Below are 84772 nucleotides of genomic sequence, written 5' to 3'. Positions count from 1 at the left end.
CCGATCTTAGSTTAGCCAATGATGGTCCGCCGGTTGCTGCTGCATACCATTTAATGGTATTGCCCGCATCGGCTGTTGCCTGAAGCGTAGCTGTTTGGCCTGAACTGATGGTCTCGTTATTGGTAACAATGGCTGCCAGTGCAGGAGCAGCATTGATGGTAACAACCACCGAAGTGCGGCTGCTTACTGCTGTACCTGATACTGCCTCTACATAATAGGTAGTAGTGGCCGTTAAGGCCGGAGTGGTAAAGCTTGATCCGGTAGCTATCGAAGTACTGCCGGTTGAAGCATACCACCTGTATGTTACTCCCGTAAGGGTATTGGATACGGTCAGTGTTGCTGTAGTACCACTGCAGGTCGTAACTCCCGCAACTACGGGTGCCCCAACATTTACTACCAATGCATAATCTGTACTGGTAGATAGGTTGTTCGCATCTGTTGCAGTTACTTTGATCGTATAGTTCCCACCTGTTGCAGGGGTACCTGTAAGTTTACGGGTTAAAGGGTCAAAGCTCAGCCCTGCAGGCACACCTGTTGCAGCATAGGTATACGGTGAGGTACCGCCGGTTACAGCAGGTAAGGTCTGGGCAGGGTAAACTGTACCTACCAGACCAGCCGGTAATACCGCTGTAGGAAGTGACAATACCCCGTTTACTTTTAAAGCATAAATCTGCGTAGCTTTTGCGCCCACCGCATCGGTAACTTCTACATTTATATTGTAGGAACCAGACTGGGTTGGTGTTCCACTGATCTGACGGGTAGTAGTATTAAAGCTTAATCCCGCAGGAAGGTTAGTGGCAACATAAGTATAAGGACCGGTACCACCTGTTGCGGATGGAAGGGTCTCGGTAGCATATAGTGTACCCGCTGTACCGTCTGCCAGAACTTTTGCCGGCAGCACCAGTGGATCGCTTACTTTTATCGTATAATTTCTGGTAACACTGTTACCGTCTGCATCGGTAACTTTTACCGGGATAGTAAAGGTACCTTTTGTAGTTGGTGTACCGGTGATGGTACGGGTTAAAGGATCAAAGCTCAGTCCTGCAGGTACGCCTGTAGCACTGTAAGTATAAGGACCTGATCCCCCTGTTGCTGCCGGAATGGTCTGTGCAGGATAAGGAACACCGACGGTGCCATCTGCCAGGGTAGCCGCAGGCAATACCAATGGATCTCTTACAATAATGGTGTAATCATTCGATACACTGTTGCCGTTCGCATCAGTAGCCGTAACAGGAATTACAAATGTACCTTTCTGTGTAGGGGTACCTGTGATCTCCCTGGTCGACGGGTTAAAGGTCAGACCCGGAGGAAGATTAGTGGCAGCGTAGGTATATGGTGTAGTACCTCCTATTGCGGCCGGTATGGTCTGCGTAGGGTATGGGGTACCAACAATGCCGTTTGGCAAAGTAGCCGCAGGAAGCGACAAGGCTGCTGTTACTTTTAAAGTATAAGCCGCTGTTGCCGTACACAGCTTACTGTCGGTTGCAACAACAGAGAAAGTGAAGTCTCCGGATGCTGTCGGGGTTCCGCCAATTGTACCGTTAGCTGATAAAGTCAGCCCTGCCGGTAAGCTGCTGCCTGCTGCAAGGGTATAGGTAAATGCTGGCGTACCACCGGTAGCCGCATTGATCTGTTTTGAATAAGATGAGTTTACTGTAGCATTGCTCAGTACTGTAGTCGCAAAAACAATTGCCGGGTTTACCGTTACCTTAACAGGTACACGCTCTACATTTGCACAACCAGCCTTGCTTACTTCTATATAATAGGTAGTAGTAGCCGTCAGTGCAGGGGTAGTAAAGGTCTCCCCGGTGGCAAGTACTGTGGTACTGCTGGCCGTAGCAAACCACCTTAAAGTAGTGCCTCCGTTAGCAGTAGCTTTCAGTACAGCTGTGCTGCCTGAACAGATCGACTGATCACCTGAGGTTACGGTTGGGTTTGGATAAATAACTTCCGCACCATATATATTTAAATTGTCTAAAGCAGAAACCAATGCACCGAAACGGATCTCTACTCTGTCGTAGATACCCCCAGCCGGTACAGTAGCTTTAAACCTGTTGCCGCTTAATAGTTTAAGTTTTAAAAGAGTCGAATTCAGCGGATAGCTGTTCACCACACTTGTACCGTTCAGTACGGTAACAGTAGCACCTCCAAGTACGCTCACATCTGCAAGACCTGTTGGGGTCTCAAGATCTAAACGGATACTGTCGGTAGCTGATCCTGCACTTGCAAAAATCAGACGCTGATAACCGGTCGCCCCTACACCTACAGCCAAATGGATGCTGGTGAAATTGGTCGCGTTGGCATCGGTAGATGCACCAGGATTGTCAACGCCGCATAATAAACACAGACCATCTATACCGCTCTGCTGGGCGGTTGCTGCATTACAGTTCGGATTTACAGGTCCGCTGGTTACCGTTACTTTCACCGACACTCTTGATGAGCTCACACAACCTGATGCATTTTCAGTCTCTACATAATAAGTAGTGGTAGCTGCTAAAGCCGGAGTGGTAAAGCTTGATCCGGTAGCCAATGATGGTCCGCCGGTTGCTGCTGCATACCATTTAATGGTATTGCCCGCATCGGCTGTTGCCTGAAGGGTAGCCGTTTGGCCTGCACTGATAACTTCATTGTTGGTTGTTATCACCGCAAGAGCAACTATAGGACTTACAGTTACATTTACAGCAGTCCTTGGACTTACGCAAGCCCCAATTACGGATTCAACGTAATATATTTTATTAGCAGTTAATGCTGGTGAGTTAAAAGTTACACCAGTTGCCAGAGCTGTACCCCCTGTAGAAACATCATACCATCTGTATGTTTGGCCGGGGACAGGTGAATCCACCTGCAGGGTAACCGTTCCTCCATTACATATAGGCAATGGAACAGTTACAACTGGCGGAATTGGATCATTAACCGTTATACTTACTTCAGTGCGAGGTGATGTATTGGTACAATCAGTTCGTTTAGCTTCTACATAGAATTTATTTATACCCGCACTTAGATTTCCAGGTGTAAAAGTTGTACCAGCAGTCCCAGTACCCCCAGAAGCCTGGGTATACCATGTATAAGTTGCGCCCGCCTGTGGGCTATTTATTTTTAAAACGACAGGATCGTTGATACAGACAACTGCAGATTTGCTAACCACTCCATTTATTTCTGTAGTTGTAGGCATTACTCTGCTAACCTCATGTAGATTTATAGAGGCTAAAACACTTAACACTCCTCCTAATCTTATTTGTACTCTGTCAAATTGCGTTGTAGGCGCAAATGTAATCACTGCGGTATTGCCTCCCCCGCTAAGTAATCTCAAATTCAAGAGCCCACCGGATCCCGCGACTACCTCACCTGGGACATTTCCGTTAAATGTTTGAATTGAAATAGAATTTAAAAGCTGTGCTTCAATTAATGCCGCAGGTGTCGATACGACCATGCGAACAGAATCTCCGATTACGGAATTCCCTAAAAACACAATGGTTTGCTGAGCATAGCCCGCAACTCCTACTGTTGCATTTAAAACTGACTTTGTTGCTTCACTCCCATCTATGGCATTTTTAGGATCCACTACCGCTCCAAGAGCAGCAATATTTCCAACGATGCCGTGAAGTTCTTCAACTGGAGCATCACATGCGCCGTTTATAGCATCCTTTAAAAAGTATGCATGGTATACATTAATACTTGCCGCAACCCCAAGCAATCCCCCGTTTACCTTAACCCGAATCCTATCATAGGCGGCGCCCGGAGCAGGGACAAAAATCTCTGCCTGATTACCGCTTGCAAGAAGGTTCAATAATGATGATCCCGCATCTACCGGACTTCCAACAGCATTAGAACCATTATAGGCCTGTGCCGTTATTGCCCCTAATGCACTTACACTTAGTAAGCCTCCGGTTGAAACCTTAACTACTGAACCGGTAGTTCCTGTTGGCAAGCTACCTGAAGGAAAAATAAGTTCCTGATATTTCTGTCCTCCAACACCTATTCCAACTGAAATAGTTGAAGCTGTGTTTAGAAAGTCGCCTGTTAAATCTATTGCATTTCCGCGATTGGCAACATTACAACCCAGGCAAAGACCAAGGGTGCCTTCATTATCAGTACTTGCATAAACACGTTGTTTTGCTTGCGCATACGAATTTGTATTTAATAACGTTATTGCTATAATACTTATAAGAACAAGAATAGACTTTTTAAGATTTCCTGGTAGGGTAGATGTCCATTTCATAGGAGAGGGATTGAGATTATCTAATTTACTTGGTACAATTTTACTCATAGATTAGATCGCAAACCACGTTCGAATTGTTCATTTAAGGCCCCAAAAGCCGTATTTGTTATTCATTTTGTTCATTTTTGAATAAAAAAAACAAACAAACCTAAGGGCAAATAAATAACATACTGTAAAACAGATGATTACAAAATAAATTCATTGATGTTCATTTTTTATCCACGGAAGAAATATTCATTGTTCCTACTTAAACCATTATATTCGTTTCGTTCAAGAATTTGACGCTGAATTATAATGTATGGATGAAACATTTATCTTAAACGAACTCAAAAGCTTAATTCTATCCAAAACAGGAATTCGAACCATCACACCTGCAGATTGTAAAAGAATTTCAATTGAGATCAGCAAGACATTGAACAAGAATGTTAGTGAAACCACTATTAAGAGGCTGTTTGGCTTTGCTATGGTTAAACACAACTTCTCCAAATTTACCATAACTACATTATCAGAGTATGTTAATGAAGAATATCCTGAAACTGGAAATAGCTCATTAAACCTCAGCAACCAGACTTCTCTTCGCACATGGAAAGAAATTCACGATAAGGCAACCAAAGTAACCGACTTCACGCTCAAAAGTGTGAGGAACCGTTCGGGAATGCCATATGAATTGACGATAGGAAGAAAATTTGCCGAACACGATTTTGAGGATTTCTTTAACAATAGCTATAGTTTTACTTGTTTTATTTCTCAACCTGGTTATGGCAGAACCATTTTACTCAGCCATCTGGCCGAAAAATTCCTTACCAGTAATCTTCCGGAGTACAAAGACTCTACCCTGCTTTTTATTACAGCCTATAGTTTTTTTAACAAAGACCATATATCTCCAAATTTTGAAGATCAACTAAAGTTGCAATTGGGAATTCACCCTAAGGATAGTCTAGTTAGCTACATTAAGCAAAATTATAATGCATCTGGGGGAAAATTCGTAATCTTTCTTGATGGCTTTTCGGAAGTAGTGGTCAAGGCCGATCTTAAAAAACAGCTGTTCGAAAGCATCATTAATTTTATATGCAATATTGAAGATAATGAATGTATTAAATTGGTAATGAGTATGAGATCCACCACTTGGATCAGATTTTATGATCGAATAAGGCATTCTGCCTATTTAAAAACAAAGTGGTTTCCTGGAAATTACTTTAATGTTAATGATGTTTCAAATGTACCACCACTTACAGAAAAAGAAGTTGATTTAATCCTAACAAAAATTAACAAAATCGATCCGAATGAAATCAATTCAAAACTTAAAGCTCAATTAAAATTTCCATTTCATATTCAGCTCTATTACCAGTTAAAAGAGGAAGACCCGTACTTTAACTATTCTACAAATATTACTTTCTATGAGTTAACATCTCGTTTTATTCAAGACAAGATATACAGATCGAATTATTATACTGAAAAAATCCTTTTCCTAAAGAAAATAATTCAGTTAACCGATTATGGAAAAAACGGTAATTCCGTACCAAAGGATGACCTTATAAGTGAATTGTCGGCATTCAAAAATGCATACATGGAACTTTTATCCGAAGGAATACTTATGGAAGAAAAAAGCCAGCAAGAATTCCATCCAAGGGAATATGTTCGTTTTATTCATCCTCACATTTTTGAGTATTTTTTATTCATTGAACTCTTAGAAAAATTTCACCTAAAGGTGGACAGCTCTTTCTTCGATTACATTAAGGAGGAATACAAGAATACTAATGCTAGATTTCAGCTCCTGCAGTGGACGATCAGATTTATTATAAGGATTGGCGATTTTAAGTCTTTAACTTACATTTTTAATCTCGAACTAAATAACTACGAAAAGAATTACCTAATTCTTTTTATAGCTGAGAACTTAGAATACCGGAATAAATATAGCCCTGAAACCATCAAATTATTAAGAGAGCATAAGCTTCATGATATCATAATTAAAGAGCTCATCAATTTCGATTTTATAGACTCTTGTTATAAAGAAGCGATATCAGTCCTTATCAAAGTAGCGGATACAAATGAAAATCTGTTAATATATCATTCCTTGCTAGCCTTCTTCGATATTTTAAGTTTAGACACCAAACTGATCAAGGAAAGAATTGAAATATTAGCTCAGTTTAAGAGCGCCAAATGGTTAATACCTCCTCATAATATTATCTCCATGATTCATGCTAAGATCATGGGCGTACCTTCTTCTCAGGAGGAATTGACATTTAATGATATTGAGGCGCTAATCTTAATGCAAGATCCGAATGATGTAACTCCTCAACAAGCCATTTCTTATTTACTCATTGTTATATTGGATCAGCTCTTTGATGAGAAAGCGAGTACACTGCACCTTATTAATGCGGTTTCTAGGCATCATGCTAAAGCCCTTTCAAAAAGGGCACCTATGTCGATTTTTTTAATGGCCATTTTTGCACTTGTAAGTTCAAAGATAAATCCTGATAAAAAAACTGATAGATTAGAACAGGTTCTTGTTTCATTGGCAGATAATAAATCCAGATTTAGGATCACAAAGTACACGGAATCATTGATCAAGTTAATGCAGGCTTATCAGGCCAAAAACAGAAGAGAATATACAATGGCTTTTAATTACTGCAACGAATGCCTTGAACTTTTTAAGAGAAATCAGATGAACAAGAATTCACTAAGTGTATATAATCTTATTATTGAGATTTTTACAGCACTAAAAGACCCTGTAAAAGTTAATGAGTATAAATACGAACGTCTTTGTTTTATGGAAGACAATAAAATATCTCACCATTTATTCGCTTTACCAAACGAAACAAAAAGATTTTAAAGATGATACCAATCCCTAATTGGTGATTGGTATCATCTGCATAGATTATTTTTTATATTCAGAGGCAAGTTTTAATGCATTATACGCATTCACTATCCCTCCTGTCACAGAAAGATCTGAGAACGGTACGGTCTTGGTCGTCTCATCATTATCCTTAATTGTAACATTTTGTTCTACCTTAACAACTGATTTCATAATGATATCTTTAACCTCTATTGCGGTTAATTTCGGATAGTACGAACGAATCAACCCAGCTAAACCAGCCACTACTGGAGAAGCCATACTTGTTCCATTTAGTTTTTCATATTTAGAACCAGGTACAGTAGAATTTATATTTACTCCAGGAGCAAAAACATCAACCGTATTTTTTCCGTAATTCGAGAAACTAGCTTTTATAGTTTCATCATTTGTTGGTCCAGATGCCCCTACTGTAATCCACGAGGTGGCTGTCCCTCCATTTTCGTAATTTGGATTCGGATAATTTTTAGCTACTTCCAGATTTTCATTATCATTGCCTGCCGCATGTACAATTAGAACGTCCTTGGAAACAGCGTATTTAACTGCGTCATCTACAACAGCTTTGTCCCACGAATAAGATTTACCAAAGCTCATATTGATAACTTTTGCTCCATTATCAACTGCGTAGCGGATTGAATTTGCAACATCTTTATCACGTTCGTCTCCATTTGGCGTACTGCGAACAGCCATGATGGCTACGTTATCCGCTATACCATCAATACCCAAATCGTTCTTCCTCACCGCGCCAATAATACCGGCAACGTGAGATCCATGTCTGGCGTCCGGACCAGCTACATCATTATTCCCATAAAATTTCTCCTTACTATTATTAGGATCATCACCCACTATGGCTCTTGGATCGTAATCAAGATTTAAATTATAATCAACCTGAGACTTAAAGTGCTCATAGCCTGCCAATATCTGAGCATTATAAAATTCATCGAAAGTGGTGTTTTTTAATTGCTGCAATAATATTCTCTGAATATTTGTTTCAACATCGGAAGATGGTTTAAATGCCTGAATATCTTCAATAGTGGGTTTATCTTTACCTATCTTCTTTACTAAATCATCAATGGCAGATTTAATAGCCGAATAATTTTCTAATCCTTCCTTTGCTTCAGCTAGCTCTTTATCCAGTTCGGCTTTATTCTTTTGATATGCTTCAAAAGCAGGCAGATCATTTGCAGAAACTGAAGTTGCATCCGCTTTTCCAAATTTAGCGCTATCTCTTCGCACTAATCTGGTCAACTCTAAGGTTTCATAGTTAATTGATCCTTTACTAGATCCCAGAAAGTTCCAGCCATTTATATCATCAGCATAACCGTTTTTATCATCATCTTTGCTATTACCGGCTTTTTCCTTCTTGTTTATCCAGATTACTGTTTTCAGATCTTCATGATTAATATCAACGCCACCATCTAAAACAGCAACGATTACTTTTGTAGATTTCTTACCTTTCAGTAATTCGGTATATGCTCTTTCTGTACTAATTCCAAATGTAGAATCTGCTTTCAGATCCAGGTTTTGCCAATTAGGCTTTTGAGCGAAGGACATAAAAGGAATAATCATCAATAACGACATTCCAAGTATCCGGCTAGAAAAATTACTCATGTTCTTTTTATTCATATATATAAGTTTTAAAACAAAGTTAATTAAATAATATCTCAGGGAGTTAATAACAAATGTGTGATTATCACCCGATATAACGAGAAAACCAGATATAAAATATCTGGTTCCCTAATATCAAAGCAAAATGTATTCCAATCTTAAGATAAGACTATAATTGAAGCGTCATTTCATAGAATTCCTTAACCGGTATGATTTAAGACACAATGTTTTCGTCAGTCTCCCGAGCGATCACATCAGCTATAGAAGTCTGTGCCAATACATTTAACGTGGCATTTCTTACATCTATAAATGTTTTTCTAATTCCACAAGTTACCTCGTCGTGGCACTCATCGCATTTCCGATAAAATTTCAAACTTGCACAAGGTACCATTGCTATTGGCCCGTCAGTAATGCGCAGGATATCAGCAAGAAATATATCTTGGGGGTCTTTATTTAAACTATACCCACCTCCGGCGCCCTTTTTACTATAAAGGTATCCTGCATTACGCATATCTAACAGGATCTGTTCCAAAAATTTCCTTGGAATCATTTCCTGTTCAGCTAATCTGACTATTTGCATTGGAGGGTTACCAGTGTTCTTACCAAGAGCAACCAGTGCTTTTATCGCATATTTCGTTTTCTTAGACAGCATATAACAAAGCTAAGAAAAGATATAAGTATAGTAAAGCTTCATCAAAGATAATTTAACTAAATAGTTAACAAATTGTGTTTTTATAGTATAATCTATGGTTTTTACCGAACATTATTTTAAGTTCTTACTATTGATTTGTTAAGGAAGAGCAATTTGCCATTTATGTAGACTAACTGCCAAGGCAACAAGGTCTACGAATGTTGACAATGCAATAAATCGAAAATCTCGACCTCATTTCAAGCATGCGAGCCAAAGCAGAACATCTTTCTAAACTATCAATTTATATTGAAACTTTAGAAAAATTATTTGAATATTTTAAAAATAGAACCCCAAAACCAACTCTCCTCTGCCTTCAACATCGTTTCCAGAGTCTTATTTACATTTTTTGCGAGTTTGTTTATATCCTTTACTGAACTTCTAAATGTTTTATAATTTCGATCCTTATCATCGCCTTTCACTTCAGATAACTCGTTTAGAAGCTTAATTATAGGGTCCAGCTCACGCTTCTTTCTTTCTTTAGCCACCTGTCTGGCAATGTTCCATGTATCCTTATCTGCGTAAAAATACTCTTTACGTTCACCAGATTTATGTTGCTTTTCTACAAGTCCCCAACCAATTAAATCTCTTAAGTTCATATTGGTATTTCCTCTGGAGATGGTAAGTTCTTCCATAATATCTTCAGTGGTTAATGCTTCAGGAGAAATAAGAAGTAAAGCATGAATCTGAGCCATAGTCCTATTAATCCCCCATTCAGAGCCCAATTTACCCCAGGCTTCAATAAACTTCAATCTTCCTTCTGATAATTCCATACTCAAAAATAGATTTAAATATCAAAAGTTCAAAAATTACTGAAAGTTTAAGCAAATGCAATAACAAGTCACCTATCTTGTTAAAATGGCAGCTTATAGATGAAACAGGGGGTTAGATGGCATAAAAGTCAACTGTTAGCAATTTGTGTCGAATAAAAGCCAAATTTCGTCTGGCTTTTGTATTTTTGCTAATATTTACCTGCTTAATCCCTATGGCGAAAATACTCATTATTGAAGACGATCTAACTTTTTCTCAGATATTAGAAGGCTTTTTAACAAAGCATGGGCACGAGCCATTAGCTATAAACGAAGTAAAAAAAAGTTTCCAAATACTGGAAAAACAAACCTTCGATTTACTTTTAGTCGACTATCGTTTGCCTGATGGAACAGGTCTGGATGTACTAGCCCATCTTCGGGAAAAGGGCTCCCTACAGCCTATCATCATCATGACAAGCTTTAATGATGTGAGAACTGCTGTAAAATCTATTCAACTTAGCGCCTTCGATTATATTACAAAACCTGTCAATCCAGAGGAATTGTTAATGATTATCAATAATGCATTGGGCAAAAAAGAGCCCGAAAGCATAAGTAACTCGGTAGAGCATACAGACGCCATAAAAGGGAAAAGTGCTATTGCAGATAAGCTATATGAACATATAAATCTGGTTGCACCTACAGATATGTCTGTCATCATTCAGGGGGAAAGTGGTACCGGTAAAGAATATGCTGCAAGAGCGTTGCACATGCAAAGTAAACGCAAAAACAAACCTTTTATAGCAATAGATTGTGGAGCACTTTCCAAGGATCTCGCAGCCAGTGAGCTCTTTGGTCATGCTAAAGGAGCGTTTACCGGAGCATTAAATGATAAAAAAGGGCAGTTTGAAATGGCCAGTGGAGGAACCCTTTTTCTAGATGAGGTTGGAAATTTAAGTTATGAGGTCCAGGTTAAGCTCCTCAGAGCACTTCAGGAGAGAACAATACAGCCTGTTGGAAGCACTAAAACCATCAAAGTTGATGTTCGCATCATTACCGCTACAAACGACGATCTAAAAGCAAGTGTAAGCAATGGGTCTTTCAGGGAAGATTTATACCATCGTCTCAATGAATTTAAAATACATCTCCCGGCATTAAGGGATCGCGGGAAAGACCTTGAGCTTTTCATCAATCATTTCATTAAGCTATCAAATGCTGAACTACAGCGAAATGTCTTAAATATATCCGCTCCGGCTAAAGAATTGTTGCTTCAGTACGACTGGCCGGGAAACTTAAGAGAACTTAAGAATGTAATTAAGCGGATGGTGTTATTAACTCCAAACGAGACAGCCGAAGTAGATTCTTTACCGGAAGAGATGATCGTAGCTATCAATCAAACCCCTAAACCTAGTGGATCAGATCTCAAAGCAATTAATGAAGTCAATGAAAAAGCACTTATCATGGAAACCCTGGTAAAGGTAAAGTACAACAAATCAAAAGCTGCTAAATTGCTCAATATTGATAGAAAAACGCTATACAGTAAGATGGAACGTTACGAAATAGAATAATCGGGCTTTTTCAATTCCTCATCAACTTTCTCCAAAAGTCCGCTAAGCTTTTCAAGCAATACTATTATTTCAGCTTTTAAAGGCTCATTCAGCTGTTCTATATTATTCAATTTCAATTCACATTCCCTATATTCCTTTGCTAGGTCTTTCGAACCAATCTGAGCTATTCTTCCAGCTAGTCTGTGTGTCAGTAAACGCACTACCACTACATCACTTTCCGCTATTGCCAGCCTAATTTCATCGCTATCACTCTGGCAATCTTCTTTAAACCTTAAAAGAATTTTATTCAACTGCTCTGTATCCCCATATGTCATTTTTTTTAATGACGACAAATCAAGCACTAACTCATATGATAAGGGCTCGCTATTGCCCGGATGCTCAAGAAGGGCAGCTAAAAGTTCTGCTTCTCTAAATGGTTTCATTACAATTCCATCAAAGCCATTTTCTAATAAAAAGGCACGCTCATCAGGCAAAACCTGGGCAGTAATTGCATATATATTTACATCATTCCCCACTTTCTCTCTCAAAAATTTACACAGCTTTATGCCATCCATTTCAGGCATTCGCATATCCATTAGAACATAACTAACATAAGGATCCCAATCAGCATTTAATAACTGCGTTGGGGAGTTAAAACTTTTATAAGTAATACCGTTCTTTTTAAAGATAATCTCACATAAATCCAGGATTAATTGATCATCGTCAACTATCCATACTTTAAGATGCGACAACGGTTCATACGTTGAAAGCTGAGTATTATCAACCTCTGGTTCATTCGCGTAAGTAAAAGATAGGTATACCGTAAAAGCACTTCCTTCATTCACCTTACTCTTAACATATATTCTGCCTCCCTGATTCTCAACAAGTGATTTTATAATTGTTAACCCCAGCCCTGTCCCGGTACTATTTACCACTTCACTCTCAATGGTATTAATCTGTTCAAATTCGTTAAAAATTAATTTACCATCTTCCTCAGAAAGTCCAATACCTGTATCTTTAACTATAAATGTAAAATGGACATTTTCGTTTTGCCTCTTGTAAAATGCGGAAAGCACAATCTCCCCTACTTGAGTAAATTTCACTGCATTCCCCAATAAGTTATAAAGGATCTGCTTTAATCTAAACGGATCCCCGTAAATATATCTAAGCCCTTTCAAATCAAAATCGGCAACCATTTTTAATGATTTAGCCTCAGCCTGCGGCCGCATTACCGAGATAACTTCAGCTAAAAGTTGTCCTACATCAAATACTTTATTAGAGAAAGTGAACTTACCGGATATGATCCTGTTGTAATCAAGTACTTCATTAACAATTTGCAACAGGTGTTCTGATGAGTGATAAATCGCATCAATATCTTTAGCCTGCGGATATTCCTGCTGCTTAATCAACTCCGCATAACCAATTATTGATTGCAGAGGCGTCCTGATCTCATGACTCATATTCGAAAGGAAACGCTGTTTTGCCCTTCCATGATATTCTGCCTCATCCTTCGCCAATTCTAATTCATTCCTATATCGCCCACTTCGGGTAATGTCAGTCAAAATAAGATACAGTAATACCCCGGTCAGCACCAAAAAAACAAGCATGATCAACGAAATAGTATTAATTCCTGTATTTACGACCTTTTTCGCCTGAATTCCGTTTACCTCTATCTGACTTACCACTTCGCTCTCAACTTTTCTTAGAATGTCCAACATCTGACTAATTAATACACTGTTGGCATTGGCAAGCACAGCTTCTCTATTTAAAAAACTAGCATTCTTTTGTTTCTGATCATCTTCAATAATCTTTAATGATTTTTTCAAATCACTGGCCATTTTCTCTTCAGCAGATAACGCTATGGTATCTCTTTTTACCTTTTCTTCACTTACAATTCTGATGGAGTTATCATTCTCACTTTTCTTTCTGCCAAAAAGCTTCCCAAAAAAACTTCTGGGTTTGTCCTCATTAGGGTAAATAGTTGTTGTAGATGTTTTTTCTTCAGTAGCAAGAATGGTACTGTCTGCCTGCTCAGCACTTTTAGAAACAATGGCATTAATATTTTGAACCTGCGCAGAAAACGATTTATTATTTACCAAACGCTCCCTAACTTTTAAATAGTTAATAAATTGTTTATCACGCTCACTCAAAAGCCTCTTTATAGTAGCTATTCGATTCAATTGAATAGAATCATTAGTATACAAAAACCCTAAACTGTCTAAAATAGATCTTAGCTGTCGCGATTCTTTAAAAAGCTTCCTGTAGTTCCCCGGATCATTAAAGGCTTGTTTTTTTTGCAACTGATCAAGGCTGCTAATCTTCCTGGAAATAACGTTAACGACCCTTAACCGTTCACTCGGAGCAGAGATGTTCTCAACAGTGTTTAGCATTTCCTTAAATGCCACCCTACTCACACCCCAAGCCATAAAAAGGGCAAAGCATGCCAAAAGTAAAGCTATTATAACCTTACCTTTTATCGATTTCATGAAACTCTTTCTGGGGGTACTATTCATCTTAACTTTTTAATTATAACGCCAATACTATGTTTGTATTTCCATTTTAGCATTGCAATTTAACTAACTACAAGTATTATTCCATTTAACCCTTAAAGTGCTTAATCAGCTTAAAAAACTCCACTTATTAATGCCAGTTTAACTGAGTAATTGGCCAAAAAAATTCAATAATTAATATCGAATTTTAACTGTCCTATTCAAACCAATATGAAGAAATTACTGGCATTCACATCTGTTGCGCTATTATCAATACTTTCACAAGCAAAGGCGATAAAAAGAACAGCTGTGGAAATCACAGTTGCTAACGACGCCACCCACGTGGCTGTTATTAAGGGCGACACTGTTGTTGTTATTACCGGAAGCACGTATTTATTCACCGTTGATACACCCGAGGATAAGGGATTAATTTCAACCAACACAACCGTAAATCAGCTTAGACGGCAAATAAGATCTAAAGATGGTTCTTTTCAAACATATCAGATCATTGCTAAAGATGGCAATTCAAAAACTGAAGGTTCATTAACTGCAGGTGACAGACTTGTTGTTATTTCCGAGGATAAACAAAATGAAAAAAAGTATATTATTAAATTACAGCCTATGGCCATAGGAGGAAGTCTGCAACTAGATAAACAGCAGATAACAGCCAATACAAACACAAATCTTACTTTATATTTTACAGCCGGCCAAAGAAGTCCGGATGCTACTGTAAGTATTTCACTACCAAAAGGTGTTAATGCTACCTTAGACAATACAACTGTAAATGTTATTGGACGTGGTGATGTTAAATTAAAAAACCTTAGCAAACAGTCTATAGGTCGCACTGGAAACAGCTATTCCTACTCAATGGTAGGCAGCATAACTATTCTATCAACGCCAAAAGGACAAATACTTAACTTTAAACATCTCGATCTACGACCTGCAAACGGTGCCGACCTTAAAATTGTCATTTCTAATGTAAGCTTACCCGTGGAAGGCAAATACCTTTTCAAAGCTAGCTATACCACATCAAAGCCTGAAATCCTTAAAAGCCCAGGCATAGGTTCCGAGATTGCAATCCTAACTGCAACCAAAACCATTTCAGACTTTGAAAGGGTTCTCAAGAAAGACATTCAATACAAAGAATCTCCTTTAACATATGCCAGTGCGACTTTTAAATGGGGATCTAATAAAAAAAACAACCATATTCAATTGATGCAATCACTCGACAAAGGAAAGCGCTGGATTAAAGCATCGGCGCGTATCGATCAACAAAAATCCACGGCAACAATATCAAATCTGGTCGCTAATAAATTATACGCGTTTCGATTATTAATTACGGAGGGCACGCGCAAAGACACATCCAACATGGCATACTTCTATTCGGGCAAAATGGACATAAAGGATTTTGGGGTAACTGCTGATGGAAAAGAGGACAACACAGAATCGATTAATAAAGCCATTGCTCACTTAAATCAAATTGGTGGCGGCACGCTTCTATTTTCTCAAGGGACATATAATGTTCGCACCATTCATTTAAAAAGTAACGTCTATTTATACATAAGCAAAAATGCAATCATTAAGGCTATAAAAGGGGCTGACGCTCCTGAATCCACATGGTTTAGTGATAAAAAATATAGATCAGGCCTGTCTCCTACTGATCCAGGCCCCTATGCAGATCCAGAAAACTACATGACAAAACAGGACGTCGGACATCATTATTTCAGAAATGCCATGTTTTTTGGTGAAAGATTAGACAATGTAAAAATTATAGGTAATGGCTTAATCACTGGAAATGGGAATCTTGTAAATGGTGATAACGTAATGAAAAACGCTCCAGACAATAGAGCCGACAAAATGTTCACCCTAAAGCTATGTACCAACCTTGAAATTGGAGGTATTCATCGTGAGGAAGATCTATGGTATGATGCGGAGAAAGACGAACCCTACTATATTGGAAACGATGGGTCAAAAATATTTGATCACGACAATATGTTAAAAATAGACCGGGCCGGCCATTTCGTCCTGCTCGCTACGGGTACTGATAACATCAATGTACACAATACTTACTTAGCAAAGGATAGTCAATCTAATGCCAGAGACATCTATGATTTTATGGGATGTAATAATGTTACCGCCACCAACATTTATTCAAAAGTGAGTTCAGATGACATTATAAAACCCGGCTCAGATTGCTCGCTTGGTTTTACCCGACCAGCCAGAAACTATAAAGTTCGTAATATTATTGGCGACACAAATTGCAACCTTTTCCAGGTAGGATCTGAAACGGCCGATGACATTAAAGACATCTGCGTTGATAACATTTATGTTCTTGGCGCTAATAAAGCAGGCTTTTCCATATCAACTAACGATGGCGCACACATCAGCGATATTCATTTAAATTGCGGGCATACAGGCAAGCTACACTCCAGGTCAAAAATGTACAGAACCAGGGCTCCGTTCTTTATCTCTATATCAAATCGTGCCCGTATTCTAGGCGCAACGATTGGCAGGTATGTATTTACAGAAAATGGAGTTAAGCACGACGAGTTACTGGTGAAAAATGTAAACATAGGAAAGGTAGAAAACATCATTCTTAATGGGATAGATGTATCAGAAGTATATGGTGGAAGTTCTTATGGTGGAAAAAATGGCCGTTGGAAAGCTTATGATGGTACCCAGAAAAAAGCAACTCCAATTATTGCAGGCTACAAACTGCCGGATACAGATTCAGTTAAAGGGGGCCTCAATTTTAATCTCCCAAATAGCCAGCATACAGGATACATTACCAACATTGTATTCAATGATGTTCACATATTAGTTAAAGGAGGAAATTTAGCCTCTGACACCGCGAACCTTGCACCTGAGCTTGGAGTAGGACAATACAATGTTGCCAATCTTAATGTACAGCCGTCATACGGCCTATGGGCACGGCATGTAAAAGGTCTTACTATAAGCAACAGCACTTTTAATTACGAGTCAAGAGATAGCAGGTACGCAATATTTCTGGATGATGTTTTAGGAGCAAAAATATCATCCATAAAAGTGGTCAAGGCAAAAGACAACAATCATATCATAAAGCTTAAAAACTCATTAGATATCGCTATTGAAAATACAGTATATTATAAAGACTTATGGGAAAGTTCGCCGGCAAAACTCACAAACATTCACTCAAAAAAGTCGAATGAAAATGGCCAATATCCATAAATATTAAATTTCAGTTTACACAGCCATTTCTCTATTGTATTTACTGCGATACTGAATTGGCGACAAACCCGTAATTCTTTTAAAAGTTGTACGGAAAGCCTTATTGTCAGTATATCCTACTTTATACATCACCTCGTTAATGTTTTCTCGCGAAGATTCTAAGCTAATTTTAGCAGCTTCCATTTTTACCCTTTGAATATATTCTACAATGGTATTAGATGTTGCTTTTTTAAATCTTCGTTCCAGATTTCTTCTGCCAATTGCTTGCATGGAAGCTAATTGATCAATGGTTATTTTCTCCTGAAAATTATTCTCTATAAATTCCTGGATCTTCTTAACCGATTCATCTTCGTGCTCTTTTTGTCCTTGAAATATCGTAAACGACAACTGGCTTTCACGATCAAGCTCTATAGCAAAAACTTTAGCAGAAAGAACGGCAATCTCACGACCCGCATATTTCTCAATCAGATATAGGATAAGATTAAGGTAAGAAAAAGCCCCGCCGCTAGAATAAATTCCATGCTCGTCTGTAATAATTTTCTCAGTAACAAGACTGACATCCGGAAACATTCTTCTAAAATCATTTTCGGCCAACCAGTGAGTAGCACATTTCTTTCCTTTCAATAAACCAGTAGAGGCTAATAAAAATGCCCCAAGGCATAAACTTGCAATTTCGGCGCCTTCTTTATATTGTTTTACAATCCACGGAATAAAATCTTTATTCTTTTCTATAGCTCCGTTTATTTCACCATCAATGGCAGGTATAATGATAAGGTCTGTTTTTTCTATATCCCCAATCAAAAGATCTGTATTTACTGTAAATAATCCACCGCTAACCGGAGTTTCCTTACTTAAACCTACGAGTTGAACTTTAAATAAAGGTGGCTGGCCTTTCGCTTTAAAAAACTCATTCACCTGACTAAACAATTGACGGGATCCTTCAAGGCTCCCCAAAATAGCCCCCTTGGGAACCAGGATAGATATATGTTTCATATTCTAAAATTAATGATATGTTTTGTCATAATCAACCCCCTAACATTGACGCATTTACACCCCATAGGTACCTCAATTTATCATACCACATCATTTTTACTAATCAAATTCGAAAATAGGCCATCTCGAAATTTCAGGTAATTAAAAATTCCTTTAAAAAAATTCGGGAAAATCAGACAAATATGTACCTTAACAAAACCATTTATAAACACCAAAAACCGTTTAGCAACAGAATGATAGGGGTTTCTGAGCTATGCAAATACCTGAATAGAAGGACTTCCTTAGGAAAAGGTCATGTTAAATAAATGTTAACCGGAATTAACTAAAATATAATAAAAGCAAATCAAGTAAGTAGCTAATTTTGTTGCGTAATGGCGAATAGAAGTTTACCAGATCACGAATTGTTACAAAGATGCCGGGAAGGAAATACCCGTGCATTTGATTTGCTATTTGAACGATATTTTAACAAATTAAATCTTTTTGCCTTAAAATACATTCGCCAACAATCTATAACAGAAGAACTCATAATGGATCTCATGTTAAAGGTTTGGGAGAAAAAAGATAGCTTCCAGGAAGAGGGTTCTTTAGGTCCATATCTCTTTAAAGCACTCAAAAATTCTATGATAGACTACTTCCGGAAAAAAGAACTTTCTACAACTCCTATCTGTAAATTAATAGAAGATTCTTTCATTCAGGACACAACAAATGAAGCTGTTTCTTACAATGAGCTTCAAAAAATTTACCTAGTCCATCTTAATCAATTAAGCCCTCAAAGAAAGCTTGTTTTTGAAATGAGCAGACATGAGAACCTTAGCTACCGCCAAATTGCCACCAACTTAAACCTCTCTGTAAAAACAGTAGAAAGTCACGTTTCTGCAGCACTTCTTTTTCTCAGAAAAAAAATGAGAAGCCATGTGAACCTTATCCTAATAATCATTACTATTCATTTTTTATAACTGAAAATCAACCACTTAATAAAAATTTGAATTTTACATTCAGGGTATTTTTCCTTTTTTACGTATTCACTAATGAAGGCCCAAATACCAAACCAAATTGAACAAATTATTACTTAAAAAGTATTTAAACAATACCTGCAGTGATCACGAACTGGAGCAGGTAAAGCAATTCCTGAAACAACCGGAATCGGCAGATCTATTTCGTGAAGTTCTTGATGAAGCCTGGCAAGAGATGGAAGAGCCTGAATTGAATCTTAATGCAATGGCAAATTACCGCCAACAATTGATGCAAAAGGTTCAAAACAATAATGAAAGTATTCCTGAAACAAGCAAACTATGGCCAACAAGATGGATGAAATATGCGGCGATCCTAATTCTTCCGCTTATGTTTGGCCTTTACCAACTCTCGAAAAACAAAAAAGAAGTAATTGCTAAGGTTGCCCTTATAGAATCTTATAATCCGAAAGGTCAGCGTTCAATAGTATCCCTGTCAGATGGAACAGTAATCTATCTTGGCTCAAACAGTAAAATATGCTACCCTAAAACATTCTCTAATGTCAGAGAAATCGAACTAATAGGTGAGGCATTTTTTAAAGTAAAAAGAGATCCGGCCAGGCCATTTATAATTCACACCAATAACATTCAAACTAAGGTTCTCGGCACATCTTTCAAAATAGAGGCCTTTAAAGGAAATCCGATCGAAGTAAGCGTTGCAACAGGAAAAGTTACCGTGGATAGACAAGCTGACCCTACTAAAAAACAGCTGACCTCGGTTGCCGTTCTTACCCCAGGGAACCTTGTAAATTGGGATGAAAAGACAAAAAAAGCAACGTTAGCTAAAATCTCCCCTCAGGAACTGGAACAATGGAAAGATGGAAATCTTACATTCAATAATCAACGTTTAGCAGATGTTGTTGCGGTACTAGAACGGTGCTACAATGTAAAGATCCATATCTCCTCAGATACACTGCCTAATTATCGTATAAATACCACCTGCTCTTTAAACGAATCTATAACTAAAATTATGGACATTATGGGTAAAGCGGCCAGTTTTAAATATAAGCTAAAGGGCGATCAAATTATAATTTCTAACTAATTAAAAATCAAACTATGTAAACAGAAAAAGCTACCAAAAAAAACGCCCTGTTAAACAGGGCGAATTCACTAGAAATCCATTTAGTCATTGGTTTACGAGGCCTCAAGACTTAAAGGATTCGCATCTGAGTAAAACCTCAGAAGGCTAACAGATTTATTACCCCCATTTTCTTTGGGAAAAAACCTACTAAACAAACAAAAATATGCAAAAAGGATTGTACCTCCACCCATGTATCAGATTTATTATGAAGATATCTGCAATCACACTAATTGTACAACTTACCCTAACAGGGATGTTGTTTGCAAACAACGCCAATAGTCAGGATTTGAAAAAGATACAGTTAAACCTACAGCTTAAAAATGCGGGTTTAAAAGAATGTTTTCAAACTCTGCAGAAACAAACTGGCATCAAGTTCTCCTTTGGAGAGGCGCTAATTAAAAGAAATGAAAAAAAAACCAGCATTAGTGCACGTCAGATCTCAATGGAGACAGCTTTAAAGCTGATTTTAGATGAAACCAATTTACGCTGCATACAAATTGGCAGCAACCTTATCATTGATGAAAAGCCAACGCCACCTAAACCGGCCACACCACCCATTGAACGCATTGTAACAGGTACAGTAACTGCAGATGATATTGTGGGGCCTTTACCTGGTGTAACCGTTCAATTAAAAGGAACAAATAAAAGAACTGCGACTACTTTAGAGGGAAAATATAGCATTGCTGTCGACAATGATCAGTCAATCCTTGTCTTCAGTTATATGGGATATGTTGCTCAAGAGATCACCGTAGGAAGTTCGGCTAGTTTAAATGTAGTCCTTAAAACTGACAGACAATCTTTAAATGAAATTGTCGTAATTGGTTATGGAACCTCCAGAAAACAAGATCTCTCGGCTGCTGTTGCAACAGTTCCGGATATGGATAAGATTAAAGACCGGCCGGTATTAAACGTTGCTTCAATGATTCAGGGAAAAGTTCCTGGCGTAACAGCAATTAACGACGGCGGACATCCCAACAAATCACCAAAAATAACAATCAGGGGTGTCGGTTCCAGAAAAAATGAGAATGTATTGTACGTAGTAGATGGTGTTCCAAACGCCCCCTACAATCCGGCTGATGTTGAATCAATAACAATTTTGAAGGACGCTGCATCTGCTGCGATTTATGGTGCATTTTCTGGCTCTGCCGGTGTCATCCTAATTACAACACGTCAAGCTAAACAAGGAAGTCCAAGTGTAGAATATAGCGGCTTCACGGGACTAAAAAATGCATGGCGCCTCCCTCATGCCCTGACAGCTGAAAACGAGGCAAAAGTAGCTAACCTTGCTTTAACAAATTCCGGGTCTAACCCTTCAGAAGGCTGGGATATTACAAAAAATCCATACGCACAAGTAACCCGAACAGATTGGATGAATGAAATCTTCAGAACAGGCTTAATCCAAAGACATAATGTTAGTATAAATGCTGGTACTGAAAAATTCTCCAACCTGATCCAGGGACGTTATGAAAGAGAAGAGGGAACTTTACTAAATACTTACAATCAAAACCTTTCTCTTCGTTTTAACTCTAACTACCAATTCACCAAAAACATCAAGTTGCGACAAGAAGTATTTTGGAATAACAATGACAACAGAGGAACGGAAACAGAAAGCGGCTATTCAGGAACTATTCTTTCTGCCATCTATATGCCAAGTTCCGCAACCCCATATTATCCAGATGGGTCATTCGGGGGCGTTGGCCCCAGAGATTCTAATTATTTAGGTATTCATGGCGATGTAATTAATCCAGTTGCGACATTACTAAGAAACAAGCCTTATAATAAAACCAACGATTTACAGTCAGTCACAGAATTATCCGTATCAGACATTATACCTGGCCTAAGTGTTCTATCTCGCTTCTCTTATCGCAAAACCAACTCTTTATGGAAAAATTTCGAACCAAAAAGAACCGAACCTGGAAAACCAAACTCGCAAAATACATTAACTTACGAAACCAATAACAACTTCCACTGGATCTGGGAAAACACGGCCAATTACAGCAGAACATTTAATCGACACAGTATTGGAGCAATGGTTTCGATGACAGCACAAGATCAGGGAGTCCGCAGATTAAAGGTTATAGGCAAAGGATTTGAAACTGAAGAAGAGTGGGCTCAATATTTTATCAATGCAACTATTTTCGATCAGAACAAACCTGAGGATAAATACGAATATGATAGAAATGCATCTTATGTAGGAAGACTTTCCTATAGCTGGGCAGATCGTTATTTTGTAACAGGAAGTTATCGTTACGATATGGCTGGTCGTATAGCGAAAGATTATCGTGGTAAAGGACTTCCAGGAGTGACTGCTGCCTGGAAGTTAAGTTCAGAACCCTTCTTTCATGTTGAAGGAGTTGATTTAATAAAATTCCGCGCCAGCTGGGGAAGAATTGGCAATATGGCTTCAATAGAGGATCTTGGATATGGCTACCCTAGATTAAGTGCTAACTATACAAATCAGATTGGTGATGGCGCCCCAAGAAGCAATTCTCTTTCTTTAGGAAGTTTGTTTAATCCCCAACTAACCTGGGAAACCTCTGAGCAGAAAGACATCGGCTTTGATTTTAGCTTCTTAAACCAGAGACTATCAATAACAGGTGATTATTTTAACAAACTAACATATGATCTGATTAAAGAAAAAGATACCGAATGGACCAATACATTTGGTCTGGGAGCCCCTTTAATTAATCAGGGTAAAATAAGAAATACAGGTTATGAGTTAGCGGCAACTTGGAAAGATAATGCCGGAGCATTAAGTTATGATTTTGGGGCAAACATTGCCACGCTAAAAAACAGAGTTGAATACATTGATGAAAACCCTCAGTCTTTCTGGTTACATACAGATAATTGGAGAACGGTATTAAGGCCATTTCGTTCAATAGTTGGACAACCATACTATTCATATTGGCTGATAAAAAATGAGGGAATTTTTCAATCAGATGCAGAAGCAAATGCGTATGTAAAGGATGGAAAGAAAATTCAGCCTGATGCAAAAGCAGGTGATTTTAAATTCAGAGACTTAAATAATGACGGAAAAATTGATGACGCCGACCGTTCATATATGGGAAGTGCGGCTCCAAAACTCACCTACGGCTTTACAACTAATTTAGCTTGGAAAAACTTCGACTTCAGTATGTTTTTACAAGGTGTTAGCGGTGTAAAACTTTTCCATGCATTTAAACAATCTACGCTTAATGGATCAGAACAGGGCTACAACAGATGGGATAAAATTCTTGATGCATGGTCACCTGAAAACACGGGTTCAAACATTCCAAGAATCTCTGCAAGTGATAAAAATCAAAACTTTCAAACTGCATCAGATTGGTACCTTGAAGACGGAGATTACCTACGTATCAAGAGTGTTATTTTGGGATATACCTTTAAAAACATGCCGTTTAAATCAAGCTTAAGAATATTCGTAGGCGCAGACAACCTTGTTACCTTCACAAAATACACAGGAATGGATCCTGAAGTTGGCGGCATAGGGCTAGATGGAGGGCAATTCCCCCTATCTCGCATATATACATTTGGACTAAAACTTAAACTCTGATCAAAGCAATTAAATCATGAAAAAGAATTTTAAATATATACTTACAGCCTTAATGTTGTTATCGTTAGGTGCCTGTAAAAAAAGTTGGGTTGACAATAAGCCCACAGGAGAGCCATCAACAGCATTTTTTTGGCGCACAGATGCAGAGTTGGTAAAAGGTGTAGCAGCTTTATACGTTCCGATGCGCTATGAATCAACCTGGGGAAGAGACCTGTTCTGGGTACAAAATGCAAGTGATGATCTTATTGTAGGAAGAACAAAAGCTGATGGCGAGAACATCAAAAACTTTATCCCTAGTGGCAGAGAGGGTTATTTAACAGGCGGCTGGAATGACTTATACTGGATGTTGAGTAAGGCAAATGATGCAATTAAAGAAATCCCAAAAGCAAGCCAGGCAAGTGAAGCTATTCGTAATAGATCTTTAGGAGAAGCATATTTTGTTCGGGGATTCGCACATTTTTGGATCGCCTATATTTGGGGTCATAAAGATCAGGGCGTACCATTTGACGCTGTAGAAAATCCTGAATATGGCAAAAGAATACCACCTCAGCTAAAATCTGTAACCAATAACTACGCACAGATTATATCTGATCTCGAAAAAGCAGCAGATTTATTGCCTTTATTTGAAAGTTATGGTGCTGGAGACCGTGGAAGAGCACATAAAGCGGCTGCTTGGGCATACATGGTAAAAGCTTATGCCTATTGGGCACAATACGATAAAACTAAATGGCAATTAGTTCCTCCCCTTTGTGATAAAATAAAGAACGAAGGACATCGCGCCTTAATTACCGGAAAAGCAAACGGCAAAGAGAATTACCAAAGTGTATTTACAATTGCCAACAACTGGAGTTCTGAATATATATGGTCTGTTACTTCTGGAGTAGATGGAGGGTCAGAATTCCCTGGTGTAAGTCTTGAAAATAAAGGCTGGGGAATCTACAACGGTTGGGGATATTTTCAACCAACACTTGAGCTTTATAACGAATATGAAGCAAATGACCCTAGACGTGAAGTTACTATTTTGAAATTTGGTGATAAGTTCAAATTCTTTGGGCAGGAAAGATCATATTTCTCTACCAATAGTCTTTCTGGCTTCCAAATCAATAAATACATGGAGCCTTTTGGTTATGGGTCTGATGGGGATGCATCCTCAAATGATAAAATTAATCCTAGTGGTGATTATCCAACCACTATGCTTAACTTATCGTTAATACGCTATGCTGAAATACTTTTGTTCAAAGCTGAGGCATTAATAGAACAAGGTAAAAATGGAGAAGCGGCAGCTCCTCTAAATGAACTTAGAACAAGAGTTGGCCTATCCTCAATAAACACCCCAACTTTAGATGATTTGAAACACGAACGTCGTGTTGAATTGGCTTGTGAGTGGACTGATAGATTACAGGATTTAAAGAGATGGGGAGATTTCGCTAAAATTAATGCTCCCCTTCATGGTCGTAATCATTCAGATAAAACTAATCCAAACTCTCCGTTCGTAGTAAAGGAAGTATGGCCCGCACGCAACTTTAATGCTTCAAAAATGGCATGGCCAATAAGTCCGGATGAAATCACCAGAAGCAACGGTGCTTACAAACAAACACCAGGCTGGTAAATAAAGTAATATGGAAAAGGGTGTCCGATTATATTAACGGACACCCTTTTGCTTTTATTAAAATCATCAGCTACCTAATCAAACCATTTGTTAGCTTTACACTACTGATCTGCAAGTAGATCCAACAACTAGATCACATCAATCCTAAACGTACATAAATGCAATACCAACCATATTGCAAACAAGAACAGATTAGAATGAAAACAGAAAAACCGATCAAAAAAATTATTAAATTGAGCCTCTTTGCGCTTTTATTAACCGCTGGCGCTAATTATTCTCAGGCTCAGGAGTCACCTAACAAAGAAGCTAAATACTCATTATTAAATGCCCATTCTCATAACGACTATGAAAATGACATTCCTTTCCAAAGAGCTTTTCAAAAAGGATTTGGTTCCATTGAGGCAGATATTTTCCCATTAAACAACGACTTGCTTGTTGCGCACAGTAAAGAACATGTTAACCCTTCAATAACACTATATAGCACATATATTAAACCAGCAATAGCAGCCTTACAGAAAGACCCTAAACGCAAGCTTCATTTACTGATCGATATTAAAGAAAACTACCCGACCGCTTTAGCTATATTAATCAAACAGCTGGAACCTCATAAAGACATTCTTAAAACAAGTACACACGCTGGCCAGTTAACCATTACAATAAGCGGATCCAGGCCAAAACCAAATGATTACAAAAACTATCCTGATTATATCTATTTTGATGGAGAGTGGCCATTACAACATATAGCTGACGAAACAAAACACGTAGAATTAGTAAGCTTCCCATTCACCGCTTATAGCAAATGGAATGGAAAAGGCAGATTAGAGCATGCCGACTACACAAGGGTCAAGGGACTTATAGATAGTGTCCATGCAGAAGGAAAAAAGATCCGGTTTTGGGCTACTCCTGATACAAAAAGCTCCTGGCTGGCTTTAATGAATCTTCACGTAGATTTAATAGGCACTGATGCTATCGAATCACTTGGAAATTTCATAAAAGACCTGGATAAAAACATTTATATCAATAAAGAAATCCACAAAACATACCAACCCACTTATCAATCAGACGGCAAGAATGGAAAAATAAAAAATGTAATTCTTTTAATTGGCGATGGAATGGGGCTTACCCAGATATATTCTGCATTTACTGCAAATCAAGGTCAGCTCAATTTATTTAAGATGCGCAACATTGGGGTTTCTGTTACAAATGCTGCAGATACTTACATCACTGATTCGGCAGCAGGTGGAACCGCAATGGCAGGCGGAGAAAAAACAAATAACCGCGCAATTGGAGTAGACTCAACAGAAAAACCATTAAAATCATTAGCTGTGTATGCCGCAGAAGAAGGTAAAAAAACTGCAGTTATTTCTGTTGGTGATCTCGCCGATGCTACTCCTGCAGCGTTCTACGCACATCAACCCGATCGTTCAATGGAGCCCCAAATCGCACAAGACATGCACAATTCAGGAATCAATATGTTCTTGGGCTCTGGCGTGTCAAACTTTAAGAAAACCTTAAATGGAACAACTGCCGTTGAATTATTAGAAAAGAAAGGCTATACCGTGACCTATACTTTTGAAGATTTCAAAAAAAGCAATGCAGACAAGTTGGTTGGACTTGTTGCCGATAACGAAACAAGACCAAAAATTGAGGGTCGCGGGGAATTCTTGACCGAAGCCTTCTTAAAAGCAACTCAGCAGTTAGCCAAAGATCCAAAAGGTCTTTTCATGATGCTTGAAGGGGCACAAATCGATTACGGTGGCCATAGAAACAACGTCTCGCAAGTGATTACTGAAAATCTTGATTTCGACAAAGTAATTGGCAAAGCACTCGAATTTGCTGATAGCAATGGCGAGACACTTATAGTGGTTACGGCTGATCATGAAACGGGAGGACTAACCCTTCTTGATGGCGACATTCAATCAGGCTACGTATTAGGCGAATTTTCTACAAATGACCATACAGCTGTTCCAGTTCCTGTGTTTGCTTATGGCCCTCATTCTGATGATTTTAGAGGTGTATATTCTAATACTGAGATATTCAAAAGACTATTAAAATACATTAAAAAATAATTCAAATAGGTAACAACCTTTCTACAGATAGAAAGGTTGTTACCTATTTACCTTCTTTATAACATAAGCAAACATATCAGCCCTTATCTCAAATCCTAGCTTCTTGTACAATTTAATGGCACCATGGTTATCATTTCTAACGTGTAAAAAAGGAATTTCAGATTTCTTCAATATCCTTTTGATCTGCTCGCGAAGTAGCTCAAAAGCATAACCTTTACCAAGATGATCTGGGTGAGTACATACAGCACTAATCTCAGTAAAAGGTGTAGGATTGAGCCTATGTCCTGCCATTGCTACCAAATTATCGCCACTAAATACACCAGTATAATTTCCAAACTCTATTGTTCTTTCTCTAAATGGCCCCGGCTGGGTTAATTCTACAAGAGCTATCATCTGATCAACATGTGATTTATCTAAATCCACAAAATCAATATCGGTTCCTGCCGGAATCTCTTTAGATTCATAGATCATCTGAAACATATTAATCTGTGCAACAAGTCTCCACCGAGCAGGGATATCTACAGCAGAAGGTGTGAAAACAATAAACAGGCTTTCCAAAGGGCTGTTCTCATGAAGCGCTTCAAAATTACCTTTCGAATTATCCCTCAGGCCAGCAAATGAAGCAACCTCTTCCAGGTAATACTTTGCATGATCTGTTCCACTCGAAAAAGTACTATGAGCCGAATTTAACGCATTATAGATGGGATTATCTAAAGTATGGATCATTTTGTAAATTAATTATTTATTATTGTTAAAACCAAGTAAACCTCATGCACCCTTTAAGCAATCTTTTCCTCGCTATAGTTTTATTAATTTCGTCCTTAAAAACAAATGCACAACCGCCTAATTCTCCTTCAGATTTGAGGATCGATTTACTTTTGAATGCGGATAAAGTATGGAAAAATGGGATGCCAGTGGCACTATCACTTCAGGAGGCAAAGCAATCAGGCACTACCTATCAAATGGCACTAATAGCCAATCAAAACCCATATTTTTCATGGATATTAGAAGATAATTCTAAAGGCAGTTCCCAAACCGCATATAGGATTCTTGTTGCATCCTCCTTGGAAAACCTCAAAGCGAATAAAGGCGATTTCTGGGACTCCGGAAAAGTAATTAAAGGCCAACAGACTGGCATCATTTACGGAGGGCGTAAGCTTAACCCAAATACTGTTTTCTACTGGAAAGTAAAGGCCTGGAACAACAAACAAATCGCAAGTGATTATTCAAAACCCACCTCTTTTATTACCGACAGCGTATTAAAGCCCTACCAGACCGCTCATCAACCCCTTGTAAAATCATTAGAAAAACCGGTTTTCAGTAAACAATTAAATAACCTTAATACTTTATATGATTTTGGGAATGATGCCTTTGCTCAAATAAAAATACACATCAAATCAGCAACCGATGGAGATACCTTGAAAATCCATGTTGGCGAAGCAGTAGATGCCGCAGGGCATGTGGATAGAAAACCAAGAGGTACTATCCGCTACCGTTTATTAAAACTAGCATTGCAAAAAGGACAACACAGTTACGATCTTAAATTTTTAGCCGATGAACGTAACACCGGATCTAAGGCCATACTTATGCCTGATTACATAGGCGAAGTACTCCCATTCCGATATGTGGAAATTGAAAAGAATGATAACGCAATAATTGAAGTACAGCGTTACGTTGTAACCTATCCTTTTAATGATCAAGCGTCATCATTTAAAAGCTCCGACACCCTTTTAAACCGGATCTGGGAGCTTTCTAAACACACCATTAAAGCAACTTCATTTACAGGCATATATGTTGATGGCGACCGCGAACGGATTCCTTACGAAGCTGATGCATTAATTAATCAGCTATCACATTATGCTTCCGATGCTGAATTTAACATGGCCAAAAGGTCTTTAGATTTCCTGATTTATCACGCCACCTGGCCAACCGAATGGTCGTTGCAAAACCTGCTGGTGGCCTGGAATGATTACCTCTATTCCGGCGACATCAGAACGGTAAAACTACTTTACCCACAACTAAAACCAAAACTGCTGCTTGCCCTTGCCAGAGCCGATGGGCTAATTAGTACCAGAACCGGTAAACAAGACAGTACCTTTACCAAATCCATACATTTCTCTACTTTTAATGGAGAAAAAGTGCTAAAAGACATTGTAGATTGGCCACAAAAAGGAGGCTTTGGACTACCACCCTCCTATCCCGGAGAAACAGATGGTTTTGTTTTCACAGACTATAATGCAGTGGTAAATGCTTTTCATTATCAAGCCTTGATTTGTATGAGGGATCTAGCCCAGGCATTGGGAGAAAAAAAAGATGCTGCATTCTATAAGCAACAAGCCAACAAAGTAAAACAGGCCTTTCAACATAGTTTTATAGATCCGAACACAGGAACAATAAAAGATGGTGAGGATACTATGCACAGCTCGTTACATTCCAATATGCTTGCTCTTGCTTTCGATCTGGTGCCAAATGAACATAAAGCAAAAGTAATAACCCACATCCGTTCAAGAGGAATGGCCTGCAGTGTGTATGGCACACAATTCCTGCTCGATGCGCTATACAATGCAAATGAAGCAGAATATGGATTACAGCTGTTAACCTCAACAGAAAAGCGAAGCTGGTACAACATGCTCCGTTCTGGCTCAACCATGACTACTGAGGCCTGGGATACGGATTACAAAAACAATCAGGATTGGAATCATGCCTGGGGTGCTGCACCTGCCAATATTATTGTCAGGAAAATTATGGGAGTCGAACCCTTATCCCCTGCCTTTGGAACTATCCAAATAAAACCACAACCAGGAACACTTCACTCTGCCGAGCTCCAATTATCAACCTTACATGGAAAAATCAATATTGCCTTTACTAAAACCACTGCGCAGTTTCAATTAAAAACCAGTATCCCATCCAATGCCACGGGAGTAGTCTACTTACCAAAACAAACAGAAAAGGACCGAATAATTAAAGACGGAAGATCATTAAAAGCAATACCAGAGGGCAAATTTTGGGTAATCAGAGATGTTAAATCGGGCACACATAACTGGGCAGTAAGGTATTAATACAACTTTACTGCGAAAAGTAATTATACTTCGTTTGCTACCTTTGCAAACTTATTCCTATACTCTATTGGAGTAAGGCCTGTTATCTTCCTGAAAATATCCCTGAATGCTTTGGTATCGGTATAACCTACACCGTACATTACTTCTGTCACATTCTTTCTTGAAGCTTCAAAAAACTTCTTTGCAGCTTCTATTCTTACCCGTTGTATGTACTCCATTGGCGTGTTAGTTGTTGCATCCTTAAACCTTCGCTCAAAAGTTCTCCGTCCAACAGTTGTAAGGTTTACCAAATCTTCAATACTTATTTTGTCTTCATAATTTGTCTCAATATAACTCTGTACCTTTTGAATGTCTCCATCACCATGGTTTTTCTGCCCTTTGAAAATGGCAAACTGTGATTGACTGTCTCTACCAATGTCTAACGCAAAATATTTGGATATCATCACAGCGGTCTCCCTGTCAGAAAACTTTTCTACCAGATACAAAATTAAATTCCACAAACTACTTGCGCCACCGCTACTATAGATGTTATTGTGTTCGGTAATGATAGCGCCATCTTCTACTTCTACCTGTGGGTATTTTTCTCTAAACTCGCTGATATGTGCCCAATGGGTAGAGCATTTTTTTCCATCTAGCAAGCCTGTTTCTGCAAGCAAAAAAGCACCTATACATAAGCTTGCAAGGCTGGATCCGCTTTGATGAAGCTTTTTGAAGTACGGTATTGCTTCCGCATTAGCTTGGATGCCTGCGTTAGTGTCTCCAAAAGTGGGTGGTATAATGAGCAGGTCGGTATGGGCAACATCTTTCAGCAGCCTGTCTGTTTTTACCGTGTATTCGCCATTGTTGGCAGGTACATATTCATTCAAGCCCACATACTCTACTTTGAAAATGGGCTTTTTACCAAATGTCGTTAAAAATTCATTGGCCGTGTTAAAGGTCCTGAATGCTGGGGTAATAGCTTCTATTACTCCATACTGTGGAACGAATACTGAAACTTGCATATAATTTTGACTTAACTAAAGGTATATACTTTTGTCGTAATTCACCTCTAATTTGTCGTTTTTACAATAGACCAAGTTTCGGAGTCTGTAGCATCTTTGTAATGTAATAAATTATTAAAAATAAAAAACATGGCAGAACAAACAAAAATTACGGTAGAAGCAACAGTGAATGCTCCCGTAGAAAAAGTATGGAAGGCTTGGAATACACCGGCCGACATTATCCAATGGAACACGCCGACCCAAGCTGGCATACTCCAAGCAGCGAAAACGACCTCCGCATAAACGGGAAGTTTAAAAATAGAATGGAAGCTAAAGATGGCAGTTTCGGTTTTGATTTTGAAGGCACTTACGATAAGGTTGAATTGTATAAAGAAATAGCCTATACCATGGCTGACGGCAGAACTGCCACAACATTATTTACAGATAAAGATGGTAAAACCACGCTTGCAACAACTTTTGACCCAGAAACAGAGAATGACCCTGAATTTCAGAAACAAGGTTGGCAGGCTATTTTAAATAATTTCGTGAAATATGTAGAAAACAAATAATCAGAAACAAAAAAATTTAACAAGATGAAAAAGAATAAAATAATCTTTTGGGTGGCAACCTCTATCCTCATACTTTGGGAAGGTGTAATGCCACTGGGTACCGTACTGTTTGCGCCGGAATATGTAAATGCAGGTACAAAACCTTTAGGCTATCCCGATTACTTTGCTTATACACTTATCTATTGCAAAGTACTTGGAATTATAGCGATCTCTTTGCCTAAAATCCAGGGTAAGTTAAAGGAATGGGCATATGCAGGGCTTACATTTAGTTTAATCTATGCTTTCATCAGTCATGCCTGTGTAGATCAAAATATCGCGTTTATGTTATTGCCACTAATAGTATTGGGCATCCTCGCGGTTTCTTACATCTATAATAATAAGATTCAGAACAATGGCTAAAACAAATTATCAGTCGATTGATGAGTACCATCTCGCATTTAGCGGGGAAGCACTCCAAAGAATGCAGACGATTAGGAAAATTATTCATGAAGTAGTACCGGATGCAGACGAAAGTATCAGCTATCAAATACCCTGCTTTAAATACAATGGGTACCTGATATACTATTGTGCATTTCCTAATCACATCTCATTATCGAACCCCTTTAGTGAAGCCTTTTGGGCACACTTCAAGACTGATCTGGAAGGGTACAAAACAAGTAAAGCGGTTATCCAATTTCCAATAAATAAATTGCTCCCTGAAAAGCTAATTAAAAGAATTGTGGCATTCAGGAAAAAAGAGAATGAGGAGAAAGCAACTACAAAAAAGAAATAATTGATCAATCAATTATACTTTAAAAAAATGAAAGACAATATGGTTTCACTACATCGGGTAATTATGGTAAGCCTGGAGAAGGTATTCCAGGCTTTTTCCCTCCCAATAAAAATTCCCGACGCATAATTCAGTATAGGATGTTAGTTAAGAATAGCAATAAATTAACAAGCGGAATCTTTATCACATTTTCCGGGAATTGTAAAAGGGCCCTTACGTTTTACCAAACTTGCTTTGGCGGCATGCTGCATTTTGAAACGTTTGACAAGGAATTACAGGGTTACACAGAAAAACCAGTCATTAGCGGCTCGCTAGTTTCTGATAGTATAGTTATTCACGGTTCGGACCTAGTCCACAACGAAGGAAGAAAAATTGGGAATTATCTTTCTATTTTTTTGCAATGTAAAAATGCAGACGATAGGAAGATCCTTATGGAGAAAATAAAATCTGGCCGCGGGGGTCCACCTTCCAGAAATTATGAAGAACAAGTACTAATTGAAGTAACCGATGCTTTTGATGTGACCTGGGTATTAGGTGTTTAAAAGGAGGATTAAAAAATCGGTCATAAAAAAAGCAGTAACCATAAGATTACTGCTAATCTTTATACTCTTAATTAATCTTTATACTTTTAATTGCTTTGTCAAAAGCATAATCTTTAATTCCTGGCACTTTTAGTCCTTCAGCACGGAATACCGTAAGATCTGTCATACCTAAAAATCCAAGAAAAGCTTTCAGATAAGGGGCAACAAAGTCATTGGCTTTCCCTGGTCCCTCTGAATAAATGCCACCGGATGACATAGCTACATAAACTTTTTTCCCTGTGACCTTTCCGATAGGGCCGTTTTCATCATACCCAAAAGTTATTCCTGCCCTGGTAATATGATCAATCCATGCCTTTAGCGCTGAATGAATAGTAAAGTTAATCAGTGGTGCCCCAATTACGATGATGTCTGCAGCGAATAGCTGTTTAACCAGATGATCAGAAAGCAGGACAGATTCCTTTTCTTCTTTAGTCAGCTCATTGCTGGGAATAAAGAATGCACGGAGGACTTCAGGTTTAAGATGTGGCATTTCAATATCGACCAGGTTTAATTCTTCAACGGTGCTACCCGGATACTTTTCCTGAATTTCTTTAACGATGGCATGACCTAGTTTAATACTGTACGATGTCGCACCTTGTATGCTTGATTTTAAATGAAGGATATGTTTCATAAAATTGATTAATTATCAAGGGCAAAGCTAGGGCTACCAGGTGATAAAAAGTTAGTCGTTACCCAAAGGTAAGCGCTTACATCGGGGTAAGTGATTATCTTTGCTATTATGAAAGTCATTAAAAACCAGCCGATACCAAGCAGGGCAGAATGTGCAGGCTCACTTAAAAACGTTCTTGATGCCCTCTATGTGCTAAATGGAAAATGGAAGTTGGCTTTGATCCTTTCGCTTGTACAGTCGTCCAAGCGTTTCAATGAAATTCAGAATGAAGTCTCGGGAATCTCCTCTAAGGTCTTAGCTAAAGAATTAAAAGATTTGGAATTGAATGACTTTATCAAGCGAAATGTTTATCCTACCCAACCGGTAAGTATTGTTTACGAAGCAACCAGTTATAGCCTGACTTTAAAAAATGTGTTGACTGAACTAAGTAGCTGGGGTGAGCAGCACCGGGAAAAAGTTAAACAAAGCATGCGGAAGCAGTCTTGAATAGGAAAAGCCTCGATGTTGATTAAACACCGAGACTTGTCGTCCAAGCGTTACATTTGTTGAACACCTTTCAGGACGATTTAATGCTTTTGGCGAACAAGATGATCTATCTATTGCAACTACCTCTTAGCAACGGTCATTTTTACTGAAATCACGTTTGAAAAGTACCTTACCATTTTGCTCGATATAATCCCCCGATACAATCAAATAGGGATGACTTGGCGAATTCCCTGCGCTGCGGCTTTTTACACTTATTTTGTCATTCACTTTCAGGCTAGTTAACTGCTGAAACTCTTTAGGAGTAAATTGCATCATGTATTCTTCTCCATCAATCTTGACGATAAGCCATTTTGGCCCTGATTTTGCATTTTCACGATGAAAAGTAACAGAGGTGACCACGGCCTCCATATTCGCGAAAGACTTGATGTAGCCTTTTATTTTATCATGACTGACCTTCACCTTTTTGCCTTCGGGAGATGCCTCCCATACCTTATACTTTATACCGTCAGGAGTTCCCTCCCATTGTTTCCTGGGATCCAGTGCGGCTTTCTTGTTTGCAATGGACAAGGGTTTTGAAGACCGACCGGTTTCAGTTTTAATGTTACGATTGGCAAATACTAGCCCGCTTACTACAACCAATGCGAAGATCATCGCATAGATGACATTTTTTCTATTTTTCATATACTTTCAAATTGATTCAGCGAATCTACTTTGATATTTTTCGGGTGGAGTGGTTTGGATTGTAAATAAAAATGTAAACTTTGTAAATAAATCGTAAATAGAAGGAGCATCGTCCGTCTCGAAGCATCCAGAATAAAATTCTTGCAGCTCTTATCCGAAAACTCAACCACATCTGATCGCTTTCCAAAGCCCGTAGGAGTTCCGATAGTTATCGGGACGATCCCCTATTCCATGAAATGGCTGGAAACAACAAAAGCGATCGTTTCTGATCGCTTTTTAGTAGCCCAAGCGTTACATTTGTCGAACTCTTTTTCTGCAGATTTAATGCTTTTGGCGAACATTGGAGATGATCTGTCGACCAGACTGTAAGCCAAAATTGGCTACATAATATTTAAACTAGCCAATGCCTCAGTCGGTGTAAGAACAGCAAGCTTGCTCTTTTTAAAGTCTTTGGTATTTCGAGTAACAATAAAATCCAAATCGGGGATACTTAATGCACTATGGTATTGAATGGCATCTTCATAATCTTTAAAATCCGTTTTAAGCGACTGGCGAATTACCACAGCTGTTACGTCCGTTATCTCCGTCATATCAGCCAATTCTTCCAGTAGTTTCAGAGTAGCGCTCCCGGACATAGACTGACGAAGAATGTAATCGCTCTCTCAGGACGATGGGCTAAAAACAATTGTAGTTTCCCACCATGTACCTACCATGCGCAACTACCCACCCGAATATTTAGGAACCTTGTTAAATGAGGCCTTCGCTACCGATCTCGATGGACTGATTGAGCAATTAAGTCCAGATTACTGGATTTATGGCCATCATCACCGAAACATTGAAGGTTTTAAGATCGTCAATACAAATATGCTCACCAACCAGCTTGGCTACGTACATCATGGAGAGGCAATCAATTTTTCTACCAATAAAAGTATTGATTAACCTATTTTTGTATAATTAACCTATCTAGTTAATTATGCAGTTTATAGTTTATTATATTAATATTCAACAAATTATATTTTTTATAATATCAATAATTAACTTATATTTGTATAATTAACTTATCAACTTAACTATACAAATATTGGTTTATCATGGATGATGTAGTCAAATATATTAAGGATACACTGGGGCTGGAAATGGAAATCCTAAGGTTTCCAAAACGCAAACTAGATGATATCCCCGCATATATAACCGGGACATTCGACTTTGTGGGCGCAAGGTTGTATGGTAAGGAATTCTACTTGGCCTACCCTAAGGAAAACATAGACACTAAGGTAAAGCAACTCGAAAACCATTTCGACCGGTTGTGGGCAGCTTTGGGAATGGTCGTACTCGTACTTCCAGACATCTCAATCCGGACAAGGCAGACACTGATCGAAAAAAAGATCAATTTTATCGTTCCGGGAAAACAGCTGTTCCTCCCTGAGCTTTTGATCGATCTAAGGGAGGAGTTCATCACCAAACAACTGCGAAGGAATAACGACAAGCTCTTGCCATCAGCGCAGTTGATCATCCTGTACCATCTGCTCTACAATAAACAAAATGACTGGCGCATAGCCGAACATTCATTCAAGGAGGTAGCCGGACGACTGGGATATACCCCAGCCGCCATTTCAAAAGCCGTTGAAAGCCTTGTGCAATTGGAAATCGCAAGTGTAGTCGGAGATAAGGAAAAATATATCGACTTCCACCTGCATGGCATTGAACTGTGGAACGACATAGACAAAAGAAGGCTCTGGACAAACCCGGTGCTCAAAAGGATGTACCTACCTTTAAGGCCAAAGGTGTTCCGGTTCAGATCGGGCGAAACTGCCCTGGCTGAATATAGTGATATGAACCCTAGCCGGATGCACTATTATGCCGTAGGCAAGGACGAATTTTACCAACTAAAGCTTAACTTTGAATTTGAAGAAAATCCAGACTATGACAGTGAGGTATGCCTAGAAGTCTGGAAATACGACCCAAAGATACTAGCGAACGGACTTAACATGGACCTGCCCGTGGTAGATCCGCTGTCCCTGTATCTGAGCCTGCGCGATACGCACGACGAGCGAGTGGAAATGGCATTGGATAATATATTAGAAGAACACATCATATGGTAAGAGGATTTGAAGCATTCAGAGAATATTTTAAGGAATTTCCCGACAATTATGTAATTATTGGTGGTACCGCCTGTGATATTATATTAGAAAACAACGCACTGGTACCTCGGGCTACAAAGGACATGGACATCATCCTGATCGTAGAAGCATTGGCTCCGGGATTCGTTGCCCGTTTCTGGGAATTCATAGCCAAGGGCGAATACGAGAGACAGGAGAAGAGTAGTGACGATCGCCAGTATTACCGCTTTGCCAAACCGGGTAACAAAGAATTTCCGGCACAGATCGAGCTTTTTGCGAGGAAGCCGGATGTAATTGAACTCTCAGAAAAAGCACACCTGACACCGATCCCTGTAGACGACGACCTATCGAGCCTCTCGGCCATACTGCTTGACGACGTTTACTATGAATACATGATCGGCCACAGCTCAGTGGAAGACGGGATCAGGCACGCAAACACAGAAGCCCTCATCTGTCTGAAGGCAAAAGCATTCCTTGAAATATCACAGCGAATTGCCGAGGGCGTAAAGGAAGACACCAAACATCTTCGCAAGCACAAAGGCGATGTATTCCGGTTGGCCATCACCCTGGCTCCTGCAGAAAAATTTGAGCTCCCCGAGCACATCAAATCACATCTTATTATCTTTATGAAATCCATCGCCGGAGATCTCCCAGCCAAAGATATCTTCAAGGAACTAGGCGCAACAGGTACGGATCCGGAGAAAGTTTACCAGCAACTAATAACAAATTTTTCCCTGGACATATAGACTGCAATAAAAGCAAGTAAACGTATAGGCAATCGTATTCTTTTAGCAACAGAATACCTCAAAATACCTAATTACGATGTCTTTTATTGACCAGCTTTCTCCTTATCAACTCGACCCTATCGATCTCATCCTGATTAAGACCCAGAGATATATTGAGTATTTGGTAGTTGTAGTTCGCTAACAATTCTTCAATTGAGGTCTTATTTTTAAAATCTTGCTTAAACTGCTCAAAGTTTGCTGGCGACACATAGGGTATTGGAAGTACCCGGAACTCATTGGGCGTAAGCTCTAGTACACCACCACCATAATACCTACCCTCTAGTTCGGCAAAGGCAAGCGTAAGCGAGTTATAGAAAGAAAAAATAAAACTATTAAGCTCAAACCCCTGTTTCATTTCCACCTTGTAGGCACTATCGGTCACCAAAACCTGGGCATCATTGCTTAATAGCTTTGGATATTCATGAGCCCTTTTAAAAAAAAATGCTGATGGGGCGTCTGCGATATTTGGACTTTTGTACCAATGTTCTCGAATCGCGCACTTATATCGCGTCGGGAGTTCTTTTTGCACACCGATATCCAGATAATCTGCAAGTCTTCCTTGAATATCACTCTTATCCAGAGCTGAAAAATCAAGAAGGTATGCGGTTTTTTTTTGCTGCCACTAAGTTTTATAATCCTGTTTGGTAAAATCGACTGAACCGTTGACAAAAAAACCCTTCTGCAAAATGGGTCGAGCAAAGGGGACTAGACTATAGTGATCAACCGTTCCCTTGTTGACGATAAAAAAACTGTTTGCCGCTGTAACTGAGGATTACTCCATATTTGGCCACTACTTTCGCGGAATTTGGTTCTTCCCCAATTTTGGTGGTTTTTCAAAATGAAGTGAGTAATGTAAAATCAATAACTTAAGTGTTCATTAAGGCTTGCTGCTAATTGAAGCCGTAGGATCCACCAACATATAGACGAGAATCATGATCAATGTTAGTTCCCGCAAAAAAAAACACAAAGTAACCACCGAGATAATAAGCTTGTATCGACTTAAAAAACAGTTGTTTGCAAAAAGGAATTACTTGTCTGTTGTATTTTTTTACCACCCAAATTGGGGAAGAACCACTATCTCCGAAATATACACATGGCCTCCATTTTAGTATTATGTGCCTTGAATACTTCCAATGGATATCTTGGTTTTTCTTCCTTGCCCAGATATTTGTCCATAATTGTTTCTGCTGAAATTTCCAGCCCCATTTTTTTTAAATANGWRWRTRCNWYRSWCAASTWWWWSSTNWWTTGCAWMYARMTGKKYWTTAARTRKSYKTGYRCTTKCWSARYTTYMWKKTSMWYTGNWTCKMGMTGGRMATYMAGTKTYYTRGGTCACAAATTCGTTCAGATGAGGCTTCTTTTGGGGTGCATCCTGTCACTGTAATTCTCATATAGATGGATTTTGGACCATCTACGTAGTTTCTTGGTTTCTTCAGAAAAAAGTGAAGAGAATAATTCTGGCTCATAATAGCTAGTTTTAAGTAAACAAAATTAGCATTACGATCAAAACAAGTCAAGACAGTCACGACATGAACATATTGAATATCAATACTTTAAGCTGTTTTCAGTGAGCCGCTTGCTGCTCCGATTGACTCACTGAATGACTCACTAGAGATATGGGAATTTTTTTTGCCTTTTCGGGCATGCTTGAAAAACAAAAAAGGCCGTAAATCTTAAATTTACAGCCTTTTGAATGYYYYKAYGNKGYTACTAGTARMCMRWAKKRGMATNNWACSMYYRWWWCMAGNMAWGAMARTCNYGRCRTSMWCANMYYSWAKANCRAWMSKKYMAKYTKKWTTSMSTSAGCNYKMTTRMWGCTSCGANTNTKWYKSWMKSRRKGACNWSACTMGANNNGATNAYSKKMRKKTTWTKWGCCNYKWCGRGCNANYRMYTGMWMMACMMMRMASKMYGTMWWTCTTAAWWWWAMARCCNKYTSAWTKTTTTRAWGYKGTYRCTNGTAGCCCGTAGGGGAATCGAACCCCTGTTTCCAGAATGAAAATCTGGCGTCCTCACCCCTAGACGAACGGGCCATTTTGATTGCCTCAGCTTTATTAAAGCTGCGAATCTTTTGGTAGCGGGGACCAGACTCGAACTGATGACCTTCGGGTTATGAGCCCGACGAGCTACCAACTGCTCCACCCCGCACTATATACAATTTGGTAGTTTTTGTTAAATCCTTAACTCTTCTTCCGAATTGGAATGCAAAGATATAATTCGTTTCTTTGCGGTGCAAATTTATTTCAAAAAATATTTTTATGTCGCATAAAGCAGGTTTTGTAAGTATCATAGGTAAGCCCAATGTGGGTAAATCTACCTTAATGAATGCCCTGGTGGGCGAAAAACTTTCGATCATAACTCCGAAAGCCCAAACAACCCGCCACCGTATTTTAGGAATTGTTAATGAAGAAGATTATCAAATAGTTTTTTCTGACACGCCGGGCATCATAAAACCTCGATATGGCCTGCAGGATTCTATGATGAGTTCCGTAAAAGGAGCACTAACTGATGCTGATCTAATCCTGTTTGTTACCGACATTAACGAACAGCACGATGAGAATGATGTATTAGAGAAAATCATCAATACTACTATTCCAATGATTGTGTTAATCAACAAGATCGACAACGCAACCCAGGAACAGGTAGAAGAAAAGTCAGCATACTGGCAGGAAAAATTAAATCCAAAGCATATTTATGCCATCTCTGCACTTCATCAATACAATCTGGAAGGCATCCTTACCATGATATTAGATCATTTACCAGAACATGCGCCTTTTTACGATAAAGAAGACCTTACAGATCGTAACCAAAGATTCTTTGTATCCGAGATCATCAGAGAAAAGATCTTTAACAACTACCAAAAAGAAATACCATACAGTACCGAAGTAGTTATTACTGCCTTTAAAGAGGAAGAAAACATTACCAAAATCAGCGCTGAAATCATAGTAGAACGCGATTCTCAAAAAAACATACTGATAGGCAAAGGAGGCGCAAGCCTTAAAAAGGTAGGAACTGAAGCACGCAAGGATATTGAGAAATTTTTGGATCAAAAAGTATTTCTTGAAACCTTTGTAAAGGTAATTCCAGACTGGCGCAGTAAAAAGAACTACTTAAAAAGTTTCGGGTACGAAAATTAAGCTTACCTTTGCAACCCCTTAATAATTAATACAATTCACAACACAATATGAGCAATATTATCGCAATCGTCGGAAGACCAAACGTAGGCAAATCTACCCTCTTTAACCGCTTAACAGAAAGTCGTAAAGCTATTGTCGATGATTTTAGCGGCGTAACCCGCGACCGTCACTACGGTTCAGCGGAATGGACTGACAAACAATTCACTGTAATTGATACTGGTGGTTACGTGGCAAACTCTGAAGATGTTTTTGAAGCAGCTATCCGCGAGCAGGTAATTATCGCTATCGAAGAAGCAAGCGTATTGTTGTTTATGGTTGATGTAACCACAGGCATTACCGACCTTGACGACGAAATAGCACAATTGCTTAGAAGAAGTAAAAAACCTGTATTTACAGTAGTAAACAAAGTTGATAATACTCAACTACAAAACGAGGCCGCAGTATTTTACGGATTTGGCCTTGGCGAAATCTACCCTATCTCGTCTATGACCGGATCAGGAACGGGTGATCTTCTTGATGACGTTATCAAAAACTTTGAAGACCTTCCTGAAGAAGAAAACACACTTCCTAAAATCACAATCGTAGGCAGACCAAACGTTGGTAAATCTTCTTTAATCAACGCACTGATTGGTAAAGACAGGAACATTGTTACTCCAATTGCAGGCACGACCAGAGACTCTATACACATTCACTACAACCAGTTCGGTCATGAATTCATGTTTATTGATACTGCAGGTTTACGTAAAAAAACCAAAGTAAAAGAGAACATAGAGTTTTATTCTGTAATGCGTACCATTAAAGCATTAGAAGAAGCCGATGTGGTTATCTTAATGGTTGATGCAACCGAAGGTTTAGAATCGCAGGATGTGAATATTTTCCACCTTGCAGAGAAAAACAAAAAAGGTATCGTAATTCTTGTAAACAAATGGGACTTAATAGAGAAAGACAATAAAACCGTAAAAGCATTCGAAGAGCAAATTCGCCAGAAGCTACAGCCGTTTACCGATATACCTATTGTTTTCACTTCAGTAGTAACTAAACAACGTATTTTCCAGGCCATTGAAACTGCTTTAGAAGTACATAAAAACAGAGGCAAGAAAATCCCTACATCTAAATTAAATGATGTAATGTTGCCGATCATAGAGAACTATCCGCCACCCGCATTAAAAGGAAAGTATATCAAAATAAAATACATCACGCAGATTAATGGAACATCTCCAATGTTTGCTTTCTTCTGTAACTTACCCCAATACATTAAAGAACCTTATAAAAGGTTTATTGAGAATAAGCTTCGTGAAAATTTTGATTTTAGCGGAGTGCCAATCCAGATTTATTTCAGACAGAAATAAGCTTACTGTAAGCTGTTTAATGCCTGTTTTACCATAGCATCACTTAGGTTAAGCGCTTTATAATAACCCGCATCACCTAAGTGATACTTGCATAAAAGCACCTTCATATCATTTAAGATCAGCGGCTTTGCCGAAGCCAGCTGCCTCTGATCAACAACAACATTACGATTCTGAATATATTTCACCAGGTCGCGATAGTCTGCGTCACTAACATTAAAAGTAGCAAGGTTCTGTTCAATAAATGGTGCAGAGTACCTACTGGCTAAAACATCATAAACAAAATCAAACAATATCTTCTTAGAAGCCAGCATAGTATAACATTTGTTATACCCGATAGTATCCATTTTCACATAAATATCTGGTTGAATACCACCCCCCACAAATCTGCCTTTTATACTGTCCTTTTTAACAATTTTTTTCGAAGCAGTAAGTTCTCCGTCATTAAAACGATTCTCGATCTCATCCTGGTAGGCTTTATAACCATCCTTATAAGATTTCTGAATACTTCTGCCAGATGGGGTGTAATAACGTGCAATGGTTAAATTTAATGCCGATCCGTCCACAAAAGGAAACTGCTCCTGAACAAGTCCTTTACCAAAAGAACGGCGACCAATAATAAGCCCCCTGTTAAGATCTTGTACCGCACCTGCCAGAATTTCGCTGGCCGAGGCCGTATTCTCATTAATAAGCACTACCAGTTTACCATCTTCAAACTCGCCCCCGCCTGTTGCAACATAATCTGTACGTGGCTCATGTTTTCCTTCCGTATAAACAATTAATTTGTTCTCCTCAAGAATTTGATTAGCCAGACCCGTTGCTGCCGTTAAATAGCCTCCGCCATTGTCACGAAGGTCAAGCACAAGCTTTTTCATCCCCTCAGATTTAAGCGACTTTATAGATTCCACAAAATCACGATCTGTATCTGAACCGAATTTACTGATCCTCACGTAGCCAACTTCGCTGTTAAGCATATATGATGCATCAATACTACTCACCAGTACCCTATCGCGTTTTACCGTAAAAACAGTTGCCAGGCTACTGCCAGGATGCACAATGGTTAATTTTACTGCTGTGCCCTTTTTCCCTTTAATCTTACCAATCATCTGTTCTCTGGGCAAAGCCTTGCCACTAACAAAAATGGTATCTATTTTAATAATTCTGTCGCCCTGTTTTATTCCGGCCAAAAACGCCGGGCCATCCTTAATTACATTCGTAACCAGCAGGGTATCATTTAAAATATAATATTCAATGCCTATCCCCTCAAAATTCCCATTTAATGTTTCAGCAAATTCATTTGCCTTTTCTGGCGGAAGATATATACTATGAGGATCCAGTTTATGCAACAAACTATCAATAGGAAGGTTATTTAAGCTGTCGGCATTAACCTCATCTACATAGTTTTTATTAATGATATGGAGAATTTCATCGACCTTTTGCGCATTGTTATCTGCCATATAAGTCGTTTTTTGAAAGGTATATCCCTGATCTTTCAGAAATTTGTAGCCAAAAAACATCCCACCTATTAAAGTTACTGAATAAGTGAGGGCAATTAAGAGATTATAGCGGGTATTCTTTTTCATGGCTAAAGGCACCGTAAAGGTACAAAATTAGACTGTTATATAATCATTTAACCTCTTCTGATTTTTATTTGTTTAGTATTTTTTCTATTACTCCAAAATTGAGAAGAAATCCTTATTTTGAATTGATTTCCCCTATTATTTCTGGTTTAACAAGAAAATCACGAATTTTAACAAAAATTAATCTAATGATAAGAGTAACCGAGCAAGAATCAACGTATAACGATATTGATAAAATGTCAGTACTTGAAATTCTAAAGGGCATAAATGATGAAGACAAAACAGTTCCCCATGCTGTGGAAAAAGTAATTCCTCAGATAGAGAAACTGGCTTCTGCTGTTGCCGAGCGAATGATAAACGGGGGAAGGTTATTTTACATCGGTGCTGGCACAAGTGGCCGACTGGGTGTTGTTGACGCCTCAGAGTGCCCTCCTACCTTTGGAGTTCCGTTTGATTGGGTTGTTGGTATTATTGCCGGCGGAGACACTGCCATAAGAAGAGCAGTTGAAAACGCTGAAGACGATGACCAACAGGCATGGATTGATCTGCAGGAATTTAAAATTGATGCCAACGACTGTTTAATTGGCCTTGCTGCATCAGGAACCACTCCTTACGTTATCGGTGGACTAAACACTGCCCGTAAAAACGGCATTTTAACAGGTTGTATTGTTTGCAACGAAGGTGGCCCGATAGCTGCAGAAAGTGATTTCCCTGTAGAGGTAGTAGTTGGCCCCGAATTTTTAACAGGATCTACCAGAATGAAATCCGGAACTGCACAAAAACTGGTTCTGAACATGCTTAGTACTACGGTAATGATAAAACTAGGCAGGGTAAAGGGCAATAAGATGGTAGACATGCAGCTAACCAATCATAAACTGGTAGACAGAGGTACACAAATGGTAATGGACGAACTGAATATTGATTACGAACATGCTGCAGATCTGCTGATCCGTTATGGAAGTGTCCGCAAAGCTGTTGAATCTACCCATAAATAATCAAACATGCACGAAATAGAGCCTTACTATCTATGGCGTGATGATTATATCGCGGCAGAAGATGAGCGTTCTCCATTCTACAACACGGAGTACTCGGAATTTTATTTCGACAAGCAGTTGTATAATTTCCTGTTACATCCCCAATGGGATGATTTCGGATCAAGTACGATGTACCTTAAAGTACTGTATGTCGACTATGATAGAAATTATGCAATCATAGAGCTCATTGGAGAATGGAACGATGCCATTGGTAACGACATTATGCTTCTGAAACGTGAAATCATTGAGCTCATGATTGACGAGGGAATAAACAAATTCATCCTGATTGGTGAAAATGTACTGAACTTCCATTCTTCTGAAGATAGTTATTACGAAGAATGGTTTCAGGAAGTTGAAGATGGATGGATTACAGGCATCAATTTCCAGGAACATGTAATCAATGAATTCCGTAACAGCAATATAGATTATTACATCAATTTTGGTGGAGACCTTGACGATATGGCATGGAGAACCTTAAAACCCCTTCAGTTTTTCAAGAAAGTTGAAGAAATCCTGACAAAAAGGCTCGGGGCATAGCTTTTGTTAGAATGAAACAATTCGTATCTTTAAATAAATTTAAAACACATGAATAATAACAATAATAATGATTGGGCACAACAGTCCGTTTTTGTAGAAGACTTAACTGGCAAGGTTGCCAAGAAATTCTTCGCTAATGTTTTTTTATGGATGTTTGTGGCGCTTGGCTTATCAACATTAGCTGCGTTTCTTATTTCAACCTCTCCTGCAGCTTTAAGTCAATTAATTAATTTTGAAACAGGACAAAGAACAATACTAGGTTATATTGCCATGTTTGCACCTCTAGGTCTGGTAATTTTAATGGGAACAGGGTTTAACCGCCTGTCTTATGGTGCTTTATTAGGCGTATTTGTTCTATTTTCGGTCCTCTTAGGTGTTAGTTTAAGTTTTATATTACTTATTTATACTGCAGGTTCAATCGTAGCATGTTTTGCTGCCGCAGCAGGTATATTTGGAATAATGGCAGTTTTAGGTTACACTACAGATGTAGATTTAAGCAAATTTGGTCCTATATTAATGGTAGGCGTTGTAGGCTTATTCATTGCTGGTATCATCAACATGTTTATCGGAAGTGATCGTTTTAGCTATATAATGAGCTTCTTTGGAGTAGCAATCTTTACAGCCTTAACAGCATATGACGTTCAAAAACTGAAACGTATTGGTGCAGGTATTGAAGAAAATGGAGATCAGATGGCGGCAACTGATGCTAAGAAATTGGCAATCATGGGAGCCTTATCTCTTTACCTTGACTTTATAAACATCTTCTTATATCTACTAAGAATCTTTGGAAGCAGAAAATAACAGTCTGTTTCTTAAACATATTAAAAAAAGCCATGCTACTTGCATGGTTTTTTTTNATTGCTTATTGATGGTTTAAACATTGTATTGACCCCAATAAACTACTGCGATGCAACACACTGCCATCTTGTGAATTAAACACATTTTACACTTTCAAATTCAGCTGTGCATCATCATTTTTTCAAAACAATGTTTCGAAGTCCTGAGTTAATTGTCTCCTCTGTACAATTTTATATGCTTTAACGGTCTAAATTTTGGAAATGATTTTTCTTTGTTGCACCTTTGTAATGCTTATAGAGAAAGACGGAGGGATTAGACCCTGCGAAGTCTTAGCAACCTGTGCTTACAAGGTGCTACATTCTACTGGAGCCAAACCATTGGTTCCCGAAAGATAAGTTAAAGTCGACACCTAAACCGGACTTTTCGAATAAGCTTTGTATGTAATGAGTTCGGCACTTGTTTAGGCGCAGCCTCTATCAACTTTAGCTTATTACCTACTCATATTACTATTAAAAATGGACATTAGAGCAGAGTTAGAAAAACGTATCCTGATCATTGATGGTGCGATGGGCACTATGATACAACGTTACGTCCTTTCTGAAGAAGATTTCAGGGGCGAGCGGTTCAAAGATCACCCGTGTGATGTAAAAGGTAATAACGACTTACTAAACATCACCCGTCCAGATATCATTAAGGCCATTCACACCGAATATTTAAAGGCCGGTACAGATATCATTGAGACCAATACATTTAGTACCCAACGTATTTCACTGGCCGATTACCAGATGGAAGAGCTCGATTATGAGATGAGCTTTGAGGGGGCTAAAATCGCCAAAGAGGCAGTTAATGAATTCATGGCGGCTAATCCCGACAGAAAATGCTTTGTTGCAGGAGCCGTAGGCCCTACCAACAGAACACTATCTATTTCTCCGGATGTAAACGATCCAGGGTTCAGGGCGCTTACTTTCGATGAATTGGTTGATGCTTATTACGAACAAATACGCGGACTGGTTGATGGCGGTTCAGACCTGCTTTTAATTGAGACCATTTTTGACACCTTAAATGCCAAGGCTGCCATATTTGCGATCAAAAAATATGAAAATGTAATTGGCCGTAAAATAGAGATCATGATCTCCGGAACCATTACCGATGCTTCTGGCAGAACCCTATCAGGTCAAACTGCCGAGGCTTTCTTAAATTCTGTAATACACGCCAATCCGTTAAGTATAGGCTTCAACTGCGCTTTAGGGGCAAAAGACATGAGGCCGCACATAGAAGAACTTTCTGCTAAAGCAGGTTGCTATGTTTCTGCCTATCCCAATGCGGGTTTGCCAAATGAATTTGGCGCTTACGATGAGATGCCTCACGAAACAGCTCATCTGGTGGAAGATTTTATTCAGCATGGCTTTGTAAATATTGTAGGTGGTTGCTGCGGAACTACACCTGAGCATATCGGTTGCATAGCCGAAAAAGCAAAAAATGTAGCACCACGAAAAATACCCCAGATAGACCCTTATCTGCGTTTAAGCGGGTTGGAGCCAGTTACCATAACTCCAGAGAGTATTTTTGTAAACATAGGTGAGCGTACAAACATTACCGGTTCGCCTAAATTCTCTAAACTCATTTTAGGTGGAGATTTTGAGGCTGCTCTTGCTGTTGCACGTCAGCAGGTTGAAGGTGGCGCACAGGTTATTGATGTGAATATGGATGAGGGGATGATAGATTCGGAAGCCTCGATGACCAAATTCCTTAACCTGATTGCTTCTGAACCTGATATTTCCAAGTTGCCCATCATGGTCGATTCGTCTAAATGGACGGTTATCGAAGCCGGATTAAAATGCTTGCAGGGAAAAGGAATTGTAAACTCCATCTCTCTTAAAGAGGGCGAAGACAAATTCCGCGAAAGTGCACGCAAAATCATGACCTACGGCGCTGCCATAGTAGTAATGGCGTTTGATGAGCTAGGACAGGCTGATAATTTTGAAAGAAGAAAAGAGATCTGTAAAAGATCATATGATATTTTAGTTGATGAAATTGGTTTTCCGCCTCAGGACATCATCTTTGATCCGAACATTCTTACCGTTGCAACCGGATTAGAGGAACACAATAATTATGCGGTAGATTTTATAAATGCTACGCGATGGATTAAAGAAAACCTGCCACATGCAAAAGTAAGTGGTGGTGTTTCAAACATCTCCTTCTCGTTTAGAGGTAATAATACCGTTAGGGAAGCTATGCACTCGGCATTTTTATACCACGCCATCAAAGCTGGCTTAGATATGGGGATTGTAAATGCAGGGATGCTAGAGGTTTATCAGGAAATTCCACCAGAACTTTTAGTGCTTGTTGAGGATGTGTTGTTAAACCGCCGGGATGATGCTACAGAGCGATTGGTTGAATTTGCAGACACCATCAAATCTAAAGGTAAAGAGATTGTAAGGGATGAAGAATGGCGTAAAACCAGTGTCGAAGAAAGGCTTTCTCATTCATTAGTTAAAGGAATCATAGAATACCTTGATGCCGATGTGGAAGAAGCACGTCAGAAATACGCCAGACCAATCCAGGTAATTGAAGGCCCGTTAATGGACGGAATGAACATTGTAGGCGACCTGTTTGGGGCCGGCAAAATGTTCCTGCCACAGGTTGTAAAATCTGCCCGTGTGATGAAAAAGGCTGTAGCTTATCTGCTGCCATTTATTGAGCAGGAAAAGCTAGACAACCCGGATCAGGATCAGAATTCATCGGCAGGAAGGGTATTAATGGCTACTGTAAAAGGAGATGTTCATGACATCGGGAAGAACATTGTAGGCGTAGTTTTAGCTTGTAACAACTTCGAAATTGTCGATATGGGTGTAATGGTTCCTGCACAGGAAATCATTAAAAAAGCCAAAGAAATAAATGCAGATATTATTGGGTTGAGTGGCTTGATTACCCCTTCGCTTGATGAAATGGTGCACTTTGCCAAAGAGATGGAGCGTGAAGGCTTTACCATTCCTTTAATTATAGGCGGTGCTACTACCTCCAGGATTCATGCTGCTGTTAAGGTTGCCCCTAACTACTCGGGGCCGGCCATACACGTGCTCGATGCTTCGAGAAGTGTAACTGTTTGCAGTACTTTAATGAACAAAGATACCCGCGATGAGTACATTCGTGGCATACGCGAAGAATATGACAAAGCGCGTGAGGCTCACTTAAACAAGCGCTCTGATAAACGCTTTAAAACTATTGAAGAGGCCAGAAAGGATAACTTTAAAATAGATACTGCATTAGTTGCTTCTGCTCCTTCCTTTACCGGTACCAGGGTATTTGAGAACTATCCGCTAGAGGAGCTTGTGCCTTATATAGACTGGACTCCTTTTTTCCAAACCTGGGAACTGCGTGGTAGTTACCCACGTATTCTTGAAGATAAAGTTGTCGGCGATGAGGCTAAAAAACTTTTTAATGATGCCAAAGCACTATTAAAAAAGATCGTTGACGAAAAACTACTTACCGCAAAAGCGGTAATAGGATTCTGGCCTGCATATGCAAAAGGCGACGATATTGTACTTGATGTTGAAGGTAAAGAGGTAGTGATCCATACTTTACGTCAACAGGCTGAAAAAGTTGCCGGACAACCATATTATGCGCTCTCAGATTTTATTGCGCAACAGGAAACTGGTGTGCCTGATTATTTTGGCGGTTTCGCACTTACTACAGGTATTGGTTGTGATGAAATGGTGGCTGAATTTGAGGCTAACTATGATGACTACAACAGTATTATGGCTAAAGCATTGGCCGATAGGCTTGCTGAGGCTTTTGCTGAGAAGATGCATGAGCTTGTCCGTAAGGATTACTGGGGTTATGCAAAGGATGAAAATCTGGACAATGAGGCACTGATTAAAGAGGAATACGCAGGTATTCGTCCGGCACCGGGTTATCCAGCTTGTCCGGAGCATACCGAAAAGGGTACTTTGTTCGAATTGCTTGATGCTGAGAACAGAATTGGCCTGCATTTAACTGAAAGCTATGCCATGCATCCTACCGCAGCGGTAAGTGGCTTCTACTTTGCCCATCCGCAATCAAGATATTTTGGTCTTGGTAAGATAACCAAAGACCAGATTGATGATTATGCGATCAGAAAAGACATGCCTGTAGAAGAAGTAGAAAGATGGCTAAGCCCTAATCTTGCCTATTAAATTAACCAAACAACCTGACCAAAATGAAAATTGTAGATCATATTAATAATGCCAAGGATAAAACCTTGTTCTCTTTTGAATTATTACCGCCTGTAAAAGGCAAAAGCATAGACGAAATTTATAAGGCAATAGATCCGTTGATGGAGTTTAACCCTCCTTTTATAGATGTAACCTATCACAGAGAAGACTATATTTATAAACAACACAGTAACGGCCTGTTAGAAAAAGTTTCTTATCGCAAAAGACCGGGTACAGTAGCCATTTGTGCTGCTATAATGAACAGGTACAAAGTAGATGCAGTACCTCACCTGATTTGCGGTGGTTTTACCAAAGAAGAAACAGAGAATGCATTGATTGACCTTCAGTTTCTGGGTATCGACAATGTGTTGGTATTAAGAGGAGATGCCCGCCATGCGGATTCTTCTTTTATCCCTACCCCGGGTGGACATGCTTTTGCAACCGATTTGCTGCAGCAGGTAACTGATATGAACAGCGGAAAGTACCTGCACGAAGATCATTCTGCATTTAAAACAGATTTTTGCATCGGTGTTGCCGGTTATCCGGAGAAACATTTCGAAGCACCCAATTTGAAGACCGACTTTAAGTATCTGAAACAAAAAGTGGATATGGGCGCAGAGTTCATTGTAACGCAAATGTTTTTTGACAACACCAAATACGTGAATTTTGTACAGCAATGCAGAGAGAACGGGATCAACGTACCTATCATTCCCGGCTTAAAACCAATTACCTCGTCTAAGCAGTTAATCAGTTTACCAAAGGTATTTCACATCGATCTTCCGGAGGAGCTAACTGAAGCAGTTCAGGCATGCAAGGATGAGAAACAGGTGAAAGAAGTGGGTATAGAATGGATGATACATCAATGCAAGGAGCTAATCCAGGTTGGCGCACCGGTATTGCACTTTTATACAATGAGCAATCCCGAGCCTACCAAAAAGATCGCTCAGGCCATATTTTAAGAAACAATACAATCAAAACGATCGGTATCCTGAAAAACTCAGGATACCGATCGTTTTTAAAATAGTCTTTGTACCTTTAGGATAACAAACTAATTTTACCGCTATGAAAAAACTGATGCTACTTATACTTGTAATTGCAAGTGCCTTTACTGCCTGTACTACTATAAAGTCTGGAACAATAGGAAATGGTGGGCTATCTCAATTGAGCGGAACCTGGGAACTAAACTATATTTCGGGTCCAAGAATAGCATTTAATGGTTTATATCCAGGTAAAAAACCTACTATCACATTCGAAGTGGCTGATAAAAAATTTAGTGGGAATACCAGCTGTAATTCTTACTCAGGAGCACTTGTTGCTGATGATACATCCATCAACTTTACGGCTCCTTTTGCAATGACAAGAATGGCTTGTCCGGGCGAAGGGGAATCTACATTTGTACAAATGTTAAAGAAAGTAGGCACGTATTCAATAACCAGCGATACCACCCTTAACTTTATGATGGGCGATATCGCTATTATGCGGTTTAGTAAAAAGTAGTTAAATACTTTTTAAACGACTCATAGTCTGTATTCATCTTTTCTGCTTTTTTTGGCTTAGCCAAAAGATCTTTTACCTGGTCCGGGAACTCAATATTTGCTTTGATTCCTTCCGGAAAAACATCAGGGAATTTACAGGCATGCGCTGTAGAAAGGAAAACACCGGTATAATCATCGTCAGGATGTTCCGCTTTATATTTTTGGAATGCAAGCCACGCTATTGCAGTATGCGGACAAGCTATATAATTGAACTGCTCATATATCGCATTTATGCCCCCTACCGTTTCCTCATCGGTAAAGCGATAGCTCTGCACGATCTGCTGTAGCGCTCCCTTATCGTTCTTAAACAGGTCCATTATCCTAACCCAGTTACTTGGTGCCCCTACATCCATGGCATTAGAATAGGTTTGCACAGATGGCTTGGTTTCATAGACACCTGTTTCTAAGAATCTTGGAACAGTATCATTTACATTGGTTGCCGCTATAAATTGCTTTACCGGCAAGCCCATCTTATACGCTAAAAGGCCCGCGGCAATGTTCCCAAAATTTCCACTTGGCACAGAAAACACCACCTCCTGCTTACCTTGTCTCTTTAGCTGGGCATAGGCAGTGAAATAGTAAAATGTTTGCGGAATTAGTCTGGAAATATTGATGGAATTTGCCGAGGTTAACCTCAATCTCGCATTTAACTCCTCATCTGCAAAAGCTTGTTTTACCAGAGCCTGGCAATCGTCAAAAGTTCCATCTACCTCTACCGCATGAATATTCTGCCCGTTTGTACAAAGTTGCAGCTCCTGAATTTCACTTACCTTTCCTTTGGGATAAAGAATGGTTACCCTGGTATGAGGAACGCCCAAAAAGCCTAATGCTACAGCCCCGCCGGTATCGCCGGATGTAGCAACAAGTACATCCAGGGTTTTCTCATTATCTTTTAAGAAATAAGCCATAATCCGGCTCATAAATCGCGCACCAAAGTCTTTAAAAGCCAGTGATGGACCGTGGAATAGTTCTAGTACCGCAGTGTTTTCGTCAAGTGTTACCACAGGAGCTTCAAAATTGATAGCATCATCAATAATGCTTTGAAGGTCTTCTAAAGGTATAGCATCTTTAAGTAATACTGAAGCAACTTTAAAGGCAATTTGCGATAAAGTGAACTGATCTATATTATCAATAAATTCTTTGTCCAATTCTGGAATTTGAACCGGCATATATAAGCCTTTATCCAAAGGCATGCTGTTAAAAACAGCAGTGGCAAAATCTACTTTTAAACTGTGGTTATTGGTACTGTATAGTTTCATTTTGTTTGGTTATTAATCCAATATAATAGGGCCTCTTTTATTTACTTCTGAAACAAAAGACAGGCTATTTATAGCAATACTCTTTAAATGCTGCTTTAATTTTTCAGTGATTTTGTTTGCAGTATCTACATCCTTTGTAAGTGCAAATACCGATGGGCCTGATCCTGAAATACCAAAACCTACCGCACCGGTCTTCATAGCAATAGTGCGCAGTTTGTAAAAATCAGGAATTAAGATGGACCGTGTTGGTTCAACAAGTATATCTGTCATACTTCTTCCAATCAAATCATAATCCTTCATAAACAATCCACTAACCAGTCCGGCCACATTTCCCCATTGGGTTACGGCATCTTTTAACAACACTTTGGAACGGATCATCTGGCGGGCATCTTTAGTTGGCACATCAACTTCAGGATACACAATTGCAGCGTGCATCTCTTCAGGAAAAGGCAGGCTAATGATGTCCAAAGGCTGATAGCTTCTGATCAATACAAAACCACCCATTAAGGCAGGCGCAACATTGTCGGCATGACCATAGCCACAAGCCAGCTCCTCACCTTTCATGGCAAAAGGAACAAGTTCCTTGTTGGTTAGTAAATTACCCATCAATGTGTTTATAGCAAACAAACCAGCTACAGTACTTGCAGAACTTGAACCGAGTCCGCTGCCTATCGGCATCTTTTTGTGCAGTTCAATTTCTATACCCAGATTTGGTTTACCAATATGGTTTAAATAATGTTGTACACTGGCACTTACTGTATTTTTTGTTGGATTTAATGGTAATTTCCCATCATCGCCTGTAATTTTTGAAATGGTTATACCCTTACCCTCGGTAAGGCTCATAATTACCTCATCACCCGGTTGGTTTACGGCAAAACCTAAAACATCATACCCACAAACCACATTTGCTACAGTAGCAGGAGCGAAAACTTTGATAGACTTTCTCATCGTTTACCTACGTTTATGATGTCAGCAAATACACCCGCAGCAGTCACCTCTGCACCAGCACCAGGGCCTTTTACAACCAAAGGCCTGTCTTTATATCGATTAGTAGTAAACGAGATAATGTTATCACTACCAGAAAGGGTATAGAACGGGTGGTTCTCATCTACCATCTGCAGGTTAATAGAAACCTTACCACCTTCTAGCTTACCAATATATCTCAATACTTTATTATCTTGAGTTGCCTGTTTTTTCAGGTTCTCGAAGTATGCTGAATTATTTTTTAACTCTTTATAAAAGTCGGCCACACTTTCTGCAGCCATACACGATGGAGGTAACATATTTTCTAATTCTATATCTTTTTCTTCTAATGCATATCCGGCATCACGGGCCAGAATAAGCATTTTACGCATAAAGTCTTTACCATTAAGGTCATCTCTTGGGTCAGGTTCGGTATAGCCTTTTTCCTGTGCTTCTTTTACTACCTCATGAAAAAGAACTCCGTCTTTATAGTTGTTAAAGATGTAAGAGATGGTACCCGAAAGGATGGCTTCTATACAGGCTACCTTATCGCCACTTAACATCAGGTCTTTAAGGGTACGGATAATTGGCAGGCCTGCTCCTACATTGGTTTCGTAGAAAAAGTCGACTCCGTAAGTTCTTGCTGCTTGTTTAAATGCTGCATATTGCTCGTAATCGGCAGAGTTTCCGATTTTGTTGCAGGTAACTACAGAGATGCTCGATTGTAATATATCCAGATAAAACTCAACCGGATTATGGCTTGCAGTATTGTCAACAAACACGCAGTTCGGAAGGTTCATCGCCTTCATGCGTCGGATGAAATCAGGCAAACTTGCTTTTGTGTCCTGGTTGTTTAGGTCTTCTTCCCAAGTGTTAAGATCTATTCCCCGTGGGTCAAGATACATTTTACGCGTATTACTTACCCCCATAACTTTTACTTGTAAATCGTTATTATCAGCAAGGAAAGGCATTTGATCCTGAAGTTGTTTAAACAGTGTTTTACCGATATTGCCAGTACCCAGGCAGAACACATGTAAGGTTTTTTTAAGATCTGCATAAAATGCATCATGAATGGCATTTACTGCCTTAGACAAGTCGGTTTTTGAGATAATTACCGAGATGTTATATTCTGAAGAGCCTTGTGCAATGGCCCTTACATTTACACCATTACGACCAAGGGCGCTAAACAATTTACCAGACATGCCTGGTGTACGCTTCATGTTTTCGCCAACTATCGCTACAACCGACAGTCCGTTTTCTACTTCTGGATATTCAAGTTTTCTGGCTTGAAGTTCCAGTTCAAATTCTTTATTAATTAACGACAATGCTTTTAAAGAATCAGCTGGTTTTACCGCAAAGGTGATGCTGTGCTCAGATGACGATTGAGTGATCAGCACAACGTTAACCTGCTCACGTGAAAGCATAGAGAACAACCTGCCACTAAAGCCTGCCTTGCCTACCATGCCACTTCCTGAAAGGTTTAAAACGCTGATCTCATCAATTGACGAGATTCCCTTTATCGGAAGGTTTGAAGGGCTTATACCGTGCTTAATGTATGTTCCGGCAAAGGCGGTATTGAAGGTGTTTTTGATTACAATTGGAATTTTCTTTAAAAAAGCAGGGATCATGGTTGGAGGATAGATCACCTTGGCACCAAAATAAGAAAGTTCCATCGCTTCTGTGTAGCTCAGTTCAGGCAATGAAAAAGCTTTTTTAACGATACGCGGGTCTGCAGTCAACATCCCGTCAACATCAGTCCAGATTTGTATTTCTGATGCATTCAAAGCTGCACCCCATATTGCAGCGGTATAATCGCTACCTCCACGGCCAAGGGTGGTCACACGGCCATCATCATTGCTCGAAATGAAACCGGTAACAAACAAAAGCTTGTCTTGGTTGGCTTCATAAAAATCATTAATGAGCATCTCGGTCATGTAGGTATTTACCTTAGCCTGTCCAAAATTACTATCTGTTTTGATCAGTTCTGCGCCATCAACATACACCGCGTTGGGAAATTGTTGTTTGGCAATGTGGCTGATCATTATGGTAGAGCATCTTTCTCCATAACTAAGAATCAGATCTTTGGTTTGGGCACTAAGTTCACGGAGATTATACACCGATTGTAAAATATCTTCCAGCTCATTGAAATAAATTTTAAGCTTGGTAAGCACTGGATTTTGTGCTCCTGCAGGTAATAAAGTTCTGATTACCTTGAAGTGTTTTTCCTCAACAAGTTTTAATGCGTCGCCGTAGTCTCTTAGGTTCCGGGCATTTTCTGCCATGTCGAGTAATGCGTTGGTAACACCGCCCATTGCTGATAAAACTACTATAGGATTCTCCTCTCCCTGCAGTGGTTTAAGTATCTCTATCAAAGCGCTTATGCTATCGACAGAACCGACTGATGTGCCTCCAAATTTTAAAATATTCATAGTTGTTGGTTAAAAAAAANGCGCCTTCCTGGTTTAGAGGAAGGCGCTTTTCGTGGTTTTTTATTTTTTCAGTTACACCATTAGCTTACCTTCCTCCGAGTAATCCCGGTGGTGGTTGTAGTGGTAGTAATTGTTGAGTTCATATACATTGTATTTTTTACACTTAGTGTGCTGTGGTGTAAAGTAAAGTTATATTTTTCTAATTAGCAAATGATTATAAAAATATTTTATATCATGTTTCTTACCTTTACACCTTTATATGCGAGGATTAGTAATTAAATCAACAGGAAGCTGGTATCAGGTACATGCAGAAAATGGCATCAATTATGACTGCCGGATTAAGGGCAAGTTTAGAATTCAGGGTATTCAGACCACAAATCCTATTGCGGTTGGAGATCAGGTAGAGTTTGAACTTGAGCCAAATTCGGACAATGGGGTGATCCATAAGCTGCACGACCGGAAAAACTACATTATCCGTAAGTCCATCAATTTATCCAAACAGGCTCAAATCATTGCTGCCAACATGGATCAGGCTTTTCTGGTAGTTACCCTTGCCTCTCCCCGCACCTCCTTAGGTTTTATTGATCGTTTTTTGGCAACTGCCGAGGCTTATTCCATACCTGCAGTTCTGATTTTCAATAAACTTGACCTCTTTAATGAAGATGGCTTGGCTATTTTAGCTGAATATGCAGCTATTTACGAAAACATTGGCTATCCGTGCTATACCGTATCTGCTATAGAAGGCACCAATATCCCTCAGATAGAAAGTTTACTTAAAGATAAAACGACCTTGTTTTCTGGTCACTCCGGTGTAGGAAAATCAAGTCTCATTAATGCATTGCTACCCGGAAGAAGTATTAAGACTGGTGAAATATCGGAAGCCAGCGACAAAGGCCAACACACTACAACCTTTGCAGAGATGCATACTTTACCTTTCGGAGGTTATCTTATAGATACTCCGGGCATCAGAGAACTGGGCATATTTGACATCAGGCCTGAAGAACTTGGTCATTATTTCAGAGAGATGAGGGACTTGATGAATGAATGTAAATTCAATAATTGCCGACATGTGAATGAACCAGGATGTGCTGTGATAAGAGCGGTAGAAAATGGTGAAATAGAGCTAAGCAGGTATGAAAGCTACCTTAGTATTTATAACGGCAACGAAACACGCGCCTAAGCTGTATGAGAGCGGTTATACAAAGAGTTACTGAAGCCAGCTGCAAGGTAGATGGAAAACTAACAGGTACTATTACGGATGGTTTTCTGGTGTTGTTGGGTATTGAAGATGCCGACACACAAGAAGATCTGGATTGGCTAGCTCAAAAAATAGTGAACATGCGTGTTTTTGGAGATGAAAACGGGCTAATGAACAAAGGCCTGGCAGATATTGATGGAAACATTTTACTGATTAGCCAATTTACACTGTTTGCCTCTACTAAAAAAGGCAACAGACCCGGCTTTACCAGGGCCGCGAGACCCGATAAGGCCATCCCACTATACGAATCCATGATTAAGCAATTGTCTTCATTGCTCAATAAAGCAATCCAAACGGGAATATTCGGAGCGGACATGAAGATAAGCCTTGTAAACGATGGCCCCGTAACGATCACTATCGACACTAAAAACAAGGAGTAACATCTTTCCTGAATTTTGGGTAAATTTATTCTTATCATAAATTAATCTTACCTAAATTACTGGTATGCAACTCCAAAAAACCAGCACTGAAACCATTGTTTTAGTATCCTTCGTTGTATTGAAGCTTTTTTTACACTGTTTCCTGATTAATCCGGTATATGAACTACACCGTGATGAGTTTTTACACCTTGATCAGGCAAAGCATCTGGCATGGGGCTTCCAATCCGTCCCTCCCGCTACCTCTATTTTCGCCTGGATTATAAAACTGCTTGGTGGCAGCACTTTTATAATACGGCTGGTTACTGCGTGTTTTGGCGCAGGCACATTAATATATTCGTGGTTTATTATTAAAGCGCTAAAAGGTGATCTGTTTGCGAAGGTGCTAGGTATGGTGGCATTGTTTGCATGTGCCATTGCGCGTTTGGATATGTTGTTTCAGCCCAATGCTTTTGATATTCTTTGCTGGACAGCCACTTACTACTACTTTATAAAATACATCTCTACAAATACGCCCAGGTTTATTTATTATGCAATACTTGCTATTGCAATTGGTTTTTTAAACAAATACAGTATTGCTTTTCTGGTTGTCGGCTTAGCACTGGGATTTTCCATATCCCGACAACGACATATATTTACCATCAAACACTTATATTTCGCCATTGCCATAGGCTTACTGCTGGTTTTACCAAATCTTTTATGGCAATATCAGAACCACTTCCCTGTAGTTAAACATATGAAAGAGCTTGCAGTAACCCAACTGGATAAAATTAACCGAATAGATTTTCTCAAAGACCAGGTGCTTTATTACATTGGTGATCTGTGGATTTTATTTGCTGCCGCAGTTGCCTTTTTTGTTTACAAACCATTTAAAAGTTTAAGATGGATTGGCTTAAGCTACCTGATTACTATTGCCTTGTTTACCTGGTTCAGAGCAAAAGGATATTATGCAGCGGGACTTTATCCTGTTTTGTTGGCTTGTGGATCTGTTTATATTGCCGCTGTATTTAAAAATGGATGGCAAAGGTATCTTAAGGTTGTTCCTTTAATTACCGCTATAGGCATGTTTTTTCTTATTCTGCCTTTTGCCTATCCAATATTAACCCCGGGGGAAATTATCCTTAAAAAGGAGAAATTTGAGAAAATAGGTGCTATGCGATGGGAAGACGGGAAAAACCATCATCTACCTCAGGATTTCGCAGATATGCTTGGCTGGAAGGAATTGGCAAAGATTGTAGATGAGGTTTATAAAAAGATTCCGCAAAAAGAAAATCTGATTATTCTTTGTGATAATTATGGAGAAGCCGGAGCTATAAATCATTATTCTGCTTTTAAAAACATTAATGCTGTTTCATTCAGTGCAGACTACATTACCTGGGTTAACCTCAACAAACAAATTAAAAATGTGATTCTTGTTACGAGTATTGAGGATGATGATCCCGATCGGAAAGTGGAAAAACCTATATTTGAACGGGTAACGAAAATCAACTCTATTAAAAATAAAATGGCCCGTGAATACGGAACTTCAGTGTATTTACTGGAGAATGCTAAAATTGATATCAATGCCCGTTTAAAAGCGGAAATGAAAGAGGACTAAAAATGACAATAGAAGAAGCGCAGAAAACTGTAGACCAATGGATTAATACTACAGGAATCAGGTATTTTAATGAATTAACCAATACTGCCATTTTAATGGAAGAGGTTGGTGAGGTAGCCAGAATCATGTCAAGAAAGTACGGCGAACAATCTTTTAAGAAAAGCGACGAAGCAGTTGATCTGGGTGATGAAATGGCAGATGTGCTTTTTGTGTTGATATGTTTGGCTAATCAGACCGGCATTGATTTAACCACAGCCCTGGAGAAGAACTTGGTTAAAAAGAATATTCGCGATGCGGAAAGACATAAAAATAACGAGAAGTTAAAATAAAAAAAGGCAGCGTTTATAGACGCTGCCTTTCAGGTATTTAAAAATAATGTTTTAATCGAGGGTTAGTGCTGCTTTAATTTTAGCTGCCGCTTCTGCTAATTCCTCGTTTGTAGGTTTCAGCTTTTCTTTACTAAAATTCATGTCGTTTACGGCATTCATTGGAATCAGGTGAATATGTACGTGTGGTACTTCAAGTCCGATTACTGCTACACCTACTTTTTTACAGGGAAAAGCTTCTTTTAAGCCCTTAGCTACTATTTTAGCAAACAAGGTTAGTCCGAAATAGCTTTCGTCGTCCATATCAAAAATGTAATCGATTTCCTTTTTAGGAATAACCAGAACATGCCCCATCACTAAGGGACTAACGTCTAAAAAGGCAAGGAATTCGCTGGTTTCTGCAACTACGTGTGCCGGAATATCGCCATTAACAATTTTTGAGAATATGCTTGACATGAGTTTGGGTTTTATCTCGTGATTTCCAATATTTCGAATTCAATTTTTCCGGCCGGCACCTGAATTTCAGTTTTATCGCCAACTGACTTACCCAATAAACCCTGGGCAATAGGAGATTTTACAGAAATCTTTCCTGTTTTTAAATCTGCCTCCGATTCAGCTACCAATTGATAGCTCATTGTAGCGCCATTTTTAACATTTTTGATCTTTACGATTGATAATGCCAGTACTTTAGAAGTATCCAGTTTCGATTCATCAATTAGCCTTGCTGTTGAAAGTGTTGTTTCAAGCTTAGCTATCTTGGCTTCATGTAAACCTTGGGCTTCTTTTGCTGCATCATATTCCGCGTTCTCAGAAAGGTCACCTTTATCTCTTGCTTCTGCTATCGCTTTAGATATTAACTGCCTCCCGGTAGTTTTTAAATAGTGCACCTCTTCTTTTAGTCTCTCTAAACCATCTTGGGTATAATATGTTACCTCTGTCATAGCTCGTTTATTTTGTTAGTTACTCTAAAAAACAAACAAGACTACATGGGATTCTAAACCTACATAGTCTTGCTTCAATTAAAACGAAGATAATGGGGTAATACCACAAAAACAAATTATTGATCTAAAATGATGCAGTTATGAACAAAATAAGGCTATTTTTATATTTCCATTAAGTTAACAGTTATAGAATGAATATTTTAAAAACCCTATTTCTATTCTTAATCACTTCATTTACAGTTAGTGCGCAAGAATTATACACACCAAGAAATATAAAAAAAGCATATGATAATGGAACACGTTCATACGATGGAAAACCAGGCAAAAATTACTGGCAAAATCGGGGCAAGTATGACATTCAGGTATCGGTTGACGAAAAAAATAAGATCGTAACAGGAAAAGAAACAATTGTTTACACAAACAATAGTCCGGACACATTAAAATCAGCAGCAATTAGATTTGTAAACAATATCCACAAACCTCAAGCTCCAAGATCTGGCTATGTGGGCACCGATTTTTTAACTTCTGGATTAAAAGTAACATCAATTGCAGTAAATGGCCAAACGCATGAAGTGAACAGTACCGATTGGGGTACCGTTGCAAGTGTTGCACTTAAGAACGCACTACTCCCAGGTCAACCGGCAACATTTGTGATCGAATGGAACTATCCCTTGTCAAAGCAGAGCGGCCGCGAGGGACAAATTGACAACACTTCTCTTTTTGTTGCCTACGCTTACCCCAGAATATCTGTGTATGATGATTATAATGGATGGGATATGATTCCACATAGCGACAGGACAGAGTTTTATAACGATTTCAACGATTATAAACTCGCCGTTAAAGCACCAAAAAATTACGTAGTTTGGGCAACCGGCGATCTGCTAAACCCCGATGAAGTGTTGGAAGCAGAATACGCATCGAGGCTTAAAAAATCTTATACATCTGATGAGGTAATACATATTGCCACTGCGGATGAAATGAAAAAAGGCGGGGTAACAAAACCAAAAGACGATAACATCTGGAAGTTTGAAGCCAACAATATAAGCGATGTTACTTTTTCATTAAGCAGTAGCTATTTATGGGACGCGGGAAGTGTTGTGGTTGATAAGAAAACCAATAGAAGGGTTAGCGTTCAAGCCGCTTATAATGAAGCCGCGAATGATTTTCCTCATGCAGTTGAATGGGGGAAGCTTGCGCTGGATTGGTTTTCGAACAATTGGCCGGGAGTGCCTTACCCTTTCTCCAAAATGACCGCCTTTCAGGGATTTGCAGATATGGAATATCCAATGATGGTGAATGATTCCAGCACTCCTGACCTTGAGTTTTCGCAATTTGTTCTTAATCATGAAATTGCCCATACATATTTTCCTTTTTACATGGGCACCAATGAAACACGCTATGCATTTATGGATGAAGGTTGGGCCACCACATTAGAATATTTGATAGGACAGCAGCAATTAGGCAAAGAAAAAGCTGCCGAAAACTATAAGAAGTTCAGGGTACAACGTTGGATATCTGACCCCTCGACAGAGCAAGATCAGCCAATAATTTCTATGTCAACCCAGGTATCGGATGCCGGATATGGCAATAATGCATATGGTAAACCTTCATTGGCGTATCTGGCTTTAAAAGATCTACTTGGCGATGAAGTGTTTGGAAAGGCCCTGCATACTTACATGGACCGTTGGAATGGTAAGCACCCCATTCCATGGGACTTCTTTTATTCCTTTAATGATGCCACAAAACAAAACTTAAACTGGTTTTGGAACAATTGGTTTTTTAGCAACAGCTACATAGACCTTGCCATTGAAAAGGTAATTGTAAAGGGGAACAATTATACCGTTTCAATAAAAAACGCAGGAGGATTTGCAATTCCTTTTGACCTGAAGGTTATTTATAACGATGGCAAGGAGCAGCTCATTCATCGCACCCCCGAAACCTGGAAAAACAACCGTAAAGAGACATTCTTTGAAATCAGAGCCAATGCCCCGGTGCGATCAATTACGTTAGATGGCGGCATTTTTATGGATGCCAGACCTTCTGATAACATTTGGCTAAAGAAATTATAACTTGCTTAGCTTCGCAGCCAGAACTTCTGAAATCTTACGATAAGAGTCGAAGGTCCAGCCTCCAACGTGTGGTGTTAATATCACCTTGTCGGATTTAGCTAGGCCTTGATACCAGTCCTGATTTCCCAAAGCCGGAAATTTCTCTACCTCCAGCACGTCAAGCCCCGCTCCGAGTATTTTATTTGCTGCTATAGCATTTAAAACTGCCCTGGTATTGACCACCTCTCCCCTTGCGGTATTGATAAAAAATATTGGCTTACGAAAGTGAAACAGGTACTCTTCGTCTATCATCTGCCTGGTTTCTGATGTAAGTGGGACATGTAGGCTCAGCACATCGCTTTGCTTCACAATCTCTTCCATGCTTACTTCTTTGGCGTAAACATCGGTAAAGCCTGTTTTATATTTATCATATGCAATAACGTTAACTTCAAAACCAGCTAATTTTTTCGCGAAGCTTTTACCCATAAAGCCATAGCCTATGATCCCAACGGTTTTACCTTTAAGTTCAAATCCACGATTACCCTCCCTGTCCCAAACACCGTTTCTTACTTCAATATCTGCCTTGCGGAAGTTATTCATAAGCGCAAGCAGCAAACCTGTAGCATGCTCTCCAACAGCATCCATATTTCCTTCCGGGGCATTTAGCAGTTCAATATTCTTTTCCTTTGCAAACGCTTCATCTATGTTATCCAAGCCCGCTCCTGCCCTTGCAACAAATTTTAACTTAACGCCAGCGCTTAGAAGTTCTTTATCAATTAAAAATTTTGTTCGAACAGCTATTCCTTCATATTCAGCAATCACAGCAAGCGTTTCGGCTCTTGTAATTAAAGGCTGATCGTTTACTTCGTATCCAAGTGCAATGGCACTTTCTTTAAATGCCGGATGCAGATCGTCAACTATTAATATTTTCCCTTTGGTCATTATTAGAATTCTATTTATGCAAAAATACGGGGTCTACTGGTCAATCCTATTGGGATAATTGTGCTAAATGCTGAGTAAGTGTAATAAAATCTGCAACACTTAACTGCTCCGCACGTTTATCAAAAAACACATGGTCATCCATTTTATCTTTAGGGACAACCCCGGATAGCGCATTGCGCAATGTTTTTCTTCTTTGATTGAAACCTGCTTTTACGGTACGCCAGAAAAGCTTTTCATCACAAGGCAGCGTTTCTACATTATTACGGCTCAGCCTGATCACACCGGAATTTACTTTTGGCGGCGGATTAAATGTACCGGGCTTAACAGAAAACAGGTATTCAATATCGTAATAAGCCTGGATCAACACACTTAAGATGCCGTAATCTTTAGTACCTGCTTTGGATGCACAACGCTCTGCAACTTCCTTCTGGAACATACCAACCATTTCCACTACATGAGCTCTGTTTTCGAGAATCTTGAACAGGATTTGAGAAGAAATATTATAGGGGAAGTTTCCGATGATTGCATATTTTTCAGGAAAAATCTCAGATAGATTTAACGCCAGGAAATCACCATTTATTAGTCTATCCCCTAGCTGAGGATACTTTTCCTTCAGAAAATGATAGGACTCAACATCTATATCAATCAAAAAAGTTTCTAGGTCTGTCCGCTCCAGCAAAATATCTGATAAGATTCCCATCCCGGGACCTACCTCAAGTACTTGTTTGTATTTATCGGTGTGAATAAGGCCGTTTACTATTTTTGCCGCAATGTTTTTATCCGTTAAAAAATGTTGCCCTAAATGTTTTTTTGCCTTTACCAAACTCATATCCTGATCTATTAAAAGCTGCAAAATAAGTAAAGTTTTACTAGTATCGGACTAACATTAAGGTGAAATTCTGTAATTTGCGCTAAATTTTCTATTTAGATATGAGCAATAAAATTAAAATCGGTATAAGTATAGGTGATGTAAACGGCATAGGATTAGAGGTTATCCTTAAAACCTTATCCGAAAACCGCATCCTGGATTATTGTACGCCAATTGTTTATGGCCATACTAAAGTTGCTTCTTATCACCGCAAGGCATTGGGTATGAATGACCTTGTTTTTAATGTGATTAATAATGCGGATGCAGCGAATCCAAAAAAAGCAAACCTGATCAATTGCTGGGAAGAAGATGTTAAAATAGACTTAGGAGTTTCTAACGAAATTGGTGGCAAATATGCTCTTTTATCGTTAGAGAAAGCTACAGACGACCTCATTAATGGCAATATTGATGCATTGGTAACTGCCCCTATTAATAAACACAATATCCAATCTGATACTTTTAATTTCCCTGGACATACCGAGTACTTGCAGCAACGCAGCGGTAGCGATGATGTGCTGATGTTTTTAATAAGCGAAGACATTCGTGTAGGTGTGGTAACAGGACATATTCCAATTACAGAGGTATCTGCAAGCATTACCAAAGACAAAATTGTAAAGAAACTGGTAATGATGAATGAAAGTCTTAAGAAGGATTTTTGGATAGAAAAACCAAAAATTGCGGTACTGGGCCTTAATCCTCATGCTGGCGACAATGGTTTATTAGGAAAAGAAGAAGCTGACATCATTATCCCTGCTATTCAGGAGGCATTCGACAAAGGAGTAATTTGCTTTGGTCCATATCCTGCCGATGGCTTTTTTGGCAATGGCGGGTATAAGCAATTCGACGCTGTACTGGCCATGTATCATGACCAGGGCCTTATCCCTTTTAAAACAATCGCATTTAGCACAGGGGTTAATTATAGTGCTGGATTGAAGATTGTACGTACTTCGCCAGACCATGGAACCGGATACGATATAGCAGGAAAGAATGTTGCAGATCCAACTTCCTTTATAGAAGCTGTTTTTGCCGCTACCCACATTGTAAAAAACCGTAGAGAACAAGAAGAATTATTGAAAAATCAACTCCGCAGTGGTGGAAAAATTATTGAAACTGCAGCAGACATGAAGGATGACGCAAATTAAGAGTATTTTATTTTTCAATAACATTTTAGAAATGTCAAATTAATTCTTACATTTGCGGGCTAAAATTTTGTTACAATTGAAACCATTAAAACAATTTTCAATCCCATTTACCGGCTTAAAAATTGGCAAACATCAGTTTGATTTTGAGATTGATAACAGCTTTTTTGATGCTTTTGAATACTCTTTAGTAAAAAAAGGTGATTTAAAAGCTAGCGTTGAATTAGACAAACAAGAAACAATGCTGATTTTACAGTTCCACATTGAAGGAACTATAATTTTAGATTGCGACAAATGTTTAGCCGAGTTTGGAGCACCGATAAGCGTACAGGAAAGGCAGATTGTAAAATTTGCTGAAGATGAGTTAGAGAGTGATGATCTGGAAATCATTGTTCTTAGTAAGAAAGAAAGTGAGATCGATGTATCAGAGCTTATTTATGAATTCATCACAGTATCTGTACCATATATAAAAATATGCGAGCAGAATGGCGAAGGCCAGCAATGCGACCAGGAAATGATAGCAAGACTGGAAAGTCTTTCTATCGGAACACAAAAAGAAGAAGAACAACAAGATGATGACCCACGTTGGGCAGCATTAAAAAAATTAAAATAATAATTAAATAAATCAGCAATGGCACATCCAAAACGCAAGATTTCTAAAAGTAGAAGAGATAAAAGAAGAACCCACTATAAAGCAGAAGCTCCTTCTTTAGCTACTTGTCAAACAACAGGTGCAATCCACACACCTCACCGCGCTTACAACGTTGATGGTAACTTGTACTACAACGGTAAATTAGTTATTGAAAACACCTCAATAGGTTAATTTTCTGAAAAATAGTTTGTGTTTTAAGTCTTTGAAAGTTTAACTTAGAGACTGGAAACAAGGGTGATTTTACCTTATACACAAACTGATTTTTTACTATGAAAATAGGTCTCGATATAATGGGCGGAGACTATGCTCCTAAAGCAAATGTTTTAGGAGCAATAGCAGCCCATCCATTGTTATCTCCAGATGAGCAGATAGTGCTTATTGGAGATACGAAGCAGATTAAACCTTTACTCTCCGAAAACGGATTTGATCCGGATCTCTTTGAATATGTTCATACCGAGGAGGTAATAGGTATGGGTGAACATCCCACTAAGGCTATCGTTCAGAAGCCTAATTCCAGTATTTCTATAGGTTTCAATTTACTTAAAGAAGGTAAACTTGATTCATTTGCAAGCGCCGGTAATTCGGGAGCCATGCTTGTTGGTGCCGTTTTTAGTGTAAAAACTATTCCCGGAATCATCAGACCGTGTCTTTCTACTTTTTTACCCAAGCTCAGCGGTGGAGTAGGTTTAATGGTGGATGTAGGTGCCAATGCAGATTGCAAGCCTGATACTTTATTACAATTTGGCGTACTTGGAAGCTTGTACGCAGAAAATGTAATGGGTATAAGCAACCCCAAAGTAGCCTTGATGAACATTGGGGAGGAAGATGAAAAAGGAAATATGCTAAGTTTGGCAACATTCCCTTTAATGAAAGATACCAACCTGTTTAACTTCATAGGTAATGTAGAAGGTCGGGATTTATTTAACGATAAGGCCGATGTAATTGTTTGTGATGGCTTTACTGGAAATGTAATGCTTAAACTTGCAGAATCATTCTATGTACTGACTTTAAAAAGAGGTTTGAAAGACGAATTCTTTGACCGCTTCAATTACGAGAATTACGGTGGAAGCCCGGTTCTTGGCGTAAATGCTCCGGTTGTTATTGGACATGGAATTTCTAGTCCGACGGCAGTAAAAAATATGATATTACAGTCCAGAGACATGATTACTACAGGCTTGGTAGGCAAAATACAAGCCGCTTTTAATAATTAATATCAAGAAATGAGTAAAATTCATGCTGCGATTACGGCTGTTAATGGCTACGTTCCCGAATACGTACTTACAAACAAAGAGCTAGAATCGATTGTAGACACTACGGATGAATGGATAACGTCCAGAACAGGCATAAAAGAGCGCAGAATACTAAAAGGTGAAGGTTTAGGCACTTCAGATATGGCAGTTCATGCCGTTAATGGATTACTTAAAAAACGTGGGATCACTGCTGAAGAGATCGAACTGATCATCTTCTGTACAACTACACCTGATTTACCTTTCCCTGCATCTGCTAATATACTGGCAGACAAAATTGGAGCAAAAAATGCATGGGGCTACGACCTTCAGGCTGCTTGCTCTGGTTTCATTTATGGTGTTTCAACCGGGGCTCAATTCATTGAATCTGGTAAACACAAAAAAGTATTGGTAGTTGGAGGCGATAAGATGTCTTCCATCATTAACTATCAGGACCGTACCACCTGTATTATATTTGGCGATGGCTGTGGTGCCGTACTTTTAGAACCAAATGAAGAAGGCTTGGGAGTAATGGACTCAATCCTTAGAAGCGATGGTTCTGGCCGACAATTTTTGCACCAGAAAGCTGGGGGTTCTGCAAGACCCGCATCCCATGAAACAGTTGATAACAATGAGCATGCTGTTTATCAGGAAGGACAGGCAGTTTTCAAATTTGCCGTAACCAATATGGCAGATGTTGCAGCTGAAATTATGGAACGTAATCACCTTACCTCCGAAGATGTAACCTGGTTAGTACCTCATCAGGCCAATAAACGCATTATTGATGCTACAGCTTCAAGAATGGGAGTTGGATCTGAAAAGGTAATGATCAATATTCAGCGCTATGGCAATACTACTAACGGCACCATTCCCCTATGTTTGTGGGAGTGGGAAAGTCAGTTAAAGAAAGGCGACAACATTATACTTGCAGCCTTTGGCGGTGGTTTTACATGGGGTTCGGTTTACTTAAAATGGGCTTATTAAATTTTTAATCAGAATACAACTTAAAGACTGTTAAGTCGTTATGAGACGCATTTATTGATTTTTTGAATGCAAACTCATGATGATTTTATCATAATTAATCATAACTTAGTTAATTCTAAAAACACATTGTTTTCTTAAAATAACACCAAAAAATGGATATCAAACAAATTCAGGAACTTATTAAATTTGTTTCTCGTTCGGGCGTAAATGAAGTCGCTATTGAGCAAAAAGACTTCAAGATAACTATTAAAACAAATCAGACCCCAACAGTTGTTCATGCTACTGTTCCAGCTCCTGTTGTTACGTCTGCAATCCCTGCAGCCGCAGCGCCACAACCGGTGTCAGCTACGGAAACCAAAGCAGCTCCTGCAGCTGAGGACACTTCTAAATACATTACCATTAAATCTCCAATGATCGGAACATTTTATCGCTCAGCCGGTCCTGACAAGCCACTATTCGTAAACGTTGGTGATGAGGTTTCTGCGGGTAAAGTAATCTGCATTATTGAAGCAATGAAATTGTTCAATGAAATAGAAAGTGAAGTTTCTGGAAGAATCGTAAAAGTACTTGTTGACAATGCGTCACCGGTAGAATACGATCAGCCATTATTTTTAGTAGAACCAATTTAATCCGTCATGCTGATTTTCGGTATCTTTAATATGCATTAACGAATATTAAGAATAAATCCCGAAATAAACTGCGTAGCATTCTTGAAGACAAAAAATCAATAAATACTACTCCTGAAAATTCAGGATGACGAAAAGGAAAAATATATGTTTAAGAAAATATTAATTGCCAACAGGGGCGAAATCGCATTGCGAATTATCCGCACCTGTAAAGAGATGGGCATTAAAACGGTAGCTGTATACTCTACTGCTGACAGGGAAAGCTTACATGTACGCTTTGCTGATGAAGCTGTCTGTATAGGGCCGCCACCAAGTAAAGATTCTTACCTGAGCATTCCTAACATTATATCTGCTGCTGAACTAACCAATGCAGATGCAATTCACCCAGGCTATGGATTTCTATCAGAGAATGCTAAATTCTCTTCGGTTTGCCGTGATTACGGGATTAAATTTATTGGAGCGACACCTGAGCAAATCAATTCTATGGGCGACAAAGCGTCGGCTAAAGAGACCATGAAAAAAGCAGGCGTCCCTACTATTCCAGGATCCGAAGGCTTGCTTGAAAGTGTTAAGGACGGTATAAAAATTGCCAATGGCATGGGGTATCCGGTTATCCTGAAAGCAACTGCCGGTGGTGGTGGTCGCGGAATGCGTGTGGTATGGAAAGATGAAGAGTTTGAAAATGCATGGGACAGTGCAAGACAAGAATCGGGTGCTGCTTTTGGCAATGATGCATTATATTTAGAAAAATACATCGAAGATCCACGTCATATCGAGATACAGATCATTGGTGATCAGTATGGCAAAGCTTGCCACTTATCTGAGCGCGATTGTTCGATACAGCGTCGTCATCAGAAACTTGTTGAAGAAGCACCGTCTCCTTTCATGACCCCTGAGTTGAGAGAGAAAATGGGCGAAGCTGCGATCAAAGGAGCAATTGCTGTTCAATATGAAGGTGCTGGTACAATTGAGTTCCTGGTTGACAAACACCGAAATTTCTATTTCATGGAGATGAATACCCGTATTCAGGTTGAGCATCCGGTAACCGAAGAAGTAATCAACTACGACTTGATCAAAGAACAAATTAAAGTAGCTTCAGGTGTTCCTATTTCAGGCAAAAATTATTTACCTGATATGCATGCAATTGAATGCAGGATTAATGCTGAAGATCCTTTTAACAACTTCAGACCTTGTCCAGGTAAAATAACAAACTTCCACTCTCCTGGAGGTCATGGGGTAAGGGTTGATACGCATGTTTATGCGGGTTATCAAATTCCTTCTAACTATGACTCCATGATTGCTAAATTGATCTGTGTTGCGCAAACACGCGAAGAGGCAATTAGTACGATGGAGCGTGCATTAAGTGAGTTTGTAATTGAAGGTGTAAAAACTACGATACCTTTTCACTTAAAATTGATGAAAGATCCTAACTTTAGAGCTGGTAATTTTACCACGAAGTTTATGGAAACCTTCGAATTTTCAGAATAGAAAAAACTATTTATAAGATTTAAAACGTAAATACCATTCTGAATAAAATAGAATGGTATTTTTGTTTTACAAATAACGTACATGAGTGATACTAAAAAAAGGGACCTTATTGGTGCTATAAAAGAAAAAGGGAAAACATTAGAAGCAGAAATGTCTTTCTTTGACCACATTGACGTACTTAGAAAGCATTTATTGCGTGCACTGGCAATTGTTCTGGTACTTACCATCGGGGCATTTTACTATACTGATTTTATTTTTAATACGATCATTATGGGACCAAAAAACCCCAGCTTTTGGACCTATCGCATGATGTGTAAGCTGGTAGAACGCTTTCCTTCTATAGGTCCTGAGTTCTGCATTACAAAAATTGATGCAAAAATCATCAACACAGAGATGGCCGGGCAATTCACACTTCAACTGAATTCTTGTGTGATGGTCGGCATCATATTGGGTATCCCCTACCTGCTATTTGAACTTTGGTTATTTATAAAACCTGCACTACATGAGAACGAAAGAAAATCTGCAAGCGGCTTTGTAGCTTTTGCTTCGTTTTTATTTTTCTTAGGTATACTATTTGGATATTACATTATTTGCCCTTTATCCATCAACTTCCTAACTAATTTTACAGTAAGTCCTGAGATTCAAAATACCTTTACTATTGACTCCTATCTTTCCTCTGTAATGACCTTAACGCTTGGTTCCGGAGTGATTTTTCAGTTACCCGTTATCATCTATATCCTATCGAAATTAGGTGTGATGACCCCGGCATTTATGCGGGCGAGCAGAAGATACTCAACTGTTCTTATTTTAATAATAGCAGCTGTAGTTACACCAACCGCTGACCCATATACAATGCTTATTGTAGCGCTGCCATTATTCTTGCTTTATGAATTGAGTATCTTTATATCAGCAAGTATAGAAAAGAAAAGAAATAAAGATATTTATGGTGTAGCCAAGATAAAATAAGCTAATACAGTATTTAATTAAATAACAAAGTTTTAAAATGTCAACAGATAAAAAAATGAAAATTGCAATAGGCGCAGATCACGCAGGTTTTGAATATAAAGAGCTCTTAAAATCTTACCTAACTGATTATGAAGTTAAAGACTTTGGAACTTATTCAAGCCAATCTGTTGATTATCCGGATTTTGCACACCCCGTGGCCTCTGCAGTCGAAAGTGGCGAGTATACCTTTGGCATTTTAGTATGTGGAAGTGCAAATGGCGTTGCAATCACTGCAAACAAGCATCAGCAAATAAGAGCAGCGATTTGCTGGCTAAATGAACTTGCCGCTCTTGCCAGACAACACAACAATGCAAATGTTTTGTGCATTCCTGCCAGATTTGTCTCAGAAGACCTTGCAAAGGAAATGGCAACAACCTTCATCAACACTCCTTTTGAAGGAGGCAGACATGGGATAAGGGTTGGAAAAATGTCCTGCTAAAAACCAAGCGAAATAACAGAACCTAAGAAATTTAATCCGGCCGGCATGAAAAAGCAGCTTTTATATTCCAGTTTTTTATTACTTATTGGCTGTAGTGCTGTGGCACAAAATAAAGACGCCATAAAATTCAGTCAAACCATCAATAAAGACAATGCGTATAAACATCTGTCAGTATTGGCATCCGACGAGTATGAAGGCAGAGAAACAGGCAAAAAAGGTGGTTGGATGGCAGCCGAATATATTAAGAACCACTTTAAAAGCATTGGCTTAAAAGGTCCTGTATCCGGAGACTACTTTCAGCCCGTTGACATTGTATCGTTTGGCCTTTCACAAATAGTAACAGTCGACGGTCAACCTGCCGAGGCGTTAACTGATTTTTTCATTACTCCCAGAACAGTTTCGACAAAAGGCTTTGCTTTTAATGCCAACAGTGTATTATTCGCTGGATATGGTTTAACCAAAGATGACTACAATGATTATACTGGCCAAACAGTAGCAGGAAAGGTCATAATGATCTTTAAATCAGGAGAACCCGGATCTCCCGCCCCTACTGCATCTATAAGAAATTCCAGCGCTCTAAATGCCAAACTTAAATATCTGACAGAACAAAAAGCCCAGGCAGTTCTGCTTATTGATCCCATTGTTGACAATATGCCAGACAATTTAAAAGGCTATCTGCAATCGGAGGAAATGGCATTAAAGAATAAGGAAACGATGGACCGCCAGGATGTTCCTCAAACCATGCCGGTTATCACAATAGGCACGTCGCTTGCAAATAAAATCCTTGCAGGGGCCAGCACGAACGTCGATGCACTTAAAAAGAAAATAACTGACAGTGGAAAACCATCTCCACAAGAAATTAAAATCAGCGTATGTGCAAGCGCAAGCAAGGTCGAGAAAAAAGTTAAATCTGAGAATGTTTTAGGTTTTCTGCCGGGTTCTGATCCCAAACTAAAGCGTGAAGTTTTAGTAATTACAGCTCACTATGACCACATAGGTGTTACACCTGATGCCAAAGGCGATGATAAAATCAACAACGGTGCAGATGATGATGGATCTGGCACAACGGGTGTGTTGTTAATTGCCGAAGCATTTGCTAAAGCCAAGAAAGCAGGCAAAGGCCCTAAAAGAAGTATTTTATTTATGACTGTTACAGGTGAAGAAAAAGGATTACTTGGATCTGAATGGTATTCGGAAAATCCTGTGTTTCCTCTAGAAAATACCATCACAAATTTAAATATCGATATGATTGGCCGTGGCGACAAGGCGCATGAAAGCGATAATAACTTCGTTTACATCATTGGGTCAGACATGCTAAGCTCTGATTTGGATAGAATTGGTAAAAAAGCCAATAAGACTTATGTAAACATCAACCTTGATGAAAAATATAATAACCGCACAGACCCTAATCAGTTCTATTATCGCTCTGATCATTATAATTTTGCCAAACATGGCATTCCGGTAATATTTTATTTTAATGGCGTACATGACGATTACCATATGCCCGGAGATGAAGTGAGCAAGATAGATTTCCCAATGCTTGCCAAAAGAGCAAAATTGGTTTACTTTACAGCCTGGGAACTAGCCAATGGGTTAAAACGCCCCGTGGTTAATAAAAATGACGACGGCACGCCAAAGATGTAAAAGTCAAATTACTTTTTTTCATGAATTCTTGCATAGTTTTATCTAAGTTTGAAACGAACAAGATTCAAAACCAGGGGAAATGGTTTAAAGCCTTAAAAAGCTATATCTGAGAATTGAATTGGTAAATAAAAACAGGTGAAAACGATGGATATATCAGAGGAATTTTTGGAGAAGGCGGATGAGAAGGCCTTCGATTTAGGACATCGCAACACTATCAATCACAACATAGGCAAGTATAATATTGCTGTTGAACGCGGATTATCCAAGTTTGAAAACTTAGAAAACTCCAAAAGAAAAGCACACGTAATTAAGTGGCGCGTTATGGAGAATCTGGATAAGTTTTTACCAGAGTTCGAATCCAATTTTCAGCGTAGAGGCGGCAAAGTGATCTGGGCAAATGACACCAATGAAGCCCAAAAAGAAATTCTGAATATCATTAAAAAGAATGGTGGAAAGACTGTTATTAAGTCAAAATCCATGACTACAGAAGAGATTCATTTAAATGATTTTCTTGAAAAAAATGATATTGAATCATTAGAAAGCGATCTTGGTGAATATATAGTACAATTACTGGGGCAACCCCCATATCATATCGTAACGCCTGCAATGCATTTAAGCAAAGAGGATATCGCTAAATTATTTCATGAAAAATTCGGCACTCCTCTCGACTATACACCTCAGCAGCTTACCCAAAAGGCTCGTGAGCTCTTAAGGGATAAATACCTGAAAGCTGATATTGGGATTAGCGGAGGAAACTTCCTAATAGCCGATACCGGAAGCATTGCATTAACTGAAAACGAAGGGAATGCGAGGCTATGTACAACTTTTCCTAAAATTCACATTGCTATTGTTGGCATCGAAAAAATCATTCCTTCGATGGCCGACCTGGACCTTTTCTGGCCGCTTTTGGCTAGTCACGGTACAGGGCAAAACCTAACCGTTTACAACACAATTCTGAGTGGCCCTAGAAGAGGCGAGGAAACGGATGGCCCGGAAGAAATGTATGTAATCTTGCTTGATAACGGACGCACCAATTTACTTGCACAAAAAGAACAGCGTCAAGGGCTATATTGCATCCGCTGCGGCGCCTGCCTTAACGCATGCCCGGTTTACAAAAATATTGGCGGTCATACGTACAATACTACTTACAGTGGTCCTATTGGCTCCATCATTACCCCGCACCTTAAAGGCATGAAAGATTTCAAGCACTTAAGCTATGCATCCAGCCTATGCGGAAAATGCTCTGAAGTTTGCCCTGTTAAAATAGACATTCATAAAATGTTGCTGCTGAACAGAAGAGACGCCGCTACCAATCACGACAATAGTAAGGCTGAGGAAGTGGGCTGGAAAATCTGGAAGATAGGAATGTTAAAAAGATCAAGAATGGACTTCCTGAGTGGAAAGATCAAGAACTTTTTCCTCAAAAATCTATTTAGAAAAATATGGGGTAAGTACCGTTCCATGCCAGTAATAGCTCCAAAGTCTTTTGCCAAGCAATGGGAAGAAAAAAATAAGGAACCTAAAAACTTATAAACATGACCTTCGACCGAAAAGACAAAAGTGACAGCGCATTATTGAATTTTTATAAGCGTTTACTTTATCCAAGAATGGTCGAAGAGAAAATGCTAATTCTACTGCGCCAGGGCCGGATAGGTAAATGGTTTTCGGGGATTGGTCAGGAAGCGATTGCTGTAGGCAGTACCATGGCAATGGATGCTCATGAATATATCCTGCCCATGCATCGTAACCTTGGTGTATTTACTACCCGCGATATTCCCTTAAGAAAGTTAATGGCCCAATGGCAAGGCAAGATTACAGGCTTTACCAAAGGAAGAGATCGCTCCTTTCATTTTGGGACACAGGACTATAAGATTATTGGAATGATATCTCACCTTGGCCCGCAAATGGCCCTGGCAGATGGAATTGCACTCGCAGATTTAATTGAACATAAAGAGAAAGCTACTTTAGTATTTACCGGCGAAGGGGCAACAAGTGAAGGTGATTTTCATGAAGCATTAAATGTTGCAGCGGTATGGAATTTACCGGTGATCTTTCTTATTGAAAATAACGGTTATGGGCTCTCAACTCCTGTTAATGAGCAATTCAAATGTAAAAACCTTGCAGATAAAGCTATAGGATATGGAATTGAAGGAATTCAGGTAGACGGCAACAATATCCTGGAGGTATATGATACCATTAACTCAATAGCTACTTCCATCAGGAAATATCCACGACCAGTCTTAATCGAATGCCTGACATTTAGAATGAGAGGACATGAAGAGGCTTCGGGGACTAAATATATTCCTCAGGAGCTATTCGATAAATGGGCGGTAAAAGATCCCCTCAAAAACTTTGAGCATTATTTACTTGAACAAAATGTTCTTACTGAGCACTTAGTTCAGGAAATAAGAGCCACATTTAAAACAGACATTGACCAGGAGGTGGAAATTGCGTTTCATGACCAGGAGCCTACTCCAGACCTGCAGACAGAGCTTAATGATATGTACTCGCCTTACGTATTTGATGCTACTGAACCAACCGGTCCACCAAGAGAAATTCGCTACTTAGACGCCATTACAGATGGGCTAAGAACTGGCATGACCAAACATGAAAACCTTGTTTTGATGGGGCAGGATATTGCTGAATATGGCGGAGCTTTTAAAATTACTGATGGTTTTGTAAATGAATTTGGAAAGGCAAGGGTTAGAAATACGCCCATCTGCGAATCCGCTATTGTTGGTGCTGGTTTAGGGCTTTCAATAAATGGATATAAAGCCGTAGTAGAAATGCAGTTTGCAGATTTTGCTACCTGCGGTTTTAATCAAATTGTGAATAATCTGGCTAAAACCCATTACCGCTGGGGAGAAAAAGCTGATGTTGTAGTCCGCATGCCCACAGGAGCAGGAACTGGAGCGGGCCCCTTTCACTCTCAAAGCAATGAAGCGTGGTTTACCAAAACTCCTGGGCTAAAAGTTGTTTATCCGGCTTTTCCTTACGATGCCAAAGGATTGCTACTTTCTGCTATAGACGACCCAAATCCGGTAATGTATTTCGAGCATAAATACCTTTATCGTAGTTTGAGTGGAAATGTACCATCCGGATATTATAACATAGAGATTGGAAAGGCCAATATTTTAAAGCACGGAACACAACTGACTATAATAACCTATGGATTAGGTGTTCACTGGGGCCTCTCTTATCTTGATGAAAACCCGGAGATTTCAGCCACTTTAGTCGACTTACGAAGTTTGCAGCCATGGGACAAAGAAACTGTTGCCACAGCTGTTAAAACAACGGGCAGAGCCTTGATCTTACATGAAGATACATTGACCTGTGGTTTTGGTGCTGAATTGGCTGCATGGATCTCTGAACATTGCTTTAAATACCTAGATGCTCCGGTTATGCGTTGCGCAAGTGCCGATACAGCTATACCTATGAGTAAACCACTTGAAGATAGTTTCCTCGCAAAAAGCAATCTGCCAGATACAGTAAAACGCCTGTTGGCTTACTAGTTTAACTTGGCATGATAATAGCCTGTTAGTTAAGCATAAGCTAAGTTAATCGTATGAAATTATTATGTCTATTTTCCCTGCTCGCTATAACCATTATGAGTTGTAATCAGGGCCCTAAGCATCCTCAGGCCGATCTTGTTAATGCGCGCATTGGCACACCAATGACTGAGGCTTCGATATTACTTTACGCAGACTCTATTGATGCAACCCTCAACACTTATGAAAAGGATATCAGCCTGGTTTATCAACTGGGGCAGGCAACCATGCGTGTAGAAAAATACAGTTGGAATGGCAAACCGGTATTGCTTTCTCAGTATAAAAATGATGAAGGGATAAGCAATGAAATAAAAAAATATTACTTCAAAAATGATAGCCTGATTTTATTGAACGAAGGAGCTAAGATCACCAAGCAGGGAACAGATATTTTTGAAGACCACCGTACTTACCTTAGAAACAACATCTCCTTTAAAGAAGAATACCGCAGTTCACCTACCCTCTCATTGCTTAAAGCTGAGCCCTTCCAAATCAAAAAGAAAACTGCCCCTGATCAGACAAAAGAATATAATGAAGACATTAAATTGTTAAACGATGCAGTTAACGGTGCTGATAAATTTGACTTGGTTTTCGATAATGTTATATCTGCTCCGGATGAAAGATATATTCTCCTAAAAAGTAAAATCGCCGGTGGCTATACCGCAAGCATTTCAATAAAGGATACGGATAGTTATGTGGATAGTCTGTTAAAAGACCCATCAAATTTTAAAGACAAAAAATTGAATATCAAGTGGGAGGTAAAAGACAAAGAGGCGGTCTATGTACCGGTAGCTGCCAGTGTTACTTCGGCTAACGGATTAAAAAGATAAGTATTCCCGTTATCAAGACAAACACAACGATATCTTTTTCTCAGTCGCTCTCCTTTTTTAAACTGTCTTCCGTCTTTTATGCTAAATACTGTATTTATTGGAAGCTCTTCCAGGCGGGAAACATTTAACAGCAGATCATATTTTTTTAAAGCTCTTGACAGCTTCAAATCTGTACAACTGGCAGCAGACGGATTATTTAAATAGCTTACAATGGCAGATTGTACATCCTCAGGAAAAATGTTCTGCTCAATAAAAGGCACCATCATGCGCTTAAAATTCCGCTTCCATTCATCGCCATGAGGTTTTACTTTATTTTTGTGATCGTTCCATGTGAGCAGATGTGCAAATTCATGAACAGTGGTTACAAGAAAAGCGTAAGCATTAAGGTCATTATTAACCGAAATCTTATGCCCTGCGCCTTTAAAGGGATGTCTGTAATCGCCCAGCTTTGTTGCTCTGTTTTTAGAAATCTTAAATTCACATTGAAAATAGTCTATCCACCGGGCTATAATTGGAGCCGCGGCAACAGGCATGTATTGTGCTAAGATATTCTCCTTTTTCACAAAGGCCAAGATAATTAAATTACTTTAAAAGTTGATAGGCTATCAGACTTGCTACATATGCCATTCCGGTCATATACACAATTTGAATGATAGGCCATTTCCACGACTTAGTCTCTCTGAATACTACTGCAACCGTACTCATACACTGCATTGCAAAAGCATAAAATAACATTAGGGAAAATGCCGTGGCAAATGTAAATACAGGCAGTCCGGTATCCGGATCTCGCGCTCCGCGCATTTTATTGCGGATGGTAGCAACCTCCCCATCATTATCCACACTGTAAATAGTAGCCATTGTACCCACAAAAGCTTCTCTGGCAGCAAATGAGGTAATTAACGCGATCCCAANNTTMMRRTCGAATCCTAATGGTTTTATTGCAGGCTCTATCACGTGCCCTAAAATACCGGCATAGGAATTTTCAAGCTTCTCTGCGGCTCTATCCCTTTCCAATGTGCTAATTTGCACACTATCTTTTTGGGCTTCTATAGCCGCATATTTATCGTCAATTTCTTTAAACCTTTCAGAGGGCCCGTAGGTTGCCAATACCCAAAGGATGATAGAGATGGCAATAATCACCTTACCAGCTTCAAATACAAAAGTCTTTGATTTCTCATACATGGTATAAATCACATTTGTCCATCTTGGCATTCTGTACACAGGCAGCTCCATAATGAAATATGATTTCTCTTTCGCCTTTATCAGGAACTTCATGACAAAAGCCACCACAACTGCCGCCAAAATACTGATAACGTACATGCCCATAAGGGTTAAGCCTTGCAAATTGATAAAGCCCCATACCATTTTTTCTGGTACAACCAATGAGATCAGTAAGGTATAAACAGGTAATCTGGCAGAGCAGCTTACCAAAGGAGCAACCATAATAGTGATAATACGATCCTTCCAGCTTTCAATATTCCTTGCACTCATTATTGATGGAACGGCACATGCCAAACTTCCAATCATAGGCACTACAGATTTACCACTAAGCCCAAACTTGCGCATAATCTTATCCATCATAAAGGTAACGCGGGCCATATAGCCGGTATCCTCCAGTATAGATATAAAAGCAAACAAGATCGCTATTTGAGGTATAAATATCACTACGCCACCTAAACCTGCCAATATACCATCCAAAAAAAGATTGGTTAAAATGCCATCCGGCAGATGCTGATGCCCGTATTCAGTAAGCCACACAAAAGCATATTCAATTAGCTCCATTGGATAAGATGACCAGGAGAAAATAGAATTAAAAATAAAAAATAGAATCCCGATGAAGATCAGAAAGCCCCAAAATTTATTGGTAAGTACCGAATCCAGTTTATCACTGAAAACAAACTTTCTCGCCGCTCCGGTATCTTCTACCACCCCACTTAAAATCGTGCTTAAATATCTGTAGCGGGCAATGGTTTCAGCCGCCTGTAACTTAGAAGATTCAAAAGAATGCTCAGCTTTTATCCGCTCAAAGGCTTCATGATCCTGAAGGGAAAATGTATTAAGATGCTCGTGCTGATGCAGTATCTGTAAGGACAGATAATTATTTTCTGTCTTGATGTGCTGCTTAACCAAATCAATAGCCTCTGGCGCCAACACATGCATGTCCGCTCCCTCAGCCTGAGTAGCAATTTTTGTAGTATTATGAATAGCTTCCTTTAGCTCGGTTAAGCCCGAATTGCTCCTTGCAGAAATGGCTACTACTTGTMYKMCWMRMCGCTCNKYAAGTTTATTGATATTGATATCAATTCCTTCCTTTTTGGCCATATCGGTCATATTAAGTGCCAGAACCATTGGAACACCCAAATCGGCAACCTGCGAATAAAGCAATAAATTTCTTCGAAGGTTTGTTGCATCTGCGACCAGCACAACAATATCAGGATGACTTGAATTATTTTTATCGGCCAACACCTGAAATACGATGCTTTCGTCTTTGCTTTTTGGATACAGGCTATATGTACCAGGTAAATCAATTATTTCAGCCTGTTTGTTATCGGCTAATTTGCAATAGCCTACTTTCTTGTCAACAGTTATACCCGGAAAATTTCCAATCTTTTGATTTAATCCCGTAAGCAGGTTAAAAAGTGTAGATTTCCCAGTGTTGGGGTTACCCACTAAAGCAATTTTAATATCTTTTGCCAAAATTATTATTGAATTATAATAATAGACGCTTCGTTTTTACGCAAACAAAGTTGATATCCTGCAACGCGAATAGCTATTGGGTCACCAAGTGGCGCAAAACGTTCCACCTCTACTGTTTCACCAGGCAAGCATCCCATTTCCATTAATTTTACAGACATTTCAAGATCTGTAAACGCTACGATAGTACCTTGTTCTCCTGGATTTAACTGTGAAAGTTTCATCTATGTATAAGTGTTATTTTGAGGCGCAATTTAGACTTAATTTATAATAAATCCAAATAAGCAGGGATTTATATATGGTCATAAAAAAGCCCTTTAATAAATAAGGGGCTACTTGCTAAACTGAAAGAATTACTTATGCGGATAGCTGGAATAGGTAACTTTTGGACATTTACAACCTGGCTTAAAAATGCTGCAGCTTATTAATCCTTTTGAACTTCATTGCAACTCCGGTAAGCATTCTATTTATATTGTTTCTTCTAATTCCACACTAAAGTTCTTGTTTTACCTTATAAGCAACTTTCAATGGACCATTAAAACAGCAATAATGCTCATTATAAAAAGCAATTTTCATTATATTTGTTGAATACAATAAGCAATATGGAAGGTCTGTTCGAAAAATCTTATCAAAAATTACTACGAGTACCAACCCAATTTAAAAGATATCTGGCAACTGAAATTGATTGGAACAATCGCCTAATCGGTATAAAAGGTGCTCGCGGCGCAGGAAAAACAACATTAATGCTGCAATATGCCAAACTACACCTTCCACAAGGTAAAGAAACATTATATATCAGTTTAGATAGTCTATATTTCACAGATAACAGGCTAATCGATCTGGCCGATCAGTTTGTAATGCAAGGCGGTAAATTTCTCTTGCTGGACGAAGTACACAGGTACGCAAATTGGTCTCAGGAAATTAAAAACATTTATGATGACCAACCGGACCTGAAGATTATATTTACCGGTTCTTCGATTATGCACATCAACAAGGCCAAGGGCGACCTCAGCAGGCGTGCGATAATGTATGAACTCGCTGGACTTTCATTTCGAGAATTTCTCAACTTTACATTGGGCACTGCGTTTAATACAATCAGTTTTAATGATTTAATCAGTAATCATACCGTCATGGCTATGAATATTGTAGAGAATATGCATCCCTATGAACATTTTGGCAACTATCTAAAATATGGTCATTATCCGTATTTTTTGGAGAACATCAATTTATATCCCCAAAAACTGGCCGAAACGATATCACTCGCAATAAGCATAGATTTACCTGCTTTTCACGACATCAGTTTTAAAAGTATCGAAAAGATCCGGTTATTACTGCACATCATTGCAGAGTCTGTCCCCTTTAAACCTAATATTTCAAAACTAAGCGAACGTGTCGATATTAGCCGCAATAATCTTGTTCAATTTATCAAATATCTGGAAGACATGAGAATAATTAGAGGCTTATATCCGAACACCAAAGGAATTGGACTACTACAAAAACCCGAAAAAATTTATCTTCATCATCCAAACCTGCAATATGCTTTGGCCAATGAGCAAAGTAATATTGGAAATATGCGGGAAAGTTTTTTTATTAATCAAATTGCAAAACTTGGCTCCGTTACCTACACAGCTGAAGGCGATTTCGCATTTAAAAACCATATTTTCGAAATTGGCGGAAAGAATAAAACGAATAAGCAGGTAAAGCATATTGAAAATTCATTCGTCGCCGCAGATGAGATTGAGATAGGCCATAACCATAAAATTCCTTTATGGTTATTTGGCTTCTTATACTAATTCCAGAATCCCGTTGGCGGTGTCAAAAAAATCTTAAACCAATATTGCCCAAATGCGGTGAAATTTTATACCGTCACTGCCCATGGTGATCCAAATGATGTTTTTCAGTAAATGTTGCGATTTTTAAGTTGATAAATTACTTACGTGGGTAGCTGGAATAGCTAACTTTTGGACATTTACAACCTGGTTTAAAAATGCTGCAGCTGCTAATTAATCCTACTAACATTAACAGCATCAATAAATTAAATCGTCTTTTCATTGTAATTAGATTTGTGTAGTAAGATATAGCTAAAAACGCCCATAAAAACACCTGTCATATCACATCCAAAATCCCACCACTCTGCTGATCGGTAAGTAAAAAACTTCCATTGTAACAATTCAATGCCTCCTCCTAGTGCTGCTGTAATCACAATGATCTTAAATATGGTCAGCGAGCGGAAGCTATAATTATGCTGATGTTTTATTTTACCATAAAACAAAAGAATAGTAAGCACATAAAAGAACCCTAAATGGACCAATTTATCAAAGCCTTCAAAAAAAAAGCCTGATCCACTGGTATCAGGCATTTTCATATTACAAAGCACTAAAATTACAATGGTCCATACAATGGCCCWTWYYTRMTNTWYYRATYMSCMGARTKKWKKSATYWWKKAYRYTNNTACAANSTGNNSTKTAARMATNCYGCRGYTRMTAANKMMTTCWACTWMCNKWAASAKCAKMAAYWRMWWSSTYMAYYWWSSRTCCCTGTCCATATGGATCAGAATTTACCAGCTCTGGGTTGTCATTAAGAGCAGCATTAGTTTCTGTCACAGTAGCAGTTACTGGCATAAACAGATCTGAAACTGTTTTAACCGCTTCTACAGTACCAAATACCTCATCCTTGCTCACTTCGTCACCTACAGTATTAATGTCGATATACACGATGTCACCTAGCTCACGCTGTGCAAAATCAGTGATACCGATATAAGCTTCATTACCCTCAATTCTAAGCCATTCGTGGTCTTTAGTGTACTTTAATTCTGATGGAAAATTCATTTCTCTAAATTTATTTTTTCGTAAATCTTTTACCGCTCAACACATTAAATAAGCTGCGCGCGCTCAAAGGTAATTAATATCAGTGTTTATAGCAATCCTTAATTGAGAGTAATCCTTAAACTAAAACCAAAATTACTGAAAGAGGTGTTAAAGGTCTGCGAAGTATATGGCTTGGTAAC

General features: G+C 39.0%; 69 protein-coding genes, 2 tRNA genes, 1 pseudogene and 1 riboswitch. Of the genes and pseudogenes, 45 read left to right on the top strand and 27 right to left on the bottom strand.

Annotation, left to right across the window (positions count from 1 at the left end):
- Nucleotides 1–4267, bottom strand: a 4267-nt coding sequence (locus tag N824_RS03075; RefSeq protein ID WP_200869805.1) for a putative Ig domain-containing protein, incomplete at its 3' end; no start/stop codon positions are given.
- 250 nt (nt 4268–4517) lie between these two features.
- Between N824_RS03075 and N824_RS03070 the strand changes: the two genes are divergently transcribed.
- Nucleotides 4518–7052, top strand: coding sequence for a hypothetical protein (locus N824_RS03070; RefSeq protein ID WP_048903682.1), 2535 nt, complete (start codon nt 4518–4520; stop codon nt 7050–7052).
- Nucleotides 7053–7097: 45 nt separating this feature from the next.
- On the opposite strand, the gene N824_RS03065 is transcribed toward N824_RS03070, so the two are convergent.
- The 3 genes from N824_RS03065 to N824_RS03055 all read right to left on the bottom strand — a co-directional run bounded on the left by N824_RS03065 (nt 7098) and on the right by N824_RS03055 (nt 10139).
- Nucleotides 7098–8696: a S8 family peptidase gene (locus tag N824_RS03065; protein ID WP_048903681.1), complete on the bottom strand. Its 1599-nt coding sequence runs from the start codon at nt 8694–8696 to the stop codon at nt 7098–7100.
- Between the two features lie 196 nt (nt 8697–8892).
- On the bottom strand, nt 8893–9330 hold the full coding sequence (locus N824_RS03060; protein WP_048903680.1) for an Rrf2 family transcriptional regulator: 438 nt from the start codon (nt 9328–9330) through the stop codon (nt 8893–8895).
- 302 nt (nt 9331–9632) lie between these two features.
- On the bottom strand, nt 9633–10139 hold the full coding sequence (locus tag N824_RS03055; protein WP_048903679.1) for a GbsR/MarR family transcriptional regulator: 507 nt from the start codon (nt 10137–10139) through the stop codon (nt 9633–9635).
- A gap of 212 nt (nt 10140–10351) precedes the next feature.
- Here N824_RS03055 and N824_RS03050 point away from each other — a divergent pair, with 212 nt between their 5' ends.
- Nucleotides 10352–11680 carry a sigma-54 dependent transcriptional regulator gene (locus tag N824_RS03050; protein WP_048903678.1) on the top strand — a complete coding sequence of 443 codons (1329 nt, stop codon included), beginning with the start codon at nt 10352–10354 and terminating at the stop codon, nt 11678–11680.
- On the opposite strand, the gene N824_RS03045 is transcribed toward N824_RS03050, so the two are convergent.
- Nucleotides 11665–14145, bottom strand: a complete 2481-nt coding sequence (locus tag N824_RS03045; RefSeq protein ID WP_235206978.1) for a hybrid sensor histidine kinase/response regulator — start codon at nt 14143–14145, stop codon at nt 11665–11667. The two genes, N824_RS03050 and N824_RS03045, sit on opposite strands and share 16 nt — an antisense overlap.
- Nucleotides 14146–14379: 234 nt before the next feature.
- On the opposite strand from N824_RS03045, the gene N824_RS03040 reads away from it, so the two are divergent.
- The gene (locus tag N824_RS03040; RefSeq protein WP_048903676.1) at nt 14380–17355 is read left to right on the top strand and encodes a glycosyl hydrolase family 28-related protein; all 2976 of its coding nucleotides are present in this window, start codon (nt 14380–14382) and stop codon (nt 17353–17355) included.
- A gap of 15 nt (nt 17356–17370) precedes the next feature.
- Here N824_RS03040 and N824_RS03035 read toward each other — a convergent pair whose 3' ends face one another.
- Nucleotides 17371–18348, bottom strand: coding sequence for a GlxA family transcriptional regulator (locus tag N824_RS03035; RefSeq protein WP_048903675.1), 978 nt, complete (start codon nt 18346–18348; stop codon nt 17371–17373).
- A 371-nt stretch (nt 18349–18719) separates the two neighbouring features.
- Here N824_RS03035 and N824_RS03030 point away from each other — a divergent pair, with 371 nt between their 5' ends.
- The 5 genes from N824_RS03030 to N824_RS03010 all read left to right on the top strand — a co-directional run bounded on the left by N824_RS03030 (nt 18720) and on the right by N824_RS03010 (nt 27667).
- Entirely contained in the window at nt 18720–19304 is a 585-nt protein-coding gene (locus N824_RS03030; protein ID WP_048903674.1) for an RNA polymerase sigma-70 factor, read from the top strand.
- Between the two features lie 97 nt (nt 19305–19401).
- Nucleotides 19402–20400: a FecR family protein gene (locus N824_RS03025; RefSeq protein ID WP_048903673.1), complete on the top strand. Its 999-nt coding sequence runs from the start codon at nt 19402–19404 to the stop codon at nt 20398–20400.
- 244 nt (nt 20401–20644) lie between these two features.
- Complete coding sequence (locus N824_RS03020; protein ID WP_084498167.1) at nt 20645–23989, top strand: TonB-dependent receptor; 3345 nt, start codon at nt 20645–20647, stop codon at nt 23987–23989.
- Nucleotides 23990–24005: 16 nt separating this feature from the next.
- A complete protein-coding gene (locus tag N824_RS03015; RefSeq protein WP_048903672.1) occupies nt 24006–25598 on the top strand; it encodes a RagB/SusD family nutrient uptake outer membrane protein in 1593 nt (530 codons plus the stop codon).
- A gap of 197 nt (nt 25599–25795) precedes the next feature.
- Entirely contained in the window at nt 25796–27667 is a 1872-nt protein-coding gene (locus N824_RS03010) for an alkaline phosphatase (protein WP_048903671.1), read from the top strand.
- Nucleotides 27668–27706: 39 nt separating this feature from the next.
- Here the strand turns inward: N824_RS03010 and N824_RS03005 are convergent, their stop codons facing one another.
- A complete protein-coding gene (locus N824_RS03005) occupies nt 27707–28393 on the bottom strand; it encodes a GNAT family N-acetyltransferase (RefSeq protein ID WP_048903670.1) in 687 nt (228 codons plus the stop codon).
- Nucleotides 28394–28437: 44 nt separating this feature from the next.
- Here N824_RS03005 and N824_RS03000 point away from each other — a divergent pair, with 44 nt between their 5' ends.
- A complete protein-coding gene (locus N824_RS03000) occupies nt 28438–30726 on the top strand; it encodes an alpha-L-rhamnosidase C-terminal domain-containing protein (RefSeq protein ID WP_048903669.1) in 2289 nt (762 codons plus the stop codon).
- A 23-nt stretch (nt 30727–30749) separates the two neighbouring features.
- Here N824_RS03000 and N824_RS02995 read toward each other — a convergent pair whose 3' ends face one another.
- Nucleotides 30750–31727, bottom strand: coding sequence for a GlxA family transcriptional regulator (locus N824_RS02995; RefSeq protein WP_048903668.1), 978 nt, complete (start codon nt 31725–31727; stop codon nt 30750–30752).
- 188 nt (nt 31728–31915) lie between these two features.
- Between N824_RS02995 and N824_RS02990 the strand changes: the two genes are divergently transcribed.
- From N824_RS02990 to N824_RS02975, 4 genes are all read left to right on the top strand, one after another.
- Nucleotides 31916–32275, top strand: a complete 360-nt coding sequence (locus N824_RS02990) for an SRPBCC domain-containing protein (RefSeq protein WP_306413874.1) — start codon at nt 31916–31918, stop codon at nt 32273–32275.
- A 24-nt stretch (nt 32276–32299) separates the two neighbouring features.
- Nucleotides 32300–32674: a DoxX family protein gene (locus tag N824_RS02985; RefSeq protein WP_048903667.1), complete on the top strand. Its 375-nt coding sequence runs from the start codon at nt 32300–32302 to the stop codon at nt 32672–32674.
- Nucleotides 32667–33047 carry an iron chaperone gene (locus tag N824_RS02980; protein WP_048903666.1) on the top strand — a complete coding sequence of 127 codons (381 nt, stop codon included), beginning with the start codon at nt 32667–32669 and terminating at the stop codon, nt 33045–33047. The genes N824_RS02985 and N824_RS02980 overlap by 8 nt, the downstream gene beginning before the upstream one ends.
- A 239-nt stretch (nt 33048–33286) precedes the next feature.
- Entirely contained in the window at nt 33287–33586 is a 300-nt protein-coding gene (locus tag N824_RS02975) for a glyoxalase (protein WP_235206977.1), read from the top strand.
- A 67-nt stretch (nt 33587–33653) separates the two neighbouring features.
- On the opposite strand, the gene N824_RS02970 is transcribed toward N824_RS02975, so the two are convergent.
- On the bottom strand, nt 33654–34256 hold the full coding sequence (locus N824_RS02970; RefSeq protein ID WP_048903664.1) for an FMN-dependent NADH-azoreductase: 603 nt from the start codon (nt 34254–34256) through the stop codon (nt 33654–33656).
- Between the two features lie 108 nt (nt 34257–34364).
- Between N824_RS02970 and N824_RS02965 the strand changes: the two genes are divergently transcribed.
- Entirely contained in the window at nt 34365–34742 is a 378-nt protein-coding gene (locus tag N824_RS02965; protein WP_048903663.1) for a helix-turn-helix domain-containing protein, read from the top strand.
- A gap of 126 nt (nt 34743–34868) precedes the next feature.
- Here the strand turns inward: N824_RS02965 and N824_RS02960 are convergent, their stop codons facing one another.
- The gene (locus N824_RS02960) at nt 34869–35423 is read right to left on the bottom strand and encodes a hypothetical protein (protein WP_048903662.1); all 555 of its coding nucleotides are present in this window, start codon (nt 35421–35423) and stop codon (nt 34869–34871) included.
- A gap of 141 nt (nt 35424–35564) precedes the next feature.
- Here N824_RS02960 and N824_RS30030 point away from each other — a divergent pair, with 141 nt between their 5' ends.
- Nucleotides 35565–35792 carry a hypothetical protein gene (locus N824_RS30030; protein ID WP_152541972.1) on the top strand — a complete coding sequence of 76 codons (228 nt, stop codon included), beginning with the start codon at nt 35565–35567 and terminating at the stop codon, nt 35790–35792.
- An 11-nt stretch (nt 35793–35803) separates the two neighbouring features.
- On the opposite strand, the gene N824_RS02955 is transcribed toward N824_RS30030, so the two are convergent.
- A complete protein-coding gene (locus tag N824_RS02955; protein ID WP_373419275.1) occupies nt 35804–36073 on the bottom strand; it encodes a hypothetical protein in 270 nt (89 codons plus the stop codon).
- Between the two features lie 61 nt (nt 36074–36134).
- Between N824_RS02955 and N824_RS02950 the strand changes: the two genes are divergently transcribed.
- The 3 genes from N824_RS02950 to N824_RS02940 all read left to right on the top strand — a co-directional run bounded on the left by N824_RS02950 (nt 36135) and on the right by N824_RS02940 (nt 38289).
- The gene (locus N824_RS02950) at nt 36135–36362 is read left to right on the top strand and encodes a hypothetical protein (protein WP_052334040.1); all 228 of its coding nucleotides are present in this window, start codon (nt 36135–36137) and stop codon (nt 36360–36362) included.
- Between the two features lie 152 nt (nt 36363–36514).
- A complete protein-coding gene (locus tag N824_RS02945) occupies nt 36515–37525 on the top strand; it encodes a hypothetical protein (protein ID WP_048903661.1) in 1011 nt (336 codons plus the stop codon).
- Complete coding sequence (locus N824_RS02940) at nt 37519–38289, top strand: hypothetical protein (RefSeq protein WP_048903660.1); 771 nt, start codon at nt 37519–37521, stop codon at nt 38287–38289. Before N824_RS02945 ends, N824_RS02940 begins: the two co-directional genes overlap by 7 nt.
- A 67-nt stretch (nt 38290–38356) precedes the next feature.
- Here the strand turns inward: N824_RS02940 and N824_RS38185 are convergent, their stop codons facing one another.
- The 3 genes from N824_RS38185 to N824_RS02915 form a co-directional block, all read right to left on the bottom strand.
- Nucleotides 38357–38869 carry a hypothetical protein gene (locus N824_RS38185; protein WP_373419274.1) on the bottom strand — a complete coding sequence of 171 codons (513 nt, stop codon included), beginning with the start codon at nt 38867–38869 and terminating at the stop codon, nt 38357–38359.
- Nucleotides 38870–40286: 1417 nt separating this feature from the next.
- Nucleotides 40287–40358 (bottom strand) — tRNA-Glu (locus N824_RS02920).
- Between the two features lie 39 nt (nt 40359–40397).
- Nucleotides 40398–40473 (bottom strand) — tRNA-Met (locus tag N824_RS02915).
- A 110-nt stretch (nt 40474–40583) separates the two neighbouring features.
- Here N824_RS02915 and era point away from each other — a divergent pair.
- Together era and der are read left to right on the top strand one after the other, a co-directional pair.
- Nucleotides 40584–41462 carry a GTPase Era gene (gene era / locus N824_RS02910; protein WP_048903657.1) on the top strand — a complete coding sequence of 293 codons (879 nt, stop codon included), beginning with the start codon at nt 40584–40586 and terminating at the stop codon, nt 41460–41462.
- A 47-nt stretch (nt 41463–41509) separates the two neighbouring features.
- Complete coding sequence (gene der / locus N824_RS02905) at nt 41510–42811, top strand: ribosome biogenesis GTPase Der (RefSeq protein WP_048903656.1); 1302 nt, start codon at nt 41510–41512, stop codon at nt 42809–42811.
- A gap of 2 nt (nt 42812–42813) precedes the next feature.
- Here the strand turns inward: der and N824_RS02900 are convergent, their stop codons facing one another.
- Nucleotides 42814–44391 (bottom strand): S41 family peptidase, encoded by a 1578-nt coding sequence (locus tag N824_RS02900; RefSeq protein WP_048903655.1) that lies wholly within the window; start codon nt 44389–44391, stop codon nt 42814–42816.
- Between the two features lie 185 nt (nt 44392–44576).
- Here N824_RS02900 and murQ point away from each other — a divergent pair, with 185 nt between their 5' ends.
- From murQ to N824_RS02870, 6 genes are all read left to right on the top strand, one after another.
- Nucleotides 44577–45383 carry an N-acetylmuramic acid 6-phosphate etherase gene (gene murQ / locus N824_RS02895; RefSeq protein ID WP_048903684.1) on the top strand — a complete coding sequence of 269 codons (807 nt, stop codon included), beginning with the start codon at nt 44577–44579 and terminating at the stop codon, nt 45381–45383.
- A 6-nt stretch (nt 45384–45389) separates the two neighbouring features.
- Nucleotides 45390–45959 carry a hypothetical protein gene (locus N824_RS02890; protein ID WP_048903654.1) on the top strand — a complete coding sequence of 190 codons (570 nt, stop codon included), beginning with the start codon at nt 45390–45392 and terminating at the stop codon, nt 45957–45959.
- A gap of 48 nt (nt 45960–46007) precedes the next feature.
- Complete coding sequence (locus N824_RS02885) at nt 46008–46760, top strand: Bax inhibitor-1/YccA family protein (RefSeq protein ID WP_048903653.1); 753 nt, start codon at nt 46008–46010, stop codon at nt 46758–46760.
- Nucleotides 46761–47045: 285 nt separating this feature from the next.
- A riboswitch (SAM riboswitch) is annotated at nt 47046–47155 on the top strand.
- A 117-nt stretch (nt 47156–47272) separates the two neighbouring features.
- Nucleotides 47273–50932, top strand: a complete 3660-nt coding sequence (gene metH, locus N824_RS02880; protein ID WP_048903652.1) for a methionine synthase — start codon at nt 47273–47275, stop codon at nt 50930–50932.
- A gap of 23 nt (nt 50933–50955) precedes the next feature.
- A complete protein-coding gene (metF, locus tag N824_RS02875) occupies nt 50956–51909 on the top strand; it encodes a methylenetetrahydrofolate reductase [NAD(P)H] (protein WP_048903651.1) in 954 nt (317 codons plus the stop codon).
- Nucleotides 51910–52012: 103 nt separating this feature from the next.
- Complete coding sequence (locus N824_RS02870) at nt 52013–52447, top strand: META domain-containing protein (RefSeq protein ID WP_048903650.1); 435 nt, start codon at nt 52013–52015, stop codon at nt 52445–52447.
- Here N824_RS02870 and thrC read toward each other — a convergent pair.
- From thrC to thrA, 3 genes are read right to left on the bottom strand one after another with little or no spacing between them, the layout of a single operon-like run.
- Nucleotides 52434–53744, bottom strand: coding sequence for a threonine synthase (thrC, locus tag N824_RS02865; RefSeq protein WP_048903649.1), 1311 nt, complete (start codon nt 53742–53744; stop codon nt 52434–52436). The genes N824_RS02870 and thrC overlap by 14 nt on opposite strands.
- A gap of 12 nt (nt 53745–53756) precedes the next feature.
- Nucleotides 53757–54692, bottom strand: a complete 936-nt coding sequence (locus N824_RS02860; protein WP_048903648.1) for a homoserine kinase — start codon at nt 54690–54692, stop codon at nt 53757–53759.
- Nucleotides 54689–57136 carry a bifunctional aspartate kinase/homoserine dehydrogenase I gene (gene thrA, locus N824_RS02855; RefSeq protein ID WP_048903647.1) on the bottom strand — a complete coding sequence of 816 codons (2448 nt, stop codon included), beginning with the start codon at nt 57134–57136 and terminating at the stop codon, nt 54689–54691. Before thrA ends, N824_RS02860 begins: the two co-directional genes overlap by 4 nt.
- 259 nt (nt 57137–57395) lie before the next feature.
- Here thrA and rsgA point away from each other — a divergent pair, with 259 nt between their 5' ends.
- The 4 genes from rsgA to N824_RS02835 all read left to right on the top strand — a co-directional run bounded on the left by rsgA (nt 57396) and on the right by N824_RS02835 (nt 60697).
- On the top strand, nt 57396–58316 hold the full coding sequence (rsgA, locus tag N824_RS02850; RefSeq protein WP_048903646.1) for a ribosome small subunit-dependent GTPase A: 921 nt from the start codon (nt 57396–57398) through the stop codon (nt 58314–58316).
- Nucleotides 58317–58321: 5 nt separating this feature from the next.
- Nucleotides 58322–58774 carry a D-aminoacyl-tRNA deacylase gene (dtd, locus tag N824_RS02845; protein WP_048903645.1) on the top strand — a complete coding sequence of 151 codons (453 nt, stop codon included), beginning with the start codon at nt 58322–58324 and terminating at the stop codon, nt 58772–58774.
- 64 nt (nt 58775–58838) lie between these two features.
- On the top strand, nt 58839–60368 hold the full coding sequence (locus tag N824_RS02840) for a glycosyltransferase family 39 protein (protein WP_048903644.1): 1530 nt from the start codon (nt 58839–58841) through the stop codon (nt 60366–60368).
- A gap of 2 nt (nt 60369–60370) precedes the next feature.
- The gene (locus N824_RS02835) at nt 60371–60697 is read left to right on the top strand and encodes a nucleotide pyrophosphohydrolase (protein ID WP_048903643.1); all 327 of its coding nucleotides are present in this window, start codon (nt 60371–60373) and stop codon (nt 60695–60697) included.
- 51 nt (nt 60698–60748) lie between these two features.
- Here the strand turns inward: N824_RS02835 and N824_RS02830 are convergent, their stop codons facing one another.
- Both N824_RS02830 and greA read right to left on the bottom strand, forming a co-directional pair.
- A complete protein-coding gene (locus N824_RS02830) occupies nt 60749–61150 on the bottom strand; it encodes an HIT family protein (protein ID WP_048903642.1) in 402 nt (133 codons plus the stop codon).
- Nucleotides 61151–61161: 11 nt separating this feature from the next.
- Nucleotides 61162–61635, bottom strand: coding sequence for a transcription elongation factor GreA (gene greA / locus N824_RS02825; protein WP_048903641.1), 474 nt, complete (start codon nt 61633–61635; stop codon nt 61162–61164).
- Between the two features lie 191 nt (nt 61636–61826).
- On the opposite strand from greA, the gene N824_RS02820 reads away from it, so the two are divergent.
- The gene (locus N824_RS02820; protein WP_048903640.1) at nt 61827–63704 is read left to right on the top strand and encodes a M1 family metallopeptidase; all 1878 of its coding nucleotides are present in this window, start codon (nt 61827–61829) and stop codon (nt 63702–63704) included.
- Here the strand turns inward: N824_RS02820 and N824_RS02815 are convergent.
- Both N824_RS02815 and rsmA read right to left on the bottom strand, forming a co-directional pair.
- Nucleotides 63699–64625: a 2-hydroxyacid dehydrogenase gene (locus N824_RS02815; protein ID WP_048903639.1), complete on the bottom strand. Its 927-nt coding sequence runs from the start codon at nt 64623–64625 to the stop codon at nt 63699–63701. The two genes, N824_RS02820 and N824_RS02815, sit on opposite strands and share 6 nt — an antisense overlap.
- A 46-nt stretch (nt 64626–64671) precedes the next feature.
- Complete coding sequence (gene rsmA, locus N824_RS02810) at nt 64672–65454, bottom strand: 16S rRNA (adenine(1518)-N(6)/adenine(1519)-N(6))-dimethyltransferase RsmA (protein WP_048903638.1); 783 nt, start codon at nt 65452–65454, stop codon at nt 64672–64674.
- A gap of 101 nt (nt 65455–65555) precedes the next feature.
- Here rsmA and pdxA point away from each other — a divergent pair, with 101 nt between their 5' ends.
- From pdxA to N824_RS02745, 13 genes are all read left to right on the top strand, one after another.
- The gene (gene pdxA, locus N824_RS02805) at nt 65556–66635 is read left to right on the top strand and encodes a 4-hydroxythreonine-4-phosphate dehydrogenase PdxA (RefSeq protein ID WP_048903637.1); all 1080 of its coding nucleotides are present in this window, start codon (nt 65556–65558) and stop codon (nt 66633–66635) included.
- Between the two features lie 76 nt (nt 66636–66711).
- Complete coding sequence (locus N824_RS02800; RefSeq protein ID WP_048903636.1) at nt 66712–67245, top strand: DUF177 domain-containing protein; 534 nt, start codon at nt 66712–66714, stop codon at nt 67243–67245.
- An 18-nt stretch (nt 67246–67263) separates the two neighbouring features.
- Entirely contained in the window at nt 67264–67455 is a 192-nt protein-coding gene (gene rpmF, locus N824_RS02795) for a 50S ribosomal protein L32 (protein ID WP_048903635.1), read from the top strand.
- 98 nt (nt 67456–67553) lie between these two features.
- Nucleotides 67554–68495 (top strand): phosphate acyltransferase PlsX, encoded by a 942-nt coding sequence (gene plsX / locus N824_RS02790; protein WP_048903634.1) that lies wholly within the window; start codon nt 67554–67556, stop codon nt 68493–68495.
- 9 nt (nt 68496–68504) lie between these two features.
- Nucleotides 68505–69494: a beta-ketoacyl-ACP synthase III gene (locus N824_RS02785; protein WP_048903633.1), complete on the top strand. Its 990-nt coding sequence runs from the start codon at nt 68505–68507 to the stop codon at nt 69492–69494.
- A gap of 152 nt (nt 69495–69646) precedes the next feature.
- Complete coding sequence (gene accB, locus N824_RS02780; protein ID WP_048903632.1) at nt 69647–70123, top strand: acetyl-CoA carboxylase biotin carboxyl carrier protein; 477 nt, start codon at nt 69647–69649, stop codon at nt 70121–70123.
- Between the two features lie 144 nt (nt 70124–70267).
- On the top strand, nt 70268–71608 hold the full coding sequence (accC, locus tag N824_RS02775) for an acetyl-CoA carboxylase biotin carboxylase subunit (RefSeq protein WP_048903631.1): 1341 nt from the start codon (nt 70268–70270) through the stop codon (nt 71606–71608).
- Nucleotides 71609–71689: 81 nt separating this feature from the next.
- Nucleotides 71690–72574, top strand: a complete 885-nt coding sequence (gene tatC / locus N824_RS02770; protein WP_048903630.1) for a twin-arginine translocase subunit TatC — start codon at nt 71690–71692, stop codon at nt 72572–72574.
- A gap of 55 nt (nt 72575–72629) precedes the next feature.
- Nucleotides 72630–73052: a ribose 5-phosphate isomerase B gene (gene rpiB / locus N824_RS02765; protein ID WP_200869804.1), complete on the top strand. Its 423-nt coding sequence runs from the start codon at nt 72630–72632 to the stop codon at nt 73050–73052.
- A gap of 45 nt (nt 73053–73097) precedes the next feature.
- Complete coding sequence (locus N824_RS02760; RefSeq protein ID WP_048903628.1) at nt 73098–74696, top strand: M28 family peptidase; 1599 nt, start codon at nt 73098–73100, stop codon at nt 74694–74696.
- Between the two features lie 144 nt (nt 74697–74840).
- The gene (locus tag N824_RS02755; RefSeq protein ID WP_048903627.1) at nt 74841–76229 is read left to right on the top strand and encodes a LutB/LldF family L-lactate oxidation iron-sulfur protein; all 1389 of its coding nucleotides are present in this window, start codon (nt 74841–74843) and stop codon (nt 76227–76229) included.
- 2 nt (nt 76230–76231) lie between these two features.
- A complete protein-coding gene (locus tag N824_RS02750; protein WP_048903626.1) occupies nt 76232–78208 on the top strand; it encodes a thiamine pyrophosphate-dependent enzyme in 1977 nt (658 codons plus the stop codon).
- A 53-nt stretch (nt 78209–78261) separates the two neighbouring features.
- Nucleotides 78262–79071 carry a hypothetical protein gene (locus N824_RS02745; RefSeq protein WP_152541969.1) on the top strand — a complete coding sequence of 270 codons (810 nt, stop codon included), beginning with the start codon at nt 78262–78264 and terminating at the stop codon, nt 79069–79071.
- Here the strand turns inward: N824_RS02745 and N824_RS02740 are convergent.
- The 3 genes from N824_RS02740 to N824_RS02730 form a co-directional block, all read right to left on the bottom strand.
- Nucleotides 79020–79604 carry a SprT-like domain-containing protein gene (locus tag N824_RS02740; RefSeq protein WP_048903624.1) on the bottom strand — a complete coding sequence of 195 codons (585 nt, stop codon included), beginning with the start codon at nt 79602–79604 and terminating at the stop codon, nt 79020–79022. The genes N824_RS02745 and N824_RS02740 overlap by 52 nt on opposite strands.
- A 49-nt stretch (nt 79605–79653) precedes the next feature.
- A complete protein-coding gene (gene feoB, locus N824_RS02735; RefSeq protein ID WP_048903623.1) occupies nt 79654–81768 on the bottom strand; it encodes a ferrous iron transport protein B in 2115 nt (704 codons plus the stop codon).
- Between the two features lie 5 nt (nt 81769–81773).
- A complete protein-coding gene (locus N824_RS02730) occupies nt 81774–81989 on the bottom strand; it encodes a FeoA family protein (RefSeq protein ID WP_048903622.1) in 216 nt (71 codons plus the stop codon).
- Between the two features lie 378 nt (nt 81990–82367).
- Between N824_RS02730 and N824_RS02725 the strand changes: the two genes are divergently transcribed.
- Complete coding sequence (locus tag N824_RS02725) at nt 82368–83558, top strand: ATP-binding protein (RefSeq protein WP_048903621.1); 1191 nt, start codon at nt 82368–82370, stop codon at nt 83556–83558.
- Nucleotides 83559–83800: 242 nt separating this feature from the next.
- Here the strand turns inward: N824_RS02725 and N824_RS02720 are convergent, their stop codons facing one another.
- The gene (locus N824_RS02720; protein ID WP_235206975.1) at nt 83801–84130 is read right to left on the bottom strand and encodes a VanZ family protein; all 330 of its coding nucleotides are present in this window, start codon (nt 84128–84130) and stop codon (nt 83801–83803) included.
- A 169-nt stretch (nt 84131–84299) separates the two neighbouring features.
- A pseudogene (gene gcvH, locus N824_RS02715) lies at nt 84300–84593 on the bottom strand (glycine cleavage system protein GcvH); the annotation flags it as partial.
- Nucleotides 84594–84772: the final 179 nt, after the last annotated feature.

It is taken from the genome of Pedobacter sp. V48 (assembly GCF_000523515.1).
Classification (GTDB): Bacteria; Bacteroidota; Bacteroidia; order Sphingobacteriales; family Sphingobacteriaceae; genus Pedobacter.
The sequence above is the reverse complement of the archived record's forward strand: the minus strand, read 5'-3'. Positions and strand labels throughout refer to the sequence as shown.

Excerpts from the sequence above, each read along its gene's own strand:
- N824_RS03010 (WP_048903671.1), top strand. The coding sequence starts at position 25,796 with ATGAAAACAGAAAAACCGATCAAAAAAATTATTAAATTGAGCCTCTTT.
- N824_RS02830 (WP_048903642.1), bottom strand. The coding sequence starts at position 61,150 with ATGTCAAGCATATTCTCAAAAATTGTTAATGGCGATATTCCGGCACAC.
- N824_RS02945 (WP_048903661.1), top strand. The coding sequence starts at position 36,515 with ATGGATGATGTAGTCAAATATATTAAGGATACACTGGGGCTGGAAATG.
- N824_RS03070 (WP_048903682.1), top strand. The coding sequence starts at position 4,518 with ATGGATGAAACATTTATCTTAAACGAACTCAAAAGCTTAATTCTATCC.
- N824_RS02730 (WP_048903622.1), bottom strand. The coding sequence starts at position 81,989 with ATGAAACTTTCACAGTTAAATCCAGGAGAACAAGGTACTATCGTAGCG.
- thrC (WP_048903649.1), bottom strand. The coding sequence starts at position 53,744 with ATGAAACTATACAGTACCAATAACCACAGTTTAAAAGTAGATTTTGCC.
- era (WP_048903657.1), top strand. The coding sequence starts at position 40,584 with ATGTCGCATAAAGCAGGTTTTGTAAGTATCATAGGTAAGCCCAATGTG.
- accB (WP_048903632.1), top strand. The coding sequence starts at position 69,647 with ATGGATATCAAACAAATTCAGGAACTTATTAAATTTGTTTCTCGTTCG.
- N824_RS02740 (WP_048903624.1), bottom strand. The coding sequence starts at position 79,604 with ATGCCTGTTGCCGCGGCTCCAATTATAGCCCGGTGGATAGACTATTTT.
- N824_RS02885 (WP_048903653.1), top strand. The coding sequence starts at position 46,008 with ATGAATAATAACAATAATAATGATTGGGCACAACAGTCCGTTTTTGTA.
- N824_RS03020 (WP_084498167.1), top strand. The coding sequence starts at position 20,645 with ATGAAGATATCTGCAATCACACTAATTGTACAACTTACCCTAACAGGG.
- N824_RS03015 (WP_048903672.1), top strand. The coding sequence starts at position 24,006 with ATGAAAAAGAATTTTAAATATATACTTACAGCCTTAATGTTGTTATCG.
- N824_RS02760 (WP_048903628.1), top strand. The coding sequence starts at position 73,098 with ATGAAAAAGCAGCTTTTATATTCCAGTTTTTTATTACTTATTGGCTGT.
- N824_RS02725 (WP_048903621.1), top strand. The coding sequence starts at position 82,368 with ATGGAAGGTCTGTTCGAAAAATCTTATCAAAAATTACTACGAGTACCA.
- N824_RS02785 (WP_048903633.1), top strand. The coding sequence starts at position 68,505 with ATGAGTAAAATTCATGCTGCGATTACGGCTGTTAATGGCTACGTTCCC.
- N824_RS02835 (WP_048903643.1), top strand. The coding sequence starts at position 60,371 with ATGACAATAGAAGAAGCGCAGAAAACTGTAGACCAATGGATTAATACT.
- N824_RS02815 (WP_048903639.1), bottom strand. The coding sequence starts at position 64,625 with ATGACCAAAGGGAAAATATTAATAGTTGACGATCTGCATCCGGCATTT.
- N824_RS02990 (WP_306413874.1), top strand. The coding sequence starts at position 31,916 with ATGGAAGGCTTGGAATACACCGGCCGACATTATCCAATGGAACACGCC.
- N824_RS03065 (WP_048903681.1), bottom strand. The coding sequence starts at position 8,696 with ATGAATAAAAAGAACATGAGTAATTTTTCTAGCCGGATACTTGGAATG.
- der (WP_048903656.1), top strand. The coding sequence starts at position 41,510 with ATGAGCAATATTATCGCAATCGTCGGAAGACCAAACGTAGGCAAATCT.
- N824_RS02985 (WP_048903667.1), top strand. The coding sequence starts at position 32,300 with ATGAAAAAGAATAAAATAATCTTTTGGGTGGCAACCTCTATCCTCATA.
- N824_RS03055 (WP_048903679.1), bottom strand. The coding sequence starts at position 10,139 with ATGGAATTATCAGAAGGAAGATTGAAGTTTATTGAAGCCTGGGGTAAA.
- N824_RS02890 (WP_048903654.1), top strand. The coding sequence starts at position 45,390 with ATGCACGAAATAGAGCCTTACTATCTATGGCGTGATGATTATATCGCG.
- N824_RS02870 (WP_048903650.1), top strand. The coding sequence starts at position 52,013 with ATGAAAAAACTGATGCTACTTATACTTGTAATTGCAAGTGCCTTTACT.
- N824_RS02840 (WP_048903644.1), top strand. The coding sequence starts at position 58,839 with ATGCAACTCCAAAAAACCAGCACTGAAACCATTGTTTTAGTATCCTTC.
- rpmF (WP_048903635.1), top strand. The coding sequence starts at position 67,264 with ATGGCACATCCAAAACGCAAGATTTCTAAAAGTAGAAGAGATAAAAGA.
- N824_RS03045 (WP_235206978.1), bottom strand. The coding sequence starts at position 14,145 with ATGAAATCGATAAAAGGTAAGGTTATAATAGCTTTACTTTTGGCATGC.
- pdxA (WP_048903637.1), top strand. The coding sequence starts at position 65,556 with ATGAGCAATAAAATTAAAATCGGTATAAGTATAGGTGATGTAAACGGC.
- N824_RS03035 (WP_048903675.1), bottom strand. The coding sequence starts at position 18,348 with ATGAAACATATATCTATCCTGGTTCCCAAGGGGGCTATTTTGGGGAGC.
- metF (WP_048903651.1), top strand. The coding sequence starts at position 50,956 with ATGAAAATTGTAGATCATATTAATAATGCCAAGGATAAAACCTTGTTC.
- N824_RS03060 (WP_048903680.1), bottom strand. The coding sequence starts at position 9,330 with ATGCTGTCTAAGAAAACGAAATATGCGATAAAAGCACTGGTTGCTCTT.
- rsmA (WP_048903638.1), bottom strand. The coding sequence starts at position 65,454 with ATGAGTTTGGTAAAGGCAAAAAAACATTTAGGGCAACATTTTTTAACG.
- rpiB (WP_200869804.1), top strand. The coding sequence starts at position 72,630 with ATGAAAATTGCAATAGGCGCAGATCACGCAGGTTTTGAATATAAAGAG.
- greA (WP_048903641.1), bottom strand. The coding sequence starts at position 61,635 with ATGACAGAGGTAACATATTATACCCAAGATGGTTTAGAGAGACTAAAA.
- N824_RS02940 (WP_048903660.1), top strand. The coding sequence starts at position 37,519 with ATGGTAAGAGGATTTGAAGCATTCAGAGAATATTTTAAGGAATTTCCC.
- N824_RS02995 (WP_048903668.1), bottom strand. The coding sequence starts at position 31,727 with ATGCAAGTTTCAGTATTCGTTCCACAGTATGGAGTAATAGAAGCTATT.
- rsgA (WP_048903646.1), top strand. The coding sequence starts at position 57,396 with ATGCGAGGATTAGTAATTAAATCAACAGGAAGCTGGTATCAGGTACAT.
- plsX (WP_048903634.1), top strand. The coding sequence starts at position 67,554 with ATGAAAATAGGTCTCGATATAATGGGCGGAGACTATGCTCCTAAAGCA.
- N824_RS02900 (WP_048903655.1), bottom strand. The coding sequence starts at position 44,391 with ATGAAAAAGAATACCCGCTATAATCTCTTAATTGCCCTCACTTATTCA.
- N824_RS02965 (WP_048903663.1), top strand. The coding sequence starts at position 34,365 with ATGAAAGTCATTAAAAACCAGCCGATACCAAGCAGGGCAGAATGTGCA.
- N824_RS02960 (WP_048903662.1), bottom strand. The coding sequence starts at position 35,423 with ATGAAAAATAGAAAAAATGTCATCTATGCGATGATCTTCGCATTGGTT.
- N824_RS03050 (WP_048903678.1), top strand. The coding sequence starts at position 10,352 with ATGGCGAAAATACTCATTATTGAAGACGATCTAACTTTTTCTCAGATA.
- N824_RS02980 (WP_048903666.1), top strand. The coding sequence starts at position 32,667 with ATGGCTAAAACAAATTATCAGTCGATTGATGAGTACCATCTCGCATTT.
- N824_RS03000 (WP_048903669.1), top strand. The coding sequence starts at position 28,438 with ATGCACCCTTTAAGCAATCTTTTCCTCGCTATAGTTTTATTAATTTCG.
- N824_RS02755 (WP_048903627.1), top strand. The coding sequence starts at position 74,841 with ATGGATATATCAGAGGAATTTTTGGAGAAGGCGGATGAGAAGGCCTTC.
- dtd (WP_048903645.1), top strand. The coding sequence starts at position 58,322 with ATGAGAGCGGTTATACAAAGAGTTACTGAAGCCAGCTGCAAGGTAGAT.
- metH (WP_048903652.1), top strand. The coding sequence starts at position 47,273 with ATGGACATTAGAGCAGAGTTAGAAAAACGTATCCTGATCATTGATGGT.
- N824_RS02720 (WP_235206975.1), bottom strand. The coding sequence starts at position 84,130 with ATGAAAATGCCTGATACCAGTGGATCAGGCTTTTTTTTTGAAGGCTTT.
- N824_RS02975 (WP_235206977.1), top strand. The coding sequence starts at position 33,287 with ATGCTGCATTTTGAAACGTTTGACAAGGAATTACAGGGTTACACAGAA.
- N824_RS02820 (WP_048903640.1), top strand. The coding sequence starts at position 61,827 with ATGAATATTTTAAAAACCCTATTTCTATTCTTAATCACTTCATTTACA.
- murQ (WP_048903684.1), top strand. The coding sequence starts at position 44,577 with ATGATAAGAGTAACCGAGCAAGAATCAACGTATAACGATATTGATAAA.
- N824_RS02950 (WP_052334040.1), top strand. The coding sequence starts at position 36,135 with ATGCGCAACTACCCACCCGAATATTTAGGAACCTTGTTAAATGAGGCC.
- N824_RS02970 (WP_048903664.1), bottom strand. The coding sequence starts at position 34,256 with ATGAAACATATCCTTCATTTAAAATCAAGCATACAAGGTGCGACATCG.
- N824_RS02860 (WP_048903648.1), bottom strand. The coding sequence starts at position 54,692 with ATGAGAAAGTCTATCAAAGTTTTCGCTCCTGCTACTGTAGCAAATGTG.
- tatC (WP_048903630.1), top strand. The coding sequence starts at position 71,690 with ATGAGTGATACTAAAAAAAGGGACCTTATTGGTGCTATAAAAGAAAAA.
- N824_RS03040 (WP_048903676.1), top strand. The coding sequence starts at position 14,380 with ATGAAGAAATTACTGGCATTCACATCTGTTGCGCTATTATCAATACTT.
- N824_RS02745 (WP_152541969.1), top strand. The coding sequence starts at position 78,262 with ATGAAATTATTATGTCTATTTTCCCTGCTCGCTATAACCATTATGAGT.
- N824_RS03030 (WP_048903674.1), top strand. The coding sequence starts at position 18,720 with ATGGCGAATAGAAGTTTACCAGATCACGAATTGTTACAAAGATGCCGG.
- N824_RS03005 (WP_048903670.1), bottom strand. The coding sequence starts at position 28,393 with ATGATCCATACTTTAGATAATCCCATCTATAATGCGTTAAATTCGGCT.
- accC (WP_048903631.1), top strand. The coding sequence starts at position 70,268 with ATGTTTAAGAAAATATTAATTGCCAACAGGGGCGAAATCGCATTGCGA.
- thrA (WP_048903647.1), bottom strand. The coding sequence starts at position 57,136 with ATGAATATTTTAAAATTTGGAGGCACATCAGTCGGTTCTGTCGATAGC.
- N824_RS02750 (WP_048903626.1), top strand. The coding sequence starts at position 76,232 with ATGACCTTCGACCGAAAAGACAAAAGTGACAGCGCATTATTGAATTTT.